The 112,739-nt window shown below is 35.9% G+C and carries 134 protein-coding genes, 2 pseudogenes and 2 riboswitches (1 of these 138 only partly in view); of the genes and pseudogenes, 32 read left to right on the forward strand and 104 right to left on the reverse strand.

Annotation, left to right across the window (positions count from 1 at the left end; genetic code table 11):
- Positions 1 to 1,995 (reverse strand): bifunctional 2',3'-cyclic-nucleotide 2'-phosphodiesterase/3'-nucleotidase (cpdB, locus tag GFJ36_RS21410; protein WP_242016028.1); only part of this gene is annotated, 1,995 nt, incomplete at its 3' end.
- 362 nt (positions 1,996 to 2,357) lie between these two features.
- On the opposite strand from cpdB, the gene GFJ36_RS21415 reads away from it, so the two are divergent.
- The gene (locus tag GFJ36_RS21415) at positions 2,358 to 3,137 is read left to right on the forward strand and encodes a GDSL-type esterase/lipase family protein (protein ID WP_087985149.1); all 780 of its coding nucleotides are present in this window, start codon (positions 2,358 to 2,360) and stop codon (positions 3,135 to 3,137) included.
- Positions 3,138 to 3,209: 72 nt separating this feature from the next.
- Positions 3,210 to 3,656, forward strand: coding sequence for a MarR family winged helix-turn-helix transcriptional regulator (locus GFJ36_RS21420; protein WP_000445817.1), 447 nt, complete (start codon positions 3,210 to 3,212; stop codon positions 3,654 to 3,656).
- A gap of 24 nt (positions 3,657 to 3,680) precedes the next feature.
- Here the strand turns inward: GFJ36_RS21420 and GFJ36_RS21425 are convergent, their stop codons facing one another.
- From GFJ36_RS21425 to argC, 9 genes and pseudogenes are all read right to left on the reverse strand, one after another.
- Positions 3,681 to 3,878, reverse strand: a complete 198-nt coding sequence (locus tag GFJ36_RS21425) for a hypothetical protein (protein ID WP_060488332.1) — start codon at positions 3,876 to 3,878, stop codon at positions 3,681 to 3,683.
- Positions 3,879 to 3,936: 58 nt separating this feature from the next.
- Positions 3,937 to 4,497, reverse strand: coding sequence for a DUF2062 domain-containing protein (locus GFJ36_RS21430; protein ID WP_088064369.1), 561 nt, complete (start codon positions 4,495 to 4,497; stop codon positions 3,937 to 3,939).
- Between the two features lie 466 nt (positions 4,498 to 4,963).
- Positions 4,964 to 5,482: an SMI1/KNR4 family protein gene (locus GFJ36_RS21435; protein WP_088064500.1), complete on the reverse strand. Its 519-nt coding sequence runs from the start codon at positions 5,480 to 5,482 to the stop codon at positions 4,964 to 4,966.
- A 3-nt stretch (positions 5,483 to 5,485) separates the two neighbouring features.
- Complete coding sequence (locus tag GFJ36_RS29855) at positions 5,486 to 6,466, reverse strand: WXG100 family type VII secretion target (RefSeq protein ID WP_097889629.1); 981 nt, start codon at positions 6,464 to 6,466, stop codon at positions 5,486 to 5,488.
- A 355-nt stretch (positions 6,467 to 6,821) separates the two neighbouring features.
- Entirely contained in the window at positions 6,822 to 7,772 is a 951-nt protein-coding gene (argF, locus tag GFJ36_RS21445) for an ornithine carbamoyltransferase (protein ID WP_088608125.1), read from the reverse strand.
- A 12-nt stretch (positions 7,773 to 7,784) separates the two neighbouring features.
- Positions 7,785 to 8,945, reverse strand: a complete 1,161-nt coding sequence (locus tag GFJ36_RS21450; RefSeq protein WP_073516430.1) for an acetylornithine transaminase — start codon at positions 8,943 to 8,945, stop codon at positions 7,785 to 7,787.
- Positions 8,942 to 9,709, reverse strand: a complete 768-nt coding sequence (gene argB, locus GFJ36_RS21455; RefSeq protein WP_097889628.1) for an acetylglutamate kinase — start codon at positions 9,707 to 9,709, stop codon at positions 8,942 to 8,944. The genes GFJ36_RS21450 and argB overlap by 4 nt, the downstream gene beginning before the upstream one ends.
- 11 nt (positions 9,710 to 9,720) lie before the next feature.
- Positions 9,721 to 10,922, reverse strand: a pseudogene (gene argJ, locus GFJ36_RS21460) (bifunctional glutamate N-acetyltransferase/amino-acid acetyltransferase ArgJ).
- 10 nt (positions 10,923 to 10,932) lie between these two features.
- Positions 10,933 to 11,970 (reverse strand): N-acetyl-gamma-glutamyl-phosphate reductase, encoded by a 1,038-nt coding sequence (argC, locus tag GFJ36_RS21465; RefSeq protein ID WP_088064375.1) that lies wholly within the window; start codon positions 11,968 to 11,970, stop codon positions 10,933 to 10,935.
- 374 nt (positions 11,971 to 12,344) lie between these two features.
- On the opposite strand from argC, the gene GFJ36_RS21470 reads away from it, so the two are divergent.
- On the forward strand, positions 12,345 to 12,530 hold the full coding sequence (locus GFJ36_RS21470) for a YqzH family protein (protein WP_097889701.1): 186 nt from the start codon (positions 12,345 to 12,347) through the stop codon (positions 12,528 to 12,530).
- A 29-nt stretch (positions 12,531 to 12,559) separates the two neighbouring features.
- On the opposite strand, the gene GFJ36_RS21475 is transcribed toward GFJ36_RS21470, so the two are convergent.
- Together GFJ36_RS21475 and GFJ36_RS21480 are read right to left on the reverse strand one after the other, a co-directional pair.
- On the reverse strand, positions 12,560 to 13,354 hold the full coding sequence (locus GFJ36_RS21475; protein ID WP_097857878.1) for an SDR family NAD(P)-dependent oxidoreductase: 795 nt from the start codon (positions 13,352 to 13,354) through the stop codon (positions 12,560 to 12,562).
- A gap of 9 nt (positions 13,355 to 13,363) precedes the next feature.
- Positions 13,364 to 14,317 (reverse strand): MBL fold metallo-hydrolase, encoded by a 954-nt coding sequence (locus GFJ36_RS21480; RefSeq protein WP_064474854.1) that lies wholly within the window; start codon positions 14,315 to 14,317, stop codon positions 13,364 to 13,366.
- Between the two features lie 165 nt (positions 14,318 to 14,482).
- Between GFJ36_RS21480 and proI the strand changes: the two genes are divergently transcribed.
- Positions 14,483 to 15,322, forward strand: coding sequence for a pyrroline-5-carboxylate reductase ProI (gene proI / locus GFJ36_RS21485; protein ID WP_000027261.1), 840 nt, complete (start codon positions 14,483 to 14,485; stop codon positions 15,320 to 15,322).
- A gap of 51 nt (positions 15,323 to 15,373) precedes the next feature.
- Here the strand turns inward: proI and sdaAA are convergent, their stop codons facing one another.
- The 4 genes from sdaAA to rnz form a co-directional block, all read right to left on the reverse strand.
- The gene (gene sdaAA, locus GFJ36_RS21490) at positions 15,374 to 16,252 is read right to left on the reverse strand and encodes an L-serine ammonia-lyase, iron-sulfur-dependent, subunit alpha (protein WP_000489470.1); all 879 of its coding nucleotides are present in this window, start codon (positions 16,250 to 16,252) and stop codon (positions 15,374 to 15,376) included.
- Between the two features lie 18 nt (positions 16,253 to 16,270).
- On the reverse strand, positions 16,271 to 16,930 hold the full coding sequence (gene sdaAB, locus GFJ36_RS21495; protein WP_097889626.1) for an L-serine ammonia-lyase, iron-sulfur-dependent subunit beta: 660 nt from the start codon (positions 16,928 to 16,930) through the stop codon (positions 16,271 to 16,273).
- Between the two features lie 45 nt (positions 16,931 to 16,975).
- Positions 16,976 to 17,122, reverse strand: a complete 147-nt coding sequence (locus GFJ36_RS29860) for a hypothetical protein (RefSeq protein ID WP_179194447.1) — start codon at positions 17,120 to 17,122, stop codon at positions 16,976 to 16,978.
- Positions 17,123 to 17,674: 552 nt separating this feature from the next.
- Positions 17,675 to 18,598 carry a ribonuclease Z gene (rnz, locus tag GFJ36_RS21505; RefSeq protein ID WP_088064377.1) on the reverse strand — a complete coding sequence of 308 codons (924 nt, stop codon included), beginning with the start codon at positions 18,596 to 18,598 and terminating at the stop codon, positions 17,675 to 17,677.
- A gap of 189 nt (positions 18,599 to 18,787) precedes the next feature.
- Between rnz and GFJ36_RS21510 the strand changes: the two genes are divergently transcribed.
- Entirely contained in the window at positions 18,788 to 19,039 is a 252-nt protein-coding gene (locus GFJ36_RS21510) for a DUF3932 family protein (RefSeq protein WP_000656495.1), read from the forward strand.
- Positions 19,040 to 19,073: 34 nt separating this feature from the next.
- On the opposite strand, the pseudogene GFJ36_RS21515 reads toward GFJ36_RS21510, so the two are convergent.
- Positions 19,074 to 19,208: pseudogene (locus GFJ36_RS21515) on the reverse strand (DNA polymerase IV); the annotation flags it as partial.
- Between the two features lie 90 nt (positions 19,209 to 19,298).
- Positions 19,299 to 20,537, reverse strand: a complete 1,239-nt coding sequence (locus GFJ36_RS21520; protein ID WP_097889625.1) for a DNA polymerase IV — start codon at positions 20,535 to 20,537, stop codon at positions 19,299 to 19,301.
- Between the two features lie 144 nt (positions 20,538 to 20,681).
- Here GFJ36_RS21520 and GFJ36_RS21525 point away from each other — a divergent pair, with 144 nt between their 5' ends.
- Entirely contained in the window at positions 20,682 to 20,882 is a 201-nt protein-coding gene (locus tag GFJ36_RS21525) for a hypothetical protein (protein WP_046956380.1), read from the forward strand.
- 44 nt (positions 20,883 to 20,926) lie between these two features.
- Here the strand turns inward: GFJ36_RS21525 and GFJ36_RS21530 are convergent, their stop codons facing one another.
- Together GFJ36_RS21530 and GFJ36_RS21535 are read right to left on the reverse strand one after the other, a co-directional pair.
- Positions 20,927 to 22,045, reverse strand: a complete 1,119-nt coding sequence (locus GFJ36_RS21530) for a tripeptidase T (protein WP_048546358.1) — start codon at positions 22,043 to 22,045, stop codon at positions 20,927 to 20,929.
- 127 nt (positions 22,046 to 22,172) lie between these two features.
- The gene (locus GFJ36_RS21535; protein ID WP_002008488.1) at positions 22,173 to 22,718 is read right to left on the reverse strand and encodes a GNAT family N-acetyltransferase; all 546 of its coding nucleotides are present in this window, start codon (positions 22,716 to 22,718) and stop codon (positions 22,173 to 22,175) included.
- Between the two features lie 190 nt (positions 22,719 to 22,908).
- On the opposite strand from GFJ36_RS21535, the gene prli42 reads away from it, so the two are divergent.
- Positions 22,909 to 23,001 (forward strand): stressosome-associated protein Prli42, encoded by a 93-nt coding sequence (prli42, locus tag GFJ36_RS21540; protein WP_000549038.1) that lies wholly within the window; start codon positions 22,909 to 22,911, stop codon positions 22,999 to 23,001.
- 77 nt (positions 23,002 to 23,078) lie between these two features.
- Here the strand turns inward: prli42 and GFJ36_RS21545 are convergent, their stop codons facing one another.
- The 19 genes from GFJ36_RS21545 to GFJ36_RS21635 all read right to left on the reverse strand — a co-directional run bounded on the left by GFJ36_RS21545 (position 23,079) and on the right by GFJ36_RS21635 (position 41,769).
- Complete coding sequence (locus GFJ36_RS21545; RefSeq protein ID WP_000281162.1) at positions 23,079 to 23,318, reverse strand: DUF3894 domain-containing protein; 240 nt, start codon at positions 23,316 to 23,318, stop codon at positions 23,079 to 23,081.
- Positions 23,319 to 23,465: 147 nt separating this feature from the next.
- A complete protein-coding gene (locus tag GFJ36_RS21550) occupies positions 23,466 to 24,011 on the reverse strand; it encodes a L,D-transpeptidase (protein ID WP_106382652.1) in 546 nt (181 codons plus the stop codon).
- A 15-nt stretch (positions 24,012 to 24,026) separates the two neighbouring features.
- The gene (locus tag GFJ36_RS21555; protein WP_000472675.1) at positions 24,027 to 24,995 is read right to left on the reverse strand and encodes an aromatic acid exporter family protein; all 969 of its coding nucleotides are present in this window, start codon (positions 24,993 to 24,995) and stop codon (positions 24,027 to 24,029) included.
- 100 nt (positions 24,996 to 25,095) lie between these two features.
- Positions 25,096 to 25,818 carry an amino acid ABC transporter ATP-binding protein gene (locus GFJ36_RS21560; protein WP_087985156.1) on the reverse strand — a complete coding sequence of 241 codons (723 nt, stop codon included), beginning with the start codon at positions 25,816 to 25,818 and terminating at the stop codon, positions 25,096 to 25,098.
- Positions 25,811 to 26,470: an amino acid ABC transporter permease gene (locus GFJ36_RS21565; RefSeq protein ID WP_001046922.1), complete on the reverse strand. Its 660-nt coding sequence runs from the start codon at positions 26,468 to 26,470 to the stop codon at positions 25,811 to 25,813. The genes GFJ36_RS21560 and GFJ36_RS21565 overlap by 8 nt, the downstream gene beginning before the upstream one ends.
- A gap of 36 nt (positions 26,471 to 26,506) precedes the next feature.
- Positions 26,507 to 27,286: a transporter substrate-binding domain-containing protein gene (locus GFJ36_RS21570; RefSeq protein WP_000735475.1), complete on the reverse strand. Its 780-nt coding sequence runs from the start codon at positions 27,284 to 27,286 to the stop codon at positions 26,507 to 26,509.
- A gap of 252 nt (positions 27,287 to 27,538) precedes the next feature.
- Positions 27,539 to 27,952, reverse strand: a complete 414-nt coding sequence (locus GFJ36_RS21575) for a BrxA/BrxB family bacilliredoxin (RefSeq protein ID WP_170968331.1) — start codon at positions 27,950 to 27,952, stop codon at positions 27,539 to 27,541.
- Between the two features lie 144 nt (positions 27,953 to 28,096).
- Positions 28,097 to 28,504, reverse strand: coding sequence for a YjdF family protein (locus GFJ36_RS21580; protein ID WP_073516449.1), 408 nt, complete (start codon positions 28,502 to 28,504; stop codon positions 28,097 to 28,099).
- 122 nt (positions 28,505 to 28,626) lie between these two features.
- On the reverse strand, positions 28,627 to 29,091 hold the full coding sequence (locus GFJ36_RS21585; protein WP_087985159.1) for an NUDIX hydrolase: 465 nt from the start codon (positions 29,089 to 29,091) through the stop codon (positions 28,627 to 28,629).
- Between the two features lie 70 nt (positions 29,092 to 29,161).
- Complete coding sequence (locus tag GFJ36_RS21590) at positions 29,162 to 29,866, reverse strand: DUF421 domain-containing protein (RefSeq protein WP_048546371.1); 705 nt, start codon at positions 29,864 to 29,866, stop codon at positions 29,162 to 29,164.
- A 106-nt stretch (positions 29,867 to 29,972) separates the two neighbouring features.
- Positions 29,973 to 31,151, reverse strand: a complete 1,179-nt coding sequence (locus tag GFJ36_RS21595) for an FtsW/RodA/SpoVE family cell cycle protein (protein WP_087985160.1) — start codon at positions 31,149 to 31,151, stop codon at positions 29,973 to 29,975.
- Positions 31,152 to 31,491: 340 nt separating this feature from the next.
- The gene (locus GFJ36_RS21600; RefSeq protein ID WP_000257677.1) at positions 31,492 to 32,808 is read right to left on the reverse strand and encodes a dihydrolipoamide acetyltransferase family protein; all 1,317 of its coding nucleotides are present in this window, start codon (positions 32,806 to 32,808) and stop codon (positions 31,492 to 31,494) included.
- A 15-nt stretch (positions 32,809 to 32,823) separates the two neighbouring features.
- Positions 32,824 to 33,807 (reverse strand): 3-methyl-2-oxobutanoate dehydrogenase subunit beta, encoded by a 984-nt coding sequence (bfmBAB, locus tag GFJ36_RS21605; RefSeq protein ID WP_097889624.1) that lies wholly within the window; start codon positions 33,805 to 33,807, stop codon positions 32,824 to 32,826.
- 13 nt (positions 33,808 to 33,820) lie between these two features.
- Positions 33,821 to 34,822 (reverse strand): 3-methyl-2-oxobutanoate dehydrogenase subunit alpha, encoded by a 1,002-nt coding sequence (gene bfmBAA, locus GFJ36_RS21610; RefSeq protein ID WP_000852549.1) that lies wholly within the window; start codon positions 34,820 to 34,822, stop codon positions 33,821 to 33,823.
- 27 nt (positions 34,823 to 34,849) lie between these two features.
- Positions 34,850 to 36,271: a dihydrolipoyl dehydrogenase gene (gene lpdA / locus GFJ36_RS21615; RefSeq protein WP_000090438.1), complete on the reverse strand. Its 1,422-nt coding sequence runs from the start codon at positions 36,269 to 36,271 to the stop codon at positions 34,850 to 34,852.
- A 4-nt stretch (positions 36,272 to 36,275) separates the two neighbouring features.
- Entirely contained in the window at positions 36,276 to 37,379 is a 1,104-nt protein-coding gene (gene buk / locus GFJ36_RS21620) for a butyrate kinase (RefSeq protein ID WP_000056197.1), read from the reverse strand.
- A gap of 87 nt (positions 37,380 to 37,466) precedes the next feature.
- Positions 37,467 to 38,567, reverse strand: coding sequence for a leucine dehydrogenase (locus tag GFJ36_RS21625; protein ID WP_000171359.1), 1,101 nt, complete (start codon positions 38,565 to 38,567; stop codon positions 37,467 to 37,469).
- 34 nt (positions 38,568 to 38,601) lie between these two features.
- A complete protein-coding gene (yqiS, locus tag GFJ36_RS21630; protein WP_000763066.1) occupies positions 38,602 to 39,501 on the reverse strand; it encodes a phosphate butyryltransferase in 900 nt (299 codons plus the stop codon).
- Between the two features lie 195 nt (positions 39,502 to 39,696).
- Positions 39,697 to 41,769, reverse strand: a complete 2,073-nt coding sequence (locus GFJ36_RS21635; protein WP_048546377.1) for a sigma-54 interaction domain-containing protein — start codon at positions 41,767 to 41,769, stop codon at positions 39,697 to 39,699.
- 136 nt (positions 41,770 to 41,905) lie between these two features.
- Between GFJ36_RS21635 and GFJ36_RS21640 the strand changes: the two genes are divergently transcribed.
- Positions 41,906 to 42,139: a DUF2627 domain-containing protein gene (locus GFJ36_RS21640; RefSeq protein WP_001190198.1), complete on the forward strand. Its 234-nt coding sequence runs from the start codon at positions 41,906 to 41,908 to the stop codon at positions 42,137 to 42,139.
- A gap of 48 nt (positions 42,140 to 42,187) precedes the next feature.
- Here the strand turns inward: GFJ36_RS21640 and GFJ36_RS21645 are convergent, their stop codons facing one another.
- Positions 42,188 to 42,916: a glycerophosphodiester phosphodiesterase gene (locus GFJ36_RS21645; protein ID WP_048546379.1), complete on the reverse strand. Its 729-nt coding sequence runs from the start codon at positions 42,914 to 42,916 to the stop codon at positions 42,188 to 42,190.
- A gap of 50 nt (positions 42,917 to 42,966) precedes the next feature.
- On the opposite strand from GFJ36_RS21645, the gene GFJ36_RS21650 reads away from it, so the two are divergent.
- Complete coding sequence (locus tag GFJ36_RS21650; RefSeq protein ID WP_001247671.1) at positions 42,967 to 43,113, forward strand: YycC family protein; 147 nt, start codon at positions 42,967 to 42,969, stop codon at positions 43,111 to 43,113.
- A gap of 186 nt (positions 43,114 to 43,299) precedes the next feature.
- Here GFJ36_RS21650 and GFJ36_RS21655 read toward each other — a convergent pair whose 3' ends face one another.
- The 15 genes from GFJ36_RS21655 to accB all read right to left on the reverse strand — a co-directional run bounded on the left by GFJ36_RS21655 (position 43,300) and on the right by accB (position 59,709).
- Positions 43,300 to 44,826 carry a glycosyltransferase family protein gene (locus GFJ36_RS21655; protein ID WP_088064385.1) on the reverse strand — a complete coding sequence of 509 codons (1,527 nt, stop codon included), beginning with the start codon at positions 44,824 to 44,826 and terminating at the stop codon, positions 43,300 to 43,302.
- A 355-nt stretch (positions 44,827 to 45,181) separates the two neighbouring features.
- Entirely contained in the window at positions 45,182 to 45,976 is a 795-nt protein-coding gene (gene spo0A / locus GFJ36_RS21660) for a sporulation transcription factor Spo0A (protein WP_033658812.1), read from the reverse strand.
- Positions 45,977 to 46,263: 287 nt separating this feature from the next.
- Positions 46,264 to 47,562 (reverse strand): SpoIVB peptidase, encoded by a 1,299-nt coding sequence (spoIVB, locus tag GFJ36_RS21665; RefSeq protein WP_048546381.1) that lies wholly within the window; start codon positions 47,560 to 47,562, stop codon positions 46,264 to 46,266.
- A gap of 118 nt (positions 47,563 to 47,680) precedes the next feature.
- Positions 47,681 to 49,420 (reverse strand): DNA repair protein RecN, encoded by a 1,740-nt coding sequence (recN, locus tag GFJ36_RS21670; RefSeq protein WP_000947743.1) that lies wholly within the window; start codon positions 49,418 to 49,420, stop codon positions 47,681 to 47,683.
- 266 nt (positions 49,421 to 49,686) lie between these two features.
- Positions 49,687 to 50,136, reverse strand: coding sequence for an arginine repressor ArgR (gene argR / locus GFJ36_RS21675; protein WP_001032581.1), 450 nt, complete (start codon positions 50,134 to 50,136; stop codon positions 49,687 to 49,689).
- A gap of 142 nt (positions 50,137 to 50,278) precedes the next feature.
- Positions 50,279 to 51,118: a TlyA family RNA methyltransferase gene (locus GFJ36_RS21680; protein ID WP_088064387.1), complete on the reverse strand. Its 840-nt coding sequence runs from the start codon at positions 51,116 to 51,118 to the stop codon at positions 50,279 to 50,281.
- 3 nt (positions 51,119 to 51,121) lie between these two features.
- On the reverse strand, positions 51,122 to 53,014 hold the full coding sequence (dxs, locus tag GFJ36_RS21685; RefSeq protein ID WP_046956368.1) for a 1-deoxy-D-xylulose-5-phosphate synthase: 1,893 nt from the start codon (positions 53,012 to 53,014) through the stop codon (positions 51,122 to 51,124).
- 302 nt (positions 53,015 to 53,316) lie between these two features.
- Positions 53,317 to 54,207: a (2E,6E)-farnesyl diphosphate synthase gene (gene ispA, locus GFJ36_RS21690; protein WP_000150365.1), complete on the reverse strand. Its 891-nt coding sequence runs from the start codon at positions 54,205 to 54,207 to the stop codon at positions 53,317 to 53,319.
- The gene (gene xseB / locus GFJ36_RS21695; RefSeq protein ID WP_000428423.1) at positions 54,207 to 54,437 is read right to left on the reverse strand and encodes an exodeoxyribonuclease VII small subunit; all 231 of its coding nucleotides are present in this window, start codon (positions 54,435 to 54,437) and stop codon (positions 54,207 to 54,209) included. Before xseB ends, ispA begins: the two co-directional genes overlap by 1 nt.
- A complete protein-coding gene (xseA, locus tag GFJ36_RS21700) occupies positions 54,427 to 55,785 on the reverse strand; it encodes an exodeoxyribonuclease VII large subunit (protein WP_000415269.1) in 1,359 nt (452 codons plus the stop codon). Before xseA ends, xseB begins: the two co-directional genes overlap by 11 nt.
- A 26-nt stretch (positions 55,786 to 55,811) precedes the next feature.
- Positions 55,812 to 56,672, reverse strand: a complete 861-nt coding sequence (folD, locus tag GFJ36_RS21705; RefSeq protein ID WP_000226735.1) for a bifunctional methylenetetrahydrofolate dehydrogenase/methenyltetrahydrofolate cyclohydrolase FolD — start codon at positions 56,670 to 56,672, stop codon at positions 55,812 to 55,814.
- 23 nt (positions 56,673 to 56,695) lie between these two features.
- A complete protein-coding gene (gene nusB / locus GFJ36_RS21710; protein ID WP_000830244.1) occupies positions 56,696 to 57,088 on the reverse strand; it encodes a N utilization substance protein NusB in 393 nt (130 codons plus the stop codon).
- Between the two features lie 347 nt (positions 57,089 to 57,435).
- Positions 57,436 to 57,828, reverse strand: a complete 393-nt coding sequence (locus GFJ36_RS21715) for an Asp23/Gls24 family envelope stress response protein (protein ID WP_000807630.1) — start codon at positions 57,826 to 57,828, stop codon at positions 57,436 to 57,438.
- 23 nt (positions 57,829 to 57,851) lie between these two features.
- Positions 57,852 to 59,204, reverse strand: coding sequence for an acetyl-CoA carboxylase biotin carboxylase subunit (gene accC / locus GFJ36_RS21720; protein WP_000592872.1), 1,353 nt, complete (start codon positions 59,202 to 59,204; stop codon positions 57,852 to 57,854).
- Positions 59,205 to 59,220: 16 nt separating this feature from the next.
- Positions 59,221 to 59,709, reverse strand: a complete 489-nt coding sequence (gene accB, locus GFJ36_RS21725; protein ID WP_000472875.1) for an acetyl-CoA carboxylase biotin carboxyl carrier protein — start codon at positions 59,707 to 59,709, stop codon at positions 59,221 to 59,223.
- Between the two features lie 470 nt (positions 59,710 to 60,179).
- Between accB and GFJ36_RS21730 the strand changes: the two genes are divergently transcribed.
- The gene (locus GFJ36_RS21730; protein ID WP_002107729.1) at positions 60,180 to 60,374 is read left to right on the forward strand and encodes a hypothetical protein; all 195 of its coding nucleotides are present in this window, start codon (positions 60,180 to 60,182) and stop codon (positions 60,372 to 60,374) included.
- Positions 60,375 to 60,460: 86 nt separating this feature from the next.
- On the opposite strand, the gene GFJ36_RS21735 is transcribed toward GFJ36_RS21730, so the two are convergent.
- Genes GFJ36_RS21735 through GFJ36_RS21775 form a run of 9 tightly spaced genes read right to left on the reverse strand, consistent with a single transcriptional unit; the run spans position 60,461 to position 65,982 of the window.
- Positions 60,461 to 61,117, reverse strand: coding sequence for a SpoIIIAH-like family protein (locus GFJ36_RS21735; protein ID WP_088064389.1), 657 nt, complete (start codon positions 61,115 to 61,117; stop codon positions 60,461 to 60,463).
- A gap of 15 nt (positions 61,118 to 61,132) precedes the next feature.
- Positions 61,133 to 61,795, reverse strand: coding sequence for a stage III sporulation protein AG (gene spoIIIAG, locus GFJ36_RS21740; RefSeq protein WP_087985167.1), 663 nt, complete (start codon positions 61,793 to 61,795; stop codon positions 61,133 to 61,135).
- Positions 61,785 to 62,417, reverse strand: coding sequence for a stage III sporulation protein AF (gene spoIIIAF, locus GFJ36_RS21745; protein ID WP_001161039.1), 633 nt, complete (start codon positions 62,415 to 62,417; stop codon positions 61,785 to 61,787). The genes spoIIIAG and spoIIIAF overlap by 11 nt, the downstream gene beginning before the upstream one ends.
- A gap of 12 nt (positions 62,418 to 62,429) precedes the next feature.
- The gene (gene spoIIIAE, locus GFJ36_RS21750; RefSeq protein ID WP_000943696.1) at positions 62,430 to 63,602 is read right to left on the reverse strand and encodes a stage III sporulation protein AE; all 1,173 of its coding nucleotides are present in this window, start codon (positions 63,600 to 63,602) and stop codon (positions 62,430 to 62,432) included.
- Between the two features lie 10 nt (positions 63,603 to 63,612).
- Complete coding sequence (spoIIIAD, locus tag GFJ36_RS21755) at positions 63,613 to 63,996, reverse strand: stage III sporulation protein AD (RefSeq protein WP_079998460.1); 384 nt, start codon at positions 63,994 to 63,996, stop codon at positions 63,613 to 63,615.
- Between the two features lie 23 nt (positions 63,997 to 64,019).
- Positions 64,020 to 64,223, reverse strand: coding sequence for a stage III sporulation protein AC (gene spoIIIAC, locus GFJ36_RS21760; protein ID WP_000020914.1), 204 nt, complete (start codon positions 64,221 to 64,223; stop codon positions 64,020 to 64,022).
- A gap of 14 nt (positions 64,224 to 64,237) precedes the next feature.
- The gene (gene spoIIIAB / locus GFJ36_RS21765; protein WP_000238693.1) at positions 64,238 to 64,753 is read right to left on the reverse strand and encodes a stage III sporulation protein SpoIIIAB; all 516 of its coding nucleotides are present in this window, start codon (positions 64,751 to 64,753) and stop codon (positions 64,238 to 64,240) included.
- Entirely contained in the window at positions 64,747 to 65,673 is a 927-nt protein-coding gene (spoIIIAA, locus tag GFJ36_RS21770; RefSeq protein ID WP_088064391.1) for a stage III sporulation protein AA, read from the reverse strand. Before spoIIIAA ends, spoIIIAB begins: the two co-directional genes overlap by 7 nt.
- A 27-nt stretch (positions 65,674 to 65,700) precedes the next feature.
- Positions 65,701 to 65,982, reverse strand: coding sequence for a YqhV family protein (locus GFJ36_RS21775; protein WP_000816054.1), 282 nt, complete (start codon positions 65,980 to 65,982; stop codon positions 65,701 to 65,703).
- A gap of 180 nt (positions 65,983 to 66,162) precedes the next feature.
- Here GFJ36_RS21775 and GFJ36_RS21780 point away from each other — a divergent pair, with 180 nt between their 5' ends.
- Together GFJ36_RS21780 and GFJ36_RS21785 are read left to right on the forward strand one after the other, a co-directional pair.
- Positions 66,163 to 66,741 (forward strand): GNAT family N-acetyltransferase, encoded by a 579-nt coding sequence (locus GFJ36_RS21780; RefSeq protein ID WP_097889623.1) that lies wholly within the window; start codon positions 66,163 to 66,165, stop codon positions 66,739 to 66,741.
- Positions 66,722 to 67,042 (forward strand): hypothetical protein, encoded by a 321-nt coding sequence (locus GFJ36_RS21785; RefSeq protein WP_097889622.1) that lies wholly within the window; start codon positions 66,722 to 66,724, stop codon positions 67,040 to 67,042. The genes GFJ36_RS21780 and GFJ36_RS21785 overlap by 20 nt, the downstream gene beginning before the upstream one ends.
- A 36-nt stretch (positions 67,043 to 67,078) precedes the next feature.
- On the opposite strand, the gene efp is transcribed toward GFJ36_RS21785, so the two are convergent.
- From efp to GFJ36_RS21805, 4 genes are read right to left on the reverse strand one after another with little or no spacing between them, the layout of a single operon-like run.
- Positions 67,079 to 67,636: an elongation factor P gene (efp, locus tag GFJ36_RS21790; protein ID WP_000626521.1), complete on the reverse strand. Its 558-nt coding sequence runs from the start codon at positions 67,634 to 67,636 to the stop codon at positions 67,079 to 67,081.
- A gap of 21 nt (positions 67,637 to 67,657) precedes the next feature.
- Positions 67,658 to 68,719: a Xaa-Pro dipeptidase gene (gene pepQ, locus GFJ36_RS21795; RefSeq protein WP_048562330.1), complete on the reverse strand. Its 1,062-nt coding sequence runs from the start codon at positions 68,717 to 68,719 to the stop codon at positions 67,658 to 67,660.
- 4 nt (positions 68,720 to 68,723) lie between these two features.
- Positions 68,724 to 69,164 carry a type II 3-dehydroquinate dehydratase gene (gene aroQ / locus GFJ36_RS21800; protein WP_000757087.1) on the reverse strand — a complete coding sequence of 147 codons (441 nt, stop codon included), beginning with the start codon at positions 69,162 to 69,164 and terminating at the stop codon, positions 68,724 to 68,726.
- A 52-nt stretch (positions 69,165 to 69,216) separates the two neighbouring features.
- Complete coding sequence (locus tag GFJ36_RS21805) at positions 69,217 to 69,705, reverse strand: YqhR family membrane protein (protein WP_000076890.1); 489 nt, start codon at positions 69,703 to 69,705, stop codon at positions 69,217 to 69,219.
- 244 nt (positions 69,706 to 69,949) lie between these two features.
- Here GFJ36_RS21805 and GFJ36_RS21810 point away from each other — a divergent pair, with 244 nt between their 5' ends.
- Positions 69,950 to 70,870, forward strand: coding sequence for a DUF1385 domain-containing protein (locus GFJ36_RS21810; RefSeq protein WP_097889621.1), 921 nt, complete (start codon positions 69,950 to 69,952; stop codon positions 70,868 to 70,870).
- A gap of 79 nt (positions 70,871 to 70,949) precedes the next feature.
- Positions 70,950 to 71,351, forward strand: a complete 402-nt coding sequence (locus GFJ36_RS21815; RefSeq protein ID WP_001014467.1) for an SA1362 family protein — start codon at positions 70,950 to 70,952, stop codon at positions 71,349 to 71,351.
- Here GFJ36_RS21815 and GFJ36_RS21820 read toward each other — a convergent pair.
- The 3 genes from GFJ36_RS21820 to splB all read right to left on the reverse strand — a co-directional run bounded on the left by GFJ36_RS21820 (position 71,348) and on the right by splB (position 73,663).
- Positions 71,348 to 72,010, reverse strand: a complete 663-nt coding sequence (locus GFJ36_RS21820; RefSeq protein ID WP_048546402.1) for an HAD family hydrolase — start codon at positions 72,008 to 72,010, stop codon at positions 71,348 to 71,350. The genes GFJ36_RS21815 and GFJ36_RS21820 overlap by 4 nt on opposite strands.
- A gap of 54 nt (positions 72,011 to 72,064) precedes the next feature.
- Positions 72,065 to 72,493, reverse strand: coding sequence for a transcriptional regulator MntR (gene mntR, locus GFJ36_RS21825; RefSeq protein ID WP_001143070.1), 429 nt, complete (start codon positions 72,491 to 72,493; stop codon positions 72,065 to 72,067).
- A 144-nt stretch (positions 72,494 to 72,637) separates the two neighbouring features.
- Complete coding sequence (gene splB, locus GFJ36_RS21830; protein WP_000802100.1) at positions 72,638 to 73,663, reverse strand: spore photoproduct lyase; 1,026 nt, start codon at positions 73,661 to 73,663, stop codon at positions 72,638 to 72,640.
- Between the two features lie 156 nt (positions 73,664 to 73,819).
- On the opposite strand from splB, the gene GFJ36_RS21835 reads away from it, so the two are divergent.
- The 3 genes from GFJ36_RS21835 (at position 73,820) to GFJ36_RS21845 (ending at position 75,854) form a co-directional block, all read left to right on the forward strand.
- Entirely contained in the window at positions 73,820 to 74,137 is a 318-nt protein-coding gene (locus GFJ36_RS21835) for a PadR family transcriptional regulator (RefSeq protein ID WP_000556083.1), read from the forward strand.
- A 5-nt stretch (positions 74,138 to 74,142) separates the two neighbouring features.
- Positions 74,143 to 74,814, forward strand: coding sequence for a DUF1129 family protein (locus tag GFJ36_RS21840; protein WP_141542701.1), 672 nt, complete (start codon positions 74,143 to 74,145; stop codon positions 74,812 to 74,814).
- Between the two features lie 200 nt (positions 74,815 to 75,014).
- A complete protein-coding gene (locus GFJ36_RS21845) occupies positions 75,015 to 75,854 on the forward strand; it encodes a hypothetical protein (RefSeq protein ID WP_000111931.1) in 840 nt (279 codons plus the stop codon).
- A 28-nt stretch (positions 75,855 to 75,882) separates the two neighbouring features.
- Here the strand turns inward: GFJ36_RS21845 and GFJ36_RS21850 are convergent, their stop codons facing one another.
- A complete protein-coding gene (locus tag GFJ36_RS21850) occupies positions 75,883 to 76,719 on the reverse strand; it encodes a lipoate--protein ligase family protein (RefSeq protein ID WP_000514071.1) in 837 nt (278 codons plus the stop codon).
- Positions 76,720 to 76,889: 170 nt separating this feature from the next.
- Between GFJ36_RS21850 and GFJ36_RS21855 the strand changes: the two genes are divergently transcribed.
- Positions 76,890 to 77,273 carry a rhodanese-like domain-containing protein gene (locus GFJ36_RS21855; protein ID WP_000108656.1) on the forward strand — a complete coding sequence of 128 codons (384 nt, stop codon included), beginning with the start codon at positions 76,890 to 76,892 and terminating at the stop codon, positions 77,271 to 77,273.
- Between the two features lie 39 nt (positions 77,274 to 77,312).
- Here the strand turns inward: GFJ36_RS21855 and GFJ36_RS21860 are convergent, their stop codons facing one another.
- Positions 77,313 to 77,849, reverse strand: a complete 537-nt coding sequence (locus GFJ36_RS21860) for a DNA polymerase III subunit delta (protein WP_141542706.1) — start codon at positions 77,847 to 77,849, stop codon at positions 77,313 to 77,315.
- 314 nt (positions 77,850 to 78,163) lie between these two features.
- On the opposite strand from GFJ36_RS21860, the gene GFJ36_RS21865 reads away from it, so the two are divergent.
- The 5 genes from GFJ36_RS21865 (at position 78,164) to GFJ36_RS21885 (ending at position 80,814) form a co-directional block, all read left to right on the forward strand.
- The gene (locus tag GFJ36_RS21865; protein WP_001273975.1) at positions 78,164 to 79,141 is read left to right on the forward strand and encodes a LacI family DNA-binding transcriptional regulator; all 978 of its coding nucleotides are present in this window, start codon (positions 78,164 to 78,166) and stop codon (positions 79,139 to 79,141) included.
- A 98-nt stretch (positions 79,142 to 79,239) separates the two neighbouring features.
- Positions 79,240 to 79,821, forward strand: a complete 582-nt coding sequence (locus GFJ36_RS21870; RefSeq protein WP_141474868.1) for a TetR/AcrR family transcriptional regulator — start codon at positions 79,240 to 79,242, stop codon at positions 79,819 to 79,821.
- A gap of 71 nt (positions 79,822 to 79,892) precedes the next feature.
- Positions 79,893 to 80,225: a DMT family transporter gene (locus tag GFJ36_RS21875; RefSeq protein WP_000312344.1), complete on the forward strand. Its 333-nt coding sequence runs from the start codon at positions 79,893 to 79,895 to the stop codon at positions 80,223 to 80,225.
- 1 nt (position 80,226) lies between these two features.
- Positions 80,227 to 80,541: a DMT family transporter gene (locus GFJ36_RS21880; protein ID WP_000312623.1), complete on the forward strand. Its 315-nt coding sequence runs from the start codon at positions 80,227 to 80,229 to the stop codon at positions 80,539 to 80,541.
- 15 nt (positions 80,542 to 80,556) lie between these two features.
- Positions 80,557 to 80,814, forward strand: coding sequence for a DUF3975 family protein (locus GFJ36_RS21885; RefSeq protein WP_087985176.1), 258 nt, complete (start codon positions 80,557 to 80,559; stop codon positions 80,812 to 80,814).
- Positions 80,815 to 80,830: 16 nt separating this feature from the next.
- Here the strand turns inward: GFJ36_RS21885 and GFJ36_RS21890 are convergent, their stop codons facing one another.
- The 12 genes from GFJ36_RS21890 to gcvT form a co-directional block, all read right to left on the reverse strand.
- Positions 80,831 to 81,016: a hypothetical protein gene (locus GFJ36_RS21890; protein WP_141542702.1), complete on the reverse strand. Its 186-nt coding sequence runs from the start codon at positions 81,014 to 81,016 to the stop codon at positions 80,831 to 80,833.
- Positions 81,017 to 81,265: 249 nt separating this feature from the next.
- The gene (locus GFJ36_RS21895; protein ID WP_033662759.1) at positions 81,266 to 81,889 is read right to left on the reverse strand and encodes an ABC-2 transporter permease; all 624 of its coding nucleotides are present in this window, start codon (positions 81,887 to 81,889) and stop codon (positions 81,266 to 81,268) included.
- A complete protein-coding gene (locus GFJ36_RS21900; RefSeq protein ID WP_088064398.1) occupies positions 81,873 to 82,496 on the reverse strand; it encodes an ABC-2 transporter permease in 624 nt (207 codons plus the stop codon). Before GFJ36_RS21900 ends, GFJ36_RS21895 begins: the two co-directional genes overlap by 17 nt.
- 60 nt (positions 82,497 to 82,556) lie before the next feature.
- Positions 82,557 to 83,189, reverse strand: a complete 633-nt coding sequence (locus GFJ36_RS21905; RefSeq protein ID WP_088064399.1) for an ABC-2 transporter permease — start codon at positions 83,187 to 83,189, stop codon at positions 82,557 to 82,559.
- A 12-nt stretch (positions 83,190 to 83,201) separates the two neighbouring features.
- On the reverse strand, positions 83,202 to 83,870 hold the full coding sequence (locus GFJ36_RS21910) for an ABC-2 transporter permease (RefSeq protein ID WP_088064400.1): 669 nt from the start codon (positions 83,868 to 83,870) through the stop codon (positions 83,202 to 83,204).
- Entirely contained in the window at positions 83,851 to 84,723 is an 873-nt protein-coding gene (locus GFJ36_RS21915) for an ABC transporter ATP-binding protein (protein ID WP_088064401.1), read from the reverse strand. Before GFJ36_RS21915 ends, GFJ36_RS21910 begins: the two co-directional genes overlap by 20 nt.
- A 3-nt stretch (positions 84,724 to 84,726) precedes the next feature.
- On the reverse strand, positions 84,727 to 85,101 hold the full coding sequence (locus tag GFJ36_RS21920; RefSeq protein WP_001021351.1) for a GntR family transcriptional regulator: 375 nt from the start codon (positions 85,099 to 85,101) through the stop codon (positions 84,727 to 84,729).
- Positions 85,102 to 85,217: 116 nt separating this feature from the next.
- The gene (locus GFJ36_RS21925) at positions 85,218 to 85,409 is read right to left on the reverse strand and encodes a hypothetical protein (protein ID WP_141542703.1); all 192 of its coding nucleotides are present in this window, start codon (positions 85,407 to 85,409) and stop codon (positions 85,218 to 85,220) included.
- Positions 85,410 to 85,479: 70 nt separating this feature from the next.
- Positions 85,480 to 85,683: a DUF3929 family protein gene (locus GFJ36_RS21930; protein WP_000639158.1), complete on the reverse strand. Its 204-nt coding sequence runs from the start codon at positions 85,681 to 85,683 to the stop codon at positions 85,480 to 85,482.
- 362 nt (positions 85,684 to 86,045) lie between these two features.
- Positions 86,046 to 87,521: an aminomethyl-transferring glycine dehydrogenase subunit 2 gene (gene gcvPB / locus GFJ36_RS21935; RefSeq protein ID WP_000795689.1), complete on the reverse strand. Its 1,476-nt coding sequence runs from the start codon at positions 87,519 to 87,521 to the stop codon at positions 86,046 to 86,048.
- Positions 87,518 to 88,861 (reverse strand): aminomethyl-transferring glycine dehydrogenase subunit 1, encoded by a 1,344-nt coding sequence (gene gcvPA, locus GFJ36_RS21940; protein WP_000903246.1) that lies wholly within the window; start codon positions 88,859 to 88,861, stop codon positions 87,518 to 87,520. The genes gcvPB and gcvPA overlap by 4 nt, the downstream gene beginning before the upstream one ends.
- A 20-nt stretch (positions 88,862 to 88,881) precedes the next feature.
- The gene (gene gcvT / locus GFJ36_RS21945; protein ID WP_046956348.1) at positions 88,882 to 89,982 is read right to left on the reverse strand and encodes a glycine cleavage system aminomethyltransferase GcvT; all 1,101 of its coding nucleotides are present in this window, start codon (positions 89,980 to 89,982) and stop codon (positions 88,882 to 88,884) included.
- 392 nt (positions 89,983 to 90,374) lie between these two features.
- On the opposite strand from gcvT, the gene GFJ36_RS21950 reads away from it, so the two are divergent.
- Positions 90,375 to 92,057 (forward strand): DEAD/DEAH box helicase, encoded by a 1,683-nt coding sequence (locus GFJ36_RS21950; RefSeq protein ID WP_046957535.1) that lies wholly within the window; start codon positions 90,375 to 90,377, stop codon positions 92,055 to 92,057.
- A complete protein-coding gene (locus tag GFJ36_RS21955) occupies positions 92,044 to 92,838 on the forward strand; it encodes a YqhG family protein (RefSeq protein WP_001183978.1) in 795 nt (264 codons plus the stop codon). The genes GFJ36_RS21950 and GFJ36_RS21955 overlap by 14 nt, the downstream gene beginning before the upstream one ends.
- A gap of 36 nt (positions 92,839 to 92,874) precedes the next feature.
- On the opposite strand, the gene GFJ36_RS30000 is transcribed toward GFJ36_RS21955, so the two are convergent.
- Complete coding sequence (locus tag GFJ36_RS30000; RefSeq protein ID WP_000064661.1) at positions 92,875 to 93,006, reverse strand: hypothetical protein; 132 nt, start codon at positions 93,004 to 93,006, stop codon at positions 92,875 to 92,877.
- Positions 93,007 to 93,103: 97 nt separating this feature from the next.
- Positions 93,104 to 93,331 carry a hypothetical protein gene (locus GFJ36_RS21960; RefSeq protein ID WP_000032702.1) on the reverse strand — a complete coding sequence of 76 codons (228 nt, stop codon included), beginning with the start codon at positions 93,329 to 93,331 and terminating at the stop codon, positions 93,104 to 93,106.
- 73 nt (positions 93,332 to 93,404) lie between these two features.
- Between GFJ36_RS21960 and GFJ36_RS21965 the strand changes: the two genes are divergently transcribed.
- Positions 93,405 to 93,521 carry a hypothetical protein gene (locus GFJ36_RS21965; protein ID WP_003279814.1) on the forward strand — a complete coding sequence of 39 codons (117 nt, stop codon included), beginning with the start codon at positions 93,405 to 93,407 and terminating at the stop codon, positions 93,519 to 93,521.
- Positions 93,522 to 93,661: 140 nt separating this feature from the next.
- Entirely contained in the window at positions 93,662 to 94,294 is a 633-nt protein-coding gene (locus GFJ36_RS21970) for a VC0807 family protein (protein WP_088064402.1), read from the forward strand.
- 67 nt (positions 94,295 to 94,361) lie between these two features.
- Here GFJ36_RS21970 and GFJ36_RS21975 read toward each other — a convergent pair whose 3' ends face one another.
- From GFJ36_RS21975 to comGA, 10 genes are all read right to left on the reverse strand, one after another.
- Positions 94,362 to 94,562: a YqzE family protein gene (locus tag GFJ36_RS21975; RefSeq protein WP_000106081.1), complete on the reverse strand. Its 201-nt coding sequence runs from the start codon at positions 94,560 to 94,562 to the stop codon at positions 94,362 to 94,364.
- Positions 94,563 to 94,600: 38 nt separating this feature from the next.
- Positions 94,601 to 95,098, reverse strand: coding sequence for a shikimate kinase (locus GFJ36_RS21980; protein ID WP_088064403.1), 498 nt, complete (start codon positions 95,096 to 95,098; stop codon positions 94,601 to 94,603).
- A gap of 118 nt (positions 95,099 to 95,216) precedes the next feature.
- Positions 95,217 to 95,867, reverse strand: a complete 651-nt coding sequence (locus GFJ36_RS21985) for a 2OG-Fe(II) oxygenase (RefSeq protein ID WP_046957539.1) — start codon at positions 95,865 to 95,867, stop codon at positions 95,217 to 95,219.
- A 174-nt stretch (positions 95,868 to 96,041) separates the two neighbouring features.
- Positions 96,042 to 96,413 carry a competence type IV pilus minor pilin ComGG gene (gene comGG, locus GFJ36_RS21990; RefSeq protein ID WP_046956345.1) on the reverse strand — a complete coding sequence of 124 codons (372 nt, stop codon included), beginning with the start codon at positions 96,411 to 96,413 and terminating at the stop codon, positions 96,042 to 96,044.
- Positions 96,410 to 96,880, reverse strand: coding sequence for a competence type IV pilus minor pilin ComGF (gene comGF, locus GFJ36_RS21995; protein WP_098082024.1), 471 nt, complete (start codon positions 96,878 to 96,880; stop codon positions 96,410 to 96,412). The genes comGG and comGF overlap by 4 nt, the downstream gene beginning before the upstream one ends.
- Positions 96,850 to 97,152: a competence protein ComG gene (locus GFJ36_RS22000; RefSeq protein ID WP_097889617.1), complete on the reverse strand. Its 303-nt coding sequence runs from the start codon at positions 97,150 to 97,152 to the stop codon at positions 96,850 to 96,852. Before GFJ36_RS22000 ends, comGF begins: the two co-directional genes overlap by 31 nt.
- Positions 97,145 to 97,600 carry a comG operon protein ComGD gene (gene comGD / locus GFJ36_RS22005; RefSeq protein ID WP_000810391.1) on the reverse strand — a complete coding sequence of 152 codons (456 nt, stop codon included), beginning with the start codon at positions 97,598 to 97,600 and terminating at the stop codon, positions 97,145 to 97,147. Before comGD ends, GFJ36_RS22000 begins: the two co-directional genes overlap by 8 nt.
- A complete protein-coding gene (gene comGC / locus GFJ36_RS22010; protein ID WP_088064405.1) occupies positions 97,597 to 97,896 on the reverse strand; it encodes a competence type IV pilus major pilin ComGC in 300 nt (99 codons plus the stop codon). Before comGC ends, comGD begins: the two co-directional genes overlap by 4 nt.
- A gap of 11 nt (positions 97,897 to 97,907) precedes the next feature.
- Positions 97,908 to 98,939: a competence type IV pilus assembly protein ComGB gene (comGB, locus tag GFJ36_RS22015; RefSeq protein WP_088064406.1), complete on the reverse strand. Its 1,032-nt coding sequence runs from the start codon at positions 98,937 to 98,939 to the stop codon at positions 97,908 to 97,910.
- Entirely contained in the window at positions 98,932 to 99,975 is a 1,044-nt protein-coding gene (gene comGA, locus GFJ36_RS22020) for a competence protein ComGA (RefSeq protein ID WP_088064407.1), read from the reverse strand. Before comGA ends, comGB begins: the two co-directional genes overlap by 8 nt.
- A gap of 205 nt (positions 99,976 to 100,180) precedes the next feature.
- On the opposite strand from comGA, the gene GFJ36_RS22025 reads away from it, so the two are divergent.
- The 3 genes from GFJ36_RS22025 (at position 100,181) to GFJ36_RS22035 (ending at position 102,744) form a co-directional block, all read left to right on the forward strand.
- Positions 100,181 to 100,876: a helix-turn-helix transcriptional regulator gene (locus GFJ36_RS22025; RefSeq protein ID WP_046956342.1), complete on the forward strand. Its 696-nt coding sequence runs from the start codon at positions 100,181 to 100,183 to the stop codon at positions 100,874 to 100,876.
- A gap of 124 nt (positions 100,877 to 101,000) precedes the next feature.
- On the forward strand, positions 101,001 to 101,243 hold the full coding sequence (locus GFJ36_RS22030) for a DUF2626 domain-containing protein (protein WP_000440719.1): 243 nt from the start codon (positions 101,001 to 101,003) through the stop codon (positions 101,241 to 101,243).
- A 106-nt stretch (positions 101,244 to 101,349) separates the two neighbouring features.
- Positions 101,350 to 102,744 carry an L-cystine transporter gene (locus GFJ36_RS22035; RefSeq protein WP_046956341.1) on the forward strand — a complete coding sequence of 465 codons (1,395 nt, stop codon included), beginning with the start codon at positions 101,350 to 101,352 and terminating at the stop codon, positions 102,742 to 102,744.
- Positions 102,745 to 102,960: 216 nt separating this feature from the next.
- On the opposite strand, the gene GFJ36_RS22040 is transcribed toward GFJ36_RS22035, so the two are convergent.
- Positions 102,961 to 103,176 carry a DUF3912 family protein gene (locus GFJ36_RS22040; protein ID WP_001008334.1) on the reverse strand — a complete coding sequence of 72 codons (216 nt, stop codon included), beginning with the start codon at positions 103,174 to 103,176 and terminating at the stop codon, positions 102,961 to 102,963.
- A 254-nt stretch (positions 103,177 to 103,430) separates the two neighbouring features.
- Here GFJ36_RS22040 and GFJ36_RS22045 point away from each other — a divergent pair, with 254 nt between their 5' ends.
- A complete protein-coding gene (locus GFJ36_RS22045; protein ID WP_001093232.1) occupies positions 103,431 to 103,742 on the forward strand; it encodes a hypothetical protein in 312 nt (103 codons plus the stop codon).
- A gap of 37 nt (positions 103,743 to 103,779) precedes the next feature.
- Here the strand turns inward: GFJ36_RS22045 and GFJ36_RS22050 are convergent, their stop codons facing one another.
- The 6 genes from GFJ36_RS22050 to GFJ36_RS22075 form a co-directional block, all read right to left on the reverse strand.
- A complete protein-coding gene (locus GFJ36_RS22050) occupies positions 103,780 to 104,268 on the reverse strand; it encodes a hypothetical protein (RefSeq protein ID WP_000764275.1) in 489 nt (162 codons plus the stop codon).
- 79 nt (positions 104,269 to 104,347) lie between these two features.
- Entirely contained in the window at positions 104,348 to 104,722 is a 375-nt protein-coding gene (locus tag GFJ36_RS22055; RefSeq protein ID WP_097889615.1) for a nucleoside 2-deoxyribosyltransferase, read from the reverse strand.
- A 94-nt stretch (positions 104,723 to 104,816) separates the two neighbouring features.
- Positions 104,817 to 105,077, reverse strand: a complete 261-nt coding sequence (locus tag GFJ36_RS22060) for a DUF3966 domain-containing protein (RefSeq protein ID WP_000817963.1) — start codon at positions 105,075 to 105,077, stop codon at positions 104,817 to 104,819.
- 96 nt (positions 105,078 to 105,173) lie between these two features.
- The gene (gene murG, locus GFJ36_RS22065; protein ID WP_087985244.1) at positions 105,174 to 106,232 is read right to left on the reverse strand and encodes an undecaprenyldiphospho-muramoylpentapeptide beta-N-acetylglucosaminyltransferase; all 1,059 of its coding nucleotides are present in this window, start codon (positions 106,230 to 106,232) and stop codon (positions 105,174 to 105,176) included.
- 18 nt (positions 106,233 to 106,250) lie between these two features.
- Positions 106,251 to 109,649, reverse strand: coding sequence for a methionine synthase (gene metH / locus GFJ36_RS22070; protein ID WP_097889614.1), 3,399 nt, complete (start codon positions 109,647 to 109,649; stop codon positions 106,251 to 106,253).
- Positions 109,649 to 111,481, reverse strand: a complete 1,833-nt coding sequence (locus tag GFJ36_RS22075) for a bifunctional homocysteine S-methyltransferase/methylenetetrahydrofolate reductase (protein WP_087985246.1) — start codon at positions 111,479 to 111,481, stop codon at positions 109,649 to 109,651. The genes metH and GFJ36_RS22075 overlap by 1 nt, the downstream gene beginning before the upstream one ends.
- A 70-nt stretch (positions 111,482 to 111,551) precedes the next feature.
- Positions 111,552 to 111,661: riboswitch (SAM riboswitch) on the reverse strand.
- Positions 111,662 to 111,865: 204 nt separating this feature from the next.
- Positions 111,866 to 111,975: riboswitch (SAM riboswitch) on the forward strand.
- Between the two features lie 94 nt (positions 111,976 to 112,069).
- Between GFJ36_RS22075 and metI the strand changes: the two genes are divergently transcribed.
- Positions 112,070 to 112,739, forward strand: partial view of a cystathionine gamma-synthase/O-acetylhomoserine thiolyase gene (metI, locus tag GFJ36_RS22080; RefSeq protein ID WP_088082397.1) — the 5' portion only. The gene runs 443 nt beyond the window's last position; only the first 670 of its 1,113 coding nucleotides appear in the window; the start codon lies at positions 112,070 to 112,072; the stop codon falls past the right edge of the window.

Here is a 112,739-nt window from a genome sequence, read left to right on the forward strand (position 1 = left end):
CTCTCCACCAGTTTCCTTATCATCATCGTTCTTCTTCGTTATATCAATTGCATATTTAGCAAATTCATTTTCAGATGGTCCAACATATGATATTTTCCCATCTTTCTTTATATACTTCTGTGCATTTGGTGAAGAATCGAATGTTGTATGTAATTTATCTGCAACAATCGGTTTAAACGTCCAATTTTTATCTGCTGCTGGATTAATAACTGGTGTTTCTTGCATATACTTCACAATGATTTGACGTGTTTCATCTTGTGATTGGTATACAACTTCGCCTTTACTTACACCTGGGAACGTTTGGCTACTTCCGCGATAGTTATTTGTAGCGACGATGAACTCTTGATTGTCAGCTACTGGCTTACCTTCATATGTCATATTTATAATACGATTCGTATTTGCATTTACAACTTTTCCATCTTTATCGTATTTCGTTGGTTGTGTTACATCAATTTCGTATTTTAAGCCATCTAAAATATCGAAGTTATATGTAGGATAGCTTATATTTACTAACGGCTGTTCTTCTGTTTTCTTTGGATCAATTTGGTTAAACTGACCTGCAGACATTTCAAGCCATTCTTTCACTTGTGCCCCATTTACTTTTACAGCATATAACGTATTTGGATATACGTATAAATCTGCAACGTTTTTAATCGCTAACGTTCCAGCTGGAATATCCGTATAATATGTAGCACCGTTTCGGCCACCTGCTTTAAATGGTGCGCCTGCAGATAAAACTGGAATTCCTTTATATTTGCTATACTGTCCATTTTCAGCAAATAACTTTTCTACATACCATTTTTGTGCATTTGTCACAAGTTGTACAGAAGGATCATCTTGTACTAATGAGAAATAACTATTAATTGGCGCTGTCGTTTTTCCTACAGCTGTATTCACATAATCAATTGTCGCTTGATGATCATCTTTAATTTCATTAACTAATTCTTGATCAGATTGTACTAATGGGTTCCCTTTACTATCAGCAATCGGACGAAGTTGCGGCTTCGATTGCTCTTTTTGTATTTCCCATTTTCCGTTTACCTTTTTCAATTGCATATCAATAATACCTAAGTTACTTCCAAAGACACCAGGCATTACAACTGGAACACCATTAAATACATCCTTCACTTCAGTATGTGAATGTCCCATTAATACTGCATCTACACCAGGAACTTCTGTTAAATAATACGAAGCGTTTTCCATGCCAACGTTGTATCCACTCTTATCAACGCCCGAATGCGCTAGTGCAACGATAACATCTGCACCTTCTGCTTTCATTTTTGGCACCATTTTCTTCGCTGTTTCAACTATATCTTTCGCTTTCACTTTTCCTTCTAAATTTGCTTTATCCCAGTTCATAACTTGAGGTGGAACAAATCCCATTACGCCAATTTTCACTTTTTGTTTTTGTCCTGATTCATCTTCTACTTCTTTTTCAAAAACATGATATGGTTTAAAGTAATTTTGGTCGTTCTCTTCATTAGTATCTTTATCATCTTTATAGACGTTGGAGTTAATAACCGGGAACTCTGTTTTACTAATTACTTTGTTTAAATAGTCTAAACCGTAGTTAAATTCATGATTCCCAAGAGAGATGACGTCATACTTCATTAAATTCATTAAACGATATAATGGATGTGTATAACTAGGATCCACAGGCTTCTTCGGATCATTTATTTTATTCGCTACATAATCTCCAAGTGGTGTCCCTTGCAATGCATCCCCATCATCAAATAGGACAGAGTTCTTCGCTTCTTCACGTGCTTTATTAACAAGTGTTGCCGTTTGCACGAGACCTACTTTATTATCTGTTTTCGTTTGATAATAATCGTAATTCATTAAGTTAACGTGAATATCTGATGTTTCTAGAATTCGTAACTTAACCGTACTCTCCCCATTGTTCTCATCCGCATGAGCTGTTGCTGGCAATACTTGCGGCGCTATTACACCTATAGCAAGAGTTGCTCCAGCTAGCATTTTTTTTGACTTTTTCACAAAAAATCCCCCTTATACAATTACCAAAAATAATGAAATAAACTTCTATTTGCCTCTAACCACATACCTTTTTTCTTCTATTAGAGACAAGATTTTCATTTCATCCTGCGCTAATGAGTAGTCCCCTTAAACGCCTGATTAGTGAAACTTTAATTAGTGGGAAATAAAGCCCTACTCATTAAAATTTCACCTTATCTGACATTATCATATATAATGTACTTTCATATCGTCAATATTTTTTGACATACTTCTACAAATTTTCTGTAAAGTTGTTGTAAACTTTTCATAAACATATAATATGCCCTTACATTGTTAATACTGCTGAATATGATACAATTACCAATTACAAGGAGGATGAATATATGAAAAAAGTCATCTTAACAATTGTTTGTCTCCTCCTTCTAATCATTTCTTATTCTTATTTTGAAAAGAACGATGAGACAAAACAAAATGAACCCGAAGAAAACACAGAAAAAACATCTACTCCAAGTTGGATTGATAAGCAAACAAACGATTCCTTTTATCATCTCGTACTAGGTGATTCACTCGCCAAAGGATATGGATCGACACAAGGGGGATTTGCTGAATTAGCTTCTAGACAAATAGAAGCACAAATTCATAAGCCAATTACAGTAGAAAACCTTGGGATAAACGGTCTTACAACAGATCGTCTCGCTAAAAAAGTGCAATCAGAAGATGTAAAACAAAAAATTAGAGCAGCAAATATCATTACAATTAATATTGGAGGAAATAATTTATTCCGTTTAAATCGTGATGTCGGTGTTATAGATGGTATTAAAATGTTAAATAAAGAAAAAGCTCATTTTGAAGCGGATATAAAAAATATTGTAAAGACAGTTCGAGATCAAAATCCGAACGCTTTACTCATTCTCTCAGAACTCTATAATCCGTTACAACTCGATGACTCCATCGCCAGTTATGCAGATATGTTTTTAGATGGATGGAATGAATCCGTTTATTCCATTTCAAAAGCAAATCAACCATCTATCGTTTTACCAATTCGTAAATTAATATCAAATGATAAAAAAGATTTACTCTTTGACCAAGTGCATCCAAATGATAATGGCTACGCGATTATTGCCGATTCATTTACAAAAAAAGTGTTGGCCTACAAATATTAAAATTTCCATGAAACAATTCTATTTTTATAACATGTCTTTTTTGTTACAATGATAGTGGAAGGGGGCCTTTATATGGAATCACGCGAGTGGGAACGTATTGTTGATCATCTTCTTTCGCTAGTGCCTCTTTTTTATCGCAAATTTATGCTTCCTGGAGAATTTTCTTCTCAAAGACATATGCCGCCATCACATACACAAGTATTGCTACTTCTGCATGAAAATGGTACATTAGCAGTTTCCGAAATCGGCAAGCGGCTAGCGATTTCACGGCCTAACATGACACCTCTATTAAACAAACTGATTCAAGAAGAACTAATAGAGCGTCATTATAGCGAAAAAGATCGACGGGTCATTTTAATTTCCCTAACAGCTGAAGGGAAATTGTTAGTAAATCAGTATCAACAATTCATTTTAGACAAATTAAAAGAAAATTTCCAAACATTATCTGAGGAAGAGCGCGAAAAGCTCATTCACTCTCTTCAAACCATTCAAAATTTAATTTTGAAAACAAACGCATAAAGCTGCTTCTACATAGAAGCAGCTTTATGATTCGTAATAATTACCATAGTATACATTTGAATATGGCCATGTCGTTAAATATGGTTTTTGTTCTTGCGTAGGCTGTTGTTGTGGTATTTGTGGTAATTGCTGCTGCTGATACACTCCAAATTGCTGCCTCATATCATTTACCGGATAATAATTTACATATGGATATACTTGCGGTACGTAATAATAATACATTCATTCTCTCCTCCTTTTTCTTAAACATATTCCAAGGAGAAAATGAATGTGACACTCTTTATATTTGCACGAGTGGTTCTCTCACTCGTTTCTTTCTGTTCTTCAAACGTAGCTTACGGTTCTTTTCATATAAATAATGCACAACAAAATATGAAATTACCCCAAACACAACTCCTATTATCGTCATACCAATTAATACATACACTTCACTCTGTAACAAGCTCTTTAACATTGTGAAAATATGGCTTGAAAACAAGTCAGAGATCGTAAATGGTTCATGATGTATCTTTTTCACATGAAATGGATAAATCATTTTTCCTAACGCATATGCAAATGGAAATAAAAATACTGGTAAAAATGATATTTTCCCAATAATATTGCCAATAACCGCCGCAGGAAAAGATCCCTTTGCCAATCGAACGATCGGATAAAATATTACATATACGAGCGATGCCGTATATAGGACCAGCATCTCTAAACCAAAACCTATCGCAAAGCCTAATGATACTTTCTTTGCTCCTTCTGGCGATCGAAGTAACTTATAATATTGAAACTTTAATATTCTCCACATCCGCTGGAAAAACGAATATGTTTTCTTAGGTGTTTTCACTCTCATCATCTCTTTAACTATATTTTTATATGTAGTATGCCCTTACATACTCTGAAAAACAAATTTCACTTTCTCTTTTATTATAAAGGATATCGAAATGGTTAACTAAATATACATATGACATTTCAATATAAAAAGTGCACCTCAAATTGTTATTCGTGTCTAACAATTGCGGTGCAGTTCAAATTGAGCAGCTTTGTTCTTATTTATTCTCCTAATGTTTGTCCCATTTCATTTATTTTTATATCAAGACGAAAAAAGCACTTGTTGCCTTTAATCGACAATCAAGTACTTTCAGTTCATATTGTTTTTAAATTGCTCTAGATTTTATCGTAACCTTAAAACTTGTATATCTTGACGATTAATATTCATTTTCTTTTCTGTTCACTTCAAATATATTTTGCTTTAGCCGTATTAGTATTTATGTTTTTATAGCCGCACATTAACATACACTTAAAAAACACGATTGCATAAACTACCCCTTTAAAGCTAATATCTCTTCTCTATTATAGTCGATCATTGCTAAAAAGTACTCGTCAAAATTCTCAAATCTATCTATTTCTTCACCCGCAAACCAAATTATCTCTCCTGGTCTAGAAGAATTAGGTAAACATAAAACAAATAAATCCCTATCAAATTCAGAAACTGCTATTGGTAATAGCTCCTGTCTTAAAACACCGCTTTCTTCTAAAACAACATCATCTATAGCTTCTAATAATACCTGAGCATAATCCATTATAGATGATTCCTTTAATTGCTCCGTACCAAATAAATCCACCGTTTGATAAAAGCCTGCCCAACCATTGGCATATTGAAGAAATTCTCGATACATTAAATCAAGCTTATATCCCAATTCTTGTTCAATAATGCGAATAGATTTTTCATTTGCTCCCACCTCTGGAAAATGGTGTGGCCATATTTTTTCTACATCTTGTTTCATTAGCTCCTGCTTCACTAAAATCATTGTAGCTATCTTATCTTTCCAATTATTCATCATCTACTCCTCCTCTACAAACTTAAATTTTGTAGGTTTATAACCAATTGGATATTTATTAGCCTGTCCACCTATGCTCATATTAACTTTTGGATCAAGGTCTAACCAACTATGAGGCTCCGGTTTCCCCATCCAAGTTGTATCAGGAACATGACCAACATGTCCCTTGTATGCTTCTCCATTATCAGCAGCTCGCTTACCTTCTAGCCTTGCCGCACGTGAAGCTTCTTGTCTTAATTTACCTTTAGTTGATACCCTTCCTGTTGGTGATAAAGCACCAGCTTCTAAGGCTTTATTAGATCCCTCAACATAAGCCTTAACTTGCGCTATCTGTTCATCTGTCGCTCCAGGAGGTGCTTTGACCTCTACAGGTCCCCCAGCTTTACCGGCCCCCTTAACTCCATTGACTTTCTCCACAGGTACTTTTTTAGCTTTATTCACAGCCTCAGTAGCCTTAGCAGTCATTTTAACTCCTTTGCCTACTTTAGCTATCTTCCCAAAGGGTGTAATCCCTGCTACTGCCATTCCTCCAGCAAATACTCTATCCAAAGTAGATAGTTTTTCGCCAGTAGATGGATCAATCCCATCCCAAGCACGACGAATATCATACTCACCACTTATTTCACCTACTATATCCCTAGCAAGTTTTTCACCATCAAAATCCTCTTTTTCTGATGATAGTGGTCCACACATCGCTCCTTGTTCCATTGTAACATCTTGATTATCTGTATTGCGGAATTTTTCAGCAATTCGTTTCAAATCTTCTTCTACTTTTACAAGTGAATGAATAGATGTAAAAGCTTTTAGTCTCGCATCATTGAACATTTGAATGAACTGTTGATTAGAGGCACCAATCCACTGAAAACACAATTGATCTATTTCATTACATAAATTATTATGTATAGATTCTAATGCGATTCGGGTATTGCTTGCACGATTCGCAACTTCTTCTAGCATTTCAGGTGTAACTTTAATTTGAACCATTTTTTTCCTCCCTCTCCCAATTAAAATTATGAGATAAAAAGAAAAAAATGCAAATACAGAAATTTTAGAACATCCAAAAATCTTTATACAACATAAAGCCTGCTTAACAGCAAATGAAGCCTATGTGTATGTGAAGTAAAGAGTCTTCTTAGTAAACTAGGCACAAAAGGTTATACAAAAAATTTAGTAGCTGTTTCTCTAATAGATATCCCCCCTCTACCCATATAATTAAGTACATTCAGTATATACTCAAAGTAATATCTTTTTATTGTATTTACTTTCTCTTCTAAAAAGAATTTAACCATAAAAAACACCCCAATTGTTATTCGTATCTAACAATTGAGGTGCACTTCATTTAAGAAAGCTCTTCTACATTTTTAAATAAACTTACTAATAATGCTTTTTGCGCATGCAATCGATTACCCGCTTGCTCAAAGACGATAGACTGTGGTCCATCTATAATTTCTCCTGTTACTTCCTCTTCACGATGGGCAGGTAAACAGTGTAAGAAACGATATGTTTGCTTCGCATGCATAACAAGTTCTTTATTGATTTGGTAAGGTTGAAATAAAGTATATTTCTCTTCTTCTCCCTCTTGCCCCATGCTCATCCAAACGTCAGTATAAATGAAATCTGCTTCACTCACCGCTAGTTCAGGGTTATGCAAAATTTCAATTTTCGCTCCTGTTTCTTCAGCAATCGTTAACGCTTTTTTTACAATTTCCTCATTTGGTTCATATCCTACAGGCGTTGCAACAGTCATATGCATTCCAACTTTCGCACTTGCTAGCAACAATGAATGACATACGTTATTTCCATCACCTACATAAGCCAATTTTATTCCTTTAAATGTATTTATTTCTTCATATATTGTCATTAGATCCGCCAGTGCTTGACAAGGATGATGATCGTCCGTTAAACCATTAATTACAGGTATGCTCGATTCTTTTGCAAGCTCTTCTACATCGGCATGTGAGAATGTACGTATCATGATCCCATCAATATAATGAGATAATACTTTCGCAGTATCTGAAACGCTCTCCCCTCTTCCAATTTGCATCTCTTTCCCACTTAAAAACATACCATGTCCTCCGAGCTGTACCATTCCTGCTTCAAAAGATACGCGAGTACGAGTCGAATGTTTATCAAAGATAAGCCCTAATATTTTTCCTTGTAATAAAGGCTCTTGCTTATTCTTTTTTAAATAGATAGCGAACTCAATTAAAGAAATGATTTCTTCTTGTGTCAGTTCTTCTAATGTTAAAAAATCTTTCGTATTTAATTTCGGTACTTGTACAGTTGACATAGAATTTCCCCCTTATATGATTGATACGTTTTTTGTACAAACTACTTTTTTTATCATATATACTGCCTGTTCTAACTCTTCATTCGTTACAATAAGTGGTGGTAATAGTCTAATCACATTAGGTCCTGCTTGTAATACGAGAAGTCCTTCTTTCTCTAGTTGTTCTATACAACTTGCAACTTCATGCTTACACTCAATCCCAATCATAAGCCCCTTACCACGTATATTTTGAATACATTCAACATGTCGTAATTCCTCTCGCAACTTCTCTAATACGTATTCGCTCTTTTCCTTTACTTCTTTTAAAAACGATGGTTTCTTACTTACTTGCAATACTTCTTTCGCTGCAGCCATTGCAATATAATTCCCACCAAACGTTGAACCATGTGATCCTGCAGTAAACGATGTTCCAAGTTCCTTCCGGCCAATCATCGCTCCAACGGGAATGCCATTTCCAAGCGCCTTAGCGGCAGTAACGATATGAGGATCTATTCCCATTTGTTCGTAAGCAAATAATGTCCCTGTTCTTCCAATCCCTGTTTGTACTTCGTCTATAATAAATAAGGAACCGAACTTATTACATAATGTTTCAATTGCTTTCAAAAAAGATAAATCAGCAGGAATGACTCCTCCCTCTCCTTGAACAACTTCTACCATTACCGCCGCTACTTCTTCATTCATTACTTCCTCTAATGCCTTTATATCGTTAAACGGGGTATGTAAAAAAGACGGAAGGAGCGGACCAAATCCTTCTTTCACTTTATTTTGCCCCGTCGCACTCATCGTTCCGAATGTTCTACCATGAAAAGACTGCTGACATGTTATGACGAGAGATTTTCCAGTATGCTTACGAGCTAGCTTCAAAGCAGCTTCATTCGCCTCTGCCCCGCTATTACAGAAAAAAACAGAATCTAACGCTGTATTTTCTGTTAATAATGACGCTACTTCTTCTTGTAAGCTGTTTGTAAACAGGTTAGATATATGCCATATATCATGAAGTTGCTCTTGGACAGCTTTCATAACCTTAGGATGACAATGGCCTAAATTACATACGCCAATTCCTGATGTGAAATCTAAATATTGCTTACCATTTTCATCAATAACTTCCGTTCCACTTCCCTTTACAAGCTCAATATTTCTTCTCCCATACGTTTGAAAAAGATGACTTGTCATACGATACTTACTCCTTTCGTTACCGTCGTTCCGATACACTCGCCCGTAACTTCAGTAAAATCTTTTGTACCGTTCACAATACTTATCTTTTGCACTCCCATTTTTAATGACGTTAGTGCCGCCTGTACTTTCGGAATCATCCCGCCTGTAATAACTCCTTTTTCTATTAAAGTAGTAATTTCCGATTCATCCGTTTTCTTTACTAATTTCCCTTCATGTAATATCCCATCTACATCCGTAATAAAAATGAGTTCTTTTGCGGATAATGCGGCCGCAATTCCAGCTGCAGCTGTATCCGCATTTATGTTATAAATCTCATTATCATGTATCCCGACCGGAGCAATAACAGGAATATAATTCAAATTTATCAATCCTTTTAGTAAGGTTGTTTCGACATAACTTACTTCTCCCACATATCCTATTTCTTCGCTGACAGGTTGAACTTGAAGTAAATTGCCGTCACACCCTGAACAACCTACCGCAAGTAAATTATGCCTTTGCAACTTCATTACAAATTTTTTATTCGTACTTCCGCATAGCACCATTTGAACAATATCCATAACTTCTTTTGGTGTTACTCGTAACCCATCTCTTTTTTCTACTTTGATGTTACAACCTCTTAATTGCGCATCAATTTCTGGGCCACCACCATGGACAATCACTACTTTATACTTCTGTTGCAATTTCTTTATGCAATCAAAAAACACATCATTTAATTGATCCAACATACTACCGCCGCATTTCACTACAATATAATCGCTCATCTTCCCTCTCCTTATGTACGATAACAAGCGTTTATTTTCACATATTCATAGCTTAAGTCACAGCCCCAAGCTGATCCTGTCTCTTCTCCTAAATGTAAATACACATCAATCATAATTTCATGTTCTTTTCAGAAAACATTTGAGGTTCACTATTTTTCAGCACCGTAATAGATTGAAGAGTAATATCAATTGTATTTGGATTAATCGTGACTTCACTTTGTCCAATACTGCTAATAATTCGCCCCCAGTTTGGATCTTCACCATGTATTGCTGTTTTCACAAGACTCGAACCGACTATTTGCTTTGCAATTTTCTTTGCCTCTTCATTCGTTCGAGCTCCTAACACATTTACTTCTATTAACTTCGTAGCGCCCTCACCATCTTGTGCGATTTTTTTCGCTAAATCTTCACATACCTTCTGTAAAGCAAATACGAAAGTTTCCCAATCTGCATGTTCCATATTGATTGGTTTCGTTTCTGATAATCCACTTGCCATAACGATGACCATATCATTCGTAGAAGTATCTCCATCTACCGTAATTTGATTAAATGTACGATTCGTTATTTGTGATAATGCTGTTTGTAATACGTCATGCTCTATATAAGCGTCTGTCGTAATAAAACTTAGCATCGTCGCCATATTTGGATGAATCATCCCTGAACCTTTCGCAACACCAGCAATCGTCACTTTCTTCCCATCAATCATCATTCCATAGCAAGTTTCTTTCGTTATAAGATCCGTCGTTAAGATTGCTTCAGAAAAAGAATGAGCTTCACTTTCTTCCTTCGTCGGGATAAGAGTTGCAATTCCCTTTCGGATTATATCCATCGGTAAAGGGACACCAATTACACCTGTTGAAGCTACTGCAACGTAATTTTCTTTCACTCCAAAATGTTTCGCTCCTAATGCACGCATCTCGTAAGCATCTTGTAACCCTTTCATTCCTGTACAAGCATTTGCATTTCCACTATTGACGATAATTGCCTGCAATTTCCCCTCAGCTGTTATACTGTCTTTCGTTACTTGCAGGGGAGCTGCTTGTATTTGATTCGTTGTATAAACGGCAGCACATGATGCTGGCACTTCACAAATGATTACACCTAAATCCTTTTTGTCTTTTTTCAAACCATTTGCAGTACCGACTGCCGAAAAGCCTTTTGGCGTTACAATTGAACCATTATCTAATTTTGTAATAGACTCTACTTTAATCATCATGTCCCCCTTATAAATAAAGCGGCATATGCTGTAAACCTGTTGTTTCTTCTAGTCCCGCTACTATATTTGCATTTTGAATCGCTTGCCCAGCCGCACCTTTCATCATATTGTCTATAACAGAAACGACTGTCACTCTTCCGGTTCTTTCATCGTAAGCTATCCCCATATCACAATAATTTGAGCCCCTCACTTCTTTCGGACTTGGAAACTCTCCTTGCGTACGAATTCGAATGAAAGGCGATTGTTCATACGTTTCTTCATATAACTTTTGAAGTTTCCCTATTTCCATTTCTCGTTTTACTTTCGCATAAAGTGTAACCATAATTCCCCGTGATATCGGTATTAAATGTGTACTAAACGTGATTGGCTTCGTTTCCCTATTCCACTCCGCGAGCATTTGCTCAATCTCAGGAACATGTTGATGCTCATTTACTTTATAAATACGCAGGTTATCGTATAACTCAGGAAAGTGAGTCATTGTCGTTGGCGTTTTGCCTGCTCCAGATACTCCTGATTTCGCATCAATAATAATGGAATCTTCTTCAATTATGTCGCTACGAACTAACGGCAATACCGCTAATAATGCAGCTGTAGCAAAGCATCCTGGGTTTGCAATTAAATTTGCATTTTGAATCTCGGACCTTTTCCATTCACTTAACCCATATACAGCTTTACTAAGAACTGCTTCTTTTGCAGCTGTCCTTTTATACCACTGTTCATATATGAAAGGATCTTTCATACGAAAGTCTCCAGATAGGTCAATTACTTTTAAACCTACTGCTAATAATTTTGGAGTTAGCTCTGCTGATACTCCTGCTGGGGTTGCCAAAAATACAATTTCTGCTTCTTTCACTATTTCTTCCGCATCAATTTCTTGTAACGTATGAACAAGAACATTTTGAAAATGCGGATATACATTTGTTATACACTCGCCAACTTGCGAAAAAGAATGAAGAGATGCTATCGAAAAATATGGATGTTGCTCTAATAACCGAATTAACTCAATACCTCCATACCCAGTTGCTCCAATAATCGCGACTTTCATATGCTCCTCCTCATATCAATTCTTTAAATTAAGTATGATTATAATATTGTATATTTATAGAGTCAATTAAATATTTATAAATTTTACAAACTTAAAAAACTTAATTTTACTAGAAAAACAATATACACAATAGAATTTTTATACACAAATAGTGTATAGTAGTTTTTTCATTTCACTTCAAGTACAATAAAGTGAAACTATAATCAGTGGGGTTTTGTTCATCCTCCCTGATTATTAGCCCACACCAATCGGGCGTTTAGGGGCAGTCGATCTCCCACCTAAGTTCTTTGCTCTAGCCGAATTTTAAGGTGGGGTTTTACTGCCCGTTAATGCCGGGTAAAACAATACATGTATACATACAGGCGGGGGAAAACATGAATGAGAAATTAATTGAGAAAATGATTATAAAAAGTTTTCAGCAATATCAATGTAATCCTATGTCAAATGAGGATCAGGAAATGCTTATTAAACATACTCAAACGATAATTCATTCAAATACTGAAATTGATGTATACGAGGCAGTTGAGGATATCGTTTACGATTATGTGACTGGAAAATAAAAAATAGGAGATTTCCATATGGAAATCTCCTATTTTTTATTTAATGATTTACCTGCAACACGCTCAAATAAACCTGGGAATAGTGCATAAAGTTTCGGACCAATGCCCATCCACTTCGGTAAGTTTACTTCACGCTTTTTCGTTTGCATCGATTTTACGATCTGCTCTGCTACATATGTTGGTTTTAACATGTACCGTCCCATATTTTTCACATATGTACCGGATTGATCCGCTATTTCAAAAAAGTTTGTATCTATCGGACCTGGATTAATCGCTGTTACGAAAATATTTGTACTAGACAACTCCATGCGTAAACTATTCGTAAATCCTAATACTGCATGTTTCGTCGCTGCATACGCACTCGATTTTGGAGTTGCAATTTTCCCAGCAAGTGAAGCAATATTAATAATATGTCCTTCGTTCCTTTTCACCATATAGGGTAGTACCGCTTTCGTACAAGCTACTAATCCAAATACATTTACTTGGAACATATCTTTCACTTCATCCATTGACGCATCTTCAAATGTTTTAAAAATACCAAATCCCGCATTGTTTACTAATATATCAATACGTCCCACTTCTTGTAATACCTTTGAAAAAACAGATTGTACTTCTATCTCTTCACTTACATCTAATACATAATAATAGCAAGGCGTATTATAAGTTTCTTTAATTTTCTCTGCTAACACTTTTAATTTCTCTTCTGTTCTAGCCATTAATACTGGAGTCGCCCCCTGCTCTGCAACTTGCATTGCAACTTGCTCTCCAATTCCACTAGAAGCACCTGTAATGACGATTACTTTATCTTGTAAACGTCCCGTCATTGCTGTCACCTACTTTGCATAATAAATCAATTGTTGCGAAGATTCATCAATCATCACTTGTTGATTATATGCTAAAAAGTCTAATTGTCCAACAGTTTCTGAAATAGTAAGCGGCAATTGCTCCTTATATAATACCGGAAATAGTTTTACACATACTTCAAATGCTGTCATTGGTTTTTCCTTTAATAACTCAAGCACTTTAAACGCACGTGTTTCTTGCTTTTGTAATCTCGTTTCAATAAGTTGTTTCACATTTAGAACATCTTCTCCATGTCCTGATAAAATGCGCGAAATATTCATTTCACTTAAACGCTTTAATGTTTGATTATATTGTAATAACGGGCGCGCCCTTTCTGTTTGTCCTTCATATGGTGGTTCTAATATGGGATTCGAAGAAATATGGCTAATGAGAGCATCCCCGCCAATTAATATTCCATCAGATTCTCTATATAATGAAATATGAGTGGAAGCATGACCTGGTGTTTCGATTACTGTAAACCCAGGTAAAGAATCAATACGATCTCCCTCTCTCACAGTATGCGTTAACGATCTATTACAAGAATATTTAAGTGTCTTCGTCGTCAATAACGCCTCGTCTTTCAAAAATGCCGCTGGAACACCAAATTGCAAAGCTGTCTCTCTAAAAAACTCATGATACCACTTTAAAAATTCTGGATTTTGCGTGATCCAAGGCTCATTCCAAGGATGTCCAATAATGTTCGTTTTCTCAGAAAATATATTTAAAAGCCCACAATGATCCGCATGATGATGCGTAATGACTACCGTTTTAATATCTTCTATCGCATATCCTAATGTACCTAATTGCCTTTCTAAAGCACTTCTTGCCTCTTCTGTATTCGTCCCTGTATCAATTAATGTTAATGTCTCCCCCTCAACTAAAAACACATTCACAGTTTCAACTGCAAATGGCACAGGAATCTCCATTCGGTGAATCGCCGTCATGCTTAGCCCCCCTGTCTCTTTCCGGTTCAAAAATGAATACTTCTTCAGTTTACAACTTCTATATATATTTGTCATTATTTTCAGATAAAAAGAGGTGTTTCCTGTAAAAAAACGAATGTATGTACATTTATAAGAATTTCTAACCAAATTTAAAGGAGGAACATCATGTCTATTCAAAACATTTCCTTTCTCGGTGCAGGCTCTATTGCTGAAGCTATTATTGGTGGCTTGTTACATGCAAATGTTGTGAAAGGCGAACAAATTACCGTAAGTAATCGTTCTAACGAGACAAGATTGCAGGAGCTACATAAAAAATATGGCGTAAAAGGTACGCATAATAAAAAAGAGCTACTTACTGATACAACTATTCTTTTTCTAGCAATGAAACCAAAGGATGTTGCAGAAGCGCTTACTCCTTTTAAAGAAGATATACATAATAACCTGCTTATTATTTCCTTATTAGCAGGTGTTTCTACTCACTCGATTAGAAACCTACTTCAAAAAGATGTTCCGATTATTCGTGCGATGCCAAATACATCTGCAGCTATTTTAAAATCAGCTACTGCTATCTCGCCTTCAAAACATGCAACAGCGGAACATATTCAGACTGCCATAGCTTTATTTGAAACGATCGGTCTCGTCTCTGTTGTAGAGGAAGAAGATATGCATGCTGTCACTGCATTATCTGGAAGTGGGCCTGCTTATATTTATTACGTAGTGGAAGCGATGGAAGAAGCCGCAAAAACAATTGGTTTAAAAGAAGATGTTGCAAAGTCACTTATTCTTCAGACGATGATTGGTGCTGCTGAAATGCTAAAAGCAAGTGAAAAACACCCTTCTGTTTTGCGAAAGGAAATTACTTCTCCTGGCGGAACGACCGAAGCAGGCATTGAAGTATTACAAGAACATAAATTTCAACAAGCACTTATTTCTTGTATTACACAGGCTACACAACGATCACATAATCTTGGGAAAACATTAGAACAACTAACAAAAGAAAAATAAAAATGGAGCTCAATCTTACTTGAGCTCCATTTTTTTATTAACATATATTGTTTAGTTATTAGTCTTCCCAAAAATCTCTTCTTGCAGACGGCGACCAGTTGGTGTTGCTGCAAGTCCACCTTCAGCTGTTTCACGAAGTGCTACTGGCATCGTTTGTCCGATTCTAAACATCGCCTCAATCACTTCATCACATGGAATTGTACTCGTTACGCCAGCTAATGCTAAATCAGCTGAAATCATCGCATTCGCAGCTCCTGCTGCATTACGTTTTACACAAGGTACTTCTACAAGCCCTGCAACAGGATCACATACTAAACCAAGCATATTCTTTAATGAAATCGCCATCGCTGTAGCTGCTTGATCTTGTGTTCCACCAGCCATCTCAACTGCTGCTGCTGCTGCCATTCCACTTGCTGAACCTACTTCAGCTTGGCAACCTCCTGCCGCGCCGGAAATACAAGCATTATTCGCAACAACCATACCGAAAGCTCCTGCTGTAAATAAAAATTCGATCATCTCTTCGCGTGTCGGCTGTAATTTTTCTTGCAGTGCAAACAGTACACCTGGCACTGTTCCAGCAGACCCTGCTGTTGGTGTTGCACAAATAATTCCCATCGCTGCGTTTACTTCATTTGTTGCAACAGCTTTACTCACCGCGTCCAAAATCGTATCTCCAGATAAGCCTTTTCCGCTATTCATATACGCCTGAACTTTTACAGCATCTCCGCCAGTTAAACCAGTTGGTGATTTCACTCCGCGAATACCACGTTCTACTGCTTGCTCCATCACGACTAAGTTCTTTTCCATACCAGCAATTACTTCTTCACGTGAAATACTTCTTGTTTTCATTTCACATTGAATCATAATTTCTGCGATTTTTACATTTTGTTCTTTAGCTTGCGCCACTAGTTCCGCTGCGTTCCGAAACATGGTGTGTCCCCCCTGCAATTATTCCATAATAGTTACTTGACAAATATTTTGTTGCGCGTTTATTTCTTCAATCACTTCATCTGCTAATAATTCATCTGTTTCGATAACCATAAGCGCTCTTCTTCCTTTTTCTTTACGAGAAACACTCATTGTACTAATGTTAATTTCATGTTTCGCAAGGATTGAAGCTACTGCTGCAATAGCACCGAAGCGATCGTTATTTACAATAAGTAGTGCTGGACTCGTGCCTGTTAATTGAAGATCGAATCCGTTTAATTCTACAACTTCAATTTTACCGCCACCAATTGAGCAAGCAACAACTTCAATTTCTTCTTCACCTTTATACAAACGAATTCTCGCTGTATTTGGGTGAGGTGCATTTGCATCTTCTTCAATAAATTCTACTTCGATTTTGCGCTCTTTTGCTATGTCTAGCGCTTTTGGAATACGTAAGTCATCTGTTTCAAACCCTAATATCCCACCTATTAACGCTACATCTGTACCATGCCCACGATACGTCTTTGCAAATGATCCATATAATGAAATGCTTACTCTTTCTGGTTCATGACGAAACAGCTGGCGAGCAACTTGCCCCATTCTTGCTGCGCCTGCTGTATGTGAACTTGATGGACCAATCATAACTGGACCAATAATATCAAATACTGAGCGATACTTCATCATAACTCCCCCTAAACCTCTGTGCAAAAATTTTTTACTATTCTATTAAGCTACCGAATCGGTTGCTTTTCCAGTTGTACGACGAATTTGTTCCGCTATACGAATTGGATAGTTTTTGAATAACAGTGAAACAATATATCCTGAAATAATACCAATTATCATAATAAATAAGAAACTTAGCATTACCTTCATTTACTAATCATATAAGCTAATCCACAATAAAGTCTTGTAGCAATCCAAAGTTTAACACAGAACCCCTTACAAGCATAGCATAAACAAGTGAAACTCCCATTGCTTTCATACCTTTTAGTGCTTTAAAGCTAAAAAATGAAAAAAGACTTAGTACAAATAATAGTAATATCCTTCTTATTTATAATTCTCATGTTTCCCTCTCACGATTTAGTCAACTCCACTTGTTACGACAAATGGCTAAAACGCATGTAGCCTACAATAAATTATAATCTGCCCTCATTATATCTTGTTTTTAATAAAACGCTTACTTTTAATAAATTTTAAAAGTTCTGAATAACGATCCGTTTTTGCTATTTGTACCACTCGTATGTCGTCTGACTTATATAACAGTTTCTCTAAACAATCGGTACTATGTATTTTTATCCTATTTCTTCACATCATTAAAACTTTCTGTTTCATCCAATATAAACATAAAATGATAACAGTTTTATTTTAAATTTTTTTAGAAATAAAAAAATGGCAACCTTTCGTCACCATTTTTTCACACCATTATTATCTATCTACTGGAAATGATTTCAAATCCGTAGCTATTTCTGTATTAGAAAATAGCTCTCTTGCCTCTTTCCATAATTCCTTATATGTATCTCCTTGATAACGAGAACTAATATGAGTCAATATTAATCGTTTTGCATTTGCCTGAAGTGCAATACTCGCAGCTTGCTTAGATGTAGAATGAAAATAATCATATGCTTGTTGTTCATCCTCTGCTGCAAAAGTGGCTTCATGAACAAGTACGTCAGCGTCTTGTGCCAGCTCTCTACTCGCTTCACAATATCTTGTATCACCTAAAATGGTAATAATTCTTCCCTTTTGAGGTGGACCAATAAAGTCTTTTCCATTTAGTATCGTACCATTTTCTAATTCAACTACTTCTCCATCTTTTAAACGTTTAAAGAGCGGGCCAGGTTTCACACCCATCTCCAGTAATTTATCGACTAAAAGAGCACCTTGTATATCTTTCTCTACAATACGATACCCAAAACATTCAATACCATGTGACAATCTTTTCGTTTCCACGTGAAATTCATTATCTTCAAATACAGTACCTTCTTCTATTATCTCCACAATTTCAAGTGGGTATTTTACATGTGTCGTACTTACTGATAATGCCACTTCAATAAATTGTTTAATTCCTTTTGGTCCATACACTGTTAAAGGTGTAGTCCCTCCTTGAAATGAACGGCTTCCTAATAAACCAGGCAAGCCAAAAATATGATCACCATGTAAATGCGTAATAAATATTTTTTCAATGCGGCGTGGGCGTACTGATGTATGTAATATTTGATGTTGCGTCGCCTCGCCACAATCAAATAACCAAGTCTGTCCTCGTTCTTCTAACAATTGCAAAGCAATTGCCGAAACGTTCCTTCCTTTCGAAGGAACACCTGCACCAGTTCCTAAAAATACAAATTCCACTTTCTTTCCTCCAGCTCTTTATATAATCTACCTTTCATCTTACGGAATGTTATTTCAAATGGCAAATCGAATTTACATAACCAATCATCTAGACAACTATATATCACGAACGTTATACTCAAAAAACTTAGTAATCGTTCGTGTTTTATGTTAAAATGATTATACTACATTTTAAGGGAGCGTTTTATTATGAAAGAAGCATTTCGTTTACAAACTGATTTTTCATCTTCATTTGATCGCTGGGTAAGTTCTTTCGTTTCTGATCACCCAGCACAATTAGAATGGACGACTTTGAAAGAATTAATCCATGAATATACAACAACACATACAAATGATTCATTACCAACATATATTTCTTCAGCTTTAACATATTACGCACAACGCGTTTCAACAACAAACAGTTCAGAAATTGTTATTTTTGAAAATGCTACAATCTCATAATCTATAATAAAAAGCACTGGTTACAGTGCTTTTTTTATTTATACTTATTTAGCAAATCGTCATATTCCGTCAAAAAATTTGTATACATACTTTGATCAAACTCATCTAAATTTATCCTTTCACTTGATTTATTAAATAATTCTTTTGCTTGTAGTGCAAAAGAAACAATTTATTTTCTATAAAAACTTTATAGTAAAAAATTTCATAGTTAATTGTAAAAATAAAAGGTGTCATGATATTTACAGCTTCATGACACCTTCTACATAAACTTATTTTCTAATTTTTGCTGAAAAGACTTTTCTTGCTTACGTAATAATTGACTACCTCGTTGTAAAATCGGCATTCCATACTTATCATTAATTTGATCGATGACAGCAAGTAGCGGCTCTTCTTTCGCATCTTCTTCAAATGAAAACAAATCTAATTGTTTCACCGATTCTGTCTTCCACTCTATTTCAGTGGCTGTAACACCTAGTAAACGAACAGAATCACCGTCCCAATGTTGCTTCCATAAACGAGATGCTGCCTGAAAAATATCTCGTTCTTCCCAAATCGCATTTTTCAATTGCTTACTCCGTGTTACTGTCCGCCTATCATGATATTTAATCATAATTTGAATATTATAGCTGACAAGAGTTCGCTTTTGTAATCTTTTACTCACTGATTTTGATAGCCGTTCTAACATATCAAGTAATTCTTTCTCTTCATCCATATCCTTTGAAAAAGTCATCGAATTACCGACACTTTTATGTTGTCCCATTTGACTCGGGTCAACTTCCCTATCATCCATACCTTTTGCCCGCCTTTGTAAATCAACGCCATGCTTTCCAATTTTAGCGCGAATGATATGTTCGTTTCCTTTTGCTAACTGCTCAATTGTTTGTATATGAATATCATTTAATTTTTCAGCTGTTTTTTCTCCAATTCCATGCATTGCTTCAACTGGAAGTGGCCAAATCATTCCTGGAATATCTCGTTTTCGAAGCACGGTAATACCGAGAGGCTTTTTCATATCAGAAGCTGTTTTTGCTAGGAAAAGGTTAGGAGCAATTCCGATGCTACACGGAAGCTGTAACTCTGTTAATAACGCCTGCTGAATCATCTTTGCTATTTCAAGAGGTGAACCGAGTGCGTAGCAATCTGTAATATCTAAATACCCCTCATCTATAGAGACTGGTTGTATTTTTTCCGTAAAACGTGAAAGAATTTGAAACATTTGAAATGAAGCTTCACGATATAATGTAAAATTAGGACGCATTACAACTAATTGCGGGCATAACCTTTTTGCTTCCCAAAGAGGCATCGTTGTACGTATTCCATAGTCTCTTGCCTCATAACTACATGTTATAATAATTCCTTTTCTTTCTTTTTCATTTCCAGCAACTGCTAACGGCTTCCCTTGTAATGATGGGTCATGAGCAATTTCAACAGATGCGAAAAAACAATTCATATCTACATGCAAAATAACACGACCATTTTTCGGATACATTTCTCGCATAGTACTCACTCCCTAACCAGAACGTTCGTTCTTTCATTATATCAAATTTTGCATAATAGTTATAATAATTACTTGTTCTTTTCCTTTCATACATTTGATACAATTTACATAAAATGTATCAAATTACAAAAAGGGGTGATTATGATGAAATCAACTAATAAACTCAACTATACGTTCCTTGTGATTATATTAATCATAGCCATTAATTATTTACTGCTTCCTATTTTCAACTTTAATACATTTGGATTCTTCCCTCGTCTAGTACATATAGCAACAACTTATATATTGCCATGGATTTTCTTGTATTGGCTGATCCGCCTTGTAAAAGCAATCGAATCAAAATAAAAAGCGTGTAAATCAATTGTGATTTACACGCTTTTTCTATTACATTACTTCGCTACTTCTTCAATAATTGCTATAACTAATTCTGCTGTTTTCGCTAATTCTTCAACAGGAATCTTTTCGTTTGTTGTATGAATTTCTTCATAACCAACCGCTAAGTTAACTGTTGGAATACCGTGTCCTGCAATTACGTTTGCATCACTTCCGCCACCACTTTGGTGAAGAGAAGGTGTACGACCAATGTTTTCAGCTGCACGTTTTGCAACTTCTACAACGTGATCGCCCTCAGCAAATTTAAATCCTGGGTACATAACGTTTACTTCAACGTCTGCATGACCACCCATTTCTTTTGCAGTTGTTTCAAATGCTTCTTTCATTTTCGCAACTTGTGCTTCCATTTTCTCATTGATTAAAGAACGCGCTTCTGCAAAGATTTGTACATGATCGCAAACGATATTAGTTTGTGTACCACCTTCAAAACGTCCAATATTTGCAGTTGTTTCAGAATCAATACGACCAAGTGGCATCTTCGCAATTGCTTTCGCTGCGATAGTAATTGCAGATACACCTTTTTCTGGTGCTACACCAGCATGAGCTGTTTTCCCACGAATAATTGCATTCACTTTCGCTTGTGTTGGAGCTGCAACAACGATTTCACCAACTTTTCCATCGCTATCTAATGCGTAACCGTATTTCGCTGTAATGCGCTCACGATCTAATGCTTTTGCACCAACAAGACCAGATTCTTCTCCAACTGTAATAATAAATTCAATTTTACCATGAGGGATGTTTTTCTCTTTTAAAACACGAATTGCTTCGAACATTGATGCTAATCCAGCTTTATCATCCGCACCTAAAATCGTAGTACCATCTGATACGATATATCCATCTTTAATAGAAGGCTTAATTCCATTACCAGGAACTACTGTATCCATATGAGAAGTAAAGTAAATTGTATCAACACCATCTTTTGTTGCTGGTAAAGTACAAATTAAATTACCTGCACCATGCCCAGTAACAGCCATTGTGTCATCTTCAAATACTTCTACACCTAAATCTGTAAACTTCTTTGTTAATACTTTACAAATTTCTGCTTCAAATTTCGTTTCAGAATCTACTTGTACTAATTCCATAAATTCATTTACTAAACGTTCTTGATTAATCATAAGACTGCGCCTCCTGCACTACCATTATGTATGTAACACTATTAATTATAACAGAATTTCGCAAAAGTTTCGAAATACAAGACAAAAAACAGACGGTTTATATGTCTAGATAACCATCTGCTTTCTATTACTCATTTAACAATACCCAGCGCATATGATCTTCCCATACTCCATTAACCATTAACATTTTCCTAGACACGCCCTCATATTGAAAGCCTATCTTCGTCACTACTTGTATAGATGCTAAATTTCGTGGCATAATCGGTGCTTCTATACGATGTAACTGAAATTCCTCAAAAGCAACTTGAATCGCTTTTCTAAGCGCTTCTGTCGTATAACCTTTGTTTAACTCTGCCTTATCTAATTTATAGCCGAGTACACAAGATTGATAAATTCCGCGAACAATTAAATTAAATGAAATACATCCAATTATTTTCGTATCATCACCCTTTTTAAAAATCCAAAGCCTGATGATTTTACCTTCTGCAAACTCTTTTCTATCCTTTTGTAACTTTTTCTTCTGATAATCTAACGTAAAAAAATCATCCGGTCTATACTCTTCCCAAGCTTTTAAAAATTCACGATTTCTGTCGTAATATTGAAGAACTTTTTCAGCATACGACTCATCAATTTCCCTTAAATGTAAACGATTTGTTTCATATATTTTCATCATCGTATCTCCATTCTTCAGCTTGCATAACAAAAAACTTATACTCTATCATTAATTATATATTCTCTACATACATACAAATTTCCTGTTATACTTTACACGCACTTCTCGAATTTTGTCACTTCTCTCCCCTTGTCCACAATATCATTTCTCGTTACAATAATATTGTACTGATTTGCAAGGAGGCTTAACGATGCATAAAAAAGCTCAAAAAGTTATGATTTATGTAATGCTAATTTCTATGCTTGTAACAACATTACTTGCTGGCGCAAGTATGTTTTGGTAAAAAGGACGATGTGTTCGTCCTTTTTTTACTTTTTACACATAACATAATAAAATAAACCATCTCGATATCGAGATGGTTTATTTTATATAAAGCACAATCGCTACAATACTAAAGGAGAATGACATTACAAGTGCTGTTATAAAACTTGTATATTGTTTCTGCTGAAATGCTCCAATAACAAAAGTAAGATTGAGTAATGCCATACATACAATTGCTACAAGATAAGAACATATATTAAAAGTTGCCAATATGAATGTAATAACAAATAGAAATCCCATAAAAAATTGCATATACGAAATTTTTGGATTCAAGTACATATGAGCAACCCCTTTATCTAATTTTTTTATCCTGATCGGTGAGCGCTGATAATCCGCGGGTAAAAAACATCCCACTGATTAAAGTTTCACTTTATCTTTCTATACTCTCATTAACTCATGGTTATGTACACATGTCAAGACAACTTATTACAATAGAAAAAGCCAACCTTTGTTGGCTTTTTCATATGCAATGGCTCCTTTTTGTTTTGCCAATTGCTGAAATGATTTTTTCGACTTCACAATCCATACTTTCGTTCCAATTGGAATGCGATCAAATAAATACTCCACATCGTTTTTCTTCATTCTTATACATCCTTGTGAAATATACTTTCCAATTGAACTAGGTTGGTTTGTTCCATGTATTCCATATTTACTTCCATCAGTTCCTCTTGCATTAAATCCAATCCACCTTGACCCAAGTGGATTTTTCGGTGACCCACCTGGAATATCCTTCGCAATATAATACGGATCCTTCGCTTTCATTACAACATCAAAAGTTCCCTCTGGAGTTAATTCATTTGTTTTCCCTGTCGCTACTGGAAAAACCTTTTGGATCTTTCCATCGTCAATATAAGCTAGTTTATTCGTCGCTTTATTTACAATAATAAAAGGATCTCCGGCACGTGGATTATCACCAAGAGGCCAAATAGGCGATAAAGAAAGACATAATATGAAAGAGAGAAGATACGGCATAATAATTCCTACCTTCTATATAAGTTCTTTTATATTATCCTTTCCCTTAAAACGGCTTTTAATGAGTAAATATTGTTCCATTTCATACACAAGTTGAACAAGCTTCGCACGTATCTCAAATTCTTCACGTGTAACGGGCAATGGCATGTCTCTAAATAATTCTCTCATTTCTTGAAGCTGTCTTAAGGAAATAACCCCAGTACTCTCAGGGCTAATAGCATTTCCAATGTTTTCAACCACATCCGCAATCATATCAGCTTGTTCATATGTCCATGATAAAGAAGCTGCTAATGGTATCATCCGTTCTAAAATTTCGAATTGTTGCATGCGCATATTAAAATAACGATAGTAATAGCCATCTTCTCGCATAAATGCATTCTCAAGTTTCTTAAACGATAAATCCCTTGCTTCATTTAGCATATTTTCAGTTTCAATAAGTTCTGCCCCGCTCCAGCTACTTTCTCTGTTTCGTAAATACACGACCATTTCAAACAAAATTGTTTTAAAGTTACTTTCTATTGTATCCTGATACTCTTTTAGCTTATTTTCACTACTTGGCATATACATATTCACTAATAAAGCCACGCTAATTCCTATCGTTAATATCGCAATTTCATTCCCAACAATAAGCCATGTAATTTGTTTCAATGAATATAGATGCATCACAATAACTGAACTCGTGACAATACCTTCTTGAATTTTAAGCATAACTGCAGTCGGAATAAATGTAAGTAATAATATACTAATTGCAAGTGGTGTATATCCAATTGTTTCAAAAATACAAAAAGCGAATACCATTGATAATACACAAGCTAAAAAACGATGTAACGACACTTGAAGTGATTTACGTTTCGTATTTTGTACACATAATATAACTAAAATGCCCGCTGAACTATAAAATTCTAATCCTAATAACTGCGCAATAAAAACGGCTGCGCCTGTCCCTATTGCTGTTTTTACTGTACGGTATCCAATTTTGAACATAGCACTGCTCCTATATGTATAAACGTATTTACAGTTAGTATAAAAAAAGGATGACACAATGTCATCCTTTTCTACTTATTATTCACGCAACCTTTACATATTACAATATTTTTTGTAAAAATTGTTGCGCACGTTCACTTTTCGGTGCTACAAAAAATTCTGTTGGCGCGCTATCTTCTACAAGCTTTCCACCATCTAAAAAGAGAACACGATCTGCTACTTCTTTTGCAAATCCCATTTCATGTGTAACAATCACCATTGTCATTCCTGTCGTAACTAATGATTTCATAACTTCTAACACTTCTTTTACCATCTCTGGATCTAGTGCTGATGTTGGTTCATCAAATAACATCACTTCTGGTTCCATCGCTAACGCTCTCGCAATTGCTACACGTTGCTTTTGTCCCCCCGAAAGACGATTCGGATACGTATCTTTTTTATCTAATAAACCGACCTTTTCTAAAAGTTTCTCGGCTTTCTTGTCAGCTTCTTGTTTCGTTACTCCTTTTACATTGATAGGAGCATACGTAATATTTTCTAATACAGTCATATGAGGAAATAGGTGAAAATGCTGAAATACCATTCCGACATTTTCACGAACGTGCATAATATTCGTTTTCGGATTCGTTACTTCTTCCGTTCCAATCCAAATGTGACCATTTGTCGGTGCTTCTAGCACATTCATACAACGTAAAAATGTTGATTTCCCTGATCCAGACGGTCCAATAATTGCTACTACTTCCCCTTTTTCAATCGTTGTTGTAATCCCTTTTAATACTTCGTTTTTTCCAAATGATTTATGAAGGTTTTCAATTTTAATCACTTTTCTTCATTCTCCCTTCAATTGCCTTCCCGACTAATGTAAGAATAATGACTAGCATATAATAAATGAGTCCAACAAAAAGTAATGGTTCAAGATATTTAAACGTTTCACCGCCTACAATGTAAGCACGGCGCATTAAATCGGTCGCTCCTATTACTGTTACTACAGCCGATTCTTTCGTAAGTGTCGCAAACTCGTTCACAAGCGCTGGTAATATATTTTTTAATGCTTGAGGGAAAATGATATTTCGCATCATTTTCCCGTAAGGAATTCCTAAAGCCATCGCTGCTTCTGTTTGTCCTTTATCAACCGCTTGAATGCCGGCACGAATTACCTCTGACATATATGCACCTGAATTTAAGCTAAATGCTAATACAGCTGCTACGAATGCTGGTATTTCATAACCAATTATTTGCGGGACACCGAAATAAATAATCATTAATTGCAATACAAGTGGTGTACCACGGAAAATTGATGTATAAAAATCTGCCGCTATATTTAATGCTCGTATTCTAGCAATTTTGCAAAGCGCTAATAACGTTCCTAAAATAAACCCAACTAACGCTGATACTGCTACAATTTTTAAAGTAACTTCTAGGCCTTTTAGTATATATGGTATCGAAGGCGTAATCGCCGAAAAATCTAAGTTCATTCTTTTCATTCCCCTCACAGAAAAGTGAAAGGCAGCTTATTTTTCGCTGCCAAACCATTTCTTCACTAATTTATCCATTTCTCCATTTTCTTGCATTTTTTTAATTACTTTATTAAATTCTGCTGTTTTATCACTGTTTTTCGGAAGGGCAATTGCTGCTCCTACTTCTTCTGGTGCTTCTTTAATTTCAATTCCTTGTAATTCTTTCATTTTTTCTAAATAATTTTTAGCAACTGTGTCTTCTATAATTGCAGCGTCAAAACGACCAGCTTTAATTTCTTGTACGATTTCTGGTATACGGTCACGTCCCTCAACTTTGAAATCTACTTGTTTTTTAAATTCTGCTGCTTTCTCTTCTTGGATAGATCCTGTTTGTACCCCTACTTTTTTCCCTTTTAAATCCTCTACAGATTGAATATTAGAATCCTTTTTAGAAACGACCATGTTTTTCGCAACAAAATATATATCTGTGAAGTCAACATTATTTTTACGCTCTGCCGTTGGCGTCATACCTGCCATTACGAAATCAACTTTTCCTGAGCTAAGGGATGCTAATAAACCACCAAAATCCATATCTTTCACTTTCACTTCATAACCAAGTTCTTTTCCGATATATTTAGCAACATCAACATCAAAGCCGATAATTTCATCACTTTTTGAAGCTTCTACGTATTCATATGGTTTATAATCTGCTGAAGTCCCCATAACCAGTACTTTCTTATTTTTTCCAGTAGCCTTTTCTTCCCCATTACTACAAGCACTGAACATACTTACAATTAAAATAAGTGCAAACGATATTGATAATAACTTCTTCATCTTTCTTCCCCCTAATGATGTATATTTAAAAGTTTAATAGAATATTTATTCGATGTTTGTATTGTATCAGCACTTTAATTTTTATGCAATATATAAAATAAAAATAAATAAAATATCAATACAAACAACGTTTGTTATGTATAAAACTCTGCATAAATCAACATAACTATGCATATCCCATAAATTTTAATACTAAATAAAAAAAGGCGGTACATCCACTTCATTGTGGACGTACCGCCTTTTCGCTTATATTTATAGTTCTTCACAATTCTCTTCGAAATAAGATTGTAGTTTTGCAATAACTTGCATTGGTTCATGACCTTCAATTTCATGACGTTCTACCATCGTTACAATTTTTCCATCTTTTAATAAAGCGAATGATGGAGAAGAAGGTGGATATCCTTCGAAATATTCACGAGCTTTTGCTGTCGCTTCTTTATCTTGACCTGCAAACACCGTTACAAGATGGTTAGGACGTTTATCATAATGTACGGAATGCGCAGCAGCAGGACGAGCAATACCACCTGCACAACCACATACAGAGTTTATCATTACAAGTGTTGTTCCATTTCTTTTAAACGCTTCTTCTACTGCTTCCGGCGTCGTCAATTCTGTATATCCAGCAGAGACAATCTCTTCACGCGCTTGGCGGACAACATCATTCATAAAAAAGTTAAAATTAATCAATCTTTTCCCTCCTCTAAAACTATCTATTTGTATCTTACCAGTTAATGTTTATGAAATACAAGTAAGTTTACTTGTATTTAGGCATAGAAAAGGTGTTAGAGCCCTTGCTCTAACACCTTTTTTTTAATGGCCACGATGCTTTTGCTTTGCTTTTTGTACTTTAATTAAACGTCTTCTTTGTTTTTCAGCTTCTCGCTTCTCTTTAGACTGCACTTTCTTTTCTTGTTTATACAATTCATAAGATAAACTAATCGCTTCTTGTGCCTTAGTAAAACGCTTTACATTTACTTCTTTTGCCGCTTGTCGTATGATACGTTTTATATTTTTTGGACGCTGTTTTTCTTCCACTTCCACACCGCATTTTGCAACATGCTGGAAATATGCTAACATTGGACCATTCACAAATATAAGTACTTCTTCATCTGAAGGTTCCATTCCAAAAATATACCTTGCTCCATACAATTTTCCTTTTTCTTTATGCGTAATAATTCCTACGAAAAATTGACCATCATGATATACTGTCAAATCCATTGACAGCCCCTCCTTTAAAAAAATTAGAAATACTGGACATCCCGGAGGGGAAGGTTACTGACATGAAATCATGCGTCTGGACTACCGACCAGAACTGTGTTTTTGTATTTCTTTCACTATTATTATATCTCTTTTTCCATAATCTTCATATATTCACCAATCATTTTTTTATGCGATCCTACAATATAGTCAGGTAGTTCTGTTAGTGGGAAGAATGTAAGCTGAACCGCTTCTTCTTTATTCATAACAAACTCCCCTTCATATTCATCCGTATAATAGGCTGTCGTTACGGATTGAAATTCATCACCATTTGCTAGTTTTGTAAAATAATTCGCTCCCGAAAATACATTAATTAATCGCAAGTTCTTCACTTCTATTCCTGTCTCTTCATATACTTCACGGCAAGCTGTTTCTTCTGGTGATTCGCCAAGCTCCATTAATCCGCCAGGCAATCCCCATTTTCCGTAAGGCTCTGTTCTTTGCTGTAATAAAACATCCCCATTTTCATTTATAACGAGTACAACAGCACCAACTAAAATTAAAGGGCGATGACCAACTATTTTTCGTAATTCTTCTACATATCCCATCGTATCGCCTCCTTTTTCGTTGTCCACACTATTGTATCATATGTATGAAACGACAAAATGCGTATATTTTTCATTTTTTTAACAAAATATTTATTTTATGTGCTTCATCTACTGTAGCTAACATAATGGATTCAACTTCTGCGTTTTTCTCTAGAAATTCTCTCGCCCATTCTTCTGTTTTCCCTAATAAAGCAAGAACATCTTTCTGAATGCTCCCATCCTTTACTAATACAAATGAAACTGGAGATTTTTTTCCCGCCACTTTCAGATCAAGCCGCGAAACTGCTTCATATTCTGGATACTGAAATATAGAAACGACACCGTTCGCTTCCCATAATGCTAATTTAATCTTTTGAATATCACTCACATTTCGCATACGAAGTTCCGAAAATAAATATTCCACCGTAATTCTCGCTTTTTTCAAATTGCTAAAATCAATGGAACCATTGTGTATAAGAATAATAGGTGCTGGCTCTAAAAAGCGTCTCCATCTATCCCATTTCAACATTAAGACTGAGCTTATAATGTGAAGTACAACGAGTATGAACGTTGTAATCATTGATCCGAGTAATCCTACTTTTTCATCAGATAATGCGTTAGAAATATTTCCACCAAGCAATAATACTAATACGACATCTAAAAAACGAAGTTGCGCGATGGATCTTTGCCCCATCGCTTTCGCAACTAATATTAAAAATATGTATGCTATAATAGCCCGAATAACCCATTCACTATTGGAAAGATGCCGTGCCCCTTCAAAAATATGCATATGCATCACTTTGCACTCCTTACCCGTCTCAAACTGCTACTTTGTTTTAGTTTGCAACGTTTAAGAGCATATATGTAAAAAAGCTGGTTCGTATTTACACGAACCAGCTTTTTTACTTAACAGAAAACATATACTTTTTATACGTTTTCCGTACCGATAATATGAGACCCATCATAATCATATTCGAGAACAAGGAACTTCCCCCATACGATAAGAACGGTAATGCAATCCCTTTTACAGGCATTAATCCAACGATCATACCGATGTTTTGGAATATTTGAACCGTTAATATTCCAATTGCTCCAGCACATAATAATGTACCGAATAAATTATCAGCAGAATAACCGATAATAATTGTTCGATATAGTAGTAATAGGAACAAAAATACAACTAACGCGGCTACGATAAATCCACCTTCTTCGGCAATTGTAGCAAAAATAAAGTCAGTATGCTTCTCAGGGATATAGACGTTCCCTTCGCCAAATCCTTTCCCTTCCATACCGCCACTACCTACAGCTAAAATCGATTGCTGTGTTTGATAACCTTGATCTGCATTTTCAAATGGATTTAACCAACCTACAATACGTGATTGTTGGTGAGGTTTTAGTAACGTAACTAACTTATTAAAGAAGAAATCCTCATACCTTACGTAAATAAATATTAACGTAGATAATACGGTCACCGGAATAACTGTACATAACGCTATCAATTTCTTCTGAATACCTGACATAAATAAAATACATGCAATAGCAGCAGCATATAAGAACACCATCCCTGTATCCGGTTGGCTATATACAACAGCCATAGGCGGAAGGGATACTAACACAATTTTACCTACTAATTGTAAATCCGTTTGGAATGTCCTTGCCATATACTGTGCATTATGTTTCACTGCTATACTTGCTACTACGAGAAGCAATGAAATTTTGAAAAACTCAGATGGTTGAATTTGTCCAACTAACGGAAATACAAACCATCTTTTTGCACCTAATTTTTCAGGTGTGAAAGTGGAAACCGGTAGTATTTTCAAAAGAATAAGTGAACCAAATCCAACGATATAAAGTGGCCAAGACAATTTTTGTAATTGATCTAAGTCGATGCTTGCAACAAGCAATAACAATACAACTCCAATTATGTAGTTCAAACCCTGTTTCATCGCAAAGTTTGCCTCTCCATATTGGCCAGTTTGCTGACTGCTATATATAGCGGCTATACTCGTAACACATAATGCTAACAAAATTAATATTAATTTTACATCTAAACTTTTTAGAAACTCGGTACTTCTTTTCATGACATCCTCCTGAAACATTGTTACAGCAAAATAAAAAACCAGGAGTCAACATTCTTCATGTTTTGACGACTGATTACACATTATCTATAAAACACTTATATAGAATAACTCTCTTTTTCATACAATACAATATATTATACTACAGTTTCGTCAGTAAGATTTGCCAAAAAAATTATTCTTTTCTTATTTTATATCCATATACCATATATCAGCAATGTATTTTCATAAATTCCTAATACATAATCGTTCATTGTAAGATTACTGGGGAAGATATTATACATATAGTAGGATGTAGATGAAGAAATAAGATGATAAAAAGCTCGCATAAGCGAGCTTTTTATTAATATACAGATGTATTATTTTCTGACGTATTTTCTAAAATTTCTTTTACACGTCCTAAGAACTTACCACAAATTAAGCCATCTAGTACACGATGATCAAGTGATAAACATAAGTTAACCATGTCGCGAGCACCGAACATACCATTATCCATAATTACTGGGCGTTTTACAATTGATTCAACTTGTAAAATAGCCGCTTGTGGATAATTAATAATACCCATAGATTGAACAGAACCAAATGATCCTGTGTTATTAATTGTAAATGTTCCACCTTGCATTTCGTCCGCTTTTAACGATTTCGTACGTACTTTTCCTGCAAGCTCTGTAATTTCACGAGCGATACCTTTAATCGTCTTCTCATCCGCGTGTTTAATTACTGGTACAAATAGTTCGTCCTCTGTTGCAACAGCGATAGAAAGGTTAATATCTTTCTTCTGAACGATCTTATCGCCAGCCCACATTGAATTGATTTGAGGATACTCTTTTAACGCTTGCGCTACTGCTTTTACGAAGAAAGCAAAGAACGTTAAATTAAAGCCTTCGCGCTTTTTGAAATCACCTTTAATTGAATTACGGTATGACACAAGGTTTGTCACATCTACTTCAATCATCATCCAAGCATGTGGCGCTTCGTGTTTACTACGTAACATGTTCGCTGCAATTGCTTTACGCACACCTGTTACTGGAATTTCGATATCGCCAGGCATTGTTGGTACAGAAACTGGTTTTGCAGCTTCTACTTTTTGTGCTACTGGCGCTGCTTTTGGTGCTTCTGGACGCGCTTCTACTACTGCTGCTACCGCTTCCTCTTTCTTCGCACCTGCTTGCGGAATATTTCCAGATTCCACCAGCTTTAAAATATCTTTACGAGTGATACGGCCATTTGCTCCCGTACCTTCTACTAAATCTAAATCAACATTATGCTCACCTGCAAGTTTTAAAACAGCTGGTGAAAAACGTGGTTTTCCATCAGTTGGTTGTTTTGCCTTCGGTGCTTTTTCAGACGTAGCTACTTCTGACTTTGGTTCCTCTTTTGTTTTTTCCTCAACAGCTGTCGCTGCTACTTCATCTGCGCCTTCTACTTGAATAACACAAACTACTTCACCTACAGCTAACGTCTCACCTTCACCAGCAATTAATTCTTTCACAATACCAGTGAAAGAAGATGGTACTTCAGCATTTACTTTATCAGTCATTACTTCTGCAAGTGGATCATACTTGTTTACATGATCGCCAACATTAACGAGCCATTTACTAATTGTACCCTCTGTAACGCTCTCCCCGAGCTGAGGCATTGTGATATTTTCTACAGCCATGTATAGTCCCCCCGATTAAAATTCCGCAAGTTCACGCATTGCTTTTTCAACTTTATCTGGATTTACCATAAAGAATTTTTCCATTGTTGGTGCATATGGCATTGCTGGAACGTCTGGACCTGCAAGACGTGCGATTGGCGCATCTAAATCAAACAGACAGTTTTCAGCAATAATTGCTGCCACTTCACTTATAATACTTCCTTCTTTATTGTCCTCTGTTACAAGAAGAACTTTACCTGTTTTAGAAGCTGCTTCAATGATTGCTTCTTTATCTAATGGATATACAGTACGTAAATCAAGAACATGTGCAGAGATGCCATCTTGCGCTAACTTTTCAGCTGCTTGAAGAGCAAAGTGAACACATAATCCGTACGTGATAACAGTAATATCATCACCTTCGCGTTTTACATCTGCTTTTCCGATTGGTAATACGTAATCATCCTCTGGCACTTCACCTTTAATTAAGCGATATGCACGCTTATGCTCAAAGAATAATACTGGATCTTCATCACGAATTGCTGCTTTTAATAAACCTTTTGCATCATACGGTGTAGAAGGAATGACAATTTTTAAACCTGGTTGGTTCGCAAACATCGCTTCCACAGATTGTGAATGATACAATGCACCGTGAACACCTCCGCCAAATGGCGCACGAATTGTAACTGGACAAGTCCAATCGTTATTAGAACGATAACGAATTTTTGCTGCCTCAGAAACAATTTGGTTTACTGCTGGCATGATGAAATCAGCAAACTGCATTTCAGCGATTGGACGCATACCATACATTGCCGCACCAATTGCTACCCCAGCAATTGCAGATTCTGCAAGCGGTGCATCAAGCGCACGATCTTCACCAAATTGATCATATAATCCGTGTGTCGCTTTAAATACGCCACCTTTTTTACCAACATCTTCACCTAAAACAAATACTTTATCATCGCGTTCCATTTCTTCGCGCATTGCTAATGTAATAGCATCAATATAAGACATTACAGCCATGAAACGTTCCCCCCTATTCTGCGTATACGTGCTTCAATGCATCTTCAGGTGCTGCATACGGAGCATTTTCTGCATATTCTGTTGCTTCATTTACGATATGCATAATTTCGTCTAACATTTGTTTTTCAAATTCCTCAGTTAACACGCCAGCTTCTTTTAAATAAGCTGCAAATGTTATGATTGAATCTTTTTTCTTTGCTTCTTCTACTTCTTCTTTATCACGATAAACACGATCATCGTCGTCACTAGAATGTGCTGTTAAACGATATGATACTGTTTCAATTAAAGTTGGGCCTTCACCACGACGGCCGCGGTCTGCTGCCTCTTTTACAGCTTTATATACTGCAAGTGGATCGTTTCCGTCTATTGTATATCCAGGCATACCGTAACCAATTGCACGGTCTGATACGTTTTTACATGCTAATTGTTTTTCAACTGGAATAGAGATTGCGTATTTATTATTTTCACACATGAAAATAACAGGTAGTTTGTGTACACCAGCAAAGTTTGCCCCTTCATGGAAGTCACCTTGGTTTGAAGAACCTTCTCCAAATGTAACAAACGTTACTAAATCTTTCTTTTCCATTTTTCCAGCTAATGCAATACCAACTGCATGTGGTACTTGCGTTGTTACTGGAGATGATCCTGTCACAATACGATTTTTCTTTTGACCGAAGTGACCAGGCATTTGACGACCACCAGAGTTTGGATCTCCAGCTTTCGCGAAAGCAGACAACATAAGCTCTTTAGCTGTCATACCGAACGCTAGTACAACACCCATATCACGGTAGTATGGTAATGCATAATCTTTCTCTCTATCAAGAGCGAATGCTGCTCCAACTTGTGCAGCCTCTTGTCCTTGACAAGAAATTACGAATGGAATTTTACCCGCACGGTTTAATAACCACATACGTTCGTCGATTTTACGTGCAAGTAACATCGTACGGAACATTTCTAATACTTGCTCATCACTTAAGCCAAGCTCTTCATGGCGCTTTTCTTTTACTTCTGCCATTTTTCATAACCTCCTAAATCCACATTTTTATGCGTGTAACGCTTTTCCATCTACAGCTAATGCTGCTTCACCAATCGCCTCAGATAATGATGGATGCGGATGAATTGTATGTGCTACTTCCCACGGTGTTGCATCAAGTACTCTTGCAAGACCAGCTTCAGAAATCATATCTGTTACATGTGGTCCAATCATATGAACACCAAGAATGTCATTTGTTTCTTCATCAACTACAAGTTTTACGAAACCATCTGATTCGCCGTATACAAGTGCTTTTCCGATTGCACGGAATGAGAACTTACCTACTTTTAACTTATAGCCTTTTTCTTTCGCTTCTTGTTCTGTTAAACCGACAGAAGCAACTTCTGGACTGCTATATACGCATTTTGATACCATAGAGTAATCAATTGGTGTAACTTCTTTACCAGCAATATGTTCCACTGCAACAATTCCTTCATGAGAAGCAACGTGAGCAAGTTGTAAGCCGCCGATTACATCTCCGATTGCGTAAATATGAGATTCTTTCGTTTGATAAAACTCATTTGTTTGAATGTATCCTTTTTCCACAACGATATCCGTATTCTCTAAACCAATATTTTGCGTATTGGCTTGTCTTCCTACAGATACAAGCATTTTTTCTGCTTTAAATTCTTTATTCTCACCGTTATGTTCAGCTTGAATTGTTACTCCGTTATCTTTTACCAATGTTTCTGGTAATACTTTTGCACCAGTTACCACTTTAATACCTTTTTTCTTGAATAGACGTTGCATTTCTTTTGAAACGTCCTGATCTTCTAGTGGTAATATCGTTTTCGCATACTCTAATACTGTAACTTCTACACCGAAGTCAGCAAGCATAGATGCCCACTCAATACCGATTACACCGCCACCAACGATAATAATTGAGCTAGGAAGCGTTTCCATTTTTAGGGCATGATCGGAAGACATTACATACTCTCCGTCTAATTCTAAACCTGGTAATGAATTCGGACGAGAACCTGTTGCAACAAGTACATTTTTTGGAATTAACATTTCATTCTCTTCTCCACTTGCAAGTTCAACTGAAATTGTCCCTGGCATTGGAGAGAAAATAGATGGGCCAAGAATACGGCCGATACCTTCAAACACATCAATTTTACCTTGTTTCATTAAGTGTTGAACACCTTTATGAAGTTGCGTTACAATCTTCTCTTTACGCTCTTGCACTTTCGCAAAGTTTAGTTCTACATTACTTGCAATAACTCCGAACTCTTCGCTTTTTTTAGCAGTTGCGTATACTTCCGCACTACGTAAAAGAGCTTTACTAGGAATACATCCTTTGTGCAAACAAGTACCACCAAGATTTTCTTTTTCAACAAGTGCAGTTTTTAAACCTAGTTGTGATGCTCGAATAGCAGCAACATATCCACCAGTACCGCCGCCAACGATGACTAAATCATATTCTCTTGCCATTATCTCAACCCCTAGCTACTGTTTGTTTTTCTCGTACAACATACTCTTTCGGCGCTTCTTCTTCACGTAATACACGAAGTGCTCCTTCTGCTAATGCTTGTAATTCATCTTCCCCTGGATGTACGATAACATCTGCAATCCAGTCAACACGTTCTTTTATTTCATCAACAAGAATTTTACTGTACGCAAGTCCACCAGTTAAAACGATTGCATCAATTTTCCCGTGAAGTACAGCGCTAGCTCCGCCAATCTCTTTTGCAACTTGATATGCCATTGCTTTATAAATAAGAGTTGCTTCCGGATCACCTTTTTCAACCATTTGTTCTACTTTGATCGCATCATTTGTACCGATTAGGCTTACAAGTCCACCTTGTCCAACAAGTTTTTTAACCATTTCGTCACGGTAATACTCACCAGAGAAACACATCTCCACTAATTGCCCTACCGGTACTGTACCCGCACGCTCTGGACTAAATGGGCCTTCTCCGTTTAAGCCGTTATTCACATCAATAACTTTTCCTTTTTTATGAGCACCAACTGTAATACCGCCACCCATATGTGTAACTAATAAATTTAAATCCTCGTATTTGTGATTTAATTCTTCAGCCACTTTACGAGCAACTGCTTTTTGGTTTAATGCATGGAAAATACTTTTACGTTCCATACCAGCAATACCACTTATACGAGCAACCGGCTCCATTTCATCTACAACGACAGGATCTACTATGAATGCCGGAATATTTAATCCAGAAGCGATTTCATATGCTAAAATGCCTCCAAGGTTTGAAGCATGATGACCGCTAAACCCATTTTTCAAATCTTCTAACATCGAATCGTTTACTGTGTATGTTCCGCCTTCGATTGGACGAAGTAATCCCCCACGCCCACAAACTGCGTTTAACTTTGAAATGTTAATACCGTGAGAATGTAGAACTTCTAAAATCGTTTCTTTGCGAAACTCATATTGATCGATAATTCTCTTATATTTTCCAATTTGTTCTTCGTCATGACGAATAGTTTCTTCTAAAACGGGCCTTTCATTATCAAAAACACCAATTTTTGTGGATGTACTACCCGGATTAATAACAAGAATTCGATTTAAAGACACTGTTGCTACCTCCACTAATAAATTCAAAAGGAGGTGGAAACCTCATAAGAGGTAACCACACCTTTTGTAAAAGTAATATATGAATGATTAGCGACGGCTAATAATGTCGTGACCGTTGCGTAAGTATGTGCTACGAGAGTTTTTCAAGCTCGCAATGCGCTCTTCAGCTAAACGATCTGCTGCTACATAAGTTGCAATGCCATCACGTTTTGAAATTTCGATTACTTTTGCAATTGTGTCATAAATAGACTCAACACGTTTTAGTGCACGTTCTCTATTGTATCCATATAATTCGTCTGCTACGTTAATTACACCACCAGCATTAATAACATAGTCTGGTGCGTATACAATACCCATTTCATGAATCATGTCGCCGTGACGATTTTCTTTTAATTGGTTATTTGCAGAACCTGCGATTACTTTTGCTTTAAGTTGTGGAATAGTTTCGTCATTAACTGTTGCGCCTAATGCACATGGTGCGTAAATATCACATTCAACACCGTAAATTTCATTTGGCTCAACTGCTGATGCACCGAATTCTTCTACCGCGCGTTGTACAGCTTCTTTATTAATATCTGTAACGATTAATTTTGCTCCTTCAGCATGTAAATGTTTGCATAGGTGATACGCTACGTTACCAACACCTTGAACAGCAATTACTTTTCCTTCTAAATTATCAGTACCGAAAGCCTCTTTCGCAGCTGCTTTCATACCACGATAAACACCGTATGCAGTTACTGGAGATGGGTTACCAGAAGAACCGAATGATGGTGAAATACCTGTTACAAAATCAGTTTCTTCGTGAATAATATCCATATCATCTACTGTTGTACCAACATCTTCAGCTGTAATGTAACGTCCGTTTAGTCCTTGAATGTATCGTCCTAATGCACGGAACATCGCTTCGCTCTTATCTTTACGTGGATCACCGATAATTACTGTTTTCGCACCACCTAAGTTTAAGCCAGCTGCTGCGTTTTTGTATGTCATCCCTTTTGCAAGACGCAATGCATCTTCAATCGCCGCTTCTTCAGAATCATATGTCCACATTCTTGTTCCACCAAGAGCTGGTCCAAGTGTTGTATCATGAATTGCGATGATTGCTTTTAAACCAGATTCTTTATCTTGACAAAATACTACTTGCTCATAATCATATTTTTCTAAGTATTCGAAGATTTCTAATGTCATTGTCGTTTCCCCCTAGTGTTTTACCCTGTTTGGTTTATTTTGAAGCAGTCGTAACTGCCAATGCTAATGAATATACTTTTGTTTCTGCTGAATCAGCACGAGATGTTAAAACAATCGGTGCTTTTGCGCCAGCAATCATAGCTCCTACTTTTGCATCCGCAAAGTATACGAGTGATTTGTACAGCACATTTCCAGCTTCAATCGTTGGGACGAGTAAAATGTCTGCTTTACCTGCTACATCACTTACTATGCCTTTATGTTCTGCTGCAATTTGTGATACTGCATTATCTAAAGCAAGTGGTCCATCAACGACACAATTTTTAATTTGTCCGCGGCGATTCATTTGAGTTAACATCGCGGCATCAATTGTCGCTTGCATCGCAGGATTCACAACCTCTACTGCTGCAATTGGTGCTACCTTTGGCAAATCTATTCCTATTGCCTGGGCAACTTCTACAGTATTCTGTATAATAGCAGCTTTTTGTGTTACATCAGGTGCAATGTTCATCGCTGCATCTGTAACAAAGATAAGACGATCGTAATTTGGAACTTCAAATGCTGCAACGTGTGAAAGTGCGCTACCTTTACGAAGTCCCCACTCTTTATTTAATACAGCTTTCAAAATATTTGCTGTTGGGATGTTTCCCTTCATAAGCACATCTGCTTCGCCATTTCTTACAGCTTTAACAGAAAGTTCTGCAGCCTCAGCACTTGACGCTGCTGCAATCACTTCAATGTGTTCTGAAGTTTGTAAACCATGTTCTTGTAGCATCCCCATTATTTTTTCTTGATTTCCATATAGACGAAATTGAGCTAGCTGTAATTTAATTGCTTTCGCTACAGCTTCAATTACTTCATGATCTTCAGCTACTGCTACAGCCACAGTTTTTTTAGGCTGTCCTGCTGCTTGATCAATTAAGTGTTCTAACTTCATATTTTGTAATCAACCCTTTCCGTCGTCCCTCGTCTATTTATAAAGCAAATACCGTGCCAACTTTCAAAAGTGGTCTTACCAATAATGAAAACGCATTCAAAATGCAGTAAAATCAATACTTTGGAAAATAACGAAACATTCTGTCTTGTTTTGTCGCTTTTTGTATACCATGCAATAAATTGCACGGTACGCAATTTATTGCATGCTATTTTTTGCACACTCATACTTTTCTAGCTTGTAATATAAATTTCGAACCGAAATTCCTAATGCTCTTGCAGTTTTTGTTTTATTTCCATCAAACCTCTCTAAACATTCATGAATGATATGCCCTTCAAACTCTGTCACTAATTGTTCAAGTGGCTTTTCTTCTAATTCAGGTAATAAGTTATTTTGTTTTACCTCAGTCTGCTCCTCTGTATGTAAAGGTGGTAAATGATGGACATCAATATATATTTCGTTATAATTCATAAAGATAATAGCTCGTCCTAAAATGTTTTCAAGCTCCCTCACATTTCCTGGCCATTCATATGATTGTAAATATGAAATAGCCGAATCAGTGAGCCCCTCTACATTCCGACCATAATCTTGGTTAATTTTTTGAATCAATCTGTCTGCAATTGCCGGTATATCTCCTTTTCGCTGACGAAGAGACGGAATTTGAATTGGAATTTTATTTAATCGATAATATAAATCCTCTCTAAACTCTCCTTCTAGAATGCCCTTTTCTAAATTCACATGTGTCGCTGCAATTACCCGGACATTTATAGGTATCGCTTTCGTTCCACCAACTTTTACAATTTCTTTTTCTTGCAACACGCGAAGGAGTTTCGCTTGCGTATTTGCAGACAATTCTCCTATTTCATCTAAAAAGATACTACCGTTATTCGCTTCCTCAAAAAAACCTCGTTTTCCGCCTCTTTTTGCTCCTGAAAATGCACCTTCCTCATAACCGAATAATTCACTTTCTAATAAAGTCTCGGAAATAGCAGCACAGTTTACCCGGACGAATTTATTATATTTTCGATTACTTCCATTATGAATTGCATGTGCAAACAATTCTTTACCCGTTCCAGATTCTCCGCGTAGTAATACTGTTGCCGGTGTATTCGCTCCAAGTTTCGCCTGTTCAATAGCGGCCGTTGTTTCATCTGAATTTCCGACAATGTCATCAAATGAATATTTCGCTTCTAACGTTCGAATAATTTGCCTTGCTCTATTCAATTCATTTGTTAACTTTTGAATTTCTGATACGTCACGAATTACACCAACGCTTCCTTTCAATATCCCATCCACTATAACTGGCGCTACGTTTACAATTACATCTCGCTTCTTTTGTCCAATCTTCATATGTATTCCGCGTACCGCCCTACGCGTTCGAAGTACTTTCATATGCATACTTTCACCTTCTACAATATCAGTTGTAGCCGGTTTCCCAATAATGTCCTCTTCTGTTAAACCTGTTAATTTCGTATACGCAGGGTTAATTACTAATCCTCTTCCCTTTTCATCCACGACCGAAATTGCTTCCTCAGACGAGTTGATAATCGCCTCAAGTAACGTTTGAATCTCCTTTAAATCTGTAACTTCTTCCGCAAGATCTACAACCTCTGTTATATCTTTAAAAATCGCAAATGCCCCTTGTACCTCTCCTCCCTCTTTTAATATTGGAATACGGGTTGTAATAATTTTCTTTTCATTCTCTAATGTCAGTTCATAATTTACTTCTATTTGTTTCGTACGTATAATACGAAGCAACTTACTAGTCGGAATAACTTCTAAAATATATTTCCCTACCGCATCTTCTTTTTTATATCCGATAATACGCTCTGCACTTTTATTAAATAGGCGTACTTGTCCCTCTCGATCAATCACAATCATACCGTCATGCGTAGAATTTAAAATTAAATCCCCTTGCTGCGTCTGTTCTTCTAATTTTCCAATTAAACTTTCCTTCTCATGTGCTAATCTCGTAACAATTTTCGCAATATCACCTGGTATAAGAAGAGTATCTTTATGCTTTTTCTTTATTAAATCTTTATGTAAATCATCGTCACCCGTCATATCAAACATTACATCAATATGCATAGAAAGAAACGGCGTTACACTCTCTCCAATTGTAACCCCATATTCCTTAGCCATTTGTAATCCCTTTGCTATCGGATTTATATCAATAATCCCTATAATTTGAAATATATTTGAACTTTGTAACAGATTCAGCAGTGTACTACCACCTTCACCTGCACCAACAATTAAAACTTTTTGTTTCATATATTACACTTCCTCTCGAAGTATCTCTGCAAAATTTTTCACACCCTTATCTTACTCGTTCAGCCCCCTCTTGACAAACCCCCTTTTCATATAACATCATTGAAATAAACAAAATAATCTGAAAAGGAGCGTTTATATGCAGCGTTACCTTGCTCTATCATTAGCACTCATCCCTATTTCATTAGCTGTGTTTGGCATTAAGTTAATGAGAGATACTGTATTCGGGATTCTATTTCCTCCACTCTCTATACTATGGTTACAATTTTTAATCGGCGCTCTCTGCTTCGGGCTCGGGTTTTATATCTTCGGAGGCTTCGTCTTACACCGAGACCGTAAACGAAATAAAGTACAAGCTCGCTTTAGAAGGTAGGAAGGCCCCACTATTTATAAATAAAAAATGAGACCGTTACACGCGGTCTCATTTTTTTATTGGCAATAACATTCTTGCTGTTTCGGGGTAATCAGTAATAATCGCCGAAATATTCATATCAAAATATTTACGCATAAGCGTTTCTTCATTTATTGTATAGGGCCGAACCTCTACACCACTTTCCATCGTTAATTCAGCAACAGCATCTTGAAGATAACGATAATTAGGGTGCACTGCTGTAGCGCCCATTTTTTTCGCATACGCCCACGGACTATGCAAACCTTCACGATATAAAATCGCTGTTTGAATATCAGGAGCCATCATATGACACCTTTTCATACTGTAGTGATTAAATGAAGAAAATATAACACGATCTTCTAGATTACATTTCCGTACAAGCGTTATAACTTCTTCCTCTAAACCTCTGTATGGAATTTTATTATTTTTCAGTTCAATATTAAGTAGCAACTCTGTTTTATCAATCCATTCTAACACCTCTTCTAAAAGAGGTATTTTACAAAAGCCTACTTTATCACCGAATTTATAGCTCGCATCTAATTTACATAAATCCTCATATAAATAATTACGAACCGCACCTTTTCCATTTGTTGTCCGGTCCACTGTTTCATCATGAATGACGACAACTTTTCCATCTTTCGTTAATTGAACATCAAGCTCAATTCCATCTGCTCTAAAAGATTCAGCTGCTTCAAATGAAATCATTGTATTTTCTGGGTACGTTCCCGCTGCACCACGATGTGCAAATATAAGAGTCATCCTCACTCCCCCAATCTTATGCTATACTATACGAAAAAGGAGGTACTTCTATGAGACCATTACAAATTTCTCCAGACACTGCAGTCCGCCTATCAAAAGCATTAGGTGTTCCACTTGAACAACTTATGCATATGCCGCAGCACATTCTAATTCAAAAGTTAGTTGAATTAGAAAAACAAAATAAAGACGAGGAATAATACAGTCCTGTTTTGCAGGGCTTTTTATTATTTTCTATTATATCACGGATGACTTCCCTACTAAAATCCTTTAACAGATATACTATGATTCCATTTAATCTTTTTTTCAAACATTTATAATCAATAAATTAAAACCCCTCTTTTAATAAAAGAGGGGTTTCTTACTACTCATTTCAGTTACTCAAATTATGCATGTTTCTTTTCTTTATTAAAAATCATAAACAATTTATACAACCCTAAAGAAGCTGGAATATTCATAAATGCAAATGCTTCATAAGTATAATGAGGAGCTGTTTCCCATAGTAATAAGAAAGTAAACACCCCTAACGTACTAATCATCGCAATTCGTATAACTTCCGATTCATTTTCATCTTTCTTTTTATAAAGTATAACAGCCGCCAGAACAGCTACATAAACAAATAATTTGATAACATACGAATATACAGTAACGATTTTATACTTCGTTGTACTATAGTTCGATACGTAATTAGTTATCGTGTCGTTCTTCTGCTCAAACCATTGTCCAATACGGTACATGGAGAACTGACTTGATACCCATTCTCTAGTTATTTTTTCATTTAAATGGTGTACATAACCCGTTACACCAAATTCACTGAAACGCTGCACTATAACTCCTTTATTGTGTTCATTTAAATCCTTCGTATTCTTTATGTTTTCATCATCAATATAATCTGCATCTGCCTGATTCCACACACCGTACGTATCTTTGTTCAACCCCATTTTCACCCAATGAGTGAATGGAATTTTTTCAATTTCATTATCGGTACTGAGATTTAGCTTTGTCGTTATACTTTTAAAACTTACAATAAGGATTAAACAAAATAAAACACTACTTAACACCTTTACAGAATACTTCTTACGAAATTTAAAAATATTCTCAATTAAAATCGCTAACGCTAACGCCAATGCTGTCGGTCTTATAATATAAGTACAAGCCGCAAAAACTCCTAATAAAATCCATAAAATAATCTTCAACCTTTTTGTTTCCGCTGTTTTCAAACATAAATATGTATACATCGTTGCTGAAATAAAAAATATTACTAATGTATGCGTATAGAAAACTGGCGCCTGCCAATATATAAAAATGTTTAGCACAGATAACACGATCGATATGTGAGCAACTTTAAAGTTTGTAATTTTCCTTACAATCAATACATTTAAAATAATACTACCTGTTATACATACTATTGGTAATATTTTTATCGCCACATCTACGCTTCCTACCAATTTAGCAAAATATCCTCCTAATAATACAATATGTGTATTATATGGATAAAATAGAAGCTGTCCCATTTCTAAAAATTGATTATCTCCATTAAACACAGAGACAATTCCTTGTTTAAGGATGGCATAATCTCCTACAACAGGGTTAAATGCGATAGAAGTAATCATTATTTCCGTCGTCAAAATGATTACGATACCTAAAGCAATCATAATATTTGTGTACGTTCTTTTCATTTTATTAATAACCCATTTATAATACATAAAGAAGAGCGCAAATAAAAGCAACGTCGCCGCTAGAACAGCACCGACTTTTTGGGGAGTGTACTCCTCAGTCGGATAAGGAAATTCACCACTCATCAAAATTGTTTTGGGGATAAAAAATTTACTTACTATCATTGAAAATATAGATAAAAACACCGTCATAACAATGATTGGGTAAGCTCGATTCACTATTTTTTTAAAAGTCATTCATCCATTCTCCTATATCTCTAACTTTCCAAATGTAACTGCAACAGCAAGAACTCCCATAGCTGCTACTATTCCTAGCCAAGTTAATATTTTATTTTTCATTCCCCTTCTCCCTATCTATACCTATTTAATTATCTTATAAAAAAACTCACTTATATGTAATATTACTAAAAACAGGATTTATCTTCCATGATATCAAATGATCTCTTGTTCTCAATAAAATAAAAAGACCAACGAATTCTAAAATTCATTGGTCATTAAATAAAAAGTTCATTGGTTTTACATTTAATATCGAGTATAAATTTAAAGAATGATTAAGCTTTACTAAAACTTAAATCCCTTACTATCTTTACTCTCAGCTAGCCTTATGTTCAAGTCTCAGCTTATCCGCAACCATTGCGATGAACTCGGAATTCGTAGGTTTTGCTTTTGACATGGATACTGTATAACCGAATAAGGACGAAATAGAATCAATATTCCCACGACTCCATGCTACTTCAATTGCGTGACGGATTGCACGCTCGACGCGGCTTGCTGTTGTATTATATTTCTTCGCGATATCTGGATACAATACTTTCGTAATAGATCCAAGTAATTCGATATCATTGTACACCATAGAGATTGCTTCCCTTAAGTACATATACCCTTTAATATGAGCAGGCACACCGATTTCATGAATGATACTCGTAATGCTCGCGTCTAAGTTTTTCGGTTTTCCATCTATTGTAGTTGCTGAACGGAAAGATGGAAGTGGACGTTTAATGGTAGCGTTCGCCTTACCGCTCACTTGACGAATATGACTCGTTAAATTCTCCATATCAAATGGTTTTAATATGAAATATGAAGCACCTAAGTCAACAGCTTTTGTCGTCACATCTTCTTGTCCAAATGCTGTCAACATAATTACGCTAGGCTGTCTTAGCCTTTCAATATTTCGCATTTTCTCTAGTACAGCTAAACCATCTAAATGTGGCATAATAATGTCTAAAACAAGTACATCCGGCTGCTTATCATTTAATAAATTTAAACACTCTTGACCATTATAAGCAGTACCGATTACTTCCATATCATCTTGAGCAGCTACGTAACTCTCTAGCATTGATACTAATTCTTTATTATCATCTACAAGACAGACTTTAATTTTCTCCACAGCTTTTCCTCCCTTACCGAATCGATTCTCCGACATGTGTATCCTTCTAGGCTACATGAATTGTTCGACAATTGTGTGAAAATTCCCTTTTAAAGTTTGTTACTTTCCGATAAAATCACAAAAAAATATGTTTATCGTTCATTTATTCCCTTTCGCAACACATTCCATCATAGAAATACAACGAAACGTTCAACCCTTTTCTTTTATTTTACAACAAAAAACACCTCTTGCGGAGCTTTTACAAAATTTCAACGAATTTTTCAAAAGAAAAGCGAGCTAATTAATAATTAGCTCGCTTTTCTTTCTTGTTCATAAATGTTAATTCCAGCCTCATGTAACATCCATTCAATATGAACACCATATCCTGACGTTGGATCATTTACAAATACATGTGTAACAGCACCAATTACTTTCCCGTTTTGTACAATTGGACTTCCGCTCATGCCTTGTACGATACCACCCGTTTTCGCTAATAAACGTTTGTCTGTTACTTTTATTACCATGCCTTTTGTAGCTGGAAACTTTTGCGGTACTGTACTTACAACTTCAATATCAAACGCTTCCACTTTATCTTTATCAATAACTGTTAATATTTTTGCCGGTCCCTCTTTTACTTGATGAGATAGTGCAATAGGCATCGCTTTATCCATTACACCATTTGGTATATTTGTATTCAATTTCCCGAATATACCAAATGGACTATTTATTGTAATATTACCAATCACTTCACGATCTGGTGAGAACCTCGCTAATTTCTCTCCTGGATTCCCATGACTACCTCTTTCAATTGATGTAACTGTCGAACGCATAATTTGTCCATCTTCGACTTGAATCGGCTTTTTCGTATCGTTATCAGAAATGACATGACCAAGTGCCCCATATTTCATAGAATCAGGATGAACAAATGTCATTGTTCCGATTCCAGCTGCCGAATCACGAATATATAAACCAATACGATAAGACGATTCTCCACTGTCTTTTTGTGGTGTTAACTTAGTGCGGATATGTTTTCCATCTCTTAACAAAACAAGATTAAGCGGTTCACCTGTCTCACCACTATTATGAATAAATGGTGCTACATCACTCATTCTTTCAATTGTTTTACCATTAATTTCAGTAATCATATCTCCAATTTGCACACCAGCTGTTTCACCAGGAGATACTTTCCCTTTTTCAGTTTGAATTAAATGATGGCCTACAACAAGTACCCCTTTTGTATTTAACTTCACACCAATTGATTGTCCACCTGGAATAACTTTAAAATCTTTCAATACTTTCACATTTACTTTTTTCACTGGAAAACCAGCAAGCTGAAACACCATATCTGCTTCACCATTTTGATGAGGATTTACCATAAGTCCTTGTTTTTGTTCATTGGAACTTACTGTAAACACATGACGATCTGTAGATGAAGCGTGAAAAACTGGTAATGAAGCTATTTCTGATTGTTGCCCTTCAAAAACAACAAGTTGCTTCGGGGATGAAATAAACGTCCGAAGCGGTTTAAAACACCCAATAAAAACTAAAGAAACAAGGAGACAAAGACCTATTATTTTGCGAAATCTTTCTAATCTCAATTTGTTCACTCTCCTCGCTCCTACCCCACATTCAGCCTCTTGGCTTCACTTTTTAATCTCTCCTTGCAGTGCTTTATTTATAACCGGAAGAATTAAGAAATCATTATTTGAGAAAAAAAGCTATCCATTACTGGATAGCCTCTGCTGTCTGTTTAAAATGATGCGCTTGCGTAAGTAATTCTTTCGCATGTTCTGTCGTTAAATCTGTAATTTCCACACCAGAAATCATTCGAGCTATTTCTGTTACTTTATCCTCCATAGTTAAAACGGTAACTGATGTAATTGTCCGATCATTCGCTACTTGTTTTCGAATAAATAAATGTGAATCCGCCATTGAAGCTACTTGAGGTAAGTGCGTAATACAAAGTACTTGCGAGTTTACTGATACTCGATAAATTTTTTCCGCAATAGCCTGTGCAACCCGACCACTTACACCAGTATCCACTTCATCAAAAATAACAGATGCAACACCTTGATGCTTAGAAAAAATGCTTTTTAAAGCCAAAATAATACGAGATAACTCTCCGCCAGAAGCGACCTTTGAAAGTGGTTTTAGCGGCTCACCTGGATTTGTTGAAATATAAAATTCCACATGATCGTAGCCATCCGCCGTAAGTCTTACCGGGGCACCCTCAACAAGAGGCTCTTCAGCATTTCCTTCTCTCTTCATGATTCTCACTTCAAATTTTGTTTTCTCCATATATAATTCTTTTAATTCCTGATGAATGGCATTTGTAAGATGCTCTGCAAGCTCATGACGCATATTACTTAACGACGTTGCTTCTTGCAGAATAACACTTTCTAATTCCTTTAATTGCTTCTTCGTCGTTTCAATATGAACGTCTTTATTTTCAATCGTAAAAATTTCTTGTTCAATTTTATCAGCATACGCTAAAATCTCTTCTACAGTATTTCCATATTTTCTCTTTAGCATACGAATTTCATTTAAACGCGTTTCAATTTCGTCTAAACGCTTCGGATCATATTCCATCATATCGAGCTTTTCTCTAAGTTGATATGCAACTTCTTCTAATAAGTAGTAGCTATTTGCAATTGAATCATGATTTTCTTGATAAACTTCATCTAAATGTGTAATACTCTCCATTTGTCCCATTGCGCTTCGTACATTATCTAACCCTTGTCCGTCAGCGCTTAATGAGCGATATGCATCGCCTAATGCTTTGTAAATTTTTTCGAAATTAGAAATTTGCAATCGTTCTTCAGTTAATTCAATTTCTTCATCCATCTTTAAATCCGCCTTACTGATTTCTTCATGCTGGAATTGAATTAAATCTAAGCGATGCGCCATTTGTTGTTCATTTTCACTTAACGATTTTAACTGTTTTTTTAATTTCTCATAGTCAGCGTATACATTTTGATATATACCCAATTGTTTAACAATGCGATCTCCATCAAAATGATCAAGCATAAACATATGACGCTCTTCATTCATTAAATCTTGTGTTTCGTGCTGCCCATGAATATCAACAAGTGTTTTTCCAATTTCCTTTAATATACTAAGGGTGACCAGTTTCCCATTTACACGACATACACTTTTTCCGTTTGCAGCGATATCACGCTTCAAAATAATCATGCCGTCTTCTATTTCTATATCCAACTCTTCTGCCTTTTCAATACACGGATGCTTATCATCTTCTACATAAAATAGCCCTTCTATCTCAGCTTTTTCTGTTCCGTATCGAACAAATTCCGCTGAACCACGGCCACCTACAAGTAAACTAATCGCATCAATAATAATCGATTTTCCGGCCCCTGTTTCACCACTTAAAACCGTTAACCCTTTTTGAAAAGAAATATTTAATGCCTCAATAATAGCAAAGTTTCTAATCGATAATTCCGATAACAATGCCCCATTCACCTCGTTATAAACTAATCCCCTATTAAGGGCTTTTCTCAGTTCTTCATTCAAATAGTCAAACTATATGTTTGTATGTATAAATTACTTTTCTAACCGCTCCATTGTACCAAACATTCGTTTTACGGGTCAATCCACCTATTTTCTAATTTTATTCAAAGAAAATATTATATTACAATTAAGAATTCACATTTTTAACCAATAAAAAAATCCTGTTCACTTTCCACTTTACAGAGGAAAGCAAACAAGATTTTTTTTTACAACATATTTAAGAAACGATCAGAGACAACACCTGTATCTTCAGGTGTACGGCAAATAATTAAGCAAGTATCATCACCACAGATGGTTCCGATGATCTCATCCCACTCTAAATGATCAATAAGTGCTCCAAGTGAATGAGCGTTACCAGGCAATGTTTTTAGCACAAGCATATGTCCTGCCGTGTCTAATTTTACAAATGAATCCACTAGATTGCGTTTTAATTTTTGTAACGGGTTAAATCGTTGATCTGCTGGCAAGCTATATTTATAGCGCCCATCATGTAATGGCACTTTCACTAAGTGCAGTTCTTTAATATCGCGCGATACTGTTGCTTGCGTTACATTAAATCCCTCATTACGTAAAATATCAACTAATTCATCTTGTGTTTCAATTTCTTTGTTCGCAATAATTTCCCTGATTTTAATATGGCGCTGACCTTTATTCATACATTTGCACCTCACACTATCTCTTACCATAGTTTAAACATTGGTATACTTCACTTATTTATGTTAACTTATAATTCGTTGCTTGTACACAATTGTTTTTACAATCATTATACAATTACAACAAAAAGAGGAACAACATATGTTATTCCCCTTTTCCTTTTTGTTTTAGGATATCATGCGCCTCTGTAACTACTTGCTCAACAGAAACTGGAGAATGATTTTCGCCATTCTCACGTTCACCATGCCATTTCAGATGAATTAAAAATTCAATATTACCATCCCCGCCCGTAATTGGTGAGAATGTTAAACCTTCTACGTCGTATCCTTCTTTTATAGCAAAGTCGACAATCATTTCTACGACAGCCTCATGTACTTTTCGATCACGAACGATACCTTTTTTCCCAACTTGCTCTCTTCCAGCTTCAAACTGTGGTTTAATTAACGCTGCTACATCCCCATTAGGCATAAGCATTGTTTTTAAAACCGGCAGTATAAGCTTTAATGATATAAATGAAACATCGATACTAGCAAATTGCGGTAAACCACGTTCTAAGTCTGCTGGTGTCACGTAACGGAAGTTTGTCCGTTCCATTACGACAACACGCTCATCTTGACGCAATTTCCACGCAAGTTGATTGTATCCTACATCTAATGCATAAGATAATTTCGCTCCGTTTTGAAGCGCACAATCTGTAAAGCCACCAGTTGATGAACCAATATCTATCATAACTTTATCTTGTAAATCCAGGTGAAATGTCTCCAATGCCTTTTCAAGTTTATAACCACCACGGCTTACATACGGCATAACTTGTCCCTTCACCGTAATCTCTGTATCTTGTGGGATCTTCTCTCCTGGCTTATCAAGTCTCATCTCATTCGCATATACAAGTCCGGCCATAACGGCGCGTTTTGCTTTCTCACGTGTTTCTATAAGTCCTCGCTCTACTAATAGTACATCTACTCTTTCTTTTTTTGCACTCATTTGTTACGCCCTTTTTTGTTTTGATGGAATCATTGTATGAATACGGTCTACAACAGCATCTGTCGTTAAACCAATTTCTTCTAATAATTTTGTTACACTACCGTGCTCTATGAAACGGTCTGGAATACCCATTCGTTCAATTAACGCACTATGGTACCCGTTCTCAGATGCAAATTCAACTACTCCCGTTCCAAAACCACCAATTAAGCAAGCTTCTTCAATCGTTAAAATCGGTATATTTTTCCCTAAGAGATCATGTAAATATGCTTCATCCATCGGTTTAATAAAGCGAGCGTTCACTACTTTCACTGAAACTCCAGCCTTTTCAAGACGCTCAGCTGCTTCCATTGCCATTGGTATTGTCGTACCAAATGTTAAAATAGCCGCTTGTGTACCTTCTTTTAACGTTTCCCAAGTACCGATTGGAATCGCCTTTAGTTCTTCATCCATATGAACACCAAGTCCATTACCACGCGCATAACGTAATGCGATTGGTCCATCTTCATATTGCATCGCCGTATATACTAAATGTTGCCCTTCATTTTCATCTTTCGGCATCATAAGTACCATATTCGGCAAATGACGTAAGAATGAGATGTCAAATACACCTTGATGCGTTTCACCATCTGCTCCTACTAAACCAGAGCGATCGATTCCGATGAAGACATTTAAATTTTGGCGACATATATCATGAACAACTTGATCATATGCTCTTTGTAAAAATGTTGAATAAATCGCTAAGAATGGCTTCATTCCTTGCGTTGCCATACCCGCCGCCATTGTTGTAGCATGCTGTTCTGCAATACCTACATCAATCATACGATCCGGGAATTCTTTTTGGAATTTCTCAAGTTTCGATCCAACAGGCATTGCAGGTGTAATTGCAACGATACGCTCATCCGTTCTCGCTAGCTTAAGTACTGTATCACTAACAACAGCACTCCATGCTGGTGCAACTTCTTTCGGTTTAACGAAGTCACCTGATTCAATTTTATAAGGTCCTGTTCCATGCCAAGTTCCAATAACATCACTCTCAGCTGGTTTATAACCTTTTCCTTTTTTCGTAATAACATGAACAAGCACTGGGCCTTTTGTTTTCTTTGCATATTGCAACGTTTCGAATAACTTTTCATAATCGTGCCCATCAACTGGACCTAAATATGTAAAGCCTAATTCTTCGAAAAAGACACCGGATACTAGTAAATATTTAAGACTATCTTTTATTTTCTCTGCTGTCGCAGCAACTTTCCCACCGACTGCTGGGATTTTCTTTAATATATACTCTAGTTCATCTTTTACCCAATGGTATTTCCCTGCGGTACGTAGACGTCCAAGTACATTATGAAGCGCACCAACGTTTGGTGCAATTGACATTTCATTATCATTCAAAATAACAATCATGTCTGTTTTTTCATGTCCAATATGGTTCAATGCCTCTAAAGCCATTCCGCCGGTTAGAGCACCATCTCCAATGATTGGTATAACATATTCTTTCGTTTTCTTTAAATCACGTGCTAGAGCCATTCCCATTGCAGCAGATAATGATGTTGAGCTATGGCCAGTTTCCCATACATCATGCTCACTCTCGCAACGTTTTGGGAAACCACATAGACCTTGATATTGCCTTAATGTACCGAATTCCTTTGCACGTCCTGTTAAAATTTTATGTACATAGGATTGATGTCCTACGTCCCATAAAAATTTATCTTTCGGACTATCAAATAATTTATGCAGAGCAATTGTGAGTTCTACTACACCTAAATTAGGTGCAATATGTCCACCTGTTTGAGAGAGCTCTTCAATTAAAAACTTACGAATATCCTCACTCAATCCCTCTAGTTCACCGATAGACATATCTTTCAAAAAACTAGGGTTTTGAATTTGCGTTAGATCCACATGGATCACTCACTTTCATTTCATAATCTGTCAACATGTCAAATATTATAAAAAACATTTACACAAAACAAGAAATTATCTTTTTTTATTTTTCACCTTGTCCTGCAATTAACCAGTCTATTGCGCCCTAATCCTATTATAAACCATATTTCTTTAGGCGATGAAAAAAATAGCCGCTAACACGAAGTGATAACGGCAATGTAATCTACATATATTTTTGCCAATAACAAGAAAAGAAAAACCTTTTCCTACATTTATATCATAAAATGATGAATGACTCAACAAATGGAAACGCTGTTATATTAGTTATTACGTTTTGCAATCAAATCGCAAATAGATAGTAAATATTCATCTTGTAATTGCAAGGAACCAATAGCACCTTTTGCTTTTGCAATTGTTTCTTCTAAAATATCCTTCGCTCTATCTACAGTAAATAACGTCGTATATGTGCTCTTTTCGTTGGAAACATCACTACCAATCGGTTTTCCAATCTCTTCTTCGGTTCCTTCCACATCTAAAATATCATCTCGAATTTGGAAAGCTAGGCCGATATATTTTGCAAACGCAAGTAACTTTTCTTCTTGTTCTTCTGTGGCATCAGAAAGTATCGATCCTGCAAGTACAGCGAATTCAAGTAGTTTCCCAGTCTTATGCTTATGAATATACTCCAACTCATCAATCGTAAGCTGTTTCCCTTCAGCTTCCATATCTGCCACTTGTCCGCCAACCATTCCTTCTGGTCCTGCCGCTTTTGCAAGCTCAAGTACAAGTCTTACTTTTTTTTCAGCAGAGATTTCCTTTTGTTCATATGCCATAATAACTTGAAAAGCATACGTCAACAAACCATCGCCTGCTAAAACTGCCATCGCTTCACCAAATACTTTATGATTTGTGGGCTTACCTCTTCTTAAATCATCATCATCCATACAAGGTAAATCATCATGAACTAACGAGTATGTATGTATCATTTCAAGAGCACAAGCTGCACCTATTCCAAGATTTCTTTCTTTACCAAACGCTTGTAATGTCGCAAATAAAAGTAACGGGCGGAGACGCTTTCCACCCGCTTCCAAAGAATATGCCATCGCTTCACGAAGTACATTTGGACATTGTAATTCATTTGCATAGCTTACAAGCTTCTCTTCTACGAAAGTTTTACTTTCTTTCAAAAAAGTATCAAAAGCAATAGTCACTATGCTTCATCTCCTAAAGCAGTAAACGGTTCAAGCTCTCCATCTTCCCCAAGAATAACTGCCATTTGTTCTTGTACGTTCTTCAACTTCTCATCACAAAGCTTAGATAATTCCATACCCTCTTTAAAATAAGAAATTGCTTCTTCTAAAGGTACGTCACCTTGCTCTAGCTTAGAAACGAGGTGCTCAAGTTGCGAAATTGCCTCTTCAAAGCTTAATTTATTTTCCATTATTCAATTCACGCTCCTCTATGCCTGATACGCTACAATCTAGTATTCCATCTTGTAATTGAACTGAAACAGCATCTCCAAGGCTGACATCTTTCACACTTTTTAACACTTGCTTCTCTTCATCATATACAAGCCCGTACCCTCTCATCATTACTTTAAGCGGACTTAACGCTTCAAGTTTTTGAGCAGCTCTTACAAAGGCAAATTCTTTCGTTTGAAGTAATGTTTGCATTTCACGTTGCAATTGCTTTTGCAATGTTTCAACCGCTACCTTCGTTTGCATAATTTTTTGAGCTGGGTGGTGCTTCTCTAAATAAAATGAAAGCTGTTTTAACTGATTTACCTTTTTATCAATATAGCGCTCTTTCGCTAAAACAAGCTGTTCTAACGCTCTATCTAATTGCTCTTCTTTTTGCTCATATACTTGTCTTGGATAACGGAACGCATAAGATTTTTGCAATACTTGTAGTTTTTCTTCTTTTTTATGTACTAACTCTCTCATTGCTCTTTGCAATCTTAGAGTTCTTTGTAATACCTTTTCTTGTAACTCTATAATGTTAGGCGCTGCCAGCTCAGCTGCTGCAGTCGGTGTTGGCGCACGTAAATCGGCAACAAAATCCGCAATTGTAAAGTCCGTTTCATGGCCTACTGCCGAAATAATAGGGATCTCACTCTTAAAGATTGCCCTTGCTACCATTTCTTCATTGAAAGCCCATAACTCTTCAATAGAGCCTCCCCCTCGCCCAACGATTAGGACATCTATCTCTCCCATTTCATTCGCTGTACGAATCGCTTGTACAATTGAGGGAGCTGCTGACTCCCCCTGTACAAGTACCGGAAACACAATAACATTTCCAATTGGATAACGACGTTTAATCGTTGTTATAACATCACGAATCGCTGCCCCTGTTGGCGACGTAATCACACCTATTGTTTTAGCATAAGGAGGAATTGTTTTTTTATAAACTTGAGAAAACAAACCTTCTTCCTCTAAACGAACCTTTAATTGTTCGTAAGCTAAATGCAGGTTTCCGACTCCGTCAGGCTGCATGTCTTGAATATAAATTTGATAAGAACCACTCGCCTCGTAAACGGAAATTTTCCCTTTCACAAGTACCTTCATCCCATTTTCAGGTCTGAATTTAATATTACGATTATGACCCGCAAACATAACCGCTGCGATTCTTGCATTTTCATCTTTCAATGTAAAGTACATGTGGCCACGACTATGATTTTTAAAGTTGGAAATTTCACCTTTTAACCAAACAGACTGCAAATGCGGATCATATTCTATTTTTGTTTTTATATAGCGTGTTAACGCTGTAACGGTTAAATATTGTTTTTCCATTTCTCTCTCCTCATAGCCGACTCAAATTATTTACAAACGACACCTGCACGCTTAGCAGATTCAACAGTATTATGAAGAAGCATTGTGATCGTCATTGGACCAACACCCTTTGGCACAGGTGTAATGTACCCTGCAACATCTAACACGTTGTCAAAGTCAACATCACCACAAAGTTTACCTGTTTCTAAACGGTTCACACCAACGTCGATTACAACCGCTCCTTCTTTAATATAATCAGCTGTTACCATTTTAGGTCGTCCAACAGCTACGATTAAAATATCAGCTAACTTCGTTAACTCTTTCATATTTTGCGTTTTAGAATGACAATATGTGACAGTTGCATTTTCATTTAAGAACAATTGCCCCACTGGCTTGCCGACAATATTACTTCTTCCAATTACTACAACATGTTTTCCTGAGATATCAAGATTTGTTTCTTTTACTAATTCTACGATACCGTGCGGTGTACATGGAAGGAATGTATCTTGTCCCGTCATCATACGTCCCACGCTGATTGGGTGAAATCCATCTACATCTTTTTCTGGTGAAATTCTTTCAATGATAGCTTTTTCTTCAATATGTTTTGGTAAAGGTAATTGCACTAAAATGCCATTAATACGGTCATCGCCATTTAAGCGATCGATTTCAGCAAGCAAACGCTCCTCAGTAATTGTTTCAGGAAGTTCAATTAGCTCTGAATAGATTCCTACTTGTTCACAGCCCTTTTCTTTTCCTTTTACATAAGAACGAGATGCTGGATCTTCTCCAACTAGAATAACTGCTAATCCTGGTACAATCCCTTGCTCTTTCAACTTCACAACTTCTTCTGTTAATTGTGCTCGTTTTTTCTCCGCAACTTCATTTCCTTTGATGATTACTGCTACCATTTTAAGATTCCCCCTTAAAGAAATTACAGTGTATCTTTTATATTAGATAAAACGCCGTTAATAAAACGACGAGATTCCTCATCCCCAAATGTTTTAGCAATTTCAATCGCTTCGTTAATTGTTACGTTGTGTGGAATTTCTTCCATGTATTTCATTTCATACACAGCTACACGTAAAATACTGCGATCAACAATACTAATACGCTCCAGCTTCCATTTTTTTAAGTTTTGACGAATCGCTTCATCAATTACTTCTTTATTTTCTACAAAACCTACTACAAGTGATTCTAGAAAATCATTTGTTTCTTCACCTTCATCTAGCGTGTTTTCCACCGCTACTTTCGGTTCTAATTCACCTGTAATATCCATTTGGTATAATGCTTGCATAGCTCTTTCTCTAGCCGTCCTACGTTTCATTGTAACTCTCCTTTATGCTTCAAGTCTTTCCTTATGCTTTGTTATATTATTATAATTTATAAGCCGTCAATTCACTTACTCTTACAGTTTTCATTGATTTTCCAACCTTATAATACAATGATAATAACACAATTTATCGTTTCATACACGGGTTACAAGGCTGAAAAATAATAAAAAGATTAACTTCAAGTTCCATATCTTATCACAATGTACGTTTTTTGGAAAAACGAAACATCTTCTTTTTGATTTCTTATTTTTTGAAATAGTATAATAATTAGAGGGTTTTAATTTGTGAAGAAATGAAACGATAAAAAAGATGCCTATGTTACTAGGCACCTTTTTCATTCTTACACTGGTTCAATTTCTGTTTTTTGTGTTTCGAATGTTACGCCAACGATGTGAACATTCACTTCTTTTGGCTCAAGCCCTGTCATTGTAAAGAGTGCCTGGCGAATGTTGTCTTGAATCTTTTGTGCAACAACTGGAATTGCTACGCCAAAATACATTACAACATAAAGGTCAACGATAATATCTTCGTTTGCTAATTCAACCTTTACACCTTTACCATGATTTTTCTTACCTAACTTCTCAACAACATCTGTAGCAAAATTACCACGCATTGCCGCTACACCTTCTACTTCAGCAGCTGCAATACCTGCGATTACTTCAATTACTTCTGGTGCAATTTCTACTTTACCAAGAGTTGTATCTTGACCCATATCTAACATATGTTCAGCCATGAAAAAAAACCTCCTTTAATGTATCACTGCGTCACAAGTTCATGCTCTTCCAAAAACTTCGTATTAAACTCACCTTTTACAAAATCAGGATGATCTAGCAATTGCAAATGGAACGGGATTGTTGTATGTACGCCTTCAATGACAAACTCACTGAGTGCACGCTTCATTTTTGCAATTGCCTCTTCACGTGTTTTTCCGTGAACAATTAATTTAGCAACCATCGAATCATAGAAAGGTGGGATTGAATATCCCGGATATACAGCTGAATCGACGCGAATACCAAATCCGCCTGGTGGCAAGTACATTTCTACTTTACCTGGGGATGGCATAAATTTTTTGGCAGGGTTTTCCGCATTAATTCGGCATTCAATTGCCCAACCATTAAATTGTACTTCTTCTTGCTGTAACGATAACTTTTCTCCAGAAGCAACACGAATTTGTTCTTTAATTAAATCCATCCCTGTTACCATTTCAGTAACTGGATGCTCAACTTGAATTCTCGTATTCATCTCCATGAAATAAAAGCTTTTCGTTCTATATTCATAAATAAACTCAACCGTACCAGCACCTGTATAATCAACCGCTACCGCCGCTTTAACTGCCGCATCACCCATCTGCTTGCGAACATTTTCATCAAGTGCAGGTGATGGACTTTCTTCTAGTAGTTTTTGCAAGCGGCGCTGAATTGTACAATCACGCTCTCCTAAATGAATGGCATTTCCATGTGTATCTGCCATTATTTGAATCTCAACATGGCGGAAATCTTCAACGTACTTTTCTAAGTATACACCAGGGTTCCCAAAAGCGGTACTAGCTTCTTGCTGTGTAATTTGAATTCCTTTTACAAGCTCTTCTTCATGGCGTGCAACACGAATACCTTTTCCGCCGCCACCTGCAGTTGCTTTAATAATAACTGGATATCCAATTTGATTAGCAAGCTCGATCGCTTCTTCGGTATTTTTAATAATCCCTTGTGAACCTGGTACAATCGGAACCCCTGCTTCTTTCATTGTATCACGAGCAACGTCTTTTGTGCCCATCTTTGAAATAGCTTCTGGACTTGGACCGATAAAAATCAAGTTACATTCACGGCATAGCTCTGCAAAATCTGCATTCTCTGCTAAAAATCCGTATCCTGGATGAATAGCATCGCAGCCTGTTAACTTCGCAACACTAATAATGTTCGTCAAATTTAAATAGCTTTCTTTCGAAATCGTTGGTCCTACACAATACGCCTCATCAGCAATTTGTACGTGAAGTGACTCTTTATCTGCTTCTGAATAAATTGCGACTGTTTCAATATCCATTTCTTTACAAGCACGAATAATTCGTACAGCAATTTCCCCACGATTGGCTATTAATACTTTTTTTATCATCACAAAGACTCCCTTATTACGCTTTTACAAGAAATAGCGGTTGTCCATACTCAACAAGCTGTCCATTATTAACAAGAATCTCAACAATTTCCCCATCTACATCTGCATCGATTTCATTAAATAACTTCATAGCCTCAACAATGCATACGATAGAATCTTTTGATACTCTGTCTCCTACACTTACATATGCAGGTGTATCAGGCGAAGATGAAGAATAGAATGTACCTACCATCGGTGATGTAATTTTATGTAGGTTTTCATTTTGAACCACTTTTTGCTCTTCTTGTTTTGGTACTTCCACTTGTGCTGCCGCTACTGTTGTTTCAACTTCAACAGGTGCTACTGGTTGCACGACTTGTTTTGCTACAGGTGCTTGCACCGCAACAACTTCATTACCACGCTTTTTCATTTTGATTGTCGTACCATCTTTTTTGTATTCAAATTCATCAATATTAGAGCTATCAATTAATTTAATTAATTCACGAACTTCTTGAATTTTAAACATGTAAAATCCACTCCCATACTCTTGTTTGTCCCGTTTTTACAGATTATCGTCACTAAAACTAGATTGACTGTAAAAATACGATGTACTCTATTAGAAAATGCATTTCATTTACTAATAGAAATAATTGCTATTTCCATCTTACGATAAATTTTTTAAACATTCCAATTTATATTTCTTTATAATAAATCGAAACTCCTGTAAAAATATTATTCCAATAAAAATTTATTACCTAGTAATAATACCAAGTTTCACACAAAATTGGCAAGACCACTTCTAAAAAAACATTCCTTACTTTTTTCACAATGCTACACAATAAACAAATCATTACCGCTCCACTCTTCACCTCATCTATAGTCAACAACATATTTTTACCAAATATTATTTTTTTGTTTACACACCGTTCATCATTCCTTCATATAAGAATAGTATGTTCAAAGTGTAGAAAATATATCGTATCGAGGTGTGGACATATGATATGGCTCATTCTCTTCTTACCTGCCGTAATGGTCTGGGCATTCGTTCTCTTCATCCACGTCAAATCCGGAAAAAGTAATCATCATTACCATGAACCGCTAATCTTTTACTCACAGCGTATTTCTCCGTTCCGAGTTGAACATAATAAAAACAACTACAAAGACGAAACAGAAAAAAGCTATCGAAAATGATAGCTTTTTTTCTATAACTATTTTCAAACAATCCGATTCGTAAAAACTAATAATCCGCGAGGGATTCCCCCGCGGATTATTAGTTTTTATTTTGTTGGTGGATCAAATTTCACACCTACATCTTTTGATCCGCCTTCACTTCTTACAAGCTGTATAATTTTATTCGCTTCTTTTTGTGAATGCTTTGCTGCTTTCACAGTTACTTTAATGTCAGTTCCATCAGCTCTTACAAGGGCATCTTTATATCCTCCTTGAGACTTAATCACTGTCTCAAGTAATTCTTGCTTCGTTTCCATTGTAGTAATTGCATCAAAATTATCTTTCGCTTTACTCTTTTCTGTTGCTGAAGATTTTGCTGAATTCATCACTTCTTGTAATCTTGATTTTTGTTCACTTAGCTGATCTTCCATTTGCATACGTAACGCTGTGAAATTTTCATCACTTGATTGAACTGTTACGTTAGCATCTTTTTTACTTGTTTCTTTGTTAGCATTCTCTTTTTTGTCTGTTTCTTTATTTGTTTCTTTATTTGATGTTTCCTTGCTTGTATTTTCTTTTTTTGGCGTTTCTTTAGGTGCTTCATTTGTTACTGCTTTGTCAGTACCTTGTTTTTCTTGTCCAATCTTTTCACCTGTTGCCGGCGATGCTGTATTCATTTTGTCAGGAGTTGTTACGTAATAAACAGATAGTACAACAACTAAACTTAACATCGTTAATAGCCAAACCGTTTGTTTTTTTAACACTTTATTTCCTCCCTATCAATTTTTCGGTGAAACTGAAACGCGATGGGCTGGTACATCTAGCAGCCGTATGACAGCTTCTTTTACCATCGCTTTAACTTGTATATTATCCACTCCCTTTGCTACGACAAGAACACCTCGCACTTTCGGTTTCTCTGTTCGTAAAACAACGGGAGTTTCTTTATCCCCTTCACGTATAATGACGGTCTTTTCATCAAGGGACTCATCTTCTACTTTCCTCTGACCGCCTGTTTTATCTGTTTCACCTGTTGTTTGTGAACGTTTCACTGTATTTTTTTCTAATATTTTTTCTTCAGATGAATCTAAATTTACTTTAATCGTTACATTTTTTACTCCCGCTATTTCTTCTAAAGCTGCTTTTAATTCTTGTTCATACGCTTTTTCATACTTTTCTACATTTGACATACTATCATTATTTTTTTGTCCAAAAGTTGGTACGTCTTTTTCTTGGTTTTGCGTTTTTTGTTCTTTAAATACAGGTACTTCTTCTTTTTTACTTGAAAAAAGACTACTAGAAAACATAAGCAAAATCCCAAGTATGAGTAGGACAAGTAAAAACTTAGGTGTTATCTTTTTTCCCTTCTCATTGCTTTCTTTTTCATCCCCATTCAATAAGTTTCGAAAAAATGAGAACTTCGAATTTTTATCTTTATTGTCCATTTACTCTACCTGTCCTCCCTTCCATTTGAACTTGGATTTGTTTATTCTCTAGTTGCCATCTGCTTGAAAAGAAATCTTTCATTTCCACATTCGTTTCTTCTACTTTTTTCGGAGGTTCCTTCGTGTTAATTTCAACTGGTTTTACTGTTTCGATTGCATCATTTTTACTACGTTCTTTTTCTTTCAACGTCACAACAACAGTTTGAATATCTTTTGCTGACTTTACTTCCGCTGTACTTTCCGCTGCGACTATTTGTATTTCAGAGACTGTCATACCATACTTTTTCTCGAATTCTTTTCCTACTTCTTTTTTCATTTTGGTAGCCATCTCTTCTAAACTATATGCACGTGTTAGAGCTTGTATTTCTTTTTTCTTCGAATCTATTGAATTTTTTACAGATCCTTCTGCTACGTACTTCTCTTCATTAAAATTTGCGATTACTTCATTCACATCTGTTTGCAGTAGTTTAAAAAGAGGCGTTAAGATTAAAACAACTAATAATAGACTTACAACGAATTTAACGTACTTTTGCAAATTTGAATTTGGAAGAATAAGATGAAGCATTGTCGCTAAGAGTAAAAAAACGATAATATTTCTAATCCACTCTGTAACAAATTGCATACCCTTCACCTCCTACCGCATCATAAGTGTAATGTTCCCCGCAGCAATAATAATTGTGATACTTAAAAAGAACATAAATGATACGATAGCTAAGCAAGCAAATACATAAATGATGCTTCGCCCGATAATATCTAAACATTGAATAATTGCTCCGCTGCCAACTGGCTGTAATACTGCTGCTGCGAATTTATAAATAAACGCGATACAAAAAATTTGAATCGCTGGAAAAGCAACAATTAAGCATAGAATGACGAGCCCGATAATTCCGACTGTGTTTTTTAATAATCCCGATGCACTAATAACAGTATCCGCCGCCTCTGTAAACATTCTTCCTACTACGGGAATAAAGTTCCCTGTTACAAATTTAGCAGTTTTCACAGCTATTCCATCAGCAACAGCTGTCGCTGTTCCTTGTACAGATAATACCCCTAAAAAAATCGTTAAAAAAATACCGATAATCCCAACGCTAACATTTTGCAGAAGCTTGGACAATTTCGTAACTTTATATTGATCACTCATCGTACTTACAATACTTAATATCGTTGCAAGTAATAAAAGTGGTAGAACGATATAATTCATCAAAAGCCCGCTCGTGTTCATTAAAAAGATGATAATCGGATGAAAAAACGATACAGATACAACACCACCTCCAGTTGCTATGAGTGCAAGCAAGATTGGCAATAGCGCTAATATGAAATCTACCATTGTTTGTATCGTTTCTCTTGCATATGTCATGACGACATAAAAACTATTTAAAGCGAAAATAATAAGTACCATATATACAACTGCATCCGCAATTTTACTTACACTACTCTTTGAAAATGCAGATTGCAGTGATTGCAACAATGCACTAAAAATTGTAAGCATAATGAGCGTTCCCAGCAGCTTCCCATTTGCAACAAGCTCGTGAAATAAATACTTTAATAAACCTAGCATCCACTCTTTTATAGAAATTTCTTTTTCTCCCTTTACAAACTCCATAAAACTACCTTTTTGACTCTCTGGTAAATAACCTCCATATTTTGTAACAAGCCCGTCCCAAAATTGCTTCACATCTTCAATTCCGAGCTTATCCAATTGTTGATCAACGACGTTTGTTTCTACAGGAGAAGCTTGTACAACAACCGGTAAAGAAAAGAAAAGGAAGCAAGCAAATAGCAGCTTAGCTCCAAACCCCCTCAACATTCACTCCCCCTTATCCCGTCGGTAAAAATCCGAGAATAGTTTCAATGACAACCGTCAAAATAGGAATCGCCATTACTAAAATCAAGATTTTTCCAGCTAATTCAATTTTCGAAGCGATTGCCCCCTGCCCTGCATCTTTTGTAATTTGTGCTCCAAACTCAGCAATATAAGCAATTCCAATAATTTTTAGCAACGTTTCTACATATACGTTGCTAACTTTTGCTTCACTCGCTACTCTCTCAATCATTTGTAAAATAGAGTGAATTTGATCAATTAAAAGAAGAAACATCACGCTACCTACGAACACAATAAATAACGACGTAATGCTAGATTTATGCTGATTCAATACAGCTGCTAAAAACGTAGCAACGAGGCCTAATCCGACAATTTGTATAATTTCGATTCGAACCGCCTCCTTTACTGGAAGAGAAAGACACTCTTAATCTTGTCGAATAGCGTATTAATTAAAAATGCCACATGAAATAAAATAACGACAAAACCGACAAGGATAACCCAATTTGCAATATCCTCTCGCTTTAATTCTTTTAGTACGGTATGAATAAAAGCTAAAACAATGCCGATTCCGGCGATTTGAAATATTAATCCAACATCAATGGACATCGCCTTTCTCCCTCCTATAGCAGTAAAATTACGATAAGTAGACCCGCTAGTACCCCTAAGCTCTTGATCATTTTTTCGTATTGCAGTTGTAATGCTTTCGCTTCCTCTTCTTCTCTCTCTAAATGTGTAATACATAAGCGAATATGTTTTTGTTGTGATTCTCGATCATGTTGTCCGAGCGTTTCGCCAAATTGCTGCAAAATTTCGTACTCAGTTTGTTGAAATGCTGTTAGCTTCCAATTTTCTTTCAAACTATCTATCCAAGCTTCTCTTACTGTTTGTTCTCCGCCTTCTAGCCTTCTAGCAAAACTTTGAAATATCCAATTTAACGGCTTAGGCATTTGTTTCACTAATCGCTCGGCAGCTTCAGACAAAGGTGTGTGCCCATACATAATTTCTGCCTCTAATGATTGAAGTGCCGCTTTTAATAATCTAAGTTGCCTTGGTCTCTCACTGTATCTTTTAGCGTATGAAAATCCGAAAAAGGTGCTGACCGCAACGATTAACACTGCACCAAATATTTTTACCATACGCCCTCAGCCTTTCTATGAGGTAATACCGATTTTCCATATTTATCTTTTACTTGCATAACTGTTCCTGGCCCTCTTGCTTTTGATAGCTCCACAAACCTATCAAATATACCGAGCTCCAGCACCGCTTTTAGTGATGGACGTTTCACAACATCATCATAAGAAAATCCATGTGCGCTTATAAAAAGCTGAACCCCAGCATGCACCGCCTCCATAATTGCTTCACTATCTTCTTTACGTCCAATTTCATCTACAATCAAAACATCTGGACTCATAGAACGAATCATCATCATCATTCCTTCAGCTTTTGGACATGCGTCTAACACATCTACTCGTGTGCCGAAGTCATATTGCGGAATACCTTTCACGCAGCCTGCAATTTCTGACCGCTCATCAACAATCCCCACTTTACAAGAAGGAATTTTCGAAGCACTTACACCTTGACTCATGCAACGTGCTACATCTCTTAAAAGTGTTGTTTTCCCCGTTTGCGGTGGGCCAATTACCATCGTGTTTAACCATCGTGATTCATACAAATACGGCAAAAGTGGTTCAGCAATTCCTATTTTTTGACGAGCGATACGAATATTAAAGGAAGAGACATCTCGAATCATTTTCACTGCGCTTTTTTCTGTAATGACTTTTCCAGCTAAGCCGATTCTATGTCCTCCTCGAAGTGTCACATACCCACGTTTTAATTCCTCTTCCATCGTATAAATTGAGAATTGACTTAACTTATTCAATAAGTAAATGGCATCCTCTGCTGTAACGATATAGTCATAAAAAAACACTTCGCCATGAGCAATACACTCTAGCGGTCTTCCAATTCGAACACGAATTTCCTCTAGAGCATCGTATTGCTTACAACTTTCCACTAGCTGCTTCATCGTTTTCGGTAAAACTTCTAATACTTCTTTCATCAGCTTCTCCCCACTATACTCGACTTACTATTTCAACAACGCGATAAAAATGCAGCCAATTCCAAGCGCTAGAAAAAAGAGTTTCAAGAAAGAAATCTCACTTGCTACACTCGCTATGCCTATTGTCATTGTTAAAATTAATACGGTCGGTCCAACAAACGCCAACATACCATTTATAAACAATGCTTTCTTCGCATCATTCACATAAAGCATAAGCAAAGCGGCGAATATTTCCGCGCTACCTGAAAACAACCGAAGTAACCCCATTACAAGCACGGATGTTTCCATTGCCGCTAGCCACTGTTTCATTCTCCCACCTTCTCCCATAACGGTTACTATTGCTACATTCCAAAAAAGAATATATTTGTACAACCATATGCAGGGGTTGTCTATTTCAGAATTAAAAACATAACTTTTCTCTAACACTTTTATTAAATCTGAATATTCCTATTATTTTATGGTATATTTAATTTAAAAGGGGTATAGACGATGCAACACGTTACTTTAGTACCACTCGATTTACGCTATGCAAATGTGATTTTCAAGCTATCAAGTGATCCACACATAAAAAATGCATTAGGAATAAAAGTAGAAAAGATCGAAGACACGAAAGCATTTCTTCTTTTCGCAATAGAAGAAGAGCGCCAAAAGAGGTCTTTATCGAGAATGATTGTAAATGAAGAAAACGAAATAATTGGTCTCACCACACTTAAACATATTAATTATGAGAAGAAACAATCTCACATTGGTAGTTGGCTCGGCTATCCATACTGGGGAAAAGGATATAATGAGGCTGCTAAAAAAGAAATCTTTAAAATTGCTTTTTTGGACTTACAACTTTCCTACGTATTTGCTGGAGCTAAAACGAATAATGTCCGCTCGTTAAAAGCACAAGAAAAACTGCCTTATATTTCATTGCATGTGGAAGATAGATTCCCTGGTGAACATTCTGCCTTAGAGAATGAAGTAAAATCTTCTTGTGTACTACATGTCGTGTCACGTGAAAAATTTCTAAATTGGCTAGACCTACAAAAGGAGAAGGAAAAATATGAAGGTAGTAAAAATTAGTTTAACAGTCGTAGTAGAATTAGCTCTTATTTATCTTTTTTCAAAATTGGTCGGTTGGTCATTTATGGAGACCTTTTTCCTTGGTAGTTTAGCGATATTTGCAATTATGTGGTTAATTATTATGAATACTCATAGAAACAACATTACGGATCACGCAATAAGTAAAACACTGACTGGCGTTGAGACTGGCGAAATAAAACCATTTCAAATTGTTTTCACTCCATATATGGCGGGTACTCTTTCACTTATTTTAGTTAGTTTTATTATCACTGCTATTTACTATCTACCCTATTTCCTATAAAAAAAAGCACTCGTGATGATCACGAGTGCTTTTCTACTATGCACGAGAAACGTATTTACCTTCACCAGTGTTGATGATAAGCATTTCGCCTTCGTTAATGAAGATTGGTACTTGTACAACAAGACCAGTTTCTAATGTAGCTGGTTTTGTTACGTTAGAAGCTGTATCGCCTTTAATACCAGGCTCTGTTTCTGACACTTTTAATTCAACTGTGTTCGGAAGTTCAACACCAAGTACTTCATCTTGGTATGTCATAATAGATACTTCCATGTTTTCTTTTAGGAATTTAAGTTCGCGCTCGATTTGGTTTTCACCAAGTTCGATTTGCTCGTAAGTTCCGTTATCCATAAATACGTGAGACTCACCGCTCGCGTATAAGTATTGCATACGACGGTTTTCGATGTGTGCTTTTTCTACTTTTTCACCTGCACGGAATGTTTTCTCTTGAACAGATCCTGTGCGAAGGTTACGTAGTTTAGAGCGAACGAATGCAGCACCTTTACCTGGCTTTACGTGTTGGAAATCCATTACTTGCCAAAGGGCATTGTCCACTGAAATTGTTAAACCTGTACGAAAATCGTTTACTGAAATCATGTAAAAAAATCCTCCTGTATATTACAAAATAATAAGTTCTTTTGGTGATTTCGTAATTACTTCATTACCTTCACTTGTTACAATGATATCATCTTCAATACGTACGCCGCCAATACCTGGAATATAAATACCTGGTTCTACTGTTACAGCCATTCCTGGTTCAAGTACTGTATCAGAACGGAACGCTAAACCTGGTGCTTCATGGATTTCAAGACCAATTCCATGACCAGTAGAGTGTCCAAAGTATTCACCATATCCTTTTTCCGTTATGTAATCGCGCGTTAACGCATCCGCTTCACGGCCTGTTAAACCAGCTTTAATACCGTTCACACCACGTAATTGTGCTTCTAAAACGATATTATAAATTTCTTTCAATTTATCAGATGGTTCACCAACTGCAATCGTACGAGTAATATCAGAACAATATCCTTTGTAATAAGCGCCGAAGTCTAATGTAACGAAATCTCCTGTTTCTATCACTTTTTCAGATGCCACGCCGTGCGGTAATGCCGAACGAAGACCTGAAGCAACGATAATATCAAACGAAGAAGATGTTGCTCCTTGTTTTCTCATGAAAAATTCAAGTTCATTTGACACTTCAATTTCAGATACTCCCGGGCGAATGAATGATAGAATATGTTCAAAGGCAGCATCTGCAATCTGTGCAGCTTCCTTTAATATCTTAATCTCTGAATCAGTCTTTATCAAGCGTAACTTTTCTACAAGCCCAGAAGTTGGGATAAATTCAGCATCGATTACTTCTTTATGCGCTGAATAAGAACTATATGTAAGAGTATCTTGCTCAAAGCCAAGCTTTTGAATTCCCAGTTCCTTCACTTGCTTTGCAACTTCATCAATGATTAATCCTGCATGCTGTACAATCTCATATCCAACCGCTTGTTTACTAGCCTGCTCTACATAACGGAAATCTGTAATAAATTGAGCACGATTTTTCGAAATCAGTACAACACCAGCTGTTCCTGTGAAGTTAGCCATATATCTACGACTATGTTCATTTGTTAACAAAATACCGTCAATACCAGCCTCATCAAATGCACTTCTTACTCTTTCGATTTTCTCCATTACTTTATGCCTCCCTCAATTTCTCCATTAATGCAAATAACGCTAACTTATAGCCATAAAAACCAAATCCAACAATTTGTCCCGCACAAACAGCTGCCGTCACAGATTCGTGACGGAACGACTCACGCTGGTGAATGTTAGAAATATGTACTTCAATAACAGGAATCGAAATGCTCGCAATTGCATCTCGAATCGCATAGCTATAATGCGTAAATGCTCCAGGATTTAAAATGATCCCTTCATATATATCTTCCGCCTCATGAATACGATCGATAATCGCACCTTCATGATTCGATTGGAAACATTCTAACTCCACTCCCATTGTTTCTGCTTCTTGCTTCATATCTGCTTCAAGTGTCGCTAGCGTGCCCTTTCCATATACATTTACCTCCCTGACACCGAGGCGATTTAGGTTAGGACCGTTTACGAGGAGTACCTTTTTCATATGTTTAAAACTCCTTAATATTAAATATCTATACAACATTTTAACATAGGAGTCACTTATTTGAATAGTTTGTCTTCTCTTCCCCTTCTCGCTCAGCTTTATTGGTATTTACTGCGTAGGAAACAGAGTATGCTATAAACACACCATACAATATAAAAATACATATCGTCGTCACAATTGTTTCTTTCGGTAAATGGAGTGCACTTTTAATGGCAGGCGCTATTAATCCCATTCCGAAAAATAGTAACGCCCACCAAAATAGCCCATAAATCATCCCTGGAATAATTCCTTCAAACTTTGCCAAAAACGCTTTATACAAAAAGGCAATTAAAATCGAAAGTAGTCCCATACAAACAATTCCTGACACATTGCCCCATACCCCTTCTTTCCAGCTTCCAAAGGCAAATGGTAAAAGTAAATAGTTCGGTCCTGCTTCCGTAAATGAAAATATATGAAGGAAATACCATATCCCCCCCCAAAAGATTCCACCAAATAAACCAATTTGTACAAAATTCCTTGTTCCTAATTGTTCTTGACTCACATCGACACCTCCGCTCAATAGTATGCCCGAAACTATTTTGAACCATGTTTAAATACTGCGAAATTTGTCTATAAAAAGAATAAGAAATGTCCGACTCTCGTAACATTTTTCCTTGTCATATACTTGTATTTGTCGATAAAATAAAGGAAACTCGGTGATTGTCTTATTTCAAAATGACAGAACCCAGTATGACAATTGCCTCTTTTTCTACATAAGAGAGAAACAAATACAGGTTGGTGTTAACATGGCAGAAGAGTCAAAACAAATATATGGCGGGCAAGCAGTCATAGAAGGAGTTATGTTTGGCGGTAGAGAATATACTGTTACAGCGGTTCGTCGTAAAGACAAATCGATTGAATTTTATCGATTACCACGCGTTCGTAATAAAGCATTATCTATCCTGAAAAAAATTCCATTTTTACGAGGGATTGCCGCTATTTTGGATGCAAGTGCGAATGGAGCAAAACATTTAAACTTTGCTTCAGAACGATTTGATGTCCACCCAGAAGAAGACGAACAAATTGCAAATAACAAAGAAGAACAATCGAAATTAACGATGGTATTAGGAGTTGCAGCAGTTGGCGTTTTATCTTTCATATTCGGTAAAGTCATTTTCACAGCAGTTCCTGCACTACTAGCTGAATTAACGAGACCGATTTTCCCTTCTCATACAGGGCAAATCATTGTCGAAAGTGTCATTAAGCTCATGCTATTATTGAGCTATATATACTTTATTTCTTTAACCCCACTTATTAAGCGGGTATTTCAGTACCATGGTGCGGAGCATAAAGTAATTAATGCCTATGAGAATAATCTTCCAATGACTGTAGAAAATGTTCAAAAACAAACTCGCCTTCATTATCGCTGTGGCAGTAGCTTTATTATATTTACAGTCATTATTGGAATGTTTGTTTATTTCCTTGTCCCTACAGATCCACTTTGGGCCAGAGTCGTAAACCGAATTTTATTAATTCCAGTCGTTCTCGGCATTTCTTTTGAAGTGTTACAATTTACAAATCGATTACGCGATATTCCAGTATTACGCATACTTGGATATCCCGGATTATGGCTGCAACTATTAACAACGAAAGAACCAACAGATGATCAAGTGGAAGTAGCCATTGCATCGTTTGAAGAATTATTACGTTTAGAAAACAAACAATAATTATTTAAAATTGGTGTTCAACTCCTTTCCTCATCGTTAATATACTAATTTTAATATATGTTTTTAGGAGGTGTCCCTTATGAACGGTCGTTCGTTTACATTCGCTATAGTTATGCTTATTATCGGATTAGCAATATTCGGCCTTGTCTCATCTGTCATTACAAATCCAATGGGTGTATTAAGAAATATTGGGTACATGTTACTTGTTGTCGGTATCTTTTATTTGCTATACAAGATGTTTACAAATTCTAGTGGTTCTGCAAATTCGCAAAGCTCTTATAAGCGTGCAGCGAAACAATCGAACCGCAAACATGGGAAACAAAATGTAGCACCCCTAAGCAATTCTTTCTTGAAATCAAACGCTTCTAATGACAAAGGTAAGAAAGGCGCTCCTTCCACTTTGAAGCGAAAAAGAAAACAATCTCATTTAACTGTCATTGAAGGTAAAAAAAACAAAAAGAAAGACCGTGCTTCCTTTTAGGAAATACGGTCTTTTTTTATATTTTGTAGTACTTCTTTCAAACTTTTATCTTTCATACTTTCAATTCGAAGATGATGATTTTCAAATGGTAAATTCCGTGTCACATCATTAGGTACAACAACGCACTTTAATCCTGCTGCAATCGCTGCTTTTAATCCGTTTAACGAGTCTTCAAATACAACAGCTTCAGACGGATCAATCCCTAAATCTTCTATCGCAATTCGATAAAGTGCTGGATCCGGTTTTACCTTCTCAACATCTTCCCTTGTTTTAATGACTTCAAAATAATCTCGAATTTGTAGCTCTTCCAAAAAAGAAGTAACCCATTCTCTAGATGAACTGGAAGCTAATGCGATTTTCAATCCCATTTCTTTCGCTTCCTCTAAATATTCTTTTACCCCGTCACGAGCTTCTGGTATTTTCATTTTCTCTTTATGTAAAGTTTTCACTTTTTCTTTTAATGCATCCTTGTTAAACTTCTCTTTTAATTGCTCATTTAAATATGCATATAGTACATCATCTGTCGTTCCAATACATTTTGCAAATTCCTCTAAAGGTAACTCCCCACCGTACTCACGAACGGCGTCTCTGAAAGAGTGAAACCATATTGTTTCTGTGTCCACAATTAATCCATCAAAATCAAAAATAATTGCTTTCATAATTTCCCCATCCTTTTCGGTTGAAATAAAAAAGGAAACGACATACGTTCCCCCTTAATTACTTTTCTCTTCATTTGCTTTTTGAACGCCACGAAGTGTTTCCACTCGAATCTCATCTTGTTCAAAATATTGCACTAGATCACCGATGCGGTCAATTGCTTCCCAACTTAAATGATGTTCAATTCCTTCTACATCATTGTAAATTTTACTTTCATCCAAACCGATAATACGCATAAATTGCTCTAGCAAGTCATGACGGTATACGAGACGCTCTCCGATTTTTTTACCTTTTGATGTTAATACAAGCCCTCTATATTTTTCATAAATTAGATATTCATCTTTGTCTAATTTTTGCACCATTTTTGTTACAGAGGATGGATGTACACTCAGCGCTTCAGCAATATCAGATACGCGGGCATAACCCTTTTCATCAATCAACAAATAAATTTGTTCAATATAATCTTCCATACTAGGGGTAGGCATCGGTTTCCTCCATCCAATTTCATTTTGCTCATTCCGTACGAAGCAATCAATAAAATGATACACCAGAAAGAATAACGTGACAAGTTGAAAACAAGCCTAAATATTTAAAAGAAAAAAGAACTTGCATTCCAATACAAGTTCTTTTCATGTAAAATATTGAATTTCTGCGTTAGGAAAAAAGTGATGAATATATCCTCTAATCGTTTCTTCTAATACTTCTGCATCATCTTTTTTATATACGTATTTCCCGATGCCATATCGTCCCCATTTATATTTGCGCTTCTCTTCATCCATTTCAAGCTTCGTATTCGGATAACGCTCTTGAATGACCTTTTTTGCTGGTTTTGTAAAGCGATGTTGAATTAATTCAAATGTTAAATTCGGTATCGACAAATCTTTTAGCGCATTGTACAGTCGCTCAAATAGTTCACGGTATCCTTCTTCCCATCCTTCATGCATATAAAGTGGCGCAACTATAAACCCAAGTGGATAACCCGCGCCCGCTACTTTACGAGCTGCTTCAATTCGTTCTTCAAAAGGTGATGTCCCCGGCTCAAAATTTTTGATTACATACCGTGAATTAATACTAAATCGAAAACGAGTTTTCCCATTATGTTTTGCATCTAATAAATGATCAACGTGCGAATATTTCGTAACGAAACGTAAACGCCCATGCTCACTTTCTCCAATGAATTCAATCGCCCGCTTTAATGCATGTGTTAAATGATCAATTCCAACAATATCTGATGTACAAGCCGCTTCAAACCTTGTTATTTCTGGTGCTCTTTCATCCATATACTGCTTTGCCTTCTCAAATATTTCATCAAGATTGACATACACGCGAACGTAAGGCTTACTCCCAAGTGTTGTTTGCAAATAGCAATAATGACAATGTCCCATACACCCCGTTGCGAGCGGGATTGCATATTCAGCTGACGGTTTTGACGTATCAAACTTTAATGTTTTCCTCACCCCAACGACAAGTGTTGCCTTTGCATTACGATACTTTTGCAAGTCATTTTCACCTGGCAAATTTCTAATTTGATTATGGGATGTCGTTTCACGAATTTCTAATCCCATCTTCGTAAACTTCTCATACAGCTCTTTTCCAAGCGGATATTCGAGTGCCTTCGGTTCAAAGTAAACGAGTTTTGGCATAAATGGTTTCATATACTTCCCTCCTCTCGTTAGTATGGGAAACGATGAAAAATTAACACTCATTAAAGTTTTCCACTTCAGTAACTTGCGTTGCAAGTTACTGAATGTTATAATTTGGATAACAGCTACCTTGCAACGCAAGTTACCTGAGTAAAAGGTGGTGAAATCATGCACAGCCAAATGTTAAAAGGTGTGCTCGAAGGTTGCATCCTATACATCATTTCACAAGAAGAAGTGTACGGATATGAACTGAGTACAAAATTAAATAAACACGGATTTACATTCGTAAGCGAAGGAAGCATATATCCGTTATTGTTACGTATGCAAAAAGAAAAATTGATTGAAGGAACATTAAAAGCCTCCTCACTCGGTCCAAAACGTAAATATTATCACGTAACCGATAAAGGATTAGAACAGCTTGAAGAATTTAAACAAAGCTGGGGAATGGTTTCAACAACGGTGAACAATTTATTACAGGGAGAGTGATGAGGATGAATGCGCAAGACATGATTAAATTGAACAACAAAAAACGCGAACTTCTAACACCTGAAAATGAAGTTGTTTATAGCGATATGTTAGTTTATCTTCGTTTATCTAACGTGCCAGAACAACAAGTAGAAGAACTATTACTAGAAATATTAGACCATCTCATCGAAGCACAAACAGAAAATAAAAATGCTTATGACATTTTTGGTGATGACTTACAATCTTATTGTGATGAACTCATATCGGCTTTGCCGGTTCAAACAATGTCAGAAAAAACTTCTTTAATCGGCTTTGTTATTAGCTTACTTCTCGCTATACAGTTTGGAATGGACACCATTGCTTCTCTTTTCATTTTCTTTTTTGAAAAGAACACCGAAATAATAAGTCCACCTTTTAGTATCCTTGGAACTACTTTGTCGGTTTCAATAATTATACTAGGTATACTATTCATTTTATATTTATTAAAGCGGTACTCCTTTGATCAGAAAATGAATTGGAAAAGAAGAATTCTATTTGGATTCGCATTTGCTATCCCATTTTGTTCCGCTATATTCTTAAATATTTATTTTAAAAAACAACCTTATCTCATTTATCATCTAACCTTTTGGCAAAACGCCTTAATCGCTATCTTATTTTTTGTTTTATATAAATTACTATATAAAAAATCAAATTTTTAACAGCCTTTCAAAAGGCTGTTTTTCTTCTGTCTAATTTTACAAATTGAAAAATTTCATAAAGAAAATAAGAAAAATGCAAAATAATTAAAGTTAATTGTTGACGTGATGCTTTTATTATCGGTATCATAAATCTTCGTGAGCAATTATTTTTCGTTATACGATTTTTTTATTATTACTGAATTTTTGAGAGGAGAAATTAAATGTCAGTTAAGAAGAAAACGCAAGTACGCACCGGCAAAATGGTACGTGAACTAATGTTAGCAGACGAAGATGTAAATGCTTCGCTAATTATGGTATATAGTGAAAACGGTGTAAACGCAGAAATTAAAATCGAGGGCTTAACGCCGAAATGTAACGAAGAATTATTTTTGAGCGGAAACGTGGATTGGAACAAGAGTGTTATTTATAAAATTGTTGATTTCACTGGGAACGCTGAGGTTGGTAAAGTTACATTAACAGCGATGAACAAAAATAATGTTTCTCTAGAAGTTGAACGCGTTATGTGGAGCAAAGAAAATAAAGAAGCTGCTGAGCAAGAAGAAACTGTTGTAGAAGCTACTCCGAAAAAAGAAGTAGTTGTAGAAGCTCCAAAAGCAGTTACACCTGCTCCAAAACCTGTTACGCGAGTAGAAACACCTGCAGCATCTAAACCTACTCCGGTACCGACACCGAAGCCAGTAAGTGTAGAAGCAGCTGTGGAATTATCTACTCCAGCACCTGTGAAAAAAGCAGCACCAACTCCAGTTACAAAGCAAGAGACAGCACCGGTCGCTCCTGCAAAACCGAAGCAACCTGCTTTGACTGAAACAAATACAAAACTACAAGAAAATTATGTGAAACTTGTGAAAAAGACAATTGAAGTTTGTCAAGATTACGAGCTTGGCATCGACATAGATGATTCTATTGAAAGCTTAAAAAAAGAACTACAAAGCCAAGGTATTAGCGTTACATTTGACAAAGAAATTATGGACGTTGTAAATCGCCTTCGTTCTTTACAAGATAAAGGAATCAAAGTAGAAAAAGTACTTAATTTACTATAAAATAATAAGAGGTGGCAATTGCCACCTCTTATTTTTTATAATTCCATTCCTTACTCTCATACTTCTCTTTTGCTAATGTTTGCACTTCATGTAACTGTTCTTCTGTTAATTCATACGGAACAAGCTCTACATCTAATCCTTTTTCAAACCCAACCTCAAACGCTTTAATTAACTGTTCAATTGTAAACGTACGGTCTGTTAATTCATTAATTGCTACCGCTTTAGAAGAGAACATACTCTTCATACGCTCTTTTACACGTTCATTCGGGAATAAAAACAGATCGTATAATTCATCTAAATCTATTTCTAACGGAATCGATCCGTGCTGTAAAATCACACCTTTTTGACGTGTTTGAGCACTACCTGCGATTTTTCTTCCCTCTACTACAATTTCATACCAAGATGGTGCATCAAAGCATACTCCTGAACGTGGATTTTTTAAATTTTCACGGTCTGCTTCTGTTTTTGGAACTGCATAATATGCTTCTAATCCTAATGCCTTAAAACCGTCTAATAAACCTTGCGAAATAATACGATACGCTTCTGTAACTGTTTTTGGCATATTTGGATGATCTTCAGACACAATAACACTGTACGTTAATTCTTTATCATGTAGTACACCCCTGCCGCCTGTTTGACGACGAACGAATCCATATTTCTTTTCGTTAACTACATCCATATTAATATCTTTTTCAACACGCTGGAAATACCCAACTGTTAATGTTGGTACTTCCCATTCATAAAAACGAATGGTTGGTGGCATTTTCTTTTCACTTTGCCAATTTAATAAACATTCATCTAACGCCATATTAAATGCCGGTGAACATTGACCAGAGTTAATATAACACCATTTTTCTTTTCCCATCCTGCACCTCATATAACCAATTATTTTTCACATTCTCTAGTCTACCAAATTCGACAAAATTTGTGAAAGAATACGAAATTTCTTCTTATATGCAAATGAATCTGTTGCATAAATACATACGGGCATTATAATATTGAAAGTAGGATAAGAAAAAAGGGAGCGATAGAACCGTGTCAACAACTTGGATTATTTTATTAGCCGTAATCGTAGCGTTCATCGGCTACACTGTATGGATGTATTTCTATCAGAGAAAATTAATTAAAACACTTTCAGAAGAAGAGTTTCGCGCTGGCTACCGTAAAGCACAGCTTATCGATATTCGCGAAGCAGACGAATATACTGCAGGACATATTTTAGGCGCACGTAACATTCCGTTATCACAAATTCGCCTTCGTCATAAAGAACTTCGCAAAGATCAACCAGTTTACTTATACTGCCAAAGCGGATTCCGTACTGGTCGTGCAGCTCAATACTTAAAAAAACAAGGCTACAAAGATTTCTACCAATTACAAGGTGGATTCAAAACGTGGACTGGAAAAATTAAAAAGAAATAATAACATACAAAAACTAGCTGAATCATTCAGCTAGTTTTTTCATTCCATATTATTCGCAATGTATAATAAATTTTGCTTAATCACATCTTTATCGTTCTCTTGTGCATTACGATACAGCAGCTGATATTCAAGTCCTTTCTCTTTCCAGATAAGCGTGGCAAATTCGTCCCCTCGCTCAGAATCATCCTTATTTTTAAAATAAGCGAGTGCTCCATTATTCAATTTCATTTGTTCTTGAACTCGCTTCTCTTCCACGAGATTTGGAAAACTATAAGGAAAGTTCGCAACATTTAACTCAATATATTCATGTCTACCTGGCTCCTGCTGTTTATATTTAATCATGACAACAGCCTTCTTTTTTCCAATCGTTCTGACTTCCCCCTTCACATCACTCGTAATGTCATACGGTAAAAACGCTGGCACTTTAAATTTCACTGGAAAATATTTTGGAAGCTCCTTCAGCGGAATTGGATCCGTAACACAATCCATAGTTCCTCCTGTTGTTCCCACAAAGTGTTTTTCTTCTTGCATCGTTTGCTGAAACGAACATGAACTTAGTACGAAACTAGAAAACACGAAACAAATGATTCTTTTTTTCAATTTGTTTCCGCCCTTTCATACCGCCCTCTTAACGAACGAAGCGTTTATATGCTCTTCATATTCGCTTCGCTACCAAACTCCACCTTTGAAAACTTTCCACGTTATTCTCACACATTTTGACAAAACTATTTTGCAAACAAAAAGACCCCTATCATTCTTACGCCCAAGTGAAAAGGTTACGCGAATAAAAAGAAGCCTTATTCATACCATAGTTTGTGAAAAGCTTTTCAGGTCAAGATTTTTTCATTCTTATTATTTTCCCCTTATAATAAGGGAGAGAGGTGATACATATGGCCAATATAAAACAAATTGCAAAAACCGCTGGTGTATCCATATCAACTGTTTCCCGCGTCCTTAATAATCACCCTTACGTAAAAGAAGAAAAACGTAAGCGTGTTCTAGATGCTGTTGAAGAATTGAACTATGCAAAAAATATAAATGCTATTCATTTAATAAAGGGAAAAACATATACAATCGGGGTTATGCTCCCTTTCATTAATCTTCCATACTTCAGTACAATTATTGAAGGAATCGGAAACGAAGCGTTAACAGCTGGATATCACATTAATTTATGTCAAACAAATTACGATAGCCTCGAAGAGATTCGTGTTCTTGAAATGATGAAAATGAAACAATTCGACGGAATGATTATTTGCTCTCGAACGAGTTCTTGGGAACAAATTGAACCTTTCGCAAAATTTGCCCCTATTATTTCATGTGAAAAGATAAAGCATCCCCTCATTTCATCCGTCTACGTAGATCACTATGAAGGCTTCCGTCTCGGCACTGCCTATTTACTCAGTAAAGGCCATGAAAAAATCGGAATCTGTTTAGCAAGAAAAACGAGTGCAAATTCTATGGAGCGCGAAAAAGCATTTGCTGATACGCTGCATAACGAAGGTAAAACGGTACATCCAGATTGGATTTTTCATCAATGCTATACGATGCAGGATGGTGCAAAAATACTTCATCGCATTTTAAACATGAAAAATCGCCCAACCGCTATTTTTACAGCGAACGATCAAGTTGCAGCTGGTTTATTAACAGAGGCGCGAAAACATGGCATTCGGGTCCCTGAAGAACTTGCTATCCTTGGATTTGATAATCATGAAATTTCAAAGGCGTTAGAAATTTCCACAATTGAACACCCCGGTCTCGCAATGGGCTCACATGCTTTTTCTTTATTCCATAAACAAATCCAAAGCGAGCAAATTGCCGGGAAGGCAGAAGAGCTTTCATTCCATTTAATTGAGCGAGATACTGTCTAAAAAAAGAGCGTTACCTGTAGCGCTCTTTTTCAGCTCTTCACCTATTGACTTTATATTTTCCATCTCATATAATGAACCTAACGAACGGTAGGTAGGGGATGAAAATGACAGCAAACCGCATTAAAGCTGTAGCACTTTCTCATTTCGCACGCTACGGCTACGAAGGAACTTCATTGGCAAATATTGCTCAAGAAGTTGGGATTAAAAAACCATCGATTTACGCACACTTTAAAGGAAAAGAAGAGCTATATTTTATATGTTTAGAATCTGCTCTTCAAAAAGATTTACAGAGCTTCACAGACGATATCGAAAAATTTTCAAATTCGTCTACTGAAGAATTGCTCTTACAGTTACTAAAGGGCTACGCAAAACGATTTGGTGAAAGTGAAGAATCAATGTTTTGGTTACGAACTTCTTATTTTCCGCCTGATGCATTCCGCGTACAAATTATCAAAAAAGCGAATGCACACATTGAAAACGTCGGAAAACTTTTATTCCCTATATTTAAACAGGCAAACGAGCAAAGTGAACTGCATAACATTGAAGTAAAAGACGCTCTAGAAGCTTTTCTATGCTTACTGGACGGACTTATGGTGGAACTACTATTCGCAGGTTTAAATCGCTTTGAGACTCGTTTAAACGCCTCTTGGCAAGTATTTTGGCGAGGTCTTTCAAACTGACGGATTGCTCCTTTGCAATGCGTCGTTTTTAAGCCCTTTACCTAACGACTGGTAGGAAGGAGAAATGACATATGGCATGGATTTATGTAATCATAGCTGGTATTATTGAAATCTTTTGGGTTATTGGACTTAAAAAAGCGGAGGCACCACTTGAATGGGCTGGTGTTGCGTTATTAATTACAATTAGTTTCGTCTTATTATTTAGAGCTTATAAAGATTTACCTGTCGGCACTGTATATGCAGTCTTTACAGGAATTGGAGCTGGTGGGATCGTTCTTACAGAGATTTTCGTCTTCGGAGAACCTTTCTCTATTGTAAAAGTTTTATTAATCGGTTTAATCTTCTTCGGAGTAATTGGGCTAAAACGAGTAACAGAAGAAAAAGAAGCGAAGGAGGCCGCATAAAATGGCTTGGGTATTTTTAATTCTAGCTGGTATTTGTGAAATTATTGGTGTACTCTTTATGAAAGTAGCCACTGAAAAGAAAGGCTGGGCACCAAAAGTTATTTTAATCGCTAACTTCGGCGTAAGTTTCTTCTTCTTATCCCTTGCGATGAACACGTTACCGATGGGAACTGCTTACGCGATTTGGACTGGAATCGGAACTGCGGGAAGTGCACTTCTAGGTATTCTTATTTTCCGCGAATCAGCGGATTGGCGTCGTCTTGCCTTCTTAAGTTGCATTCTATGCGGCGCTGTTGGCTTAAAACTATTAAGCTAACGTGAGGTGAATGTCATGTGGAAAGAAAAAGGAAAACAAATGTTAGCATGGATTACACTCGGGAGTGTCATTCTATTGCAAATCAGTTTTCATATAATAGAATGGTTGTTTCATAAAATAGTATCCATTCTTACCTTCCTTCCTAGCATGGCACTTGAAATTGCATCTATTGCTTGGTCAGTTATTGCCTCCATTGCAATCGTCATTATATGGAGTATCGCCAAACTATGGAATAAATTATTTAAAAAGGACAGTACTTCTGAAAAAGAGTAACTGTCCTTTTTTACATTCATTCAGACTTTCTGTAGAAGTTTGATGTGATAAGACAAAGAAGACCAACTATGACAATACTTATACCAATTCCTTTATGTAAATTAGGAATTGGTGATGGTATATCTGAATAGAAATTTGCTAATATGAGACCGATTGAAAATAAAAGTACCCCTATTCTATATAACCATTTTCTTTTGTTCATCATTCTCCCCCTAACATTTTTCATACACTCCTTTCTTTTGGACATACTACCTAAAAAAGGAGTGGATAATATGCAAAATTCTATACATAAGCAGATCCTATTTTTATTTTTCTTCTTTCTCATTCTCGTTATCATTTTCAGCTTTATATTACATACTCCAAAAGATGTTGTACCGAATAGCCTCTCTGTTTATAAACTTTTACTTTCATATTGTCGTTATTGAAGAAGGTGCCTTATATAAGGCACCTTTTAAAATTCTCTTTTCTCATACAATTTGACTGAAACGAAGATAGATATTATGAACATGCATATTGAACTAACGAATAACATGCTGTTATATAGTTGAATTTGTTCTAGGTTGATTCCAAAGAAAATAGAGGAAACAGCCATAGGTGCTATCAATATAAAAATCGCAATAAAAATAGTTTTTTTATACGCTAACCAAAACGATATTGGTAAAACAAAACTTAAATACATTAAAATAAAGCTAATACTAGCAACCATTGTCGTTTCAATAAATTCAAATAGGTTAACCCCACTCTTCATTCCCATCGTGAAACAACCGACCGTTGCGCTTATAAAAAGAATAATCATTGCTACTATATATTTTGCATACACAATTTGTTTTCTCCATATTGGTAAGCTATTTACTATAACTTCACTCTCATTTTTACTATCTGCTTCAAATGTTTTTACTGTTGCCCCAATTGTAAAAATTACTGACATAATTATGAACAGATTTTTCGTATCTGTTAAGGCCATATAAAAGAAAACAGGATACAGTATGTACCAAATTAAAAATTTCCATTGAATGATGAAATCTTTTAAAATTAGTTGTTTCAATGCTATTCCCCCCTCACAGATCACGCTCATTATAAAAATGAATTGAGAAAAACATGGACATAACATATAAAAGAAGCAGCCCTGCTATAAAACAAATATTTACGACTAAACTCGTGTTCCAAGCATTTTCTACATCTAACCAGACGTTACTTACAATCACTCCACTTAATCCACCAACTATAATTCCCATAAAATAAGCAGCCTGTTTCGAACTGCTATATTCTACCGAAAATTCAATTGGAAGTACGATCGTGCTATAAACCAATCCTCCCGTTATTCCGCCAAGAATCGCTCCCCACAGCATAAATCCATTTATATGTTCATTTTGCAACTGAATTAGACCAACTAAAAGTGAGAAAACCACACCTAAAAAAACTAAAATGCTTACAAATATGTATTTTGCTACGACAATGTCTTTACGATCAAACGGTAAACTATTTAATATTTTTTCACTCTTACTTCTAGCCTCATAACTCGTCGACCATATTGTTCCAAGGATAGGTATAGATATGCTAAGCTTTAAAAGAAGATTTTCGCTACCAAAATCAACAATTGTAAGGAAAAACAAACATATAAAACTAATAAATCCCAACTTTCTTTGCAACATCATATCTTTTAAAACTAGTTGCTTAATCATGTATTACACCTCACTAAACCAATTCCTTAACATCACTTATTAATTTTTATATAAGAAGGATTAAAGCTCTTTCTTTTTAAAACTCACAATAGCTACAAACATTGAAGCTAAATAACTTACACAAGCGCCTATACTTAAAATACTTATGACTAATAGCACATCGGAAGTTCGAAAAATTATTAGCATAAGCCTTTCATCCGTAAATATATTGCACATAAATCCTAGTAAGCCTATTATAGGAAAAAGCATAACTAATCCCAACATAGTAACCATTCGCTTATCCTCACTATATTTTATGGGAAGGATCATAACAGCATACAGAATAGAAAAGAAAATAGCTATAAATGCTGCATACCAAGGAATATTTATATTTTCTTTTAATACAAATACAGGTAGTACAAAGAAAACGAATGTAATGATTAAGCTGAATGCCATAAATAATAGTGTCGATATGTATTTCGCAATGACAAGATCTTTCCTAGTAAAAGGTAGACTTACTAACACTTTTTCCGTACTATTTTTCTCCTCATTTGATAAAGAGATTGAAATCATCAAAAGACATATAGCAAAACAAACATATGCTAATTGAAATGGTTCTATAGTGTTTTGGAATGCTCCGTATATTGGTAAGATTAAATAGATAAGAAACATTTTTCTTTGTAAGAAAAACTCTTTCAAAATTAACTGTTGCATACAATTCCTCCCCTACAAATCACGTGCTTCATAAATTTTAATTGTAAGAAACATAGAAACGATATAGACACTAGCTAATATCATTCCTCCAACTATAAGTACACCGATATGCACTGGATTCATAATCCACTCAATGAATGAAGGTGTTGTTTCATCCAATCCATCTCCTATGAATATCCAAGCAATTCCACCAACTGCCATTGATGCTCCTGACACTATACTTCGTGCTATCTTTGACCTTGTAATATAATAACTAGGAAAGAATGTTACAACAAAAAATACGGCGTAAACAGCTCCATTTATTACTTCATACCATGGAATTTCAATGTATAGATTCGGATGATAGGCACCGATATCACCAATGACCACAATGCCTCTTACAAGAAAAACAACTAACATCGTAGAGAGTATGCCAACAACAATAAATATTGCACTGGAAACATATCTAGCAATTATGATATCCTTTCGGCTTACCGGTAAACTATTTATAATAATGTCACTGTTATTCCTTTCATCCATAAAAGTTAACGTCATAACGGAAGAAAGGGTTATAAATAGACAACTCATCGAAAATAACAATTCACCACTTGGATCTAACATAAATAATACAAGAGGCATAATTAGATTCACTAACCACGTTACCCTAAAAAAGAACAAATCTTTATATATGAGCTGACGCACAGGCACCTCTCCCTTTTGCGGTGTAAACGATAATATCATCTAATGTAGGCTTTTCTAGTACAACCTCATTTCCAAACCAATCGATAATTGCTTGTTTATCCTTCGCTAAACCTTCGAAACCAAATTTATTTTTTCGTAATCCAACAAATAATTCTTTTCCTTCTCGGTCTAATAAATCATTACTTCCTTTTACGATTACGTAGTTCTCCATTAGTTCATCTTTCTCACCAGTAAATATAATTTCTCCATCATTGATGAACGTAATATAATCTGCGATGCGCTCTAAATCTGTTGTAATGTGCGTTGAGAATAATACAGATACTTCATCCTCCATTACAATTTCTTGCAAAATATCAAGTAATTCACTTCGAACAACTGGATCTAATCCTGCTGTCGGTTCATCCATAATGATAAACTCTGCGTGATGTGAAAGTGCGATAGCAATCGCAAATTTCATTTTCATCCCTTTTGATAGTTCTTTAATTTTTTTATACTTCGGAACTTGTAATCTGTGCATATACGATTGATACTGCTCTTCGTCCCACTTTTTATATAATGGTGCAATAATACGTTTCATTTGTTCACACGTTAAACCTTCGTAGTAATGGTTTTCATCATATACAAAACCAATATTTTGTTTTATTTCCTTTTCAGCTTTCTTATTGTCTTTGCCAAAAATTTTTATATCGCCGCTATCTTTTCGAATTAAATTCATAATCATTTTGATTGTCGTACTTTTCCCTGCGCCATTCGGTCCGACAAATCCCATAATATATCCGCGTGGTAACGTAAAACTTATATTTTTCACTGCAAAATCTTGATAACTTTTACAAACATTTTTTAGCTCTAACATCTCTTATTCCCCCTCATATAAACACGCAATCATCTGCTGTAAATCTTCAAGTGAAAGCTGCAACGCTTTACTTTCATTTACAATCTCTTCCGCTTTACTTTCCAATAGACGAAGCCTTTGTTCTTTTAGTAGTTCATTATTTTTACGTGAAACATAAGTCCCCTTCCCAGCAACAGTTTCTATATATCCTTCTTTTTCAAGCTCCTCGTACGCACGCTTCGTTGTAATTACACTAATTTGTAATTCCTTCGCTAAGCTACGAATAGACGGTAATTGGTCTCCACCCTTTAAACCACCATTTAAAATAAGCTGGCTTAATTGTTTTCTTATTTGTACATAAATAGGGTCTTGGGAAGAATTCGAAATAATAATATTCATGTTTTCCTCCGGTGTGTATATACTGTATATACCTTATATACACAGTATATACACACCATCCTATTTTTGGCAAGAAAAAAAGACCAACATTTTCCTGTTGGTCTTTCGTATATGTATCACTTTTCAAAGCGATCTAACATCTCATCTCTCATTCCGAAACTCACTACCGCAATTCCTACATACATAAACAGAAGGAACGCCGGATGAACTGTGTTGTACCAAGTGCTATCAACAATTAAATAAATCGTTAATGCTACAACAAGAATAAACGCTAAGATAAACATATAAAAGTGTCTTGTACTACCCATAATAAACTCCTCTCTTCTCTCGTCACCATTCAACAGTATATTGTATCGAATAATTCGATATGACTCAAGGTTAACTTTCTGTTATGTAATCAAGTTCCACCTTTACAATGTCCTCACATGCTATTGAAATGATTGTTCCTTTCTTATCAATTGCCGTCACTTCTCTATTATCCATTACACGATGTGCTACTCTTTCTAATACTTTTCCTTGATCTCGATAACAAAATTCTTTTACATCTTTAATCGTTTTTCCGTTTTCTAAATGGTATATCATTCTATAACACCGATATCCCACATTTTCACCCCCAACTTGCTCGTTTTTTCACATATACATAAAAATGAGTCATTCCTATCTCATTGCATCTTCTTAATTTCAATAAAATTCTAACAAAAATAAATACTTTTATCAAACTGACTTTTTCAACAAAATCACCTATGAAACTACTTCTTTACACCATTATGAAACAAAAAATATAAAATTTTAACATTTTCTTCACTAGTTCTGCATAAAGTGAAACTTTAATCAGCGGGGGATTTTTGTTCATCCCCATTGATTATCCGCCCGCAAATCGCGGGACAAATTCTCCATACAAAAAAAGAACCCGCATATAGCGAGTTCTTCCTTTTTTATTCTAATTAAACTTGTACAGGAGCTAGCTTTTCATAACGTAAAACTGGTTTACGAGCAGCCAATGTTTCATCCAAACGTTTAATTACCGTTGTATGTGGCGCTTCTTGTACAACTTCTGGATTTTCTTCTACTTCTTTAGCAATTTGAATCATCTTATCAATGAAACCATCTAATGTTTCTTTTGATTCTGTTTCTGTCGGCTCAATCATAATACATTCTTCCACATTTAATGGGAAGTAAATTGTCGGTGGATGGTAACCGAAATCAAGCAGGCGCTTTGCGATATCTAATGTACGTACGCCAAGTTTCTTTTGGCGACGACCTGATAATACAAACTCATGCTTACAATGTCTATCGAACGGAAGATCATAGAATGGTGCTAATCTTCTCATCATATAGTTCGCATTTAATACCGCATACTCCGTTACTGCACGTAGTCCATCTGGACCCATAGAACGAATGTATGTGTATGCACGAACGTTAATTCCGAAGTTACCATAGAATGGTTTTACGCGCCCAATTGCTTCTGGACGATCATAATTAAAGTGATAGCCATTTTCCGTTTTCTCTAAAATTGGTTTTGGTAAGTACGGAATTAAATCAGCTTTCACACCTACTGGACCCGAACCTGGGCCACCGCCGCCGTGAGGACCTGTAAATGTTTTATGAAGGTTTAAATGTACAACGTCAAATCCCATATCTCCTGGGCGCGCTTGGCTTAATACCGCATTTAAGTTTGCACCATCATAGTATAATTTACCGCCTGCGTTATGGACGATTTCTGCCATTTCTAAAATATTTTCTTCGAATAGACCTAATGTATTAGGATTTGTTAACATAAGTGCTGCTGTTTCTTCGTTTACAACACGTTTTAAATCTTCTAAGTCAACAAGACCATGTTCATTTGATTTTACTGTAATTGTTTCAAAACCAGCTACAGTTGCAGATGCTGGATTCGTTCCGTGAGCAGAGTCAGGAACAATTACTTTCGTACGGTTAAAGTCACCATTTGCTTCATGGTATGCACGAATTAACATTAAACCTGTCCATTCTCCGTGTGCACCCGCTGCTGGTTGCAATGTAACAGTATCCATACCTGTAATCTCAATTAAGTGCTCTTGTAAGTCGTACATTAATTCCATTGCACCTTGTACTGTCTTTTCATCTTGTAATGGATGAATATTTGCAAATCCTGCGAAACGAGCTACATTCTCATTAATTTTCGGATTATATTTCATCGTACAAGATCCAAGTGGATAGAATCCAGAATCTACACCGTGGTTACGGTTTGAAAGTGCTGTATAGTGGCGCATAATGTCAAGTTCAGATACTTCTGGTAGCTCTGCATCTTCTACTCGAATATAATCGCTCTCAAACACATCTTCTAGTTTCACTTCTTCTACATCTAATTTTGGTAGGCTATATCCTATGCGTCCTTCTTTACTCACTTCAAAGATAAGTGCTTGGTCTTGGTTCTTCATTGGATAGCCCCCATTTCGTTTACAAGTGTGTCAATTTCCTCTTTTGTACGAAGCTCAGTTACTGCTACAAGCATATGGTTCTCATGCTCTTTATAATCACGGCCTAGGTCGTAACCGCCGATAATATTCTTTTGTAATAATGCATCGTTTACTTCTTTCACTGGACGCTTGCAATCTACAACAAACTCATTGAAGAATGGTCCAGCAAATGTTACAGTGAAGCCTTTCGCTTCAAATTGACGTTTTGCATATTGTGCTTTAGAAATGTTTTGACGTGCCATTTCTTTCACACCTTGTTTACCAAGTGCCGTCATTGCAACTGATGCTGCTAATGCATTTAACGCTTGGTTTGAACAAATGTTAGACGTCGCTTTATCACGGCGAATATGCTGTTCACGTGCTTGTAACGTTAATACAAATCCACGTTTACCATCTGAATCTACAGTTTGTCCAACAAGACGTCCTGGAATTTTACGCATAAATGCTTTCGTTGTTGCAAAGTAACCACAGTGTGGTCCACCAAACTGCGTTGGAATACCAAATGGTTGTGCATCACCGATTACAACATCAGCACCAAATTTTCCTGGTGGTGTTAATGCGCCTAATGATAATGGATTTGAAGAAACGATAAATAATGATTTTTGTTGATGAACGATTTTTTCAATATCAGCTAATTTTTCAACTTGTCCGAAGAAGTTTGGATATTGAACGATTACACAAGCAACTGTATCATCTACTTCACTTTGTAATACGTCTAAATCTGTTACACCATCTTTATGATTAATTTCAACAACTTCAAGATGTTGACCTTTTGCATACGTTTCAAGTACTGCTCTTGATTCTGGATGAACTGCACTAGATACAAGGATTTTCTTTTTGCGAGTATGGCCAGCTGCTAGCATTGCCGCTTCAGCTAAAGCTGTACCTCCGTCGTACATAGAAGAGTTTGCTACATCCATTCCTGTTAATTCACAAATCATTGTTTGGAATTCAAAGATCGCTTGTAATTCCCCTTGTGAAATTTCTGGTTGGTATGGCGTGTAAGCTGTATAAAATTCTGAGCGAGAGATAACGTGATCTACAATTACTGGAGCGTAATGATCGTATACACCTGCTCCTAAGAAAGAAGCGTATTCTTTTAAGTTAGCATTTTTACTAGCCATTTGAGTTAACTCTTTTAAAAGCTCCGGCTCTGATTTTGCTTCTTTAATTTTTAAATCCCCTTTAAAACGAACACTCTCTGGAATATCAGAGAATAACTCATCGATCGTTTGAACGCCGATCGTTTGTAACATTTCTTTTTTGTCTTCTTCTGTCATTGGAAGATAACGATGCAACATGAAATCTACCCCTCTCCCCGTTACTTTGAACGTTTATAAAATGGTGTTGGAACAACTACTGCTTTGACGCGTTTATTACGAATTTCAATTTCTACTTCTGTATCAACTGCTGCGTATTTTACATCAATTAGTGCTAAACCAATGCTTTTCTTTAACGTTGGAGATTGTGTACCACTCGTTACTTCCCCGATTTTTTCTTCTCCAATAAATACAGGGTAATGTGTACGAGGAATTCCACGTTCGATTACTTCAATGCCGACTAACTTACGAGACGCACCGTTTTCTTTTTGCTCTTTTAACGTTTCTTTTCCATAGAAGTCTGCTTCTTTATTTGGTTTTACCGCAAAGCCAATGCCAGCTTCAATCGGTGTAATATCTTTTGATAATTCTTGACCATAAAGTGGTAATGTTGCTTCGAAGCGAAGTGTATCGCGAGCACCTAAACCACATGCTTTTAAGCCTTCTTCTGCTCCAACTTCAAGAAGTTTCTCCCAAAGTTTTGCAGCATCTTCACTCTTACAGTAAATTTCAAATCCATCTTCACCTGTGTAACCTGTACGAGATACAAGTGCTGGAATTCCATCTACAAGAATATCGTTTTTAAATTTAAAGAACTTAATTTCTTTCAAATCTTCTGACACAACTTTTTGTAAAATGCCTTCTGCTTTTGGACCTTGAATTGCAAGCTGTGCAACTTCACTAGAAACATTGACTACTGTCGCATCGCCAATTACATGGCTAGCTAACCATTCGTAATCTTTCTCGATATTTGATGCATTGATTACTAATAAATAGTCTTCTTCACCACGTTTGTAGATTAATAAATCATCTACTGTACCACCATTTTCGTAGCACATAGCTGTATATTGTGCGCCTCCTACCTTTAAGGTAGAAACGTCATTTGTAACAACACGTTGTAAAAATGCTAAACTATCTACACCTTTTACCTCAACTTCTCCCATATGAGACACATCGAACAAACCTGCAGCCGTACGTACAGCTTCATGTTCTTCTTTAATGCTTGAAAATTGAACTGGTAATTCCCAACCACCGAAGTCGATTGTTTTTCCACCATACTTCGCGTATACATCAAATAACGGTGTACGTTGTAATGTAATCATGCTCTCTCCCCCTTATGCTTTGACAAATCAATAAAAGTTGCTCGCCATATCTAAACATTTTCACTCTGAAAAGATAGGATATACGGAATCTCATTATATTTTTTTATGAAAGCGTAAATAAAAAATCACTTTCTTGGATAAAATACGAAAGATTCCACACATTTCACACCATTATCCTAACATTATTCGCTATATTTCATCAATATTCTAGCATAAAAAATAATTTAGAATTTTTCATTCTTAATCTTATTAAATACAATTTTCAAAATTTAGCCCTTTATCTTTGCCTATTCTTTAACTTTCAGCAAGTGTAATAGAGCCTTATTACAAGGCTTATATAATAAAGATTTTTTTAATAATTACTTTAGTTTATAAAAGGTGGGAGAGTCGTAATGAATGTCGATATTTCCGTAGATCGAACGTGGCAAAACAATTTTTTAAATAGAATTAACGAAGATGGTCCTTGGACAAATTGGGATTTATATCATTTAGCTTATAAAACAGAAAAATCGTTACTTGTTCCTACTTTCGATGGATTACAAGCACCGAAGCATTTATCTCATTTCACACCACTTCCTCATCAATTAGAAGTCGCTCAAAATGTCATTGAACAAATGAATGGTAAAGCGATACTAGCAGATGAAGTGGGACTTGGGAAAACGATTGAAGCTGGGCTGATTTTAAAAGAATATATGGTCCGCGGCCTTGTGAAAAAAGTACTTATACTCGTCCCTGCCTCTCTCGTATCACAATGGGCATACGAATTAAATACAAAGTTTTTTATTCCAGCTGTAGCCCAAAAGAAAAGCTACTCGTGGGAACAAGCCGATGTGATTGTATCATCAATTGATACTGCAAAACGTTCACCGCATCGCGATATCGTTTTGAATTTAGAATATGACCTTATTATTATCGATGAAGCACATAAACTTAAAAATAATAAAACAAAAAACTATGAATTTGCACAACGATTAAAAAAGAAATTTTGCTTATTATTAACCGCTACGCCTGTTCAAAATAAGATTGATGAAATTTTCAACCTCGTTTCTTTATTAAAGCCAGGACATTTAGGTAATCAATCCAACTTTGAAGAATATTATGCTTCAAAAAATCGTTCCGCCGAATCTGATGAAGATTTAAAATCTCTTATTAACAAAGTGATGGTCCGAAATCGACGTCATAATACCGGAATTGATTGGCCAAAGAGACATGTACGTACAATTTTTGTTGAGTTTAATGAAGAAGAGCAAGCTTTGTATAATAGTATTGAAAATTGGCGAGGACAAGATGCCTTCACATCTGCTTTCTCATCGTTAACTTTAAAACGGGAAGCGTGTAGTAGTCGTGAAGCTGTTTACTATTCATTAAAAAAACATGTGGAAAAAAGGCAGAAAGAAAATGAGCATTACATAAAAGACCCGCATATTGATGTGCTAATGGACAAAATTAATCATATTCCTTTCAACTCAAAAGCGAATAAAGCACTAGAACTTATAAAAGAAATTGACGATAAAGTCATTATTTTCACTGAATATAGAGCTTCACAAATGTATTTACAATGGTTTTTACAACAACACGGTATTTCTTCCGTTCCATTCCGCGGCGGGTTTAAACGTGGGAAGAAAGATTGGATGAAGGAGCTTTTCCAAAACCACGCACAAGTATTAATTGCAACCGAAGCTGGTGGTGAAGGGATTAACTTACAGTTTTGTAGCCATATGATTAATTATGACTTACCGTGGAATCCAATGCGTCTTGAACAAAGAATCGGACGTATTCACCGTCTTGGTCAAAAGAATGATGTTCATATTTATAACTTAGCTACAAAACATACTGTTGAAGAACATATTTTGAAACTGTTATATGAAAAAATCAATTTATTTGAGCGTGTTATCGGTGAACTTGATGAAATTTTAACGAGAATTAATATGAAAAACATCGACGCACATATTCAAGAAATATTTGCGCAATCAAAAAGCGAAGGAGAAATCCGAATTAAGATGGAAAACTTAACATCTATTATCGACTTCGCGAAACGAAATGAAGCTGAGGTGCAAGGCTATGCAGCAACATGAAATTCATAATTACTTATACAATTTTTTTGAGGCGAATAACTGCGAAATTTTAAAGCGCTCCCCTCATCTATTAGATGTGCAGTTAACAATTGAGATGGATAAATTATTAATGAACCGTCCTTTTTATTGGCACTATCTTGAGAAAACAGGAGGCGTACCGAATCCGATGCGCCTTACTCTTCTTACAAATCCAGAAAGTGAAGAAAGCGATGGTGAGCTTATTCACTACGGTTCACCACGTCTTCATCAAATTTTCCAAACGACAAAAGAATTAGGCTCTTACATACGTTTATATGAGGAAGTACGGCATAGCGGAGCGACACATACACCACTCCATCCTTGGCTCGGTGTAAATATTAAAGTTTCCTATCAATGTGATCGAAAAAAAGACATCCTTCACTCCATTGGGATTCATCTCATTTCTGGCACAATGATTGCAAACTTTCATGAAACATTAGCTAAAATTAAACTTACACCGAAAATACCTGACTTTTGCTTTACGCTCTCGCCTATCATTAAACCGCAAAGCGGTTTACAACGTATAGAGGATGCTTTAAAAAATATTATTGCAGAAGATGACCATACGTGGGCGAAAGAAGCAAGAGTGCGCTGGAATCACGATTTAGATCTTTTAAATCGTTTTTATGAAGAAAGTGATGAACTCCCCGAAAGCTATGAAATTGAAAAACAAGCCTTGCAAGAGCAATATGAACCACGCATTACAGTACAAATTATTAACGGCGGACTCTTTTATGTTACCGCGAATCATTTTCTTTCTTAAAAAGCCCCTTCTGTTTTAGAAGGAGCTTTTTTTGAGTTATCCTCTATCGCCATTACGCTCTTGTTGTTTTTGCTTTGCCATACGTTTTTGATGCGCACGATCCTTTGCGCTCACATGATTAGCATCAGTTGGAAGATTTTCTTTTGAACGACCAATTCCATTACTCATCTTTATCACTCCTTTTTATATCTTTCAAAATACATCCTTATTTTCAGCTAGAGATACAATCCTTATACAAAAAAATAAGAGCAGCCATTGGCTACTCTTACTCACTCACATATTTTTGAAACATATCATGGATGCCTTTATTTACGAGGTTCGAGATCTGCTCGTCAGATTTATTCGGATAACGATCACGCAATCTGATAGATGCCTTCACCATTAAATTTTCTAATACAGAACGGCCACCTTCTCCATAAATAATTTCAGCATACTTAACAAGCCTTCCATCCTCTACTGTTGCTGGATTATGATTGAAGAAAAATTTACTCATTGTCTCCACCTCTCTATTTTGATAACGTTTACATTTATATAGATTATTTATGTTATTTATTTCACAATATTGTATGCATGTATATTTAATTAGTTTCATTATAAAGCAACATATCGATAGTAAATATGTGATTTTCCGTCCATTTTGTGAACAAACCAAAAATGAAAGCGTTTCCTTTATTATATACTAAAAAAACTTACTACGCTAGGGGCAATTTTTTCAATCTACTAATCCCTCAAAAAGTGATATATTTTTTCTTTTCCCATTAAACATTATACAATTTTCAGAAATTATATTATAAAATATATGTATGACTTAAGGAGGATTTATATGAATCAAAATAAAAAAGCTATATTAGATCTTGTCTTTTATCTCGTAATCCCATTCCTCATTTGGAAATTTGCAAAACCTTATATCGATCCTTATTACGCGATGTTACTTTCCTCTGTTCCGGGGATTATTTATACACTGTATACCTTTAAAAAAGAAAAACAGTTTAACGTAACAGGATTCTTTATTTTAATTACACTCATTTCTAATACAACGGTAGACCTATTATCTGGATCAGCTGAACGAATGTTATGGAACGATGCGTATTATCACATCGTGCTCGGTATTATCGTTATATGTACCATTTTTATAAAAAAACCACTTATGTTATATTTCGCAGCAGATATTGCCGCATTGCAAGGCCATGACCGTGATAAAAGTCGTGAACTGTATCGTGATAGTCGTATCTATCCAGCACTAAAATATTTAACGCTATTTTTCGGGCTACAATTCATATTAAAAAGCTTCTTAAAAATTTATTTCATCTCTGTTTTCGGTGTAGATGGCTATGGTGAAATGAGAGCGATTATGACCGCTGTTGGATGGGGCATTTCCATTTGTATCGGAATTGGATTTGTTTGGGTAAACAACAAAATACATGCTGTTACAGAAGAAAAAGAATCTGTACAGTAAATGAAAATCCCCTAGTAGCATCATACTACTAGGGGATTTTCATTTTACTACACATATTAAGAAATCGTTAACTTGATTTTTTTCTTTTATTTTTTACGTTTCGATAAAACAAAGCAGCACTAAGCGGCATAACACCAAACCACTTATTCATAAATGGCTCTTTTTCAGCACGGCGTTGTTCTTTCTTTTGTTTACGATCTTCTTTTGGAGCATCCATATACGACACAAACTGCTGTGTCACAAAGCGAACATAATCATTAGTAGACATATTATCATCACCTCTACTTGATTAGTATGTCCACTTTTTTATTCATTAATCTTTTCTTTTAATTCATTCATGATTTGTTTTACCGATTTATTCGTCGTATCGATATGAATATGAGCCTCTTCATAATAAGCTCGGCGCGATTCAAATTTTGCCACAAATGCCTCTATATCTTTCTTCTGAAATAGTGGACGTGTCGTATCTTCACGAAGCCTTTCTGCAATTACATGTGGATCACAATATAAATACACGACAGTTCCATTTTCCTTCATCCACTTTCGGTTTTCCTCTCGCTCAATGATTCCACCACCAGTTGTAATAATTACATTACAACTGGGTAGTGAACGTAACATTTCACTTTCATATTCCCGAAAAGCGATTTCCCCTTCTTCGGCAAAAATATCACGAATTGCCTTCTCCTGCTTCTCTTCAATCTTTTGGTCGGTATCGACAACATCCATATGAAGTTCTTTACTTAATTCTTTTCCAATTGTTGTTTTCCCAGCTCCCATATAACCGGTTATGTATATAGTTTTCATGTTCGTTCCTCTCAATCATCCGTTATTATTTGTTATTATAACGAAAGATTACATTATTTAATAAAAAAACGTTTTGTTCTCCTTGTACAATGAAGAACAAAACGTCACATACACGTTTTTACTTATAAGTGCCTCTTCTCACCCACTGCGTTGCAATCCATTTCTCACCTTTCGTTACAGGTGCCCCTCCATGTAACGTAAGCTCATTTAGTGATTGATCTTGATAAAAATACTCAAAGTATACTGCCATTCCCTTTCTAGGGTGCACAGAAAGATTTAATTTCGGGAAGAACGTTTCTCCGCCTTCTTCTACATCATTTAAGTACATGATAAGCGTACTGATACGATTATTAGCAGCTGATCTACTATGTTCCGCAAAATAATCATAGTGCGCTTTATATTGTTGATCCACTTCATAATTTAAAATGTGCAATCCTTCTCCATGCGCTACAGGAACATTCATGATAGATGAAATTCGTTTTTCAATCTTTACAGTAAGCTCATTGTCTTCCAAAAATGCACCGCTACTCGTTCGAATATCATTTACATCACGTGATGAACCAACTTTAGAACGTTTCATTTTACTTTTAGACAATTCAATCAATTCGTCGCATTCTTCATCACTTAATACATTTCCTAACACGACAATAAGAGGTTCTTCGAATTTTGAAATAATGTGTATTTCCCTATCTTCCGTCATAATTGCATTTCCTTTATGATCAAAAATAGTTTGTTCCTTATTTTCACCTATTTGATTGTTATTTGTCATTTCCCTATTCTCCCTAAAAAATATGTTTGGATAGCTTGAATATATCATATTCTTTCTACCTTTCTCTTTTTTGAGAAAATTTAAACTTTCAATTGTTTTATTTATCCATTTCCTATAAAAAAATAACCTATTTTAAAATAAGAAATTATGGTTTTCATCCGTATATTTTACATGCTATCCTTCTATCCAATCGAATATTTTCTCATCCTTTTTTCTATACCGGAAACTAACCTTGTAGAAAACTTCTTGTTTTATTTTGCACTGCAACGAAACGAGTATAACATCGTTTTCAAAGACGTAATTCCCACTTGCTTCGCCCTTTTCATATTGAAAGAAAAAAGTATCTTCCTTTTCTTTTTGCTGTAAGTCTTTTTTTATATTTGTAATAGATCGATTTAGTAGTTCCTCCAGTACAAACTTTTGCTCTATTTCAATATAAAATTTTTTATCTATAAGCAACATATTCGTTTCGTATACAAAGAACGAAGTTAATAATACAAGAAAAATGATTGTTCCTGGCATCGTAAATCCATCTTGTTTTCTCATATATTTATTTCCATTTCGCTATACCTGACAGCTACACCTTCATATATTTTCCCACTCATATCTTTCACATTTATAAAGAGCAAATGAGGTGTTACTTCATACGAAACCATTTCAACATTTTGCAATATAACTTCTCTTCCGCGCATATTCACTTTTCTTATAAGATGATTATTCAATTTTTCATACGTCACTTCATCTCCAGTGCGAAGACGGAAGCGCAAAAGATTATCTTTATTTTCAGGGACTATTTTTTCTACAAAAGATACTTTACGAAACTCTAACTGTACTTGTCCTATAAACACATCCCATTCCCAATTATTTAATCCTTTTGATTGGTTGTTTTCCATTCCAATAAAATTTAAACGTGGCAAGAGTAAAAAGAACAGTGATAACAGAAAAAAACATACGATCATTTCTATTAATGTAAACCCAACTTCTAATTTATTTTTTCTCCTGCATAAAAGCATTGTTCCATCATTCTTCCTTTCACATCTTTCCACATAGCACAAACTTCATTTCCTCCCCAATATGTGTAATATACATTTCCGTTTACGACTTTTTCTTGCGGTCGTTTCGCCCCATTCTCATACATATATAAAGCTGCTTCCCTTTTTAATAATACAAATGCTTTATAACGAATTTGTATGTTTTTTCGTTCTTGCATAACGAATACTGTTTGCGGAAGTAGTAAAGATACTGCCATCATTACTATACTTAATGCTACAAGCATCTCAGCCATCACTGACCCTTTTTGACATTTCACGATACGTAAATCTCCCTCTCCCAAGCTGAAATACAATCTCATATTTATAACTTCGATACGAAAGTAAAATAGTGCCACCTCTATTAATATTTCCACTCGGATTATATGTCATCGGATTTGGAAAAGTATTCAAATCAATTTGTATATCGCTATCATATTCTCTTTTAATGATAGTAAGATTCTCACTTAGCTCCCCTATATAATACGTATGTCTATCTTTATACCATCGTAATGTATAGTGTTTTTGACGGTTTATCGCTAATTGTTGCATATACAAAATATCGTTTGAAAACTGTCTTAAAAATTGTTCCACTTTTTGTTTTTCATGTAATGAATGTACGTTAAAATACGTGACCATACTTAGTACAGAAATTGCAAATAGAACGAGTAGCATTTCTAACAGAGTAAAACCTTTTTGTTTCACAGTTTCCCAGTTGTTACTGTGCCATCATTTGAAATATGAATGGCTTCACCATTCGGACACTCATCAGCTGTAATATATTTTTCATCCCTTAGCTCTTTTAGCGAGGGAATTTTATTATGTTGTAAATGGTATGCTTGTATTTGAGCTTCTATAGATTTCACATAGGCTTTACATCCTTTTCCTTCGACGGATGAACGCTGTGTAACTACATTCGGAATAATTAATAGTAATAGTACAGTTATGACGACCATAACTAATAACATTTCTAAAAGGGTAAACCCTTCTTCATTCTGCATGTAAATGCCTCCTAAATAGAATTCATCATTTGAAACATTGGCATAATCATCGCTAAATACATAAGAACGACTATTCCTCCAATACACGTAAATAAAATTGGTTGAATGATCACTAACATACGTTTAACTTTTTGCTCCATCTTTTCCATAATAAGATCGCTATAGTCACCTAATTCAAGCGCCAAATTACCGTTTGCTTGTCCATGCGTAATAATATAAGAAAGTTCTTCATCATAATATCCGCTTTTAGCAATAATAGATTGCAACGGTTCTCCTGCAATTAATTGGCGTTCAATTCGACCCGCTTCATATTGAAAGAACGGATGATAATTTTGCTCCATCATTATTGTTAGGGCCTCAAGTACTGATAGTCCACCTTGTAATAAACCGCTCAATTGAGTGGCGAAATAATGTGAATGCTTTAAAATAAGAAATGTTTTTACGAGGGGGATACGAAGCATAATTTTTACCTGCTTCATATGCGGGAGTTTCCGAAAGTAAAACATATATACACTACATCCAATCATAATGATAAAAATAGTGCTAAAAATAAGGCTGGGTAGCAGCTTAATTGCACTTAATATTTGTTCTGTAAGTAACGGTGCTGTAGAACCGAATGAACTATATACCATGTCAACCTGCGGTAATAAAATGCGGTTAAAAACAAAAATCATGATTATTAAAAAGAACGCCAAAAACATAGGATACTGCATTATTTTCATCATATCTTTCCTATACTTATCCTTTTTATAAAGAAGTGCGCTCCCTTGTTGCAACGCAAAAGAAATATCACCATGTTGCTCAGCATAAAATAAATAACTTAACACCTCCTGATGAAACATTAATTGATGAAAAGAATCATGTAGACTTTTTCCATCTTTTAATCCATCAATCATGCGCTGCAATTGTACTTTCTTTTCTAAAGGTAATTGAAACTGTAAAAATTCTAATGCCTGCAAAAGGGAGTATCCTTTTTCTAATAGTTCTCCTAATCGTTTCAGCAATACTACTTGATCACTTAAACTCCATATTTTCTTAAACATACACATCCTCTTCTAAAAATCCTAAAGCGTATCCTTTTCGTATCGAAGATTCTAATGTTTCGTGCTTGTACGTGACACATTCCCCGTTTGCTTCTTTAATTGCTTGTTTTAACTCATATCCATATAACAACTCATAAATACTCGCTTGTCTTACCTGCCTCATTGATTTACATAAAGTTGAGCACTTTCTTTGGCAAAACGGACATTTCAATTCGACAAGTCGCTGTGCAGCTATAGCCAATAAAGATTGTTCAATCTCTTGCCTCGTTATACCGAAATCCATAAATCGGAGTATCGCCCCTTTCGCATCACTAGTATGCAGTGTCGTCATTACTAAATGTCCAGTCAAACTTGCTCTTATAGCGATTTTCGCTGTTTCTTCATCACGAATTTCACCGACTAAAATAATATCTGGATCATGACGTAAAATGGCCTTTAGTCCCGCCTCATATGTGATACCTGCTTTTTCATTTATTTGAATTTGTAATACATCGTCATTTCTTTTTTCAACTGGATCTTCAAGTGTAACGATGCGACGTGTTTTCTTTTTTTTAATTACCTCTAATAATGCATACATTGTTGTTGTCTTCCCCGAACCAGTCGGTCCAGTAAATACGAGTAACCCATGTGAATAGTGTAAAAAAGAGAGTAGTTTTTTCACTGTACTTGGAAATAACGAAAGATGAGATAACGGCTGAATAGATGCTTGTAAATGAAGACGAATAACGAGACTTTCTTGGTATACGGTTGGAAGCGTGGAAAGGCGTAAATACACTTCTTGTCCATCCATTTGTAAATACAGTGAACCATTTTGTGGCTTCCGTCTCTCCCCTATATCCATGGATGCTAAAAATTTAAAGTGTGAAACAAGTTTTTCTCCAAATTCCTTTTCGATACAGTGTTTCGTCATTAAATCTTTTCCTATACGCAGTTGAACCGCTACATCCTTCTTCCGGGGCACAATATGTAAATCCGAAGCTTGTACCCTGCACGCCTCTTTCAAAATCGTATTCGCAAAAATTTCAATTCCATTCATCATTTTTCCCTCCCCACTATGTATATAGCATGAAAAAATTCATAAGAAAAATCGGTATTTTTGTATTTTCAATAGAGGAAAAAGGAAAAATATGTTTGTGAAATTATGAACAATTTCCGAATTATTGTCTGAAATTACCTATACTTATGTTTATCTGTATTATAATGTTATTATCTTGGATAAAGTGATAAAGGTGGAGATCCTCATGGAACAAGCTTTAAAAATTACAGGTGTATTATCTGACCCAACTCGTTATTACATTTATAAATATATTTCTCAAAAACATAGTTACGTAACTGTACAAGAAATTGCAGATGAGTTTGACATTCATCCAAACGTAGCACGTTTACATTTATCTAAATTAGAAGATGTTCATATGCTGAAATCGGAAACGAAGAAAACTGGAAAAGGCGGAAGACCAAGTAGATTATATGTATTATCTGAAGATGTGATTCAATTACAATTTCCATTCCGCGATTATCAATTGTTAGCAAGAATAGCATTTAATTCTTTACTTAGCCTTGGCGCCGCTGGTGAAAAAGCGCTATACGAAACGGGAAAACAATTCGGGGCCGAGTTAATGCAACAACATATGCAGCGTTTACATGTGAATGAAGATGCTTTAACAGTAGAGCAAAAAGTCCAAATTGCAAAAGAAGCTTTCTCAACAGCTGGTTTATCACCTGCATTTGAATTAAGTGCAGATGGAACGAAAATTTTCTACGATGTACACAATTGTCCATTTAAAGAGGTTGCTGTTCATCACCCAACTGAAATTTGTAATATGCACGGAGATATGATGAAAGGGATTTTTGAAATCCTATTCCCTAACATGGAATTAACTCGAAACGATAGTCTACTAGATGGATGTAAATCTTGTAATTATAAACTAACAATTTAATTTCTCATATAAAAAGAAGCCAATTATAATTGGCTTCTTTTTATATGAACGAATATTTACAATAGTAAGAAAAATAAACTATAATGAGGAGAGGTTTACTTTTTTAGAAAAGGAGGGAGATGGCATGGAGCGCATGTTTCGCGTTCTCGGCTTTTGGACTGGAATTTTCTCGGTTATGTTTTACGTAGGGGATATGCAACAGGCTGCACTACTATTTTTAGGACAAACAGGTTTCTTCGTACTTTTAAGCTATTTAAATTTAACAGAGCGTATGTATATATACGTATTCGGGGCATATTTAACTGTTTTCTTCATAGGATTTACATACTACACGACGTTTTTACTTGTCCCTGGAGCTGGACATTAAAGATGGCATTTTGCCATCTTTTTTTTAATTCCGCAATTCCCTAGTTGACTTATAGGTTTTATTGCCTTATATTCTATATAACAGATTGGAATTAGGGGGAATCAACATGAATACACTGCTTGTCGGAATTAACGTTGCAGTCATGATCATCTTAGTTGGCGTATTATATTATATGCAACGTAAGCATGTATCTTTTAATAAACGTGTATTTACTGCTTTAGGAGTCGGAATTATATTCGGTCTTATATTACAATTTATTTATGAGCCAACTTCTAAAGTAATTATTGAATCAAATACTTGGTTTGGCTTAATCGGTAGCGGTTATGTGAAATTACTTCAAATGATCGTTATGCCACTTATTTTAGTATCTATTATTTCCGCATTTACAAAATTACAGTTAACGAAAAACCTTGGTAAAATTAGTGGTCTTATTATCGGAATTTTAATTCTTACTACAGGAATCGCTGCAGCTGTCGGTATCGCCGCAAGTGCAGGATTTGATGTATCAGCAACAGGCTTACAACAAGGTGATGCAGAATCCGCTCGTCTGAAGTTAGTTGAAGAAAGATTTACTTCTATTGAAAAAACAACAATTCCAGATAAATTATTAGAGCTGTTGCCTACAAATCCGTTTCTTGATTTAACAGGTGCTCGTCCAACATCAACAATTTCTGTTGTAATATTTGCAGCCTTTATCGGTATCGCCTTTATAGGGGTAAAACGAAAATATCCAGAACAAGCAGAACTATTTAAGAAAATGCTTGATGCTGTATATGCAATCGTAATGCGTATGGTAACATTAATTTTACGTCTTACTCCATACGGCGTATTAGCTCTTATGGCAAAAACAGTCGCTGGTAGCGACATTAATGCTATTTTAAAACTCGGTAACTTCGTGTTAGCGTCTTACGTGGCACTTATCGTAATGTTCGTTATCCACTTATTATTAATTGCTCTATCTGGTTTAAATCCAATTCAATATTTAAAAAAGGTGTTCCCTGTATTAACATTTGCATTCACATCTCGCTCTAGTGCTGGTGCAATGCCATTAAATATTGAAGCGCAAAAAGAAAAGCTTGGTATTTCCGAAGGGATTGCAAACTTTGCAGCATCATTCGGAGTATCCATCGGACAAAACGGTTGCGCAGGTATTTATCCAGCAATGCTTGCAATGATGGTCGCTCCAACTGTAGGAATCGATCCATTACAACCACAATTTATTTTAACTTTAATCGCTGTCGTTGCGATTAGCTCATTCGGTGTTGCCGGTGTTGGTGGTGGTGCAACATTCGCAGCGTTAATCGTACTATCTACAATGAACTTACCAATCGGTATTGTCGCTCTTGTTATCTCAGTTGAACCATTAATCGATATGGGTCGTACAGCTCTTAACGTAAGTGGTTCTATGACAGCAGGTCTTATTTCTAGTAAATGGCTTGGTGAATTAGATCAAGATACGTACAATCAAGATGATACAAAAACTGGTGAAATTGCTTCATAATAAAAAGGACGCTAACAAAAACTGTTAGCGTCCTTTTTTAGTTCTTTTCATCTTCCTCTTTGTCTTTTATACATAAGGCATAACATATTGTTTCAAACACTATGTAAAATCTCGTTCTTTATACTTCATTTCTATCTCCTTACACATAGAAAAAGAGAATACAATAACATATTCTCTTTTCTCAAATATACTTCATTATCTCACAGCCCGTCCTTTTCACAAATAACCATTTTGTTCGCACCATTTATGAAATTGTCCTACGTCTACTCCAACTAACACGATATCCTTTAGCTCTACATCAATGATTTGTTCTCCAATTACAATAGCAAACTGCGATTCTAATTTTGTCTCGCTGTTCTTTACAATTCCAATTCGGTTCCGATGCGGTCCATCTTTTATATATGCTTTTTGTCCTACAATATCAAAGTTCAAGTCTCTCACCTCTTTTATTGCGCTTAAATTTGAAATACGAACTCAAATTCGGAAAATTCCCTTTCCTTGCACTATTTCTCTATATATATGACGAAACAATAAAAGAGTCCTCCCTTCTTTACAATTATTTTTTCTTTGTTTCATTTTTGTGATTGAAACGTAAAGTTTATAATAAAATACACTTGGAAGCGCTTTCTATGTAATTTTTTATGTTATAATATATGAGTAGAACTTCGCAAAGAGGGTTAAAAAAAATGAATACAAAAATGATTAAAAAAGTAATTGACGCATTAAAAGTATATGGCTTTCAGAATGTATCATTCTGTGACAAAACGAAACAATTTTTATTTCATAACGAAATGGATATTATGAGCGGCTATGCAGAAATAACATATAGTAGTCAATTTGAAAAATTCAACGTACAAATTCATCCGATTGAAACACATCACCAAGCAGAGTTACAAGAGGTTGAAAGACATATACAGGCCTGTATAAGAAAAGTGGAATATTTAAACGCACTTCTTAGCGGACAAACAAAACTAGATGACAAAATTATTATAATGTAAAAAAAAGAACGTGAGGATATCACGTTCTTTTTTTACATTATACGTTCATCTTTTCCTTCAGTTGTAATCCTGTAATGGATTCTAATACATCCATTGCTTCTCCAAATGTCATATCAAAAATTGTCTTATCTTCTATGTATGGAAATTGTCTAAAGCGTTTTTCTAACATTTTCACGGCGTCCGACGTAAAGTGTACACTATCAATACCAAATTCTGTTTCAAGAAGAACGATCCAATCTAACACATGAAAACCTAATCCATTTACGAATGAAATAAGTTTTTCTTCTGGCTGTGAAGATAAGAATACGTGTCGTTCCATCTCATCGAAAAGTTCTTCACCTAAAACTTCTGCTAATTCATCATCATGTTCGCGTTCAATAATCTCTTCATATCCGTAATCATCCACAAGCTCTTCTACTTCTTCACTATCCTCACAAAGCAATTGACTAAGAACGGCCTCTTTCTTAAATTCACTATTTTGTACGACTTCTAAAAAGCTCGTTTCCCATCCATTTTCTAATTTCATATTATATACTCCTTTATATACGTTTCTTATCATCACTGTACCCAAAAGATCACTTTTATAACCTTTTAGGTCGTTACTATTATTTCACATGATTCATAACATAAGATGCAAATTCAATTGCATCTCCTTCAAAAATATTTATTTCTGGCAAATGATAGAACGTTGTTTGAAGCGGGTTTCTTTCATGATATACATATATCTTTTTCTCTAGCGCAATCGCCATTCCAAACTCTGTATGGCTCCCGTTTCCGCCATCTAATATAAGTAAAAAGACATCCGCTTCTTTAATAGCATTCTTTTCTGCCTGACCAATTTCTCTTAATTGATCTTGATTCACTGCTCTTTCGTTTCTTGTCCAATTATATGTATGGTGCCATCCTGCATGTTTCAGTTCATTTGCTATAGAACGTACAAGATGTTTATTTTGGAATCCTGAGGCGACATAAAAATTCATTTATATACACTCCTTCATTATGTACGGGAAACTCCTTTTAGCGTTACTTGCTATAAACATAATAAAGAACGACTTCAAAAAAAAATCCCCATCTTTAAAACTTATTTGCGTTTAAATGATGGGATTCTTCATGCTCTTCTTTTATTTTCTTCTTTTTATAACTTTCATCAGCTAACATTTCTAGTTCAGCTGTTATTTCTGATTTTTCAAGCTCTCTTTCTTGCGAAAATTTCCTTGAAATATAAACAATAACACTACCAACGTACAACACAAAGCATATAATAAGTGCAGTATTTTCATAGAGACTTAGCTCCAACACAGTCACTCCTAATCCATTCGTATTTTCACGCTTCATTAATTGGAATTTCCCTACTAATCCATTTGCTATTGTAACATAAAAATATCAATCCTTGGAATCTTTCATCCTATTAAAAAAGACATGATTGTTTCATCATGCCTCTGAAATATGTTGAATGATTGTTTGAATTGCTTCTTTTCCATTATATTTTTTTAGAGCTGTTTTATACATCTCATTATTTTGATTTAATTCTTCGACATGCTTTATAAGAGATTTCACAGTCACATCTTCTTCATACAATACGGAAGCATATCCTTGTCTTTCAAAAGACTCTGCATTTAGTATTTGATCTCCACGGCTTGCAAATTTCGATAGCGGAATTAAAACCATCGGCTTTTGCAATGTTAAAAACTCAAAAATGGCATTAGAGCCCGCACGTGAAATAACAAAATCTGTTATCGCTAATATGTCTGGCAGCTCTCCATGTATATATTCAAATTGTCTATATCCCTCTTGATTTTGTAAGCTTTCATCAAGATTACCTTTTCCACAAAGATGAACAATTTGATACTTTTTCAGAAGTTCTGGTAACGCTTCTCGAACAGTTTCATTAATTTTCTTTGCGCCCAAACTTCCTCCCATAATTGTAATAACTGGCTTTTTACGTAAAAAACCTAAAAACGCTAAACCTTTTTCATGATTTCCCTTTAGCACGTCTTCACGTACAGGAGATCCTGTATAGATTACTTTTTCTTTCGGTAAATGTTTCGCAGCTTCTTCAAATGTAACAAATATTTTCGAAGCAAAACGGAGCGCAATTTTGTTTGCTAGTCCTGGCGTCATATCAGATTCATGTAATAAAACAGGGACTCTATTTAGCCATCCTCCAATTACGACTGGTACAGATACGAAACCACCTTTTGAAAAAATCACATCCGGTTTTAGTTTTCGAATCTTTACATACGCATCCATGACACCCTTCATCACAAGAAAAGGATCTTTTATATTTTTTAAATCAAAATAACGACGTAGCTTTCCGCTTGCAATACTATAGTACGGAATGCCTTCCTTTTCTATAATCGTTTTCTCAATTCCTTGATGAGAACCAATATAAGAAATATCCCAATTTTGTTCTTGTAAATGCGGAATGATGGCTAAATTAGGTGTTACATGCCCTGCCGAACCGCCACCTGTAAAGACTATTTTCTTCATACGTCTCCCCCTTCTACACTATAATACACTAAAATATCTTGCCTCAGGGTGAGAAAATACCATAGCCGTTACAGATGCTTCTGGCTCCATCATAAATCCTTCCGTTAATGAAATACCTATTTCTTCTGGATGAATAAGGCGAAATAACTTTTCTTGATCCGCAAGTTCTGGACATGCCGGATAACCGAAGGACACTCGTATCCCTCTATATTTCGTACGGAAACGTTCTTCCATCGTCAGTTCTGATGAATCTGGAATACCCCAGCGATCACGAATGAGCATATGTGTTTTTTCAGCAAGACCTTCTGCTAGTTCAAGCGCTAACGATTGAATAGCATGACTGCGTAAATAATCCCCCTTCGCCTTCCACTCTTCAGCAATGTCCCGAACGCCTTCCCCAACCGTAACAGATAGGAAAGCAACATAGTCCATCTCATCTCCAACTGGTCGTAAATAATCACCTAAAGTACGATATGGTGCTTTTCCTTGCCTTGGGAATGTGAAACGCTCTATAACACGTGTATGATCTTCTGGATCATATATTACAATGTTTTGTCCGTCACTTTGCGCTGGGAAAAATTGATACACCGCTTTTGGTTTTAACCAAGATTTTCCTTCCTGCAATAATTCGTCTATTAAATCATTTAATTCGTGTGCTCTCTTATCTCCCTCTCGCAAAAGCTTCTTCACATTTCCTTTTAATCCAAGGTGATGTCCAAGTAGCATTTGTCTATTTAAAAATGGAGCGAGATGAAGGGCTGGGATATCACGTAATACAATTCGCTTTGTTGAATCAGGTATCATAACCTCAGCCTTCGGTAACGGTTCAATTACTGCTGGAATTTCTACTTTCTTCTCCTCTTTTTTTACGATATGAAGATGACGCTCTTTTTTATCTTGTTTCATCTTCTCGCGCTCTTCTTCTTTTTGAAGCTTATTAATGATATCAAGACCAGTCATCGCATCACTCGCATAGCATACGAGCCCTGTATATGATGGGGATATACGGTTATCTGTAAACTTTCTCGTTAACGCTGCCCCGCCTACAACGATTGGAATATCAATATTTGCCGCTTTTAAATCTTCAGCAGTCGTTACCATTTGTTGCGCTGATTTTACTAATAAACCAGAAAGGCCAATAATGTCAGGCTTCTTTTCTTGTACTTCTTGTACAATTCGATCTGAGCGAACATTGATTCCTAAATTAATAATCTCATATCCGTTATTCGATAAAATAATTTCAACGAGATTTTTCCCAATATCATGTACGTCACCTTTAACAGTTGCTAATAATACTTTCCCTTTTTTCGCACTCTCGCTAGATTCCATATGTGGCTCTAAATAGCTTACGGCAGCTTTCATACTTTCAGCACTTTGCAATACTTCGGCAACGATAAGCTCATTATTATTAAATAATCGTCCCACCTCATCCATTCCTGTCATAAGTGGGCCATTAATAATATCCAAAGGTTTTCTTCCTTCTGTAAGGGCGAGACTTAAATCTTCTTGTAGCCCTTGTTTCGTACCTTCTACAATGTAATTTGCCAGCCTTTCATCAAGAGTTAATGTTTCTTGGATAACGACATCTTTCTTTTTTGCCGCGCGATAAAAATTCGTAAATTCTTCTAACGTCTCTTGCGTCGTTTCAAAAAGTAATGCATCTGCAAGACGTTTTTCTTCCTCTGGAATTGACGCATACCGTTCTAATTTTTCCGTATTCACAATCGCGTAATCTAATCCTGCTTTCGTTGCATGATATAAAAAGACGGAATTTAATACTTCGCGGCCAGCTGGTGGTAAACCAAATGATATGTTACTTACACCTAAAATCGTTAAACACTCTGGTAAGGCTTCTTTAATAAGGCGAATTCCTTCTATCGTCGCTGCCGCTGAACCAATATATTCTTCATCACCTGTACCTACAGGAAATACAAGTGCATCAAAAATAATATCTGACGGGCGTATACCATATTTCGTTGTCAATAACTCATAACTTCTTTTCGCGATTTCGAGTTTTCGTTCTGCACTAACCGCCATACCATCTTCATCAATTGTTCCTACAACAATAGCAGCACCATATTTCCGAAGAAGCGGCGTCACTCTTTTAAATCGTTCTTCTCCATCTTCTAAATTAATTGAATTAATAACAGCTTTTCCTTGAATATAAGTAAGAGCTCGCTCCATCACATTTTCATCTGTTGAATCAATCATAATTGGTACTTTTAACACTTTCGTAACTTCTGCCAAGAAGTTTTCCATATCTTCTATTTCATCGCGATCAGGATCTGCCATACAAATATCAATAATATGAGCATTTTTCTTCACTTGCGCTCTTGCGACTTCAGCAGCCTCTTCAAATTTCCCTTCTGCTACTAATCGTTTAAATTTACGTGACCCAATAACGTTTGTTCTTTCACCAACAAATAATGGTCTCATAGAGTCATCATATTGAAGTGCCTCTAATCCACTAACCCCGTGTCCATCTCTTTCGTGGTGTTCACGCGGCTTAAGAGAAGCTAACGCAGATTTCATTGCTTTTATATGTTCTGGTGTTGTGCCACAACAACCACCGATAATATTAACCCATCCTTCTTCAGCAAATCGCTTCACTTTTTCAGCGAGAGAAGATGGAGATTCATGATAATGTCCATCTTCATCAGGAAGACCTGCATTTGGATAACAAGAAATGTAACACTCCGACAAATCAGATAGTGAACGAATATGGTCTCTCATAAACTCCGGACCAGTCGCACAGTTTAATCCAACAGATAGTGGCTTCATATGTTCTACTGATAAGTAAAAAGCCTCAATTGTTTGCCCGGCCAGAGTCGTTCCCATCGGTTCAATCGTTCCTGAAATCATAATAGGTACAATTTTATTTAGCTCATCAAAAGCTGCTTGAATTCCAATATAAGCAGCCTTCACGTTACGCATATCTTGACTCGTCTCAACGAGTAATACATCTACGTCGCCATTCAATAAGCCTCTAGCCTGCCGTGTATAGGCTTCAATTAATTCTTCAAACGTCACACCACCTGTAACACTAATCGCTTTCGTTGTCGGCCCCATTGCTCCCGCAACATATACTTCTTTTCCGCTTTCGTTGACCGCTTGCTTCGCTAAACGTGCTGCCTTCTCATTTAATTCCTCATCTAAATAAGACAACTCATAATCACTTAATACAATATTCGTCGCCCCAAATGTATTTGTTTCAATAATATCCGCTCCAGCTTCAATATAAGCTTTATGAATCTTTAAAATGACATCAGGCCTTGTTTCTACTAAATATTCATTACAGCCTTCGTACTCTTCTCCTCCGAAATCTTCCGCAGTTAAGTCCTCTTGCTGGATCATTGTTCCCATTGCACCATCTAATAGTAAGATGTTATTTTTTAATTTTTCTTCTATACATTTCATCAGTTAATACCTTCTTTCACTTCTTGCTTTTCTCTCACATATTTAACAAGATGTTCTGTAATTTCATATTTTAGAAATGGTGTAATAAGATAAATGCCGTTAAAATATTTCATCGCCGCATCGATCAATTCTTGTGAAATGCGAATCCCTTCCTCAATTGCTGCCTCTTTCGTTTCATGTCCATCCATTCTCTCCCTTATTTCTTCAGGTAGAGTAATACCCGGCACCTCAAAATGAAGGAAATCTGCATTCCTTTTACTTATTAATGGCATAATCCCAATAAAAATAGGTTGTTCCAAATGCTTTGTCGCTTCATACACTTCTTCAATTAACGCGATATCATAAATTGGCTGCGTTAAGAAATATTCCGCTCCAGCATCTATTTTCCGTTCCATTCGCTTAACCGCTGCTTTTAAATGTCTTACATGCGGATTAAACGCACCTCCCACTGAAAACCTTGTTGCTGGACCAATTGATTTCCCTAAAATCGAGCGCCCGTCGTTCATTTCTTTAATCATTTTAATGAGCTCAATAGAGGACAAATCATATACAGAAGTGGCACCTGGAAAATCACCAACGCGTGCTGGATCACCAGTTAAAGCTAACACTTCTTCCATACCTAACGCCGATAAGCCTAATAAATGAGACTGTAGTCCAATGACGTTATGATCTCTACACGTTAAGTGCGTCAATACCGGAATATCGTGCTTCGTTAATAATGCCCCCATTGCCATATTCGAGATGCGAGGCGATGCTAATGAATTATCTGCTAGAGTAATAGCATCTGCCCCAGCTCTTTTCAACGCTCTTGCGCCTTCAAAAAATCGCTGCGTATCTAACGTTTTCGGTGGATCTAATTCCACTACTACTGTCGTTTGTTTTTTTGCTTTCTCTGCTAATGTGACATGAGCTTTTGAACGTTTCTCGTGTGTATGAACTACTTTCGGTCTTTGAATCGTATCCTTTTCTATTACAGGTGTAACATTTGCAATTGCACGTTTCATACTTTCAATATGTTCTGGAGTCGTGCCACAACAACCCCCTAATAACCGAATACCTTGCTCAATAAATTTCGGTGTCATCGCTTCGAAATAAGCCGGACTTCCCTCATATACGTAGCGTCCCTCCACATAATTCGGGAGACCTGCATTTGGATATGCTGACAAGTAGCCAGTTTGAGGAATCGATATCATTTTAAAAGCTTCCGTCATGTGAAGTGGTCCTAGTTGGCAGTTCAATCCAACGACATTTGCACCGTAATCTAAAAGCTGTTTTAATATTTCATTTACATCATTTCCATTTTGAGTTGTACCTGCCTCATGCAATGCTAATTGAGCTACAATTGGAATATTCGTTTGTTTTCGTAACACCTGAACAGCATGAAGTAATTCAAACTCATCATAGAAAGTCTCTAATAGCAGTCCATCAACCTGTTCTTCTAGTAATGCACTTGCCTGCTCAAGTAGCATAAATTCTCGCTCCATATCAGTTGTTGTAACAGCTCCGATATGTTTCATGCCACCAATTGTTCCTAAAATTGCATTTCTCTCTGTCACAGATGCTTTCGCCAATTTTACTGCGGCTCTATTAATTTCAGTAACTTGATTTTCTAAACCATACATACGTAATTTCGCTTCATTTGCTCCGTACGTATTTGTTTGAATTACATCAGCCCCAGCAGCTACATATTGCTTATGAATCGATATAATTAAATCCGGATCAGATATATTTAATTCTTCAAAACTACTTTGCAATCCATGTGAATGTAATAACGTTCCAACCGCGCCATCACCTATTACAATTCCTTTTGATAATAAATCTAGTAATTTCACAAATCTCCCTCATTTCTATCAATATAAAAACCCCCTCTTCACTTTGAAGAGGGGGACATAATCAATCCTCCTCTTATCATGCAAAACATTCGTTTTGCAGGTATTAGCACCGTTTCAAACATTTTGTTTGAAGGTTGCCGGGTTTCATAGGGCCTTTCCCTCCACCGCTCTCAATAAGAGTTTGTCTTTATTATTTTATTTATGTAGCTAAAAGGAAATACGTTCCCCTTTTAACAATGTTTGTTAATTTTTTTAATAAATTTAGCATGCACAAATGCAAAAGTCAATGACACTTGCGGAAAAATAAAAATTATTTAAAATAAAGTTGCAATTCAATTATCTTTTGTTGTAAAGTTAAAAACATAATAAAATTTCATACGAACATTCTTATCTAGAGAGGTAGAGGGACTGGCCCTTTGACGCCTCAGCAACCATTAACATTTGTTAATAAGGTGCTAATTCCAGCAAATTGTGACAGATTTGACAGATGAGAAGAAGACTCTATTCAAACCGAAAGCCTTCTTCTTTAGAAGGCTTTTTTTATTTTACATTCACTTAATTGTTAATTTAAAAAGGAGGAATTTTCACATGTCAACTATTGAAACAAAACTAGCACAAATCGGAAACCGGAGCGAAACTACAACAGGAACTGTTAACCCACCTGTTTATTTTTCAACTGCTTATCGTCACGAAGGAATTGGTAACTCTACTGGCTTTGACTATTCACGAACTGGCAATCCAACTCGCGGTCTTTTAGAGAAGGCAATCGCAGATTTAGAGTACGGTGAACAAGGTTATGCCTGTAGTTCAGGAATGGCAGCTGTTCTCCTCGTCCTTTCCCTATTCCGTTCCGGAGACGAACTTATTGTATCTGAAGATTTATACGGGGGCACTTATCGATTATTTTCTGAGCACGAAAAAAAGTGGAATGTTCGATGTAGATACGTAAATACACAATCTATTAAACAAATTGAGCAAGCTATCACAACTGAAACGAAAGCTATTTTCATAGAAACTCCAACTAATCCGTTAATGCAAGTTACTGATATTGCCGCTGTCGCAACTGTAGCGAAAAGACACGGACTACTTCTTATTGTAGACAACACATTCTATACGCCTTATATACAGCAGCCATTAACAGAAGGTGCCGACATTGTACTTCATAGCGCAACGAAATATTTAGGGGGACATAACGATGTCCTAAGCGGACTTGTCGTTGCAAAAGGAAAGGAACTTTGTGAGGAAATCGCTCATTATC

The sequence above is a fragment of the Bacillus sp. EE-W1 genome, from assembly GCF_009760835.1.
Lineage (GTDB): Bacteria > Bacillota > Bacilli > Bacillales > Bacillaceae_G > Bacillus_A > Bacillus_A wiedmannii.

What these genes read in the sequence shown, in the direction of transcription:
- GFJ36_RS21815 (WP_001014467.1), top strand. Translation starts at nt 70,950, where the DNA reads ATGAACGGTCGTTCGTTTACATTCGCTATAGTTATGCTTATTATCGGA.
- splB (WP_000802100.1), bottom strand. Translation starts at nt 73,663, where the DNA reads ATGAAACCATTTATGCCAAAACTCGTTTACTTTGAACCGAAGGCACTC.
- spoIIIAF (WP_001161039.1), bottom strand. Translation starts at nt 62,417, where the DNA reads ATGCAATTTGTTACAGAGTGGATTAGAAATATTATCGTTTTTTTACTC.
- gcvT (WP_046956348.1), bottom strand. Translation starts at nt 89,982, where the DNA reads ATGATTACATTACAACGTACACCGTTATTTGATGTATACGCGAAGTAT.
- sdaAA (WP_000489470.1), bottom strand. Translation starts at nt 16,252, where the DNA reads ATGTTTCGGAACGCAGCGGAACTAGTGGCGCAAGCTAAAGAACAAAAT.
- GFJ36_RS21835 (WP_000556083.1), top strand. Translation starts at nt 73,820, where the DNA reads ATGCACAGCCAAATGTTAAAAGGTGTGCTCGAAGGTTGCATCCTATAC.
- GFJ36_RS21625 (WP_000171359.1), bottom strand. Translation starts at nt 38,567, where the DNA reads ATGACATTAGAAATCTTCGAATACTTAGAAAAATATGATTATGAGCAA.
- accC (WP_000592872.1), bottom strand. Translation starts at nt 59,204, where the DNA reads ATGATAAAAAAAGTATTAATAGCCAATCGTGGGGAAATTGCTGTACGA.
- GFJ36_RS21925 (WP_141542703.1), bottom strand. Translation starts at nt 85,409, where the DNA reads ATGGGTAGTACAAGACACTTTTATATGTTTATCTTAGCGTTTATTCTT.
- comGC (WP_088064405.1), bottom strand. Translation starts at nt 97,896, where the DNA reads ATGCAGAATGAAGAAGGGTTTACCCTTTTAGAAATGTTATTAGTTATG.
- sdaAB (WP_097889626.1), bottom strand. Translation starts at nt 16,930, where the DNA reads ATGAAGTATCGCTCAGTATTTGATATTATTGGTCCAGTTATGATTGGT.
- GFJ36_RS21640 (WP_001190198.1), top strand. Translation starts at nt 41,906, where the DNA reads ATGCAGCGTTACCTTGCTCTATCATTAGCACTCATCCCTATTTCATTA.
- GFJ36_RS21430 (WP_088064369.1), bottom strand. Translation starts at nt 4,497, where the DNA reads ATGATGAGAGTGAAAACACCTAAGAAAACATATTCGTTTTTCCAGCGG.
- GFJ36_RS21595 (WP_087985160.1), bottom strand. Translation starts at nt 31,151, where the DNA reads ATGAAAAGAAGTACCGAGTTTCTAAAAAGTTTAGATGTAAAATTAATA.
- GFJ36_RS21785 (WP_097889622.1), top strand. Translation starts at nt 66,722, where the DNA reads ATGAAGGTAGTAAAAATTAGTTTAACAGTCGTAGTAGAATTAGCTCTT.
- murG (WP_087985244.1), bottom strand. Translation starts at nt 106,232, where the DNA reads ATGAAGAAAATAGTCTTTACAGGTGGCGGTTCGGCAGGGCATGTAACA.
- GFJ36_RS21775 (WP_000816054.1), bottom strand. Translation starts at nt 65,982, where the DNA reads ATGAAACAGTGGCTAGCGGCAATGGAAACATCCGTGCTTGTAATGGGG.
- GFJ36_RS21840 (WP_141542701.1), top strand. Translation starts at nt 74,143, where the DNA reads ATGAATGCGCAAGACATGATTAAATTGAACAACAAAAAACGCGAACTT.
- GFJ36_RS21960 (WP_000032702.1), bottom strand. Translation starts at nt 93,331, where the DNA reads ATGAGTAAATTTTTCTTCAATCATAATCCAGCAACAGTAGAGGATGGA.
- pepQ (WP_048562330.1), bottom strand. Translation starts at nt 68,719, where the DNA reads ATGGAGAAAATCGAAAGAGTAAGAAGTGCATTTGATGAGGCTGGTATT.
- GFJ36_RS21425 (WP_060488332.1), bottom strand. Translation starts at nt 3,878, where the DNA reads ATGTATTATTATTACGTACCGCAAGTATATCCATATGTAAATTATTAT.
- GFJ36_RS21985 (WP_046957539.1), bottom strand. Translation starts at nt 95,867, where the DNA reads ATGACAAATAACAATCAAATAGGTGAAAATAAGGAACAAACTATTTTT.
- GFJ36_RS21565 (WP_001046922.1), bottom strand. Translation starts at nt 26,470, where the DNA reads ATGAACTTAGATTTTTCGGCGATTACGCCTTCGATACCATATATACTA.
- GFJ36_RS21480 (WP_064474854.1), bottom strand. Translation starts at nt 14,317, where the DNA reads ATGACGGCGATTCACCGAATGGAGATTCCTGTGCCATTTGCAGTTGAA.
- argR (WP_001032581.1), bottom strand. Translation starts at nt 50,136, where the DNA reads ATGAATAAAGGTCAGCGCCATATTAAAATCAGGGAAATTATTGCGAAC.
- argC (WP_088064375.1), bottom strand. Translation starts at nt 11,970, where the DNA reads ATGAAAGTCGCGATTATTGGAGCAACTGGGTATGGAGGTATTGAGTTA.
- metH (WP_097889614.1), bottom strand. Translation starts at nt 109,649, where the DNA reads ATGAAATGTATAGAAGAAAAATTAAAAAATAACATCTTACTATTAGAT.
- GFJ36_RS21895 (WP_033662759.1), bottom strand. Translation starts at nt 81,889, where the DNA reads ATGAGCGTGATCTGTGAGGGGGGAATAGCATTGAAACAACTAATTTTA.
- GFJ36_RS21965 (WP_003279814.1), top strand. Translation starts at nt 93,405, where the DNA reads ATGCATGTATATTTAATTAGTTTCATTATAAAGCAACATATCGATAGT.
- GFJ36_RS21545 (WP_000281162.1), bottom strand. Translation starts at nt 23,318, where the DNA reads ATGTACTTGAATCCAAAAATTTCGTATATGCAATTTTTTATGGGATTT.
- GFJ36_RS21575 (WP_170968331.1), bottom strand. Translation starts at nt 27,952, where the DNA reads ATGAATGATGTTGTCCGCCAAGCGCGTGAAGAGATTGTCTCTGCTGGA.
- xseA (WP_000415269.1), bottom strand. Translation starts at nt 55,785, where the DNA reads ATGGAAAAACAATATTTAACCGTTACAGCGTTAACACGCTATATAAAA.
- GFJ36_RS29860 (WP_179194447.1), bottom strand. Translation starts at nt 17,122, where the DNA reads ATGAAGGTAATGCTAAGTTTCTTATTTATTATGATAATTGGTATTATT.
- GFJ36_RS21645 (WP_048546379.1), bottom strand. Translation starts at nt 42,916, where the DNA reads ATGACTCTTATATTTGCACATCGTGGTGCAGCGGGAACGTACCCAGAA.
- GFJ36_RS21655 (WP_088064385.1), bottom strand. Translation starts at nt 44,826, where the DNA reads ATGACTTTTAAAAAAATAGTGAATCGAGCTTACCCAATCATTGTTATG.
- GFJ36_RS21970 (WP_088064402.1), top strand. Translation starts at nt 93,662, where the DNA reads ATGAATCAAAATAAAAAAGCTATATTAGATCTTGTCTTTTATCTCGTA.
- spoIIIAE (WP_000943696.1), bottom strand. Translation starts at nt 63,602, where the DNA reads ATGTTGAGGGGGTTTGGAGCTAAGCTGCTATTTGCTTGCTTCCTTTTC.
- comGF (WP_098082024.1), bottom strand. Translation starts at nt 96,880, where the DNA reads ATGCTTTTATGCAGGAGAAAAAATAAATTAGAAGTTGGGTTTACATTA.
- GFJ36_RS21915 (WP_088064401.1), bottom strand. Translation starts at nt 84,723, where the DNA reads ATGTTAGAGCTAAAAAATGTTTGTAAAAGTTATCAAGATTTTGCAGTG.
- GFJ36_RS21730 (WP_002107729.1), top strand. Translation starts at nt 60,180, where the DNA reads ATGATATGGCTCATTCTCTTCTTACCTGCCGTAATGGTCTGGGCATTC.
- GFJ36_RS21570 (WP_000735475.1), bottom strand. Translation starts at nt 27,286, where the DNA reads ATGAAGAAGTTATTATCAATATCGTTTGCACTTATTTTAATTGTAAGT.
- comGG (WP_046956345.1), bottom strand. Translation starts at nt 96,413, where the DNA reads ATGAGAAAACAAGATGGATTTACGATGCCAGGAACAATCATTTTTCTT.
- spoIIIAA (WP_088064391.1), bottom strand. Translation starts at nt 65,673, where the DNA reads ATGAAAGAAGTATTAGAAGTTTTACCGAAAACGATGAAGCAGCTAGTG.
- bfmBAB (WP_097889624.1), bottom strand. Translation starts at nt 33,807, where the DNA reads ATGGCTGTAATGTCTTATATTGATGCTATTACATTAGCAATGCGCGAA.
- GFJ36_RS22055 (WP_097889615.1), bottom strand. Translation starts at nt 104,722, where the DNA reads ATGAATTTTTATGTCGCCTCAGGATTCCAAAATAAACATCTTGTACGT.
- GFJ36_RS21850 (WP_000514071.1), bottom strand. Translation starts at nt 76,719, where the DNA reads ATGGGAAAAGAAAAATGGTGTTATATTAACTCTGGTCAATGTTCACCG.
- efp (WP_000626521.1), bottom strand. Translation starts at nt 67,636, where the DNA reads ATGATTTCAGTAAACGATTTTCGTACAGGTTTAACAATTTCAGTGGAC.
- GFJ36_RS21450 (WP_073516430.1), bottom strand. Translation starts at nt 8,945, where the DNA reads ATGACAAGTCATCTTTTTCAAACGTATGGGAGAAGAAATATTGAGCTT.
- GFJ36_RS22045 (WP_001093232.1), top strand. Translation starts at nt 103,431, where the DNA reads ATGAATACAAAAATGATTAAAAAAGTAATTGACGCATTAAAAGTATAT.
- nusB (WP_000830244.1), bottom strand. Translation starts at nt 57,088, where the DNA reads ATGAAACGTAGGACGGCTAGAGAAAGAGCTATGCAAGCATTATACCAA.
- GFJ36_RS21810 (WP_097889621.1), top strand. Translation starts at nt 69,950, where the DNA reads ATGGCAGAAGAGTCAAAACAAATATATGGCGGGCAAGCAGTCATAGAA.
- GFJ36_RS21415 (WP_087985149.1), top strand. Translation starts at nt 2,358, where the DNA reads ATGAAAAAAGTCATCTTAACAATTGTTTGTCTCCTCCTTCTAATCATT.
- GFJ36_RS21535 (WP_002008488.1), bottom strand. Translation starts at nt 22,718, where the DNA reads ATGATGAAAATATATGAAACAAATCGTTTACATTTAAGGGAAATTGAT.
- GFJ36_RS21555 (WP_000472675.1), bottom strand. Translation starts at nt 24,995, where the DNA reads ATGTTCAAAATTGGATACCGTACAGTAAAAACAGCAATAGGGACAGGC.
- GFJ36_RS21880 (WP_000312623.1), top strand. Translation starts at nt 80,227, where the DNA reads ATGGCTTGGGTATTTTTAATTCTAGCTGGTATTTGTGAAATTATTGGT.
- GFJ36_RS21870 (WP_141474868.1), top strand. Translation starts at nt 79,240, where the DNA reads ATGAAAATGACAGCAAACCGCATTAAAGCTGTAGCACTTTCTCATTTC.
- GFJ36_RS21890 (WP_141542702.1), bottom strand. Translation starts at nt 81,016, where the DNA reads ATGAACAAAAGAAAATGGTTATATAGAATAGGGGTACTTTTATTTTCA.
- GFJ36_RS29855 (WP_097889629.1), bottom strand. Translation starts at nt 6,466, where the DNA reads ATGGTTCAAATTAAAGTTACACCTGAAATGCTAGAAGAAGTTGCGAAT.
- GFJ36_RS21930 (WP_000639158.1), bottom strand. Translation starts at nt 85,683, where the DNA reads ATGATATACCATTTAGAAAACGGAAAAACGATTAAAGATGTAAAAGAA.
- GFJ36_RS21420 (WP_000445817.1), top strand. Translation starts at nt 3,210, where the DNA reads ATGGAATCACGCGAGTGGGAACGTATTGTTGATCATCTTCTTTCGCTA.
- GFJ36_RS21820 (WP_048546402.1), bottom strand. Translation starts at nt 72,010, where the DNA reads ATGAAAGCAATTATTTTTGATTTTGATGGATTAATTGTGGACACAGAA.
- proI (WP_000027261.1), top strand. Translation starts at nt 14,483, where the DNA reads ATGTCTATTCAAAACATTTCCTTTCTCGGTGCAGGCTCTATTGCTGAA.
- GFJ36_RS21470 (WP_097889701.1), top strand. Translation starts at nt 12,345, where the DNA reads ATGAATGAGAAATTAATTGAGAAAATGATTATAAAAAGTTTTCAGCAA.
- GFJ36_RS22025 (WP_046956342.1), top strand. Translation starts at nt 100,181, where the DNA reads ATGGAACAAGCTTTAAAAATTACAGGTGTATTATCTGACCCAACTCGT.
- accB (WP_000472875.1), bottom strand. Translation starts at nt 59,709, where the DNA reads ATGTTTAAAATTCAAGAAGTTCGTGAATTAATTAAATTAATTGATAGC.
- GFJ36_RS21635 (WP_048546377.1), bottom strand. Translation starts at nt 41,769, where the DNA reads ATGAAACAAAAAGTTTTAATTGTTGGTGCAGGTGAAGGTGGTAGTACA.
- GFJ36_RS21905 (WP_088064399.1), bottom strand. Translation starts at nt 83,189, where the DNA reads ATGCAACAGTTAATTTTGAAAGAGTTTTTCTTACAAAGAAAAATGTTT.
- GFJ36_RS21875 (WP_000312344.1), top strand. Translation starts at nt 79,893, where the DNA reads ATGGCATGGATTTATGTAATCATAGCTGGTATTATTGAAATCTTTTGG.
- argF (WP_088608125.1), bottom strand. Translation starts at nt 7,772, where the DNA reads ATGTCAACTGTACAAGTACCGAAATTAAATACGAAAGATTTTTTAACA.
- GFJ36_RS21845 (WP_000111931.1), top strand. Translation starts at nt 75,015, where the DNA reads ATGTCAGTTAAGAAGAAAACGCAAGTACGCACCGGCAAAATGGTACGT.
- GFJ36_RS21435 (WP_088064500.1), bottom strand. Translation starts at nt 5,482, where the DNA reads ATGAATAATTGGAAAGATAAGATAGCTACAATGATTTTAGTGAAGCAG.
- GFJ36_RS21885 (WP_087985176.1), top strand. Translation starts at nt 80,557, where the DNA reads ATGTGGAAAGAAAAAGGAAAACAAATGTTAGCATGGATTACACTCGGG.
- GFJ36_RS21975 (WP_000106081.1), bottom strand. Translation starts at nt 94,562, where the DNA reads ATGTCTACTAATGATTATGTTCGCTTTGTGACACAGCAGTTTGTGTCG.
- gcvPB (WP_000795689.1), bottom strand. Translation starts at nt 87,521, where the DNA reads ATGAAGAACCAAGACCAAGCACTTATCTTTGAAGTGAGTAAAGAAGGA.
- GFJ36_RS21520 (WP_097889625.1), bottom strand. Translation starts at nt 20,537, where the DNA reads ATGCGAGAAATGTATCCGAAAAATGGTCGTGTTATTTTGCATGTAGAT.
- GFJ36_RS21680 (WP_088064387.1), bottom strand. Translation starts at nt 51,118, where the DNA reads ATGAGTGCAAAAAAAGAAAGAGTAGATGTACTATTAGTAGAGCGAGGA.
- GFJ36_RS21980 (WP_088064403.1), bottom strand. Translation starts at nt 95,098, where the DNA reads ATGAAAACTATATACATAACCGGTTATATGGGAGCTGGGAAAACAACA.
- comGB (WP_088064406.1), bottom strand. Translation starts at nt 98,939, where the DNA reads ATGTTTAAGAAAATATGGAGTTTAAGTGATCAAGTAGTATTGCTGAAA.
- GFJ36_RS21715 (WP_000807630.1), bottom strand. Translation starts at nt 57,828, where the DNA reads ATGGCTGAACATATGTTAGATATGGGTCAAGATACAACTCTTGGTAAA.
- GFJ36_RS21475 (WP_097857878.1), bottom strand. Translation starts at nt 13,354, where the DNA reads ATGACGGGACGTTTACAAGATAAAGTAATCGTCATTACAGGTGCTTCT.
- GFJ36_RS21525 (WP_046956380.1), top strand. Translation starts at nt 20,682, where the DNA reads ATGAAATCAACTAATAAACTCAACTATACGTTCCTTGTGATTATATTA.
- GFJ36_RS21650 (WP_001247671.1), top strand. Translation starts at nt 42,967, where the DNA reads ATGAGACCATTACAAATTTCTCCAGACACTGCAGTCCGCCTATCAAAA.
- gcvPA (WP_000903246.1), bottom strand. Translation starts at nt 88,861, where the DNA reads ATGTTGCATCGTTATCTTCCAATGACAGAAGAAGACAAAAAAGAAATG.
- spoIIIAG (WP_087985167.1), bottom strand. Translation starts at nt 61,795, where the DNA reads ATGGACAATAAAGATAAAAATTCGAAGTTCTCATTTTTTCGAAACTTA.
- lpdA (WP_000090438.1), bottom strand. Translation starts at nt 36,271, where the DNA reads ATGGCAAGAGAATATGATTTAGTCATCGTTGGCGGCGGTACTGGTGGA.
- GFJ36_RS21590 (WP_048546371.1), bottom strand. Translation starts at nt 29,866, where the DNA reads ATGCATATGCATATTTTTGAAGGGGCACGGCATCTTTCCAATAGTGAA.
- GFJ36_RS30000 (WP_000064661.1), bottom strand. Translation starts at nt 93,006, where the DNA reads ATGAGTAATGGAATTGGTCGTTCAAAAGAAAATCTTCCAACTGATGCT.
- GFJ36_RS22035 (WP_046956341.1), top strand. Translation starts at nt 101,350, where the DNA reads ATGAATACACTGCTTGTCGGAATTAACGTTGCAGTCATGATCATCTTA.
- GFJ36_RS21780 (WP_097889623.1), top strand. Translation starts at nt 66,163, where the DNA reads ATGCAACACGTTACTTTAGTACCACTCGATTTACGCTATGCAAATGTG.
- GFJ36_RS22060 (WP_000817963.1), bottom strand. Translation starts at nt 105,077, where the DNA reads ATGAAGCGTGAAAATACGAATGGATTAGGAGTGACTGTGTTGGAGCTA.
- aroQ (WP_000757087.1), bottom strand. Translation starts at nt 69,164, where the DNA reads ATGAAAAAGGTACTCCTCGTAAACGGTCCTAACCTAAATCGCCTCGGT.
- GFJ36_RS21920 (WP_001021351.1), bottom strand. Translation starts at nt 85,101, where the DNA reads ATGAATATTATTATTTCGAATTCTTCCCAAGACCCTATTTATGTACAA.
- GFJ36_RS22000 (WP_097889617.1), bottom strand. Translation starts at nt 97,152, where the DNA reads ATGGCTGAGATGCTTGTAGCATTAAGTATAGTAATGATGGCAGTATCT.
- GFJ36_RS21550 (WP_106382652.1), bottom strand. Translation starts at nt 24,011, where the DNA reads ATGCCGTATCTTCTCTCTTTCATATTATGTCTTTCTTTATCGCCTATT.
- bfmBAA (WP_000852549.1), bottom strand. Translation starts at nt 34,822, where the DNA reads ATGGCAGAAGTAAAAGAAAAGCGCCATGAAGAGCTTGGCTTAAGTGAT.
- prli42 (WP_000549038.1), top strand. Translation starts at nt 22,909, where the DNA reads ATGCATAAAAAAGCTCAAAAAGTTATGATTTATGTAATGCTAATTTCT.
- GFJ36_RS21900 (WP_088064398.1), bottom strand. Translation starts at nt 82,496, where the DNA reads ATGATTAAGCAACTAGTTTTAAAAGATATGATGTTGCAAAGAAAGTTG.
- GFJ36_RS21580 (WP_073516449.1), bottom strand. Translation starts at nt 28,504, where the DNA reads ATGGATTTGACAGTATATCATGATGGTCAATTTTTCGTAGGAATTATT.
- GFJ36_RS21950 (WP_046957535.1), top strand. Translation starts at nt 90,375, where the DNA reads ATGAATGTCGATATTTCCGTAGATCGAACGTGGCAAAACAATTTTTTA.
- GFJ36_RS21955 (WP_001183978.1), top strand. Translation starts at nt 92,044, where the DNA reads ATGCAGCAACATGAAATTCATAATTACTTATACAATTTTTTTGAGGCG.
- GFJ36_RS21600 (WP_000257677.1), bottom strand. Translation starts at nt 32,808, where the DNA reads ATGGCTGTAGAAAATATCACAATGCCTCAGCTCGGGGAGAGCGTTACA.
- xseB (WP_000428423.1), bottom strand. Translation starts at nt 54,437, where the DNA reads ATGGAAAATAAATTAAGCTTTGAAGAGGCAATTTCGCAACTTGAGCAC.
- mntR (WP_001143070.1), bottom strand. Translation starts at nt 72,493, where the DNA reads ATGCCTACCCCTAGTATGGAAGATTATATTGAACAAATTTATTTGTTG.
- GFJ36_RS21510 (WP_000656495.1), top strand. Translation starts at nt 18,788, where the DNA reads ATGAAAGAAGCATTTCGTTTACAAACTGATTTTTCATCTTCATTTGAT.
- spoIIIAB (WP_000238693.1), bottom strand. Translation starts at nt 64,753, where the DNA reads ATGGTAAAAATATTTGGTGCAGTGTTAATCGTTGCGGTCAGCACCTTT.
- GFJ36_RS21530 (WP_048546358.1), bottom strand. Translation starts at nt 22,045, where the DNA reads ATGATTAATCAAGAACGTTTAGTAAATGAATTTATGGAATTAGTACAA.
- GFJ36_RS21585 (WP_087985159.1), bottom strand. Translation starts at nt 29,091, where the DNA reads ATGGGATATGTAGAAGAATTACGAAAAATAGTTGGTCATCGCCCTTTA.
- spoIIIAC (WP_000020914.1), bottom strand. Translation starts at nt 64,223, where the DNA reads ATGTCCATTGATGTTGGATTAATATTTCAAATCGCCGGAATCGGCATT.
- folD (WP_000226735.1), bottom strand. Translation starts at nt 56,672, where the DNA reads ATGGTAGCAGTAATCATCAAAGGAAATGAAGTTGCGGAGAAAAAACGA.
- GFJ36_RS22030 (WP_000440719.1), top strand. Translation starts at nt 101,001, where the DNA reads ATGGAGCGCATGTTTCGCGTTCTCGGCTTTTGGACTGGAATTTTCTCG.
- yqiS (WP_000763066.1), bottom strand. Translation starts at nt 39,501, where the DNA reads ATGAAGTTAGAACACTTAATTGATCAAGCAGCAGGACAGCCTAAAAAA.
- comGA (WP_088064407.1), bottom strand. Translation starts at nt 99,975, where the DNA reads ATGAATGGAATTGAAATTTTTGCGAATACGATTTTGAAAGAGGCGTGC.
- argB (WP_097889628.1), bottom strand. Translation starts at nt 9,709, where the DNA reads ATGAGCGATTATATTGTAGTGAAATGCGGCGGTAGTATGTTGGATCAA.
- GFJ36_RS21865 (WP_001273975.1), top strand. Translation starts at nt 78,164, where the DNA reads ATGGCCAATATAAAACAAATTGCAAAAACCGCTGGTGTATCCATATCA.
- GFJ36_RS22050 (WP_000764275.1), bottom strand. Translation starts at nt 104,268, where the DNA reads ATGAAATTAGAAAATGGATGGGAAACGAGCTTTTTAGAAGTCGTACAA.